119 protein-coding genes, 4 tRNA genes and 5 pseudogenes (2 of these 128 cut by a window edge) are annotated in these 112,903 nt (G+C 60.1%); 77 read left to right on the top strand and 51 right to left on the bottom strand.

Going from position 1 to position 112,903, the window contains the following annotated elements:
• Positions 1–1,354 carry the 3' portion of an MtrB/PioB family decaheme-associated outer membrane protein gene (locus CK910_RS13395; protein ID WP_098983638.1) on the top strand. 638 nt of this gene lie to the left of the window's left edge, so the window shows 1,354 of its 1,992 coding nt (coding positions 639–1,992); the start codon falls outside the window, past its left edge; it ends in the stop codon at positions 1,352–1,354.
• Positions 1,355–1,488: 134 nt separating this feature from the next.
• Here CK910_RS13395 and CK910_RS13390 read toward each other — a convergent pair whose 3' ends face one another.
• The gene (locus CK910_RS13390; protein ID WP_172955310.1) at positions 1,489–1,659 is read right to left on the bottom strand and encodes a hypothetical protein; all 171 of its coding nucleotides are present in this window, start codon (positions 1,657–1,659) and stop codon (positions 1,489–1,491) included.
• Between the two features lie 171 nt (positions 1,660–1,830).
• Here CK910_RS13390 and CK910_RS13385 point away from each other — a divergent pair, with 171 nt between their 5' ends.
• Positions 1,831–2,007, top strand: a complete 177-nt coding sequence (locus CK910_RS13385) for a DUF3606 domain-containing protein (protein ID WP_080741165.1) — start codon at positions 1,831–1,833, stop codon at positions 2,005–2,007.
• Positions 2,008–2,317: 310 nt separating this feature from the next.
• On the opposite strand, the gene CK910_RS13380 is transcribed toward CK910_RS13385, so the two are convergent.
• Positions 2,318–2,761: a winged helix-turn-helix transcriptional regulator gene (locus CK910_RS13380; protein WP_098983637.1), complete on the bottom strand. Its 444-nt coding sequence runs from the start codon at positions 2,759–2,761 to the stop codon at positions 2,318–2,320.
• Positions 2,762–2,865: 104 nt separating this feature from the next.
• Between CK910_RS13380 and CK910_RS13375 the strand changes: the two genes are divergently transcribed.
• The 4 genes and pseudogenes from CK910_RS13375 to CK910_RS13360 form a co-directional block, all read left to right on the top strand.
• Positions 2,866–3,798 (top strand): alpha/beta fold hydrolase, encoded by a 933-nt coding sequence (locus CK910_RS13375; RefSeq protein ID WP_098983636.1) that lies wholly within the window; start codon positions 2,866–2,868, stop codon positions 3,796–3,798.
• Positions 3,799–3,812: 14 nt separating this feature from the next.
• Positions 3,813–4,829, top strand: a complete 1,017-nt coding sequence (locus CK910_RS13370) for an NADP-dependent oxidoreductase (protein WP_253852693.1) — start codon at positions 3,813–3,815, stop codon at positions 4,827–4,829.
• A 51-nt stretch (positions 4,830–4,880) separates the two neighbouring features.
• On the top strand, positions 4,881–5,675 hold the full coding sequence (locus CK910_RS13365; RefSeq protein WP_098983635.1) for an SDR family NAD(P)-dependent oxidoreductase: 795 nt from the start codon (positions 4,881–4,883) through the stop codon (positions 5,673–5,675).
• A gap of 106 nt (positions 5,676–5,781) precedes the next feature.
• A pseudogene (locus CK910_RS13360) lies at positions 5,782–6,198 on the top strand (replication endonuclease); the annotation flags it as partial.
• Positions 6,199–6,208: 10 nt separating this feature from the next.
• Here the strand turns inward: CK910_RS13360 and CK910_RS13355 are convergent.
• A pseudogene (locus tag CK910_RS13355) lies at positions 6,209–7,366 on the bottom strand (IS3 family transposase).
• Between the two features lie 92 nt (positions 7,367–7,458).
• Here CK910_RS13355 and lysB point away from each other — a divergent pair.
• The 8 genes and pseudogenes from lysB to CK910_RS23750 all read left to right on the top strand — a co-directional run bounded on the left by lysB (position 7,459) and on the right by CK910_RS23750 (position 12,320).
• The gene (gene lysB / locus CK910_RS13350) at positions 7,459–7,884 is read left to right on the top strand and encodes an Rz-like lysis system protein LysB (protein ID WP_253852692.1); all 426 of its coding nucleotides are present in this window, start codon (positions 7,459–7,461) and stop codon (positions 7,882–7,884) included.
• Positions 7,769–8,023 (top strand): Rz1-like lysis system protein LysC, encoded by a 255-nt coding sequence (gene lysC, locus CK910_RS24205; protein ID WP_253852888.1) that lies wholly within the window; start codon positions 7,769–7,771, stop codon positions 8,021–8,023. Before lysB ends, lysC (CK910_RS24205) begins: the two co-directional genes overlap by 116 nt.
• On the top strand, positions 7,998–8,468 hold the full coding sequence (locus CK910_RS13345) for a phage tail protein (protein ID WP_098983632.1): 471 nt from the start codon (positions 7,998–8,000) through the stop codon (positions 8,466–8,468). The genes lysC (CK910_RS24205) and CK910_RS13345 overlap by 26 nt, the downstream gene beginning before the upstream one ends.
• Positions 8,450–8,901, top strand: a pseudogene (locus CK910_RS24595) (phage virion morphogenesis protein). The gene CK910_RS13345 and the pseudogene CK910_RS24595 overlap by 19 nt, the downstream one beginning before the upstream one ends.
• 129 nt (positions 8,902–9,030) lie before the next feature.
• Positions 9,031–9,816 carry a hypothetical protein gene (locus CK910_RS23755; RefSeq protein ID WP_157774620.1) on the top strand — a complete coding sequence of 262 codons (786 nt, stop codon included), beginning with the start codon at positions 9,031–9,033 and terminating at the stop codon, positions 9,814–9,816.
• A gap of 439 nt (positions 9,817–10,255) precedes the next feature.
• Positions 10,256–10,894, top strand: coding sequence for a Rha family transcriptional regulator (locus tag CK910_RS13335; RefSeq protein WP_253852691.1), 639 nt, complete (start codon positions 10,256–10,258; stop codon positions 10,892–10,894).
• 240 nt (positions 10,895–11,134) lie between these two features.
• Complete coding sequence (locus tag CK910_RS13330; protein WP_098983631.1) at positions 11,135–11,866, top strand: hypothetical protein; 732 nt, start codon at positions 11,135–11,137, stop codon at positions 11,864–11,866.
• Positions 11,823–12,320 (top strand): hypothetical protein, encoded by a 498-nt coding sequence (locus CK910_RS23750; protein WP_157774619.1) that lies wholly within the window; start codon positions 11,823–11,825, stop codon positions 12,318–12,320. The genes CK910_RS13330 and CK910_RS23750 overlap by 44 nt, the downstream gene beginning before the upstream one ends.
• An 81-nt stretch (positions 12,321–12,401) precedes the next feature.
• Here the strand turns inward: CK910_RS23750 and CK910_RS13325 are convergent.
• A pseudogene (locus CK910_RS13325) lies at positions 12,402–12,966 on the bottom strand (IS1595 family transposase); the annotation flags it as partial.
• A gap of 273 nt (positions 12,967–13,239) precedes the next feature.
• Here CK910_RS13325 and CK910_RS24365 point away from each other — a divergent pair.
• The gene (locus CK910_RS24365; protein ID WP_253852690.1) at positions 13,240–13,452 is read left to right on the top strand and encodes a hypothetical protein; all 213 of its coding nucleotides are present in this window, start codon (positions 13,240–13,242) and stop codon (positions 13,450–13,452) included.
• A 254-nt stretch (positions 13,453–13,706) separates the two neighbouring features.
• Here the strand turns inward: CK910_RS24365 and CK910_RS13315 are convergent, their stop codons facing one another.
• The 6 genes from CK910_RS13315 to CK910_RS13290 form a co-directional block, all read right to left on the bottom strand.
• Positions 13,707–14,069 carry a DUF7079 family protein gene (locus tag CK910_RS13315; RefSeq protein ID WP_098983630.1) on the bottom strand — a complete coding sequence of 121 codons (363 nt, stop codon included), beginning with the start codon at positions 14,067–14,069 and terminating at the stop codon, positions 13,707–13,709.
• Between the two features lie 58 nt (positions 14,070–14,127).
• Entirely contained in the window at positions 14,128–15,183 is a 1,056-nt protein-coding gene (locus tag CK910_RS13310) for a phage integrase (RefSeq protein ID WP_098983629.1), read from the bottom strand.
• Positions 15,184–15,532: 349 nt separating this feature from the next.
• Positions 15,533–15,847: a hypothetical protein gene (locus CK910_RS13305; RefSeq protein ID WP_098983628.1), complete on the bottom strand. Its 315-nt coding sequence runs from the start codon at positions 15,845–15,847 to the stop codon at positions 15,533–15,535.
• On the bottom strand, positions 15,840–16,466 hold the full coding sequence (locus tag CK910_RS13300) for a nucleotidyltransferase domain-containing protein (RefSeq protein WP_098983627.1): 627 nt from the start codon (positions 16,464–16,466) through the stop codon (positions 15,840–15,842). Before CK910_RS13300 ends, CK910_RS13305 begins: the two co-directional genes overlap by 8 nt.
• Entirely contained in the window at positions 16,463–17,344 is an 882-nt protein-coding gene (locus CK910_RS13295; RefSeq protein ID WP_157774618.1) for a pentapeptide repeat-containing protein, read from the bottom strand. The genes CK910_RS13300 and CK910_RS13295 overlap by 4 nt, the downstream gene beginning before the upstream one ends.
• 96 nt (positions 17,345–17,440) lie before the next feature.
• Positions 17,441–18,103: a LexA family protein gene (locus CK910_RS13290; RefSeq protein WP_098985086.1), complete on the bottom strand. Its 663-nt coding sequence runs from the start codon at positions 18,101–18,103 to the stop codon at positions 17,441–17,443.
• Positions 18,104–18,181: 78 nt separating this feature from the next.
• Here CK910_RS13290 and CK910_RS13285 point away from each other — a divergent pair, with 78 nt between their 5' ends.
• From CK910_RS13285 to CK910_RS13225, 13 genes and pseudogenes are all read left to right on the top strand, one after another.
• The gene (locus CK910_RS13285) at positions 18,182–18,409 is read left to right on the top strand and encodes a Cro/CI family transcriptional regulator (protein WP_253852689.1); all 228 of its coding nucleotides are present in this window, start codon (positions 18,182–18,184) and stop codon (positions 18,407–18,409) included.
• Positions 18,410–18,432: 23 nt separating this feature from the next.
• Positions 18,433–18,690 (top strand): regulator, encoded by a 258-nt coding sequence (locus CK910_RS13280; protein ID WP_098983625.1) that lies wholly within the window; start codon positions 18,433–18,435, stop codon positions 18,688–18,690.
• A gap of 4 nt (positions 18,691–18,694) precedes the next feature.
• Entirely contained in the window at positions 18,695–19,216 is a 522-nt protein-coding gene (locus tag CK910_RS13275; protein WP_098983624.1) for a phage regulatory CII family protein, read from the top strand.
• Between the two features lie 16 nt (positions 19,217–19,232).
• On the top strand, positions 19,233–19,685 hold the full coding sequence (locus tag CK910_RS13270) for a hypothetical protein (protein WP_098983623.1): 453 nt from the start codon (positions 19,233–19,235) through the stop codon (positions 19,683–19,685).
• A gap of 67 nt (positions 19,686–19,752) precedes the next feature.
• Positions 19,753–19,929: a hypothetical protein gene (locus tag CK910_RS24085; protein ID WP_162829731.1), complete on the top strand. Its 177-nt coding sequence runs from the start codon at positions 19,753–19,755 to the stop codon at positions 19,927–19,929.
• 14 nt (positions 19,930–19,943) lie between these two features.
• Positions 19,944–20,207: a helix-turn-helix domain-containing protein gene (locus CK910_RS13265; RefSeq protein WP_098983622.1), complete on the top strand. Its 264-nt coding sequence runs from the start codon at positions 19,944–19,946 to the stop codon at positions 20,205–20,207.
• Between the two features lie 70 nt (positions 20,208–20,277).
• Positions 20,278–20,487, top strand: a complete 210-nt coding sequence (locus CK910_RS13260; protein ID WP_098983621.1) for a hypothetical protein — start codon at positions 20,278–20,280, stop codon at positions 20,485–20,487.
• Complete coding sequence (locus tag CK910_RS13255; protein WP_098983620.1) at positions 20,484–20,789, top strand: hypothetical protein; 306 nt, start codon at positions 20,484–20,486, stop codon at positions 20,787–20,789. Before CK910_RS13260 ends, CK910_RS13255 begins: the two co-directional genes overlap by 4 nt.
• Positions 20,786–21,043 (top strand): hypothetical protein, encoded by a 258-nt coding sequence (locus tag CK910_RS13250; RefSeq protein WP_098983619.1) that lies wholly within the window; start codon positions 20,786–20,788, stop codon positions 21,041–21,043. The genes CK910_RS13255 and CK910_RS13250 overlap by 4 nt, the downstream gene beginning before the upstream one ends.
• Positions 21,040–23,318 (top strand): annotated as a pseudogene (locus CK910_RS13245) (replication endonuclease). Before CK910_RS13250 ends, CK910_RS13245 begins: the two are co-directional and overlap by 4 nt.
• A 191-nt stretch (positions 23,319–23,509) precedes the next feature.
• Entirely contained in the window at positions 23,510–24,562 is a 1,053-nt protein-coding gene (locus CK910_RS24360) for a PAAR domain-containing protein (RefSeq protein WP_253852687.1), read from the top strand.
• 44 nt (positions 24,563–24,606) lie between these two features.
• Complete coding sequence (locus tag CK910_RS24200; RefSeq protein WP_216640148.1) at positions 24,607–25,257, top strand: hypothetical protein; 651 nt, start codon at positions 24,607–24,609, stop codon at positions 25,255–25,257.
• Positions 25,258–25,698: 441 nt separating this feature from the next.
• Positions 25,699–26,157: a DUF6232 family protein gene (locus CK910_RS13225; RefSeq protein WP_253852686.1), complete on the top strand. Its 459-nt coding sequence runs from the start codon at positions 25,699–25,701 to the stop codon at positions 26,155–26,157.
• 7 nt (positions 26,158–26,164) lie between these two features.
• Here the strand turns inward: CK910_RS13225 and CK910_RS13220 are convergent, their stop codons facing one another.
• Genes CK910_RS13220 through CK910_RS13210 form a run of 3 tightly spaced genes read right to left on the bottom strand, consistent with a single transcriptional unit; the run spans position 26,165 to position 29,308 of the window.
• The gene (locus CK910_RS13220) at positions 26,165–26,416 is read right to left on the bottom strand and encodes an ogr/Delta-like zinc finger family protein (protein WP_098983617.1); all 252 of its coding nucleotides are present in this window, start codon (positions 26,414–26,416) and stop codon (positions 26,165–26,167) included.
• A 58-nt stretch (positions 26,417–26,474) separates the two neighbouring features.
• Positions 26,475–27,491, bottom strand: a complete 1,017-nt coding sequence (locus CK910_RS13215) for a phage portal protein (protein ID WP_098983616.1) — start codon at positions 27,489–27,491, stop codon at positions 26,475–26,477.
• Positions 27,488–29,308 (bottom strand): terminase large subunit domain-containing protein, encoded by a 1,821-nt coding sequence (locus CK910_RS13210; RefSeq protein ID WP_098983615.1) that lies wholly within the window; start codon positions 29,306–29,308, stop codon positions 27,488–27,490. The genes CK910_RS13215 and CK910_RS13210 overlap by 4 nt, the downstream gene beginning before the upstream one ends.
• 177 nt (positions 29,309–29,485) lie before the next feature.
• Here CK910_RS13210 and CK910_RS13205 point away from each other — a divergent pair, with 177 nt between their 5' ends.
• The 24 genes from CK910_RS13205 to CK910_RS13100 all read left to right on the top strand — a co-directional run bounded on the left by CK910_RS13205 (position 29,486) and on the right by CK910_RS13100 (position 47,283).
• Positions 29,486–30,358: a GPO family capsid scaffolding protein gene (locus tag CK910_RS13205; protein ID WP_098983614.1), complete on the top strand. Its 873-nt coding sequence runs from the start codon at positions 29,486–29,488 to the stop codon at positions 30,356–30,358.
• Positions 30,359–30,367: 9 nt separating this feature from the next.
• The gene (locus CK910_RS13200) at positions 30,368–31,420 is read left to right on the top strand and encodes a phage major capsid protein, P2 family (RefSeq protein ID WP_098983613.1); all 1,053 of its coding nucleotides are present in this window, start codon (positions 30,368–30,370) and stop codon (positions 31,418–31,420) included.
• A 3-nt stretch (positions 31,421–31,423) separates the two neighbouring features.
• Positions 31,424–32,152: a terminase endonuclease subunit gene (locus CK910_RS13195; RefSeq protein ID WP_098983612.1), complete on the top strand. Its 729-nt coding sequence runs from the start codon at positions 31,424–31,426 to the stop codon at positions 32,150–32,152.
• A gap of 115 nt (positions 32,153–32,267) precedes the next feature.
• The gene (locus CK910_RS13190; protein ID WP_098983611.1) at positions 32,268–32,729 is read left to right on the top strand and encodes a head completion/stabilization protein; all 462 of its coding nucleotides are present in this window, start codon (positions 32,268–32,270) and stop codon (positions 32,727–32,729) included.
• Positions 32,726–33,244: a phage tail protein gene (locus CK910_RS13185; protein ID WP_098983610.1), complete on the top strand. Its 519-nt coding sequence runs from the start codon at positions 32,726–32,728 to the stop codon at positions 33,242–33,244. Before CK910_RS13190 ends, CK910_RS13185 begins: the two co-directional genes overlap by 4 nt.
• 2 nt (positions 33,245–33,246) lie before the next feature.
• Positions 33,247–33,933 (top strand): phage virion morphogenesis protein, encoded by a 687-nt coding sequence (locus CK910_RS13180; RefSeq protein ID WP_098983609.1) that lies wholly within the window; start codon positions 33,247–33,249, stop codon positions 33,931–33,933.
• A 4-nt stretch (positions 33,934–33,937) separates the two neighbouring features.
• Entirely contained in the window at positions 33,938–35,074 is a 1,137-nt protein-coding gene (locus CK910_RS13175; RefSeq protein ID WP_098983608.1) for a DUF2586 domain-containing protein, read from the top strand.
• Between the two features lie 3 nt (positions 35,075–35,077).
• Positions 35,078–35,533 (top strand): phage protein, encoded by a 456-nt coding sequence (locus tag CK910_RS13170; RefSeq protein WP_011898576.1) that lies wholly within the window; start codon positions 35,078–35,080, stop codon positions 35,531–35,533.
• A gap of 9 nt (positions 35,534–35,542) precedes the next feature.
• On the top strand, positions 35,543–35,752 hold the full coding sequence (locus CK910_RS13165; RefSeq protein ID WP_098983607.1) for a TraR/DksA family transcriptional regulator: 210 nt from the start codon (positions 35,543–35,545) through the stop codon (positions 35,750–35,752).
• Positions 35,753–35,775: 23 nt separating this feature from the next.
• Positions 35,776–36,102 (top strand): phage holin, lambda family, encoded by a 327-nt coding sequence (locus CK910_RS13160; RefSeq protein ID WP_043144985.1) that lies wholly within the window; start codon positions 35,776–35,778, stop codon positions 36,100–36,102.
• Positions 36,089–36,550, top strand: a complete 462-nt coding sequence (locus CK910_RS13155; protein WP_098983606.1) for a glycoside hydrolase family 24 protein — start codon at positions 36,089–36,091, stop codon at positions 36,548–36,550. Before CK910_RS13160 ends, CK910_RS13155 begins: the two co-directional genes overlap by 14 nt.
• Positions 36,547–36,981 (top strand): hypothetical protein, encoded by a 435-nt coding sequence (locus CK910_RS24355; protein ID WP_098983605.1) that lies wholly within the window; start codon positions 36,547–36,549, stop codon positions 36,979–36,981. The genes CK910_RS13155 and CK910_RS24355 overlap by 4 nt, the downstream gene beginning before the upstream one ends.
• Positions 36,914–37,108, top strand: a complete 195-nt coding sequence (gene lysC, locus CK910_RS24195) for an Rz1-like lysis system protein LysC (protein WP_253852685.1) — start codon at positions 36,914–36,916, stop codon at positions 37,106–37,108. Before CK910_RS24355 ends, lysC (CK910_RS24195) begins: the two co-directional genes overlap by 68 nt.
• Entirely contained in the window at positions 37,105–37,368 is a 264-nt protein-coding gene (locus CK910_RS13145; RefSeq protein WP_098983604.1) for a putative phage tail assembly chaperone, read from the top strand. The genes lysC (CK910_RS24195) and CK910_RS13145 overlap by 4 nt, the downstream gene beginning before the upstream one ends.
• A complete protein-coding gene (locus CK910_RS24645) occupies positions 37,365–37,553 on the top strand; it encodes a DUF6890 family protein (protein ID WP_441296868.1) in 189 nt (62 codons plus the stop codon). The genes CK910_RS13145 and CK910_RS24645 overlap by 4 nt, the downstream gene beginning before the upstream one ends.
• A gap of 9 nt (positions 37,554–37,562) precedes the next feature.
• Positions 37,563–39,614, top strand: coding sequence for a phage tail tape measure protein (locus CK910_RS13140; protein WP_098983601.1), 2,052 nt, complete (start codon positions 37,563–37,565; stop codon positions 39,612–39,614).
• Between the two features lie 14 nt (positions 39,615–39,628).
• Positions 39,629–39,952, top strand: coding sequence for a DUF2590 family protein (locus tag CK910_RS13135; RefSeq protein WP_043145185.1), 324 nt, complete (start codon positions 39,629–39,631; stop codon positions 39,950–39,952).
• Positions 39,949–41,136, top strand: coding sequence for a baseplate J/gp47 family protein (locus tag CK910_RS13130; RefSeq protein ID WP_098983599.1), 1,188 nt, complete (start codon positions 39,949–39,951; stop codon positions 41,134–41,136). The genes CK910_RS13135 and CK910_RS13130 overlap by 4 nt, the downstream gene beginning before the upstream one ends.
• Positions 41,129–41,731: a phage tail protein gene (locus CK910_RS13125; protein WP_098983596.1), complete on the top strand. Its 603-nt coding sequence runs from the start codon at positions 41,129–41,131 to the stop codon at positions 41,729–41,731. Before CK910_RS13130 ends, CK910_RS13125 begins: the two co-directional genes overlap by 8 nt.
• Positions 41,728–43,815, top strand: a complete 2,088-nt coding sequence (locus CK910_RS13120; RefSeq protein ID WP_098983594.1) for a phage tail-collar fiber domain-containing protein — start codon at positions 41,728–41,730, stop codon at positions 43,813–43,815. Before CK910_RS13125 ends, CK910_RS13120 begins: the two co-directional genes overlap by 4 nt.
• A 15-nt stretch (positions 43,816–43,830) precedes the next feature.
• Complete coding sequence (locus tag CK910_RS13115) at positions 43,831–44,256, top strand: tail fiber assembly protein (RefSeq protein WP_098983591.1); 426 nt, start codon at positions 43,831–43,833, stop codon at positions 44,254–44,256.
• Entirely contained in the window at positions 44,253–45,134 is an 882-nt protein-coding gene (locus tag CK910_RS13110; protein ID WP_098983588.1) for a hypothetical protein, read from the top strand. The genes CK910_RS13115 and CK910_RS13110 overlap by 4 nt, the downstream gene beginning before the upstream one ends.
• Positions 45,131–45,673 carry a baseplate complex protein gene (locus CK910_RS13105; protein WP_098983586.1) on the top strand — a complete coding sequence of 181 codons (543 nt, stop codon included), beginning with the start codon at positions 45,131–45,133 and terminating at the stop codon, positions 45,671–45,673. Before CK910_RS13110 ends, CK910_RS13105 begins: the two co-directional genes overlap by 4 nt.
• Positions 45,670–47,283 (top strand): hypothetical protein, encoded by a 1,614-nt coding sequence (locus CK910_RS13100; RefSeq protein ID WP_098983584.1) that lies wholly within the window; start codon positions 45,670–45,672, stop codon positions 47,281–47,283. Before CK910_RS13105 ends, CK910_RS13100 begins: the two co-directional genes overlap by 4 nt.
• Before the next feature lie 661 nt (positions 47,284–47,944).
• Here the strand turns inward: CK910_RS13100 and nadS are convergent.
• From nadS to CK910_RS13035, 13 genes are all read right to left on the bottom strand, one after another.
• Entirely contained in the window at positions 47,945–48,229 is a 285-nt protein-coding gene (gene nadS / locus CK910_RS13095) for a NadS family protein (protein WP_029303943.1), read from the bottom strand.
• Between the two features lies 1 nt (position 48,230).
• Positions 48,231–48,563, bottom strand: coding sequence for a type II toxin-antitoxin system RelE/ParE family toxin (locus tag CK910_RS13090; RefSeq protein WP_005320072.1), 333 nt, complete (start codon positions 48,561–48,563; stop codon positions 48,231–48,233).
• Between the two features lie 158 nt (positions 48,564–48,721).
• Positions 48,722–48,808 (bottom strand) — tRNA-Leu (locus CK910_RS13085).
• 41 nt (positions 48,809–48,849) lie between these two features.
• Positions 48,850–48,923: transfer RNA gene (locus CK910_RS13080), tRNA-Cys, on the bottom strand.
• 35 nt (positions 48,924–48,958) lie between these two features.
• Positions 48,959–49,034: transfer RNA gene (locus tag CK910_RS13075), tRNA-Gly, on the bottom strand.
• 184 nt (positions 49,035–49,218) lie between these two features.
• Entirely contained in the window at positions 49,219–49,773 is a 555-nt protein-coding gene (gene pgsA, locus CK910_RS13070; protein WP_042036538.1) for a CDP-diacylglycerol--glycerol-3-phosphate 3-phosphatidyltransferase, read from the bottom strand.
• Positions 49,774–50,322: 549 nt separating this feature from the next.
• Positions 50,323–52,176 (bottom strand): excinuclease ABC subunit UvrC, encoded by a 1,854-nt coding sequence (uvrC, locus tag CK910_RS13065; protein ID WP_098983582.1) that lies wholly within the window; start codon positions 52,174–52,176, stop codon positions 50,323–50,325.
• A gap of 129 nt (positions 52,177–52,305) precedes the next feature.
• Positions 52,306–52,950 (bottom strand): UvrY/SirA/GacA family response regulator transcription factor, encoded by a 645-nt coding sequence (gene uvrY / locus CK910_RS13060; RefSeq protein ID WP_011706579.1) that lies wholly within the window; start codon positions 52,948–52,950, stop codon positions 52,306–52,308.
• A gap of 212 nt (positions 52,951–53,162) precedes the next feature.
• Positions 53,163–53,924 carry a 3-deoxy-manno-octulosonate cytidylyltransferase gene (kdsB, locus tag CK910_RS13055; RefSeq protein ID WP_098983579.1) on the bottom strand — a complete coding sequence of 254 codons (762 nt, stop codon included), beginning with the start codon at positions 53,922–53,924 and terminating at the stop codon, positions 53,163–53,165.
• Entirely contained in the window at positions 53,921–54,109 is a 189-nt protein-coding gene (locus CK910_RS13050) for a Trm112 family protein (protein ID WP_042036532.1), read from the bottom strand. Before CK910_RS13050 ends, kdsB begins: the two co-directional genes overlap by 4 nt.
• Before the next feature lie 167 nt (positions 54,110–54,276).
• A complete protein-coding gene (lpxK, locus tag CK910_RS13045; protein ID WP_098983576.1) occupies positions 54,277–55,272 on the bottom strand; it encodes a tetraacyldisaccharide 4'-kinase in 996 nt (331 codons plus the stop codon).
• On the bottom strand, positions 55,272–57,041 hold the full coding sequence (msbA, locus tag CK910_RS13040; RefSeq protein ID WP_043137406.1) for a lipid A ABC transporter ATP-binding protein/permease MsbA: 1,770 nt from the start codon (positions 57,039–57,041) through the stop codon (positions 55,272–55,274). Before msbA ends, lpxK begins: the two co-directional genes overlap by 1 nt.
• Positions 57,042–57,310: 269 nt before the next feature.
• On the bottom strand, positions 57,311–59,578 hold the full coding sequence (locus CK910_RS13035) for a DNA internalization-related competence protein ComEC/Rec2 (protein ID WP_172955309.1): 2,268 nt from the start codon (positions 59,576–59,578) through the stop codon (positions 57,311–57,313).
• A gap of 27 nt (positions 59,579–59,605) precedes the next feature.
• Here CK910_RS13035 and CK910_RS13030 point away from each other — a divergent pair, with 27 nt between their 5' ends.
• The 3 genes from CK910_RS13030 to CK910_RS13020 all read left to right on the top strand — a co-directional run bounded on the left by CK910_RS13030 (position 59,606) and on the right by CK910_RS13020 (position 62,253).
• A complete protein-coding gene (locus tag CK910_RS13030; protein WP_043137408.1) occupies positions 59,606–60,124 on the top strand; it encodes a DUF2062 domain-containing protein in 519 nt (172 codons plus the stop codon).
• A complete protein-coding gene (locus CK910_RS13025) occupies positions 60,118–60,612 on the top strand; it encodes a DUF2062 domain-containing protein (protein WP_098983574.1) in 495 nt (164 codons plus the stop codon). Before CK910_RS13030 ends, CK910_RS13025 begins: the two co-directional genes overlap by 7 nt.
• A 138-nt stretch (positions 60,613–60,750) precedes the next feature.
• The gene (locus CK910_RS13020; RefSeq protein WP_098983571.1) at positions 60,751–62,253 is read left to right on the top strand and encodes a helicase HerA-like domain-containing protein; all 1,503 of its coding nucleotides are present in this window, start codon (positions 60,751–60,753) and stop codon (positions 62,251–62,253) included.
• A 188-nt stretch (positions 62,254–62,441) separates the two neighbouring features.
• Here the strand turns inward: CK910_RS13020 and CK910_RS13015 are convergent, their stop codons facing one another.
• The 3 genes from CK910_RS13015 to CK910_RS13005 all read right to left on the bottom strand — a co-directional run bounded on the left by CK910_RS13015 (position 62,442) and on the right by CK910_RS13005 (position 66,021).
• Positions 62,442–63,632, bottom strand: coding sequence for an amino acid aminotransferase (locus CK910_RS13015; RefSeq protein WP_098983569.1), 1,191 nt, complete (start codon positions 63,630–63,632; stop codon positions 62,442–62,444).
• Between the two features lie 159 nt (positions 63,633–63,791).
• Complete coding sequence (locus CK910_RS13010; RefSeq protein WP_172955308.1) at positions 63,792–64,733, bottom strand: hypothetical protein; 942 nt, start codon at positions 64,731–64,733, stop codon at positions 63,792–63,794.
• 232 nt (positions 64,734–64,965) lie between these two features.
• Complete coding sequence (locus CK910_RS13005; protein ID WP_098983567.1) at positions 64,966–66,021, bottom strand: porin; 1,056 nt, start codon at positions 66,019–66,021, stop codon at positions 64,966–64,968.
• Positions 66,022–66,403: 382 nt separating this feature from the next.
• Here CK910_RS13005 and dinG point away from each other — a divergent pair, with 382 nt between their 5' ends.
• From dinG to CK910_RS12990, 3 genes are all read left to right on the top strand, one after another.
• A complete protein-coding gene (gene dinG, locus CK910_RS13000; protein ID WP_043137422.1) occupies positions 66,404–68,476 on the top strand; it encodes an ATP-dependent DNA helicase DinG in 2,073 nt (690 codons plus the stop codon).
• 174 nt (positions 68,477–68,650) lie between these two features.
• A complete protein-coding gene (locus CK910_RS12995; protein WP_043137423.1) occupies positions 68,651–69,310 on the top strand; it encodes a YccT family protein in 660 nt (219 codons plus the stop codon).
• A gap of 76 nt (positions 69,311–69,386) precedes the next feature.
• Entirely contained in the window at positions 69,387–70,295 is a 909-nt protein-coding gene (locus CK910_RS12990; protein ID WP_098983564.1) for a histone deacetylase family protein, read from the top strand.
• A gap of 161 nt (positions 70,296–70,456) precedes the next feature.
• On the opposite strand, the gene CK910_RS12985 is transcribed toward CK910_RS12990, so the two are convergent.
• From CK910_RS12985 to ylqF, 3 genes are all read right to left on the bottom strand, one after another.
• Complete coding sequence (locus CK910_RS12985) at positions 70,457–71,605, bottom strand: MFS transporter (RefSeq protein ID WP_098983562.1); 1,149 nt, start codon at positions 71,603–71,605, stop codon at positions 70,457–70,459.
• A gap of 36 nt (positions 71,606–71,641) precedes the next feature.
• Positions 71,642–71,815 carry a hypothetical protein gene (locus tag CK910_RS23745; protein ID WP_157774617.1) on the bottom strand — a complete coding sequence of 58 codons (174 nt, stop codon included), beginning with the start codon at positions 71,813–71,815 and terminating at the stop codon, positions 71,642–71,644.
• Positions 71,816–72,044: 229 nt separating this feature from the next.
• On the bottom strand, positions 72,045–72,995 hold the full coding sequence (gene ylqF / locus CK910_RS12980; RefSeq protein ID WP_042870767.1) for a ribosome biogenesis GTPase YlqF: 951 nt from the start codon (positions 72,993–72,995) through the stop codon (positions 72,045–72,047).
• 331 nt (positions 72,996–73,326) lie between these two features.
• Here ylqF and CK910_RS12975 point away from each other — a divergent pair, with 331 nt between their 5' ends.
• From CK910_RS12975 to CK910_RS12940, 8 genes are all read left to right on the top strand, one after another.
• A complete protein-coding gene (locus CK910_RS12975; RefSeq protein ID WP_098983559.1) occupies positions 73,327–74,718 on the top strand; it encodes an alkaline phosphatase in 1,392 nt (463 codons plus the stop codon).
• A gap of 23 nt (positions 74,719–74,741) precedes the next feature.
• Entirely contained in the window at positions 74,742–76,133 is a 1,392-nt protein-coding gene (locus CK910_RS12970; protein WP_172955307.1) for an alkaline phosphatase, read from the top strand.
• 55 nt (positions 76,134–76,188) lie between these two features.
• Entirely contained in the window at positions 76,189–76,872 is a 684-nt protein-coding gene (locus CK910_RS12965; protein ID WP_098983554.1) for a hypothetical protein, read from the top strand.
• A gap of 80 nt (positions 76,873–76,952) precedes the next feature.
• Positions 76,953–77,687, top strand: a complete 735-nt coding sequence (locus tag CK910_RS12960; protein WP_172955306.1) for a substrate-binding periplasmic protein — start codon at positions 76,953–76,955, stop codon at positions 77,685–77,687.
• 229 nt (positions 77,688–77,916) lie between these two features.
• Entirely contained in the window at positions 77,917–78,312 is a 396-nt protein-coding gene (gene rnk, locus CK910_RS12955) for a nucleoside diphosphate kinase regulator (protein WP_042036507.1), read from the top strand.
• A 215-nt stretch (positions 78,313–78,527) separates the two neighbouring features.
• Complete coding sequence (gene uhpA, locus CK910_RS12950; RefSeq protein ID WP_042036506.1) at positions 78,528–79,118, top strand: transcriptional regulator UhpA; 591 nt, start codon at positions 78,528–78,530, stop codon at positions 79,116–79,118.
• Positions 79,115–80,635, top strand: a complete 1,521-nt coding sequence (gene uhpB / locus CK910_RS12945) for a signal transduction histidine-protein kinase/phosphatase UhpB (protein ID WP_098983549.1) — start codon at positions 79,115–79,117, stop codon at positions 80,633–80,635. Before uhpA ends, uhpB begins: the two co-directional genes overlap by 4 nt.
• Positions 80,636–80,659: 24 nt before the next feature.
• The gene (locus CK910_RS12940) at positions 80,660–82,003 is read left to right on the top strand and encodes an MFS transporter (RefSeq protein WP_098983547.1); all 1,344 of its coding nucleotides are present in this window, start codon (positions 80,660–80,662) and stop codon (positions 82,001–82,003) included.
• Between the two features lie 4 nt (positions 82,004–82,007).
• Here the strand turns inward: CK910_RS12940 and CK910_RS12935 are convergent, their stop codons facing one another.
• Entirely contained in the window at positions 82,008–83,141 is a 1,134-nt protein-coding gene (locus CK910_RS12935) for a GGDEF domain-containing protein (protein ID WP_098983543.1), read from the bottom strand.
• Between the two features lie 499 nt (positions 83,142–83,640).
• Between CK910_RS12935 and CK910_RS12930 the strand changes: the two genes are divergently transcribed.
• From CK910_RS12930 to CK910_RS12920, 4 genes are all read left to right on the top strand, one after another.
• Positions 83,641–84,429 carry a transporter substrate-binding domain-containing protein gene (locus CK910_RS12930; protein ID WP_042870751.1) on the top strand — a complete coding sequence of 263 codons (789 nt, stop codon included), beginning with the start codon at positions 83,641–83,643 and terminating at the stop codon, positions 84,427–84,429.
• Between the two features lie 94 nt (positions 84,430–84,523).
• The gene (locus tag CK910_RS12925; RefSeq protein WP_172955305.1) at positions 84,524–85,483 is read left to right on the top strand and encodes an amino acid ABC transporter permease; all 960 of its coding nucleotides are present in this window, start codon (positions 84,524–84,526) and stop codon (positions 85,481–85,483) included.
• A complete protein-coding gene (locus CK910_RS24520) occupies positions 85,467–85,589 on the top strand; it encodes a hypothetical protein (RefSeq protein WP_301336227.1) in 123 nt (40 codons plus the stop codon). Before CK910_RS12925 ends, CK910_RS24520 begins: the two co-directional genes overlap by 17 nt.
• Positions 85,573–86,316: an amino acid ABC transporter ATP-binding protein gene (locus CK910_RS12920; protein WP_042870747.1), complete on the top strand. Its 744-nt coding sequence runs from the start codon at positions 85,573–85,575 to the stop codon at positions 86,314–86,316. The genes CK910_RS24520 and CK910_RS12920 overlap by 17 nt, the downstream gene beginning before the upstream one ends.
• 88 nt (positions 86,317–86,404) lie before the next feature.
• On the opposite strand, the gene CK910_RS12915 is transcribed toward CK910_RS12920, so the two are convergent.
• Positions 86,405–86,767, bottom strand: coding sequence for a hypothetical protein (locus tag CK910_RS12915; protein ID WP_098983535.1), 363 nt, complete (start codon positions 86,765–86,767; stop codon positions 86,405–86,407).
• A gap of 270 nt (positions 86,768–87,037) precedes the next feature.
• Between CK910_RS12915 and CK910_RS12910 the strand changes: the two genes are divergently transcribed.
• Entirely contained in the window at positions 87,038–87,877 is an 840-nt protein-coding gene (locus CK910_RS12910; RefSeq protein ID WP_172955304.1) for a sterol desaturase family protein, read from the top strand.
• A gap of 76 nt (positions 87,878–87,953) precedes the next feature.
• On the opposite strand, the gene CK910_RS12905 is transcribed toward CK910_RS12910, so the two are convergent.
• The 10 genes from CK910_RS12905 to CK910_RS24640 form a co-directional block, all read right to left on the bottom strand.
• Entirely contained in the window at positions 87,954–89,354 is a 1,401-nt protein-coding gene (locus CK910_RS12905) for a basic amino acid/polyamine antiporter (protein WP_098983529.1), read from the bottom strand.
• Between the two features lie 9 nt (positions 89,355–89,363).
• Positions 89,364–90,266 (bottom strand): homocysteine S-methyltransferase family protein, encoded by a 903-nt coding sequence (locus CK910_RS12900; protein ID WP_098985081.1) that lies wholly within the window; start codon positions 90,264–90,266, stop codon positions 89,364–89,366.
• 306 nt (positions 90,267–90,572) lie between these two features.
• Entirely contained in the window at positions 90,573–91,112 is a 540-nt protein-coding gene (locus CK910_RS12895) for a hypothetical protein (protein ID WP_172955303.1), read from the bottom strand.
• Positions 91,113–91,130: 18 nt separating this feature from the next.
• A complete protein-coding gene (locus CK910_RS12890) occupies positions 91,131–92,450 on the bottom strand; it encodes a hemolysin family protein (RefSeq protein WP_043137467.1) in 1,320 nt (439 codons plus the stop codon).
• Positions 92,451–92,642: 192 nt separating this feature from the next.
• Positions 92,643–93,353, bottom strand: coding sequence for a phosphate signaling complex protein PhoU (phoU, locus tag CK910_RS12885; protein WP_042036494.1), 711 nt, complete (start codon positions 93,351–93,353; stop codon positions 92,643–92,645).
• A gap of 183 nt (positions 93,354–93,536) precedes the next feature.
• Positions 93,537–94,355, bottom strand: coding sequence for a phosphate ABC transporter ATP-binding protein PstB (pstB, locus tag CK910_RS12880; protein WP_043137469.1), 819 nt, complete (start codon positions 94,353–94,355; stop codon positions 93,537–93,539).
• A 191-nt stretch (positions 94,356–94,546) separates the two neighbouring features.
• On the bottom strand, positions 94,547–96,196 hold the full coding sequence (gene pstA, locus CK910_RS12875) for a phosphate ABC transporter permease PstA (protein ID WP_098983526.1): 1,650 nt from the start codon (positions 96,194–96,196) through the stop codon (positions 94,547–94,549).
• Positions 96,197–96,246: 50 nt separating this feature from the next.
• A complete protein-coding gene (locus tag CK910_RS12870) occupies positions 96,247–98,484 on the bottom strand; it encodes an ABC transporter permease subunit (protein ID WP_043556646.1) in 2,238 nt (745 codons plus the stop codon).
• A 203-nt stretch (positions 98,485–98,687) separates the two neighbouring features.
• Positions 98,688–99,248, bottom strand: coding sequence for a tRNA adenosine(34) deaminase TadA (gene tadA / locus CK910_RS12865; protein WP_098983524.1), 561 nt, complete (start codon positions 99,246–99,248; stop codon positions 98,688–98,690).
• Between the two features lie 150 nt (positions 99,249–99,398).
• The gene (locus CK910_RS24640; RefSeq protein WP_416016064.1) at positions 99,399–99,638 is read right to left on the bottom strand and encodes a hypothetical protein; all 240 of its coding nucleotides are present in this window, start codon (positions 99,636–99,638) and stop codon (positions 99,399–99,401) included.
• 273 nt (positions 99,639–99,911) lie between these two features.
• Here CK910_RS24640 and CK910_RS12850 point away from each other — a divergent pair.
• The 4 genes from CK910_RS12850 (at position 99,912) to aceA (ending at position 104,093) form a co-directional block, all read left to right on the top strand.
• A tRNA-Pro gene (locus tag CK910_RS12850) sits at positions 99,912–99,988 on the top strand.
• Between the two features lie 258 nt (positions 99,989–100,246).
• Entirely contained in the window at positions 100,247–100,381 is a 135-nt protein-coding gene (locus tag CK910_RS24515; RefSeq protein ID WP_280136099.1) for a hypothetical protein, read from the top strand.
• A gap of 715 nt (positions 100,382–101,096) precedes the next feature.
• A complete protein-coding gene (aceB, locus tag CK910_RS12845) occupies positions 101,097–102,704 on the top strand; it encodes a malate synthase A (RefSeq protein WP_098983521.1) in 1,608 nt (535 codons plus the stop codon).
• Between the two features lie 75 nt (positions 102,705–102,779).
• On the top strand, positions 102,780–104,093 hold the full coding sequence (aceA, locus tag CK910_RS12840) for an isocitrate lyase (RefSeq protein ID WP_098983519.1): 1,314 nt from the start codon (positions 102,780–102,782) through the stop codon (positions 104,091–104,093).
• A gap of 107 nt (positions 104,094–104,200) precedes the next feature.
• Here the strand turns inward: aceA and hda are convergent, their stop codons facing one another.
• The 3 genes from hda to upp form a co-directional block, all read right to left on the bottom strand.
• On the bottom strand, positions 104,201–104,902 hold the full coding sequence (gene hda / locus CK910_RS12835; RefSeq protein ID WP_016351307.1) for a DnaA inactivator Hda: 702 nt from the start codon (positions 104,900–104,902) through the stop codon (positions 104,201–104,203).
• A 103-nt stretch (positions 104,903–105,005) separates the two neighbouring features.
• Entirely contained in the window at positions 105,006–106,025 is a 1,020-nt protein-coding gene (locus CK910_RS12830; RefSeq protein ID WP_098983516.1) for a DUF2066 domain-containing protein, read from the bottom strand.
• A 144-nt stretch (positions 106,026–106,169) separates the two neighbouring features.
• Complete coding sequence (gene upp / locus CK910_RS12825) at positions 106,170–106,796, bottom strand: uracil phosphoribosyltransferase (RefSeq protein ID WP_043137488.1); 627 nt, start codon at positions 106,794–106,796, stop codon at positions 106,170–106,172.
• A gap of 175 nt (positions 106,797–106,971) precedes the next feature.
• Between upp and purM the strand changes: the two genes are divergently transcribed.
• Positions 106,972–108,009 (top strand): phosphoribosylformylglycinamidine cyclo-ligase, encoded by a 1,038-nt coding sequence (purM, locus tag CK910_RS12820; RefSeq protein ID WP_043137490.1) that lies wholly within the window; start codon positions 106,972–106,974, stop codon positions 108,007–108,009.
• Positions 108,010–108,014: 5 nt separating this feature from the next.
• A complete protein-coding gene (gene purN, locus CK910_RS12815; protein ID WP_098985079.1) occupies positions 108,015–108,653 on the top strand; it encodes a phosphoribosylglycinamide formyltransferase in 639 nt (212 codons plus the stop codon).
• An 85-nt stretch (positions 108,654–108,738) separates the two neighbouring features.
• On the opposite strand, the gene CK910_RS12810 is transcribed toward purN, so the two are convergent.
• The 4 genes from CK910_RS12810 to CK910_RS12795 form a co-directional block, all read right to left on the bottom strand.
• Positions 108,739–109,500: a Nif3-like dinuclear metal center hexameric protein gene (locus CK910_RS12810; RefSeq protein WP_098983513.1), complete on the bottom strand. Its 762-nt coding sequence runs from the start codon at positions 109,498–109,500 to the stop codon at positions 108,739–108,741.
• 187 nt (positions 109,501–109,687) lie between these two features.
• Positions 109,688–111,031 carry a sigma-54-dependent transcriptional regulator gene (locus tag CK910_RS12805; protein ID WP_098983510.1) on the bottom strand — a complete coding sequence of 448 codons (1,344 nt, stop codon included), beginning with the start codon at positions 111,029–111,031 and terminating at the stop codon, positions 109,688–109,690.
• Positions 111,028–112,062, bottom strand: a complete 1,035-nt coding sequence (locus CK910_RS12800; protein ID WP_043137499.1) for a sensor histidine kinase — start codon at positions 112,060–112,062, stop codon at positions 111,028–111,030. The genes CK910_RS12805 and CK910_RS12800 overlap by 4 nt, the downstream gene beginning before the upstream one ends.
• Positions 112,063–112,168: 106 nt before the next feature.
• Positions 112,169–112,903 carry the 3' portion of a sigma-54 dependent transcriptional regulator gene (locus CK910_RS12795; protein ID WP_043137501.1) on the bottom strand. It continues 687 nt past the right edge of the window, so only the last 735 of its 1,422 coding nucleotides appear in the window; its start codon lies beyond the right edge, outside the window; it ends in the stop codon at positions 112,169–112,171.

Below are 112,903 nucleotides of genomic sequence, written 5' to 3'. Positions count from 1 at the left end.
CTTGCCCAAGCCCGTCGACGGCACCTCGACCACCCTGGTCAAGAGCGGCGTCAGTTATCTGGGCAAGGGCTGGCTGGTCGATCTCGCCTACAACGGCTCTCTCTACCGCACCGATGACACGGCCCTCTATTACGGCAGCGTCACCGACCCTTACGCCAATGAACGCGCCTATGAGCCGGACAACAACTTCCACCAGCTGAGCCTCTCCGGCCAGTACAACTGGGACAGGCAGAGCCTGACCGGCCGCGTCCTCAGCAGCCAGGCCAGCTCCAACGGTAGCCTGACCGCCTTTCGCAATGCCCCCGTCGCCCAGGATGACTTCCACGGCGAGGTAAGCACCTTGCAGGCTGACGCCAAGTGGGTGGGCCGCTTTGGCCGGGATCTCACCCTGCGCGCCGGTGGGGAATATCGGGATCGCAAGGACAAGTCGGACGAATACGCAGTGGTCGGCAAGCAGCGCAGCAAGAGTGAGCGCACCCGCAGCAAGGCGGATCTGGAGGCCGACTACAGGCTCAGTCGCTCCGTCAAGCTCACCACCGGCTACCAGTACAAGGCCGATCAGCGGGAACAGGCCGATCGGCGCGACACCGACGAACACACCCTGTTTCTCAAGGGGCGCTATCGCCCGGTCGGAGCCTTGCAACTGGGTGGCAAGCTCGCCTGGAGCACCCGCAACGGCTCTGACTGGCGCCATGACAGCGACGGTGGCAACGGTAGCCCGACCCTGCGCCAGTTCTACCTGGCCGATCGGGGCCGGGTGGAGCTCAGAACCGATCTCGGCTACCAGTTCAGCGAGGGGCTGGATGCAAGCCTGGAAGGCTGGTGGGCCAAGGATGATTACAAGGAGCCGGACATAGGGCGCAGCGAGGGCAAGGACTATGGCCTCGACTTGACCCTCAACCAGCAGTTTGACGACAACCTGAGCGGGCATCTGTTCAGCAACCTGCAGTGGATAAGCTCAGCCCAGAACCATGCCTACACAGGCGCGCCGGACTGGGATCCCTACAGCACGGCGGTGCGCGACGAGATCACCACCCTGGGGCTGGGACTGACCCAGAAGAAGGCGTTTGACCGGGATCTCGAGCTTGGGTTCGACTACAGCTTCGCCTATGGCCGCGGCAAGACGGACGCCAGCAAGGGCTATGACTACCCGGATCTGACCAGCAAGCAGCACCGGCTGGAAGGCTATGCCCTCTATCAGCTCACCAAGCAGCACTCGCTGCGCTGGGATGTGCGCTACGAGTACTTCCAGGATGTGGATTACCTCTACACAGGCGAAGAGCGCAACCTCGGCAACCTGAATCAGGACTACAACGGCTACTTCACCGCCGTCTCCTGGCTCTACAAGTTCTGACCGCTGTGCAACAAACCAAAGGGGGAGCCTGGCTCCCCTTTTTCTTGCCTGATGAAGGGCCCCATACTCGCCGCCCCGGCCTGAGGCTCGCTGATCTGGCCATGGCGCTTGCGGGCTCAAGCCTCCCGTAACCATCAAGATGCTTTGGGGTATTCGGGATGCTCGGGATGCTCGGGATGCTCGGGATGCTCGGGATGCTCGGGATGCTCGGGATGCTCGGGATGCTCGGGATGCTCGGGATGCTCGGGATGCTCGGGATGAATGACCCCACCAGCCACCTGATATGGCAACCTCTTTGCGCGCAATGCGCATCATCCTGGCACCACGCCCGATGACGGGGGTCATGAGGGTGCGTTGTTTCACCCGCTACCCGCGTTGTGTGAGCCCCATCACCACGCCCACGGCTTATATAGAGGAACATGAGCAGCGAGTCGGGACAGCTGTCTCGCCAACCATTTCAACAAGTTGAGGTTCCTATGCCTGACAACAATACCATCGCCCATCCCCTCGATGCCAAGAGCATCAACGTCAACGACCCCTATGAGATGAAGCTGTGGATCAAGACGTTCGAGTGCACCGAAGTCCAGCTGAAAAGAGCGGTGAAAGCCGTCGGCACCTCGGGCAAGGCCATCAGAAAGCACCTCAAAAAATAGAGGCCGGATAAACATCACCTGACAACAAGCCCCACCCGCGGGGCTTTTGCATTCAAAGAGATGGCTGAAACACCCGGCTGCGCCCAGACCGACATCGCTAATCTCTTCGGGCTAGTGCTGCAGCGGATGAACCTGGTGGAGCAACAACATCCATTTCCCACCGGCATGCCGCATGAAGAGGTCACAAGCAGGCCAATGAAGATTGCCCCCCGTCAGCCACTCACAATGGCACTGCCGGTGTCAGTGCGAGCAGATCCAGGAAGTCGCCACCACATACCCTCTCCATCTATCCGTTTGCTCACATACCCCGTCAGACTTCATCCGGCATGACCATACGCATAGGGCGAGTCCCTATCTTGGCCCCTGTGACCTCATCCACCGCGATGGCTTTGATTTCTGTGCCCGTTTCAGCATCGAGGAAACGAACCAGCTTGCCACCGCCCCTGTGCTGGCGTCCCCACGCGCCAATCATGAAGAGCACCGGCATAAAGTCGTGACCGGCAGCGGTCAGCAGATATTCCTCTCGTGGCGGATGCTCCGAGTAGCGCCGCTTCTCTAGCAGCCCCTCCTCCGTCAGGGTCGCCAGCCGGCGGGTCAGCATAGTCGGGGCAATACCCAGACTTTTTCTGAATTGGTCAAAGCGGGTAAGGCCCGCATGGGCATCTCGCAGGATCAATATGCTCCACGAATCGCCCGCGACAGCCAAGCTGCGCGCGATCGGGCAGGAGAGATTGCAATTATTTTCCATGTTCATACTATTTTGATAGTGACTTGTTGGTGAATCGATCGTATCGTGAGTACTAATTTGATACTAACACTTTGACTATGTGCAATCCACCCGGCACTGAGGTTTCATTGATGAGCACGAACGCCAGAAGCATCGCCCCGGCAACCGGAGCATCTTCAGGTACCGACGCAGCGACTGCGGTACCACAGATAGGCAATGTGACATGGAAAGATGTACCGACCCGCACGATTGACGTTGGCGGTGTGCCTTTCGCCTACCGGGCCCTCGGTCCCGACTCCGGCGTACCTGTGATCTTTCTGCACCACCTGATGGCCGTGCTCGACGACTGGGATCCCCGTGTCATCGACGGCATCGCCGCGCAGCGTCGGGTTATCGCCTTTGACAATCGCGGTGTGGGTGCCTCGGGGGGAGTGGTGCCACAGACTATCGAGGAAATGGGGCGCGATGCCATCGCCTTCATCCGTGCCTTGGGACTTCGCAGCGTCGATCTGCTCGGCTTCTCATTGGGCGGTGGCGTAGCCCAGATGGTGGCCTTGCAGGCTCCTGACCTGGTGCGTCGGATTGTCCTGGCTGGCACTGGACCACGGGGGGGTGGCGGTATCGATGGGATCACCAGCATTGCCGTCATCGCTTACCTCAAAGCGGCGCTCACGCTGAGCGATCCGAGGAATTTCTTGTTTTTCCCCCGCACGCCGGATGGCAAGCGCGCTGCAAAAGACTACTTCTCCTGGCTGAAGGAGCGCACTCATAACCGTGACAAACCCATTTCCCTGCAGGCCAGACAGGCACAACTCAAGGCCATCAGAACTGCAGGATTGAGTGAGCCAGATGACCTATCTGTCATCACACAACCGGTGTTCGTCGCCAACGGTGACCGTGATCTGATGGTCGACAGCCGCCATTCGGCCGACATGGCTCGCCGTCTGCCGAATGCCAAGCTGACTATCTACCCGAATGCCGGGCATGGGGGCATCTTCCAGCACTACCAAGCCTTTGTGCCAGCTGTGCTGGATTTTCTGACTGACTCCAGTGATCCGACATGAATGAAAGGCCAAAGATGAAAAGCCAAACAATGAAAGCACTCACCTTCAAACGCTATGGCAAGTCGCCCGACATCGGGCTCACCGACCTGCCCCGTCCCACGCTTAAGCCCGACGAGCTACTCGTTGAAGTCCACGCTGCGGCCGTGAACCCGATCGACAACATGATCCTGACCGGGATATTCAAACCAATACTGGATTTCCAATTTCCGGCCACTGTAGGGAGCGATCTGGCCGGAGTGGTGACTGAGGTCGGCAGCAGCGTGACGCGCTTCAAGCCAGGCGATGCCATCTTCGCAAACATCTTCGACCTGGGTACGGGGTCGATCGCTGAGTTCGCGGTGGTGCCGGAAAGCGCAGCCGCATTGAAACCGGCCAATCTGGACTTCGTGCAGGCGGCATCTATCCCCATGGTCGGGCTCACCTCGTGGCAAGCGCTGAAGGAGCGAGCACATCTTCGGGCTGGCCAGAAGGTGTTCATTCCCGCGGGAGCTGGCGGCATCGGCACGTTCGCTATCCAGCTGGCAAAACACCTTGGCGCCAAGGTGGGCACCACCACCAGCACGGGCAACGTTGCACTGGTGCGCAGCCTGGGCGCCGACGAGGTGGTCGACTACAAGAAACAGGAATTCGAGAACGTGCTGCGCGGTTACGACGCCGTACTCGGCACCATCAGGGGGGATGCGCTAGAGAAGTCCATTGGCATCCTCACGCCAGGGAGCAAGATCGTCTCGCTCGTTGGGCCGCTGGACGCCGCATTCGCGCGTGATCGACGGCTGAACATAGTGCTGACCTGCCTGTTCCGGTTGATGAGCCGCAAGATCATGCGCCTTGCGAAGAAGCGGGACGTTACCTACTCCTTTCTCTTTGCGCGCCCCGATGGTGCTCAACTTGCCGAAATCGGCAAACTCCTCGAGCAGGGACATATCCGACCCGTGATCGACAGGGTGTTCCCGTTCGAGCAGGCAAAAGAGGCGCTGGCCTATCTGGCCCAAGGCCATGCCAAGGGTAAAGTCGTCATCAAAATGACGTAAAAAACCAACTGAATATCAAGACGTTAATCACCTGATTGATAGAGGAATACCATGAACTCATCTCGAAAAATCGCGGTTGTCACCGGTGCGTCATCCGGTATTGGCGCCATCTACGCGGATCGTTTTGCCCAACGTGGCTATGACCTATTGCTCGTCGCACGGCGCGGTGACCGCTTGCAGCGTCTCGCTGCTCGGCTTGAACAGACATACCGCATCAAGGCTGACACCCTGGTGGCCGACCTTGAGAAAGAAACCGACCTCGCTGCCCTGGAAAGCATCCTCGCGGGTCATTCCGCCATCAGGGTACTGGTGAACAACGCCGGTATTGCCAAGCTGGGCCAAGTTGCCGACGCCCAGCTGAAAGACTCACTGGCGCAGATCACATTGAACATCACAGCACTGACGCGCCTGACGCAGGCCGTGCTGCCGGCGTTCAAGGCACGTAACGAGGGAGTCATTATCAACATTGCCTCGGCATTGGCGCTTCATGCGTTGCCGGTCAGCGCCGTATACAGCGGCACCAAGGGCTTTGTTCTCAACTTCAGCCGGGGTCTGCAGCAAGAACTGGTCAATACCAATATCAGGGTTCAAGTGGTACTACCTGCGGCCACAGCCACCGATCTTTGGGATATTTCCGGGGTACCACTGGCAGCATTGCCGCAAGAAACTGTGATGTCTGCCGAGCATCTTGTCGACGCCGCCCTCGCCGGTTTCGACCAAGGCGAGTCGGTCACGTTACCGTCGCTGGCAGACACAGGCCTGTGGGAGCGATTCGACACTGCGCGCGCTGAACTGTTTGACGCGATGCAGACCAGTCAGCCTGCACCCAGGCTCCTTCCCCTCTGACCATGGCCGGGAAAGGCATCCTTGTTGCCATGCAACCCGATCCAGACTAGATAACCTGTCTCTGAAGAACCGCTTCGTTCTAGCACCGCTGACGTACCGCCGCGCCATTGGGCACCCGGTCAACCGCCGCAATGAAATGATGACCCGCATGCGCGGCTTTGAGGACTACGCCGAGGAGCAAGGCCATGTGGGGGTCTTCTTTACCTGGACAGCCCCGAGCAAATTTCACTCCTGGACACAGCAGCGCAACGGCCAGGCCATTGAGAACAAACGGTATGCAGGTGCCACCCCGCGTGAAACCTGCGTCTACCTGGCCAAACTGTGGAGCCTGACCCGAGCCGCCCTCAAGCGGAGCAATACCCCCGTCTATGGCTTTCGGGTCTGCGAACCGCACCATGACGGGACACCGCACTGGCACCTGCTGTTGTTTATGCGCCCGACCGATAAGTGGCGGGTGATCAGCACCCTGCAGCATTACGCCCTGAGCCATGACCATCAGGAGCTGGAGCGCAACAACCAGGGGATTGTAGTGGTCAACTAAATCCGGACACACAGTTAAGCCGTTTTTCGGCTTCTGCTGGCGGTATCCCATCATTGTGTTGATGCGGGCGCCGCCAGTTGTAATATTTCATTAGGTAGTTGCTGACATCCCGCTTCGCTTCCCGCAGGCTCATGTACCCCGTGGTCGGAAACCATTCAGTCTTGAGGCTCCTGAACAGCCGCTCCATCGGCGCGTTATCCCAGCAGTTGCCACGCCGACTCATGCTCTGGGTCATGCGATAGCGCCACAGCCGTTGCTGAAATACCCGACTGCCGTATTGGATCCCCTGATCGGAGTGAAACAGCACACCGGACGGACAACCTCGCTGCTAATACGCCATCTCGAGCGCTTTCACGACCAAGTCAACATCAGGTCTGTCAGACATTGACCAGCCCACGACCCGCCGGGTATGGAGGTCGAGCACCGCCGCCAGGTAATGCCAACGACCACCGGCCCACACGTAAGTGATATCGCCACACCTAGTTGGGCTACGGGGCAGCAAATTCATACGCCAGCAGATTCGGGATGTCTGGTCGTTCAGCCCGGGCGACCTTGTAGGTATGAGAGCCAGGTTGCTTGGACGGCCAGTCCCGCTTCCTTCATCAGTCGACTCACCTTGAACCGGCCAATCTGATGCCCCAACTCCCGCATCATCGACATTAAGGCCCGGCTGCCAGCTGAGCCTCTGCTCTCGTTGAACAGACGCCGTAACTCACTTCTCTGCTGCACCCGTTCACGGTCAATTGTACGCCTGCGAGCCAGATAGTCGTAAAAGCAGGAGGTTGGTATACCGAAAGCGCAACAGGCCAGGGTGATAGAGGCTTGCTCCCTTAATCGGTCTATCAGCGCGTACGTTCGAGTGCGTCCGCCATCAAGAGAGCAGTAGATTTTTTAGAATGACCTTTTCGCGTTCAAGCCGGTTGGTGCGGGCTTCCAGCTCCTGGATTTTCTGTTGCTCTGGGATCAGGGCCTTGCTGATAGGGGTTGTGCCAGTTCATTCTGATTGAAGTTGCTGAACCCATCGACGCAGCACTGTTGTGCCGACATCCAGTGAACGGCTGGCTTCGGGGACGAAATAGCCTTGGTCGAGCACTAGGCATGCGGCTTCCAGCTTGAACTCGGCAGTGAATGAGCGACGTAATCTTGTCATTGAACACCTCTAGTCATGGTGACGACTGTACCACCTAAAACGGTGTCCGGGATGATTAGACCACTACACCCCTCACCTGGTTGCTGATCGCCTTGGCCATCGCCTTGGGCGGCTGGGGCTGGTCTGCCACCTCGGCCGCCACGGCAGAGGGCCAGGTCACCACCCTGCAAAGTGACCTCAAGGCCGCCGACGACAAGGCCAAAGAGGCCGAGCGGCGGGAACGGCTCAAAGACACCACCATCAACACCCTTACTGGCGAACTGAACGCCCAGGCAGAAACCGCCGCCAAACTGCAAAGCCAGCTGGGCGAACTGTCGATGACCGCTGCCACCCGCGCCGATACCATCAAGAGGCTCAAACGTGAAAATGCTGAACTTAGGTCTTGGGCTGATAGCCCTCTGCCTGATCCTGTTATCAGGTTGCTCCAGCGCACCGCCATCACCGGCGCCGCAGATTATCAGGCTCACCTGTCAGGGGCTGACCCCCTGCCAACTGTCACCGGCCAGCCCGGCCAATAACGGCGACCTGCTCGACCAGTTGACCCAGACCGAGGCAGCCTGGGCCAGCTACGCCGCCAAGGTAGACAGTCTCATCACCTGCCAGCAACGGCAGCAACAACAAAGGAGTGGAGATGGAAAAGCCAAAACAGATCCGTGAAGTGCTGACCAACTGCGTGCCGCACCTCAAGACCAATCCGGACAAACTGCACATCTTCATCGCCCCTGGTAACGTCGAAAGCACCGGTGCCCGCTCGCTCTCGTTCGAGTGGCAATACCCGCTCTCTATCGGGATTGAAGATTTCGCCGGCCATCCGGATCAGATCATGGTGCCGCTGCTGGCCTGGCTGCGCCAACACCAGCCCGAGCTGATAACCAACGATGAACGGCGCAAGGATGGCATCACCTTCGAGGCCGAATACCTCGCAAACGACCTGATGGACCTCATCATCACCGTCAAGCTGACCGAGCGGGTCAGGGTCTGGCAGAACGAACAGGGGATAGGCTGGGAGCACCTGCCGGAGCCGCCGGAAGACCCATACGACGGCATCACCTGGGAACTCTTCATCAACGGGGAGCATCAGCCATGGCCACCGACGACCTGAGCCGCCTGACCAGCTGGGCCGATGGCCTGCTGGCCAGTATGGAGCCTGCTGCACGACGCCAGTTGGCTGGCGAAATGGCCCGCACCTTGCGCGCCAGCCAGACTCAGCGGATCCGGGCAAACATCCAGCCAGATGGCAACCCCATGCCCCCGCGCAAACCACTCAAGAAGCTGGCGAAAAACGCGGCGCCACACGCCGCAAGATGTTTCAGCATCTGGTCAGCCCCCGCTGGCTCAAGGCAACCAGCACCGAGCATCAGGCTGTAGTCGAGTTTGTTGGCTCGGCCAACCGCCTCGCCACCATTCACCAATACGGCCTCAAAGACCGCATCAAGGGCCGCGAGATCCGCTATCCGGCGCGGGAGCTGCTGGGCATCACCCATCATGAGGTGGAGCGGTTGGAGGAGTTGTTGTTGATCCACATCGCAATATGAATCTCGAGGAAATCAAAGACCATACCCAAACAATCAAGGGATAGCATTCAAGAATAAAAACCATTAGGATGCATTCAGAACCCCCAAGGGAATGGTTAAAAGCTGGGTATTTCGTGATTCACATACAATATGGCGAATATTGAAGAAATGAAAACTGCAGAAGAACTAACCGAGCTACGAGAAAGAATAAAGTCATTCAGAAATAAGAGAAAACCTAGTTTCCATCCTGTAAAGCCATTCAATGTAAAAGGAATTGTTAAGGGTGTGGTTTTCTTTTTACCACTAATATACGTTGTAATCTATATAATTGGATTTATGAAATATGTAGGTTTTATGGACGTATATAAACTTGACTCTGTCGAGTTTCCGATACCTGTTGACACAGCTATATTCTGGGGTGTGTTAGCACTTGTCCCAGGGCTGAAATATTGGCTTTGGCTACAAATATTATTGACTGCATATTTGATTTTACTCGTTTTGGCGTTGTTCGCCAATAAACCAAGGCTGCGTGCCGTTAACTGGCTAACGAAAGCAGTATCTAAAATACCCAGACCTAAAAAACCCTCTAATGGAGAACTAGCAACAATTAAAGGTATAGTTTCTCAAGTAGACTCTGCCTTAATTTATATCATTCAATCATTTTTATGCTTATTTATTATGTTTACCCCAATATTAATTGGCTATTTATCTATGCAGCAAGGGAATGAAGAGGCTAATCAACATCAGCAAGAATTTCTATCTTCAACAACGCATAATATCTATGAATCCCCACAGCTACTGAATCCCCCATACATGCGTGTAGTCTGTAACACAACACATTGCGCATTCTGGAACAAAGATGGCACCATATTGCTACGACATGACCAAGTACAAAAGATCCATTTTGCACCTGAAGAAAATGAGAAGAAGAAATGACCTAACATGAAACGCTCAAGAGACCAGTTGGCATGAGTGCCATCCTTAGCTTGCCATTCTGTGTGTACTTCTTCAAAAAACAGACATCCCCTGACCGAAATCGCTACCCTGCTACTGGTGTTGTGTGCGGTCGGGCGGGTTTGTGTCGATTGGTGGTTGATTGGTTGCGGTTGGTTGCGGTTGGTTGCGCGATACTGCGTGGGCAACGGCAAAATCCGTTGCCGGGATTGGCGTCCCGACTTGAACTAAAGCGCATAACACGCGCCTGCGTGTTTTTTTGTGCGGCCCAGCAGTACCCGCAATTTCAGTTATGGCGGGCTGGGCAGGGGACCTTCGGGGCGCCGGTTTCCTTTGGTTCGCCGGTACGCCAACCTTGTCCAGTTCGTCACCAGAGATTGGCGTCGATGGTGACGATTAACCAGAACCGGAGAATCACATCATGGGCAACATCACCAACCTTACCCCTGCCGAGATTATCAGCCTGCAACAAGGCCAACCTGTCACCACGTCACTGAAAGTGGCAGAGCTCTTTGGCAAGCGTCATGACGACGTGTTGAAGAAGATCCGTAACCTCGAATGCTCCACAAAATTCAACGCCCGCAATTTTGCGGCCATTAGTTATATGGATGGCAAAGGCGAGGCACGGCCAGCGTATGAGATGACCAAGGACGGCTTTATCTTTGTGGTGATGGGTTTCACCGGCGCCAAGGCTGCGGCAACCAAAGAGGCCTATATCAACGCCTTCAACTGGATGGCCGAACAGCTTGCCGCCACCCAGCGCCCGCAACCGACAATCAGCCTGACCGATGACGAACTCTGTACACTGACCTGGTGCTGGCGCGCCGCCGACCGGATGATGGAGGCCGCCCGCAGCTTCTACCCCCTGCTCGAGGTCGCCGAACACCGCGACGCCGGCCGCTACTACTCCTTCATCCACGAGTCCCCCTACACCCTGAACCAGGCCCGCAAGATCCTGGCCGACCGCACCCGCCATATCCAACCCAACACCCACGGCGACAGCGACTGGCCCAAGCTGCTCCCCCACCTGCGCCGCGAGCCCAAGGCTATCGGCTGGTAACTTGTTGATACAACAGTCACAAAACCAAAGGCCCATACGGGCCTTTGGTTTATCTCAAGCGTAAAATACTTCACACCAAGAGTTACAATGAACACTCCAAGACCAATCTATAGGTACCTAAGACATAAATCAGAAGACGTATCAGACAAAGATGTAACAAAGTTAAGTAACAGATAATCAGGCTCTCAAAAAGATAAATTAATTCTGTTGTATAAAATAATTAAAGAGAAGGATTGCATTGTGTTTTTTTCTAAAGAAGAGAATGAACTAATCATCAAGAATACTATCAAGTATTGCGAAAGAAATGTAAATAACGGGAAGGTTTTAGATTTTGATCGAAGTTTAATTAATGGCATCTATATAATGCTAAGTGCATTTATCAAAGAGCCCGCCTTCTGGGATGAGCATTGCTCATTCGGTATTTCTGACATTGGGGATAGTTTTCTTACTCGCTTAAATAAATTTAACAATAGTATTTCAGATGAAGGGGGGAAAGTTGAAGCACTTTATATCTCATCATTTAGATTATTTTATGAGGGATATTTAACAAGTGGCATTGAACTATCCTCTGATTATAACAACGTGATTAAATTATCAAAAGATAACACTGGTAACTTTAGTGAGAATGCGCAAGAGTATATTAATTTCACCATGAGAGATCTCTCAACGCATTTATTTAGAAAGTTAATGAGCAGTCCTGAAGTTAAAGTTATAAAAGAAATTTCAGGCACAGTATCCAGTGCTAATTCATTAACACAAGAATGGAATGATAAATTAGCTGAAAAAATCGAGAAAGCTGACAATCTAAAAAAATCTATTGAAGGCTATACTGATGCATTCAATTTTGTTGGTCTACACCAAGGGTTTGATAAGCTCCACAAAAGAAAGGTAGAAGAGAAAAACAGGCTGATTGGGTTGATGTTTTTTTTTGGCTATTTTGACAATATCACCTTTTGCAGCAAAAATATGTGACATATACTTTCCAAGCACACCTGTTACTACCTCACTTGAAGGTAATGGAAAGCACCAACCAACAAAAGAAGATAAACAAGACACATCGGTTAGTGAAGAAAAAAATGAGACATCTAGCAAAAAAGATGAAGGCAATATATCAAATAAATTATTCAACTTATTACCAGTAATTTCATTTGCAGCTATATTGTTATACTTTTTTCGAGTCCTCCTTTTTAACTACAAGTCAGTTTGCGCTCAAGTTTTACAAATTGAATTAAGGATGACTCTGTGTAGATTTATTCAGCATTATTCAGAACACGCAGCTGCCATAAAGAAAAATAGTGATGTAACACTAGACCGCTTTGAAACTGTGATTTTCTCTGGCCTTGTAAGTAATGACAGTGATCTCCCTGCGACTTTTGATGGAGTGGAACAACTGGCGTCTCTATTCAAAACAATGAAGGGTAGCTGACCGAACTGTCTCTTGGCCATTGTGAAACACCATTACACAATGGCCTCCCCTCGCCTTCCCCGCCATTGCCCAAAACAATGGCTATGTCCCAATTACGTGTTGCATGGGGCGCCTCATGCAAACACGCTTTGATATTCACACCCCTGCCGTAACGCTCCAGCATCCTGCGCCAACCCAGATAGTTCTTCAGGTAGTGGGTCGCCACACCATGAAATCGATCCATCCACGTTTTCAACCGATGGTGATACCCGTTTACATGCTGGATGTGATACGCACTAACCACTCGCTCGCCCTGACGATTGTGCACTACCTGATGGGTTACTCCCTGTGCCTGGCTGAAACTGGCATACACGCCCGCACCATCGCTACACAGCACCGCCTCCGGTGACACCAGCGGCTTCAAGAGCTCTATCACCGTCTTGGCATTCATCTACTCCAGCTGAAAATCTGCATGGTGGCCTGCCCGGTCTTGCACCACCATCACTGGGATGTAATCCGGCCCTGTGCCACGAGTTCGCCCTTTACCACCGCGACGACGTGGCGGACGCGGCAGTCCCCGTTGCCCCTTGAACGATTCAAGGAAGAAGGTCTCATCGACCTCAACGATGCCCTCTTCCCGTGTGGCTTGATGGCCTGCCATCACCCGCCAAGATGGCTATCAGCACCGCTTCTCGGTGGCTGACCGCGACGCTTACACCGGCGTGACGGCCTACTGGCAAGACAACAAGGCAGCCGAGAAGAAGAAAATCGAGGTGAAGCGCAAGAAGAAGACCAAGCCGAAGCCGGAACGGCCCCTACCGCCGGGCGTGGGCGTCAACAAGAAGGAACACGAACTGCTGGTCGGCTACAGCGAGAACGTCAAAGAGCTGTGCCATGTTTACGCCAACCAGATCAACGCCATGCAGGCCGCCCGCGCAGAATGGGAACCCAGCGCGGGGTGGCCGAGTTCGACATCACCCTGGCCAAGGGCCGCCCCGAGCTTTACCCCGAACAGCCCACCACCGTCAGGGGATTCAAACCCGACATCGACGCCGCCCCCTGGCTGCTCACTCAGGTGGTGCACGGCCTCACCAACCAGGGTTACACCAACCGCGTACAACTCGAAGTGAAGCTGGAAGATCTACCGGAATAAATCTGTGTGGATCAAATGTGGACACTGGGCCAAAAACAAAAAGGCCACTATCGCTAGTGGCCTTCGTAAGTCTTTGATTTTAATGGTGCCCGAGGCCGGAATCGAACCGGCACGACGCGAACGTCGAGGGATTTTAAATCTGATTTTGCCCTGTGATAAAACAAGCACTTACATAAAAATCAATGAGTTAGTAAACCAATGACGGCCAAAAATGACCACCCATTTAAAATTTTGTCGCCACTCTGTCGCCACTTTTATCCCTTCTCTGCCAGCAGCGCCGACAGCTTGCGCCACTCATCGGCAAACTTCCGCCTCAGATAAAACTGCCTGAGTGTGATGCTGAGTTTCCTAGCAAAACCGGCCTTGGCCCCCTCCGCCAACAAGCTCTGAATTTCCGTCCAAAGTAAGTCGCGTTCAAAGCCGGTCCAGATCGATGGTACTGGAGTCAGGGTGTTGGTGTGGCAGACTGGTGCCACCCACTCGAACAAAGCTTTCTCCACATGGAGAATGGGAAAGGTTCGTGCAACCCGAGCGATGTACTCGAAGTCGACCTCGCTATCGACAAAGAGATCGGACAGCGCTTCGCACAGGTCAATGTCTGACAATGACTTATCCATTCAAAACATCCGATGACCTAGCCCCCCCCCCCCCCCCCCCCCCCCCCCCTAGGTGACTTCAATTTAAACCACAGACGGCAAGCGGGTTCAACCTCACCGCATCTTCCAGGTGATCGGGGGCGAAGTGGGCATAGCGCATGGTCATGGCGATGGTGGAGTGGCCCAAGATCTTCTGTAGTACCAGAATGTTACCGCCGTTCATCATAAAGTGGCTGGCGAAGGTGTGGCGCAGTACGTGGGTGTTCTGCCCAAATGGCAGCTCCAGCCCTGCCCGTTCAACCACCATCTCGAAGGCACGATAGCAGTCGCCAAACAAGCGGCCGCGCTTTCTGGGCAACTGGGCGTAGATCTCGGGGCTAATAGGCACGCTGCGACTCTTCTTGCTCTTGGTGCGAGTGAAGGTCACTCGGTTTGGGGATACTTGGGACTGAGCCAGTTCTTCCACTTCAGACCAGCGTGCACCGGTGGCAAGACAGAGTTTCACCACCATCAGCAAATCGTTATTGGGGCTCTCGCCACAGGCGGCCAACAGGCGCTTGAGTTCATCGGGATAGAGAAAAGCGAGCTCGACCTCGGCCACCTTGTAGGCCCGCAGGCCATCGAGTGGGTTTTTCCCCTGCCACTCTCCTAGCCTTTTCAGCTCGTTAAACACCGCGCGCAGGTAAGCGTGTTCACGGTTTACCGTGTTGGGGGTGACTCCCTGCTTCTCCTGACTGATGGCCCGCCGATCGGTAATATCCCCCGAGAGGCGGGCTTCACGGTAAGCGCCAAAGTCACGGGCGGTGAAATTGACCGCTAGCGGATCACCGAGGGAGTGGCAGACGGTCAACAGCTTGGATTTACGGGCCTCGCCATCGCGCAGGCTCTGCCCATGGCGACCAAACCAGAGTTCGACCAGACCGGAAAGGTGCCGGCCATCGGTCGGCTCTCCCCGCCCTTCCAACCAGAGCTTGCCCTTGTCCGGATCCAGCACAAAGCGCTCGAACGCCAGCGCCTCGCCCTTGGTGGCAAACTGCTTACGCAAACGTGGCGCGGTGGGATTGGCCTTGCTCGGTCGCCCTTCAGGGTAAACCTCGGCCAGCCACTTGCCGGATGTCTGTTTTCTTACTGCCATAGTCACCTCACCAAACAACTGTCATTATATACAGCTATCAACGGCTATTGGCAGTGTTTGGTTGAGGTTGAGACATACATGGTGAAGTGTAACTAAACTCAACGTTGCCTCATCAAATTCAACAGACCTGTTTGGTAAGGCCGCGATGAGCATATGGAAATTGTGCCTTATTGCAGCCCATCTGTTACTGACTACCTCTGGCCTCCAGGGGGCGTGGGCTCTTCCCCAAACAGGGATACGGTGCTAGCAACGGCATGAATTAGTCCAATGAAGTCGAGGGGATGCCAGCTATAGCTGGCATCCCCTACCCGATGCCAAAATCAGCATATGGCGATGAAAAACGTGATATTTATTTTTCTGACTTCAGACTATCATCTAACTCTAGAGTGGCTCTTGTCTTTTCAATTAAAGACATAACCTCATTTGACATATCTCTATAGTCGTTAGTTACTTGCTCCTGACTTTTATTTGCCAAGAAGAAAAGCTTCCCTGCTACCTCTTTAACCAATAAAACCAGTGCCGATGACTCTACCAAAGAATTTGATATAACCCACCGCTCGATTGCCCCAGATGACAGACCATATAATTCTTCAGTGAATGGATATGAGTTTACCACGCGTAGCATTTCGCTTTGAGCCTTGATTCTATTAAGAAATTCACTCATTACAAAACCCTCCTAATATCTCATTCATCCATGATCTTACCACATTTAAATTATCTTTAACAATTTCAATTTCATCTGAACGTAATCTATCACCCACCCCTCTAGTTGATAAAACACGAGCTCTGAGGAGAATTGAATAGATATCTGGTGTCAGCTGTAATATTGGCGATATTTTAAATGGTGAGTATCTAGAAAAAACTGGCTTCTGCTCATGCAATGAATAACATGTAGCAAAATTCCTAATAGCTAAAAAAACACATGAGATTTGAAATGTTTGACTTGTATTATATGTAATTAGTTGCTCACAGGCATCATCAAAAAGAGCCTTAAATTTTAGACAATCCTGTTCCCCATTTGAATAACGAGCTGGTCTACCGAGTTCCCGAACGAAATCAACACCATCAGAAGAATATATCATTTTAGCTTCTAATGCTAAATGCCATGCGAATGGATTACCTTCTTTCCAAAGCTCTTTCAACCGATGATAGTCATATATAGAAAATTTATTTTTATCATAGTTTTCATTCTCACCAGATGTACATACAAGTAAATCCACATCCGAATTGGATTCATACTCTCCACGACAAATAGATCCAAAGGCATATATGTGTAGGCTCATCGCTTGCTAAACCTTCTAACTAACAATGCTGTAAAAAATGCAAACAAAATCAATCTACTAACCACTAACGCACATTTTACAATATTAGGATATGGTTCGTGACCAATATCATGAAGTGTCACTCCAAATACTTCGGCAAATGCATGAAGCACACCATAAAAATATCCACTAATACTATCTGGGGTGTGATGGTAGATAATATTATCTCCAATCCCTAGTAAAAATATCAGTGCTAGTAATATGTATACTGGACGACTGGGTTTTTCACCATTACCCCAAAGGTAATCAAGAGCCTTGAATTTAATCCATTGTTTGAACTGGCTGAACCTATTATACCCCTGATATTTATCTCTATAATATTTTTTGCTCGATATCCATGAATTCAATAAATGAGCACCGGTAGCTTCTAGTTCTAACTCAACTGCTTTATTAACCAACTCAGCAGCACCGATTTGCTGATAGTTAACTTTCAAACTACGAGCAAAGGCTGCTTTTAAATTTTCTTCTTCCGGTGCATGGGAAAGAATATCATCATCTACAATGCATCTTTCAAACGTTGTATATTTGAATGAAGACCCAGGAAATGTGGTCCCTCTCATATTACAACCAACAAACTTACATCCATCAAATGTACATGAGTCAAAAACACATTTATTAAAATAACAGCTATCAAATATGCTATGTTCAAAATTCACGCCAACGACTCTTGTCTTGGCTGTAGCATTAAGGCGTATAAAAACCTTATATTTAAATTCGACATTATGTCCAACAAACCCACTACTGATGTACTTGTCTTTGATTTCTTCCCTATTGCCTTTAATCAAACATGAATCAAATCCCTGGGCACCACTCCTTGATTCACCTTGTTGCTCAGCCACCATGAGTATCCTTTTTCACATAATTCAATAGCTAAATACCTAGAGACCTACAATGCCAAATTACTTTTCATGTCTTAAGCTACATCAAAAGCTCAGTTAGAAGCCCGCACGTCTATTTCTAAATGATCTGTGTTCTACCATCACGCCGATGATCTGGATGTGCTGCCGGTCGGAGTGCATGGAGGGGTAATCGTCGTTGAGGGGAACAAGTTCAAACACCTCTTGCCCGTTCTCATCAATGCCACGGGGTCGGTATTTTTTGAAAGTTGCTCCATCAGTACCATTTTTGGCCACGACAAAATCCCCTGGTTGGGGAGACTCGTCGGGATCAAAGATGATGAGATCCCCTTCTTTGAACAGCGGTAACATAGAGTCGCCACGTAACCAAAGGCCAAAGCCGTAAGGTCCGATATCCCCACCTACCGACACATATTCGACATTGCCATCGAAGGAACTGGCCTGCTCACACATCTCCCGCCAGTTACCTGCTTGGACATAACTCAGAATCGGTATCCGAGTCCCCTGCGGAATGACGGCTGGCTCGACATTCGAAATCTCGGGCGAACCTTTCCCTGTAGAAAGCCAGTGAGGGGATACCCCAAACGCTTTTGCAAGTGCGATCAGATAGTCACCGCTGGGTGAATGTTCACCACTTTCCCATTGCGATACCGAGGCTCTGCTAGCCCCAACAAGATCACCCAGCTTTTGCTGGGTAAGTCCTTGTTTCTTCCTTAGTTCTTTAATGCGTTCACTTTTCATGTTTAGCACTCTAAACAAAAGGATGTCAAAAGTGCTTGCCACCAATGTTAAGCGGTCTTACCATCATAAAACGTAAGCATGTTTAACAAAGTTAAGCTATCTGACATTGGAGGTTCGGTGAAAAAAAATGATGTCCTTGAGTACTTCGGTGGTGTGAGCAAAGCAGCCAATGCGCTCGGAATTACCAGGTCTGCAGTATCCCAGTGGGACGACATCGTTCCGGAAAGTAGCGCTTACAAGATCGAGTCGCTGACTGGTGGCAAGTTAAAAGCCGCTCAGCCCCAAGCCGCGCAAGGCTGCGCGTAACTTAAGCCGCAGGAGGCAACACCATGATCATAGCCCCCATCCATATCGATGCCCCGGTTTGCACGGTCGAAAGCTTTTCTGAGCGTACTGGGTTGACCCAACGCACAGTGCAGAACTACGTGCGGGCTGGGCGTATCCCCATCATGCCCAAGATGGGGCGGTCTGAAAAAGTGCTGATTAACCTAGTGCTCTACACCCAGCAAGCCATGAATCAGCAAGGAACCGTACCAGCCGTCAAGTCTGTGCGCACACCCAAAGTGTCGCGCAAACCAGAGGCTTAAGACCATGTTTGAACAAAGCACCACCAAACAGCCGCATTTTCTACAGCACTTAGATTCGGCCTGCTCGCGTTTTACCGCAGGTCATTCATTGGCAAAGGTAGCCCGCTCCGCCGGTATCGGTGAGCAGATGCTGCGCAACAAACTGAATCCAGAGCAACCACATCAGCTGACTGCTCGGGAGCTGATTGCTCTCTATCACGCCACCGAGGGAGACGAGACCCTGTTCGACGGCATGCTGCTCGAGTGTGGCCTCACTGCCGTGGCGATACCCAAGGCAGAGCGCGCACCTTCCCTCCCCCATCAGGCGATCGACCTGAACGCCAAGATCGCCAGCATTGGCCAGCGGGCACTGGAGCTGACTGAACGCGGCCGGATAACCCGCTCTGAACGCAACACCCTGGTGAGCGTGGCCACGTCGGCCATGGGCTCACTCGCCATCTTGATCCATGACGTTGAAACCCGCTTTCAGGCGGTACCAGCCCTGGCATGCGCATCAGACATCCTGATCCAAAGCATGACCATGTGAAAAGGAGTAACCCACCGTGCAACAACCAAATACCGAGCAACGCAATCTGGCTGGCCTGACGCCCCTAGAGCAAATCGAAATGAATACAGCAGGCTGCCTGCTACTGCGCGAACTGTTCGGCATGACGCGCTCAAGTCTGGATACCGACTGGCTAGCGATCAGCTCAGCCAAGAAGGCTGCTATTTGCGCCATTGCCCATCAACCACGCGGCGAACTGATGAGCGCCACCCTGTCTGCACTGCCACACCAGCAGCGAGAAGCCATCCGGCTGGCCGTGATTGCGTTGGATTATCAGGGCGGATTCCGCTGCGGCTGTGACACCAAGCTGTGGCACCCGGCACCAACCACCAGACCGATGGGAGATATCGAGAGAGAGAAGAAAGAGCGAGCCGCCAAGCTGCGCATGAAGCGGGCCGTGCTGGCCGCCAGTGAGATGAGCAGGCATGGTCCGTGTGCCATCGGGCAATAAAAAAGCCCGCATTACGGAGCTGTAACTCCAAGCGGGCCTTCATCAACAACCTACCCAGGAAGTCGATATGACAACTTTAGCGATCCCCTGCGCCCTGCGCAACCTTCGTATCCAGCAACGCAAGCTGACGGGCCGGTATGGCGCCCGTCTTAGCCAATATCCCGACGGCATTGCGGTTATCGAGCGCTCCACAGCGCTGGCTTGGGCCTCTCTGTTTCACCGCATCCCCACCTGCACCGCTTAACAAGGAACCTGACCATGACCGCACAACCGACCCAGATCAATTTGCTGAACCATCATGCTGCCAAACGCCTGCGCCAGTTGCGGGAACAGTTGGCCTTGAGCCGCCCCAAGTTTGCCGATCTGCTGGGCATTCCGCCCACCACGATTAAGAACTACGAACTGGGGTACCGCGAGATTGGCGGCGGCCTGTTCCTGTTGATTGCCAACCATCCGGACCTGAAACAGCACATCGACTGGCTGCTGACCGGGCAAGCCCCCAGCCAGATAGCAAAGGCATGACGATGTCCATCGTTATCACTCGCCACACCGCACATCAGCGGCTCCGCGCGATAAATCGGAGGGAGCCAGCATGAGCATTGACGCCATTCATATCGCCCAACGGGCTGAGCTGACCCTGTTGCCGCTGCTGACCGAGCTCCTGGCAAGCGGCGAACAGGAGAACCGCATCGCCCTTGGGGCTCTCTACTCGGGCGGCCAGTACATCCAGGTGCAGCTGATTGTGACCAGCAGGCCAGAAGATCTGCTGGATGACGATTCAGTGATGGGGGACGAGGCATGACAGATGAGCTGTTTGAACTGGAGGCCCCGACTGATGAGCTAGGCAGCGAAACCGGCCCAGCTCATATGCAGCCGCCGGCATCGGTCAGCCAATTGACCAAACACTGGCAAGCGGCACACGCAGAGTTCGAGAGAACAAGTGACTGCCCTCGAACAGAAGTAGATGAGCTGCTGGTACTGGGCGCGATCCGCGCCTTGTACTGGCTGGCGCTGGGCAGTGCTGAAACCGCGCTGGCAACCACCATTGCAAACTGGTGGGCGGATGTGTCGCCCATGCACGGACTGGGGGCGACCATCAAATGAACTACCGCCTGATATCAATGATGGAGCGGGACTTGGGTTGGTGGTGGGAAGACCTGCGGGGCGCCAGTGCGCGCCTGCGTGGGTACCAGCACCTGCTCATCGAGTGCCGCCAGCTCTCGCCAAGGCCAAGGGCCACCATCGCACTGACCCTGCGCCAGTGCGCGGTGACTCGTCGCATCTGTGACCACTCCTCCCTGGTGATCAAGGGCCACCGCTGTGCCCTCAACTCCTTGCTAGGTATCGCTACCCAATGAACCACCACACCACCAAGCTGCCGCTGTCCAAGAGGACACTGCGGCAGCGCATCGATACTCTTTCCAACTCCCTGCCCGGCATCGACACCAGCGCCCTTGGCCCCGTCTTTACCGGCACCCCAGGCCAGAGTGATCTGGTCTGGGCCATTCAACTGCTCGATGGACTGTCATCACAGCTCACCCTGACTCTGTTCAAACAGTACATGCGCCGCCGTAAAGATGGCACAAGCCGGAACTGCCGCAGCGCCAACATCTGGTTACGTGAGCGCACTAAATGGGTGCGCGGTCTGATCCAGGCGATCCCGGTCGACCCGCAGGCCATGCGCGATGAAAAGAGGGGCGCAAGCGTGTCGCCCACCTGTTCGCCAACCAGACGGCCGCGATCTGGCGCCACATCGAACAGGGTATCAAAGCCGGCGAGGAGCCGGATCTGCTGCTGACCTGGGAAGCCATCCGCCAACCGGCCGATCAGTGGAAGTTCACCCCCCCTAGGATGCCCAAGTTCAAGCGCCAGGAAAACCAGGATGAATGGATTATCCGGGTGATGGTGCGCCTGCTGTCTGCCAAGTGGTGGGAACGCAGGGTTAACCGTTGCTGGGACAGGCTGCAGGAGCACATCGCCATTTTGCTCGGCAAGGTGCGCAAAGGGGTATCCGCCTATATCTCGAACGCCACCATGAAGGTGGTGCGCGAGCGCAAGCGGGCCATGCTGCGCTGGTTGGCAGAGTCGGAGGTGATGAACGCCCAGCACGATCTGGTGGTGTCGATGAAGGATTGCTGGGAAGCCAGCACCTCCAACCCGGTCAACCGCCGCAATGAAATGATGACCCGCATGCGCGGCTTTGAGGACTACGCCGAGGAGCAGGGTCATGTGGGGGTGTTCTTCACCTGGACAACCCCGAGCCGCTTCCATTCCTGGAAGACAGGCCGCAACGGCAAGACCATCGAAAACGAGAAGTATGAAGGCGCCACTCCGCGCGAAACCTGCGCCTATATGGGAAAGCTGTGGAGCCGTGCCCGCTCATATTTGAAACGTTGGGGCATGCCGCTCTATGGCTTTCGGGTCTGCGAGCCTCACCATGACGGGACCCCTCACTGGCACCTGCTGTTGTTTATGCGCCCGGCCGACAAATGGCGGGTGATAAGCGCCCTCCAGCATTACGCCCTGAGCCATAACCTCCAGGAGCTGGAGCGCAATAACCTGGGGATCCCCTTCACCGACATCACCCCCCGCTTTGACTGGAAGGAGATCGACCCAACCAAAGGAGATGCCACCGGCTACATCGCCGCCTATATCGCCAAAAACATCGATGGCGAACACGTCGATGGGGATGACGAAGCTGGCACCAAAGCAGACATAGGTGCCCAGCATGCCTGCGCCTGGGCGAGTTGGTGGGGGATCCGTACCTTCCAGCAGATCGGCGGTGCCCCAGTCGGGGTATGGCGCGAGCTGCGCCGCATCAGCAACGCCAAGAAGCACGGCGATCTGGTGGGGCCACCCAAACCCGTGCTGCAAGACCCGCGCTTTGAGGCTGCCCGCTATGCCGCTGATAACGGCATTTTTCGCTGCTACCTCCACGCTATGGGCGGGGCACTGGCCACTCGTGCCGAGCACCCCATCAAGCTGGCCCACCTCATCGAGGAGCAGGCCAACTGCTACGGTGAAGACATCAAGCGCCTGATGGGACTGCACACCGCCCGCTTGGGTATCAAGACCCGCCTGCAAGGGTGGGAAGTGGTACCCGAAGGCACCTACCAGGCCACCAAGGCCGCAGGGGGGTCAGGTTTGGGGGTTGGGGTTAAGTCGGGCGACAGCCCGGCTCCTTGGAGCTCTGACAATAACTGTACGCAGCCGGATCCAGCGGCGTTCGCGGATCAGTTAATGACGGAGCAATGGGGGCTATCTCCCTTCTCTATAAGCCGTTTGCGGGCAGGCGGCAGCGTCATAGCTGACGGTTTCACCCTCTGGCTTGAGAACGGCCAGCTGCAGTCGTGCCAAGCGATACCAAGCGAGCTGGATTGGCTAGCCGACGGCCAGCCGCTAACCGACCAAGCCGAAGCAGATGAATACGCGATCCTCGCAGATGACCAGTATTGGCCGATGCTGGTCCAGCTCTGCGGCGAGGTGTACCAGGCACAGGGCCATACAAGTACCAGCAGTTGGATAGAGATACTGCCCGAGCCCTACCAGTCAGAGATGTGGGGGGTATTGGAGAGGCTGGATACGCCAGAGTGGCTGCAAGAACAGAACGACTACAGCGAGGAATGGGTATGAACATGAACAAAAAACAGACCGTCAGTCGGGAAGAGTAACGCCGCCTTCAACGGCGATTCAGTAAGCTCCTTCCTCATAAACCTAAACTTGATGTGTCGAAAATAGACGGATAAAGCTCATAACTCAGCCTTCATTCAGCATAAAAAGTCCTCATTTGAGATACGATAGATACCCCAGTATGGAGGAATGAGATGAGAAATATTGCAAGGAAAGGGGATCCCACTAGCACGGGCGGCGCGATCCAAGACGGGGACAGCAGCTGGCTCAGCGAGGGCTCCCCAACAACCTACATCGGGATGATAGCGACCTGCCCAGCTTGCAAAGTCGGACAGGGCCCTATCGTCGCCGTTGGCCCCCGCTCCATCATCGGTCCGGGCGGGCCGGTAACACTGCAGGGCGATTATGTGGCTTGCGGCTGCCCACCAATGAGCAACACCATTCAGCCCGCCCAGGGGACAACCGTCGGTGACAATCAGGGCGGTGGAGCAAGTGCCAGAGCAGCAGCGGCCCCCGCTAGCACCCAAGTACCCGTTGAGTTGCCCGCCAACGCACCAGGGTTCTGGCCGCCGTACAACCCGATCACCGGCAAACAACTTGATGTTACCTATACCCACAAAGAGCAGGTCATCGCCTTCCTAACTCTGGATGAGGCCAGGGAGCTCTGGAACCAGCTCAACGGCAAAGAGGTCGCTGGCAACATCAAGACAGTCAAAGACTCCGCCGATCGCGTAAAATTGGCCCATGACACCGCCAAAGGACTGGGCGGCCTTGGGGTTCTTGCATACACCAAAGTGATAAATGGTGAGCCTTACACCATCGTCAAGAACTACCAGCTAGTAAGAAAAACCATCCCAGGCAACATCTGGAAGGCCGGCAATCCGAACATATTGAGGCTGGGGATTGGGGTCAGGGCAAACACACACCTGGTTAAGATGGGGATCGTTGCCGACATTTACTTCACCGTCTCGGTGAATCTGATCCAATACTGGGCCAGCGATGAGCGCGACACTGTGGCGCTATTCGGTAACATTGGGGCCGACATTACAAAGGGGCTGATTGCATCTGGCATAGCGCTGGCCCTGACTGGATTTGCCATGTCAGTTTTGCCGGTCACAGTCATGGCTAGTGGGATCTACTTCGTTGCCGGCTCCATTGGTGCAGGCTGGGCGATAGACCAACTCGATGACCAGTTCAAACTCACGGAAAAACTGACCGACACGATCAGAGAGAACGTTAAGGAATGACACGCGAACCAATGCCGCTAACTTTAAGGGTTGGCGGCCTTTTCATGTTAGGCACCAGCGCCTTGCTTGCATGGTCGGCTGGAAACGCTACTTGTGAACTACTGGCATTAGTCACAGGCACCCCACCAGACCCTTTGGCGACCCAGGACTGGCGAGGATGGATTGCAACCGCATTCGCCGCGGCTGGTGTACCTTTCTGCCTATATCTAGGCGCCAGGCTGACACTTGGGAAGTACCGGCCAGCGCCCGACACATCAGCAAGTACCGTTCAACGTAACAGCCGCATTGTCATGGTGTGCGCTGGACTGACCATCCTTGCTGGGTTGTTTGGCTGGTGGCTCGCCAGTTCTGCAACAGAGCGTTTGGGCTGGCAATCATGCGAGGTACGCCAAGGCACATGGAAGTTCAGCAAAGGCATTCTCTCTCGTGACTGCGTAGCTCATGGACTCAAGTCCAAGGAGAAGCTGCGCCATAAGACACCAGAGGAGCAAGTGATCAGTGAGCCGGCTCATGGGCTTGGCGTCATTTTTGGCAAGCCAGACCCCAACTACACACCACCTGGCACAATAGTTGATAGCCCGGACTTTAAACTGACGATTCCAGAGAAACGCTGGGAAAAGATCACTCTCAACAAATATGGGGAAGTAGTGCCCAATGAGGATGAGCCAAGCGGGGCGGTAGGTGTAGATAAATGAGAGCTCGCGGGACTATCGCACTCGCGGCGGTAATAGGTTTTTTTGTCATGGCCACCTTTGGCAACTCCGAGCCAGACCGACCGAAAAAGGGCGAGTCAAGTACCAACACCCCCAGCCATGGGGCGGGGGTTATGTTCGGTTCGCCAACGTACCAGGTGAAAGGGGAGCCGGTGGAGGGCGGCTTTATGGATAAGCGGCAGCATGATGGAAAGGGGGAACAGGCCATCCCCCTGACGGAGCCTGCCAACACTGACCCACTCAAAGCCCCCAAACATGGCACCACCAGTAAACACGATTTAGGGCGGCATGAAATAAGACAATAGGCCCCAGTCCAGAACGGCGTCATAGCTGTATACCAAGTATGACCGAACGCAAAAACAGCGTTTAACCCGTGGTTTTTACATAACTCAATTGACCACCCTCACTAAAATATGCAATCTAATGATTGCTAATCGCGTCTACTCAACTATTTCAAAAAAATCCGTTTTAGAGCGGGAAACAATATTGTCACAAGTTATGGGTGAGAAAATGGAAGAAAAAATCTTTTTCAATCAAGGAAATGTCAGTGTTAGTAACAGCAGATTCATTGTAGATGGGCAAACCTACGCAATGAACAATGTTACCTCCGTAAAGTCCGGAGTTGTCAAACCAAATAGACTCGGTTCAATTATTATTGGGCTCATAGGCCTTGCGATGGTCCTGAGTGGAAGCGGCGGCGTGCTAATAGGTGGACTTGTCCTTTTAGCCATCGCAGTCCTTTCATGGATGGGTAATAAAAAGCGATATACTGTCCTCCTACATACATCATCGGGTGAAAACCAAGCACTAGCAAGCCCGGATGAATCCTACATTAGAACAGTTATTAACTCTCTCAATGATGCAATTGTTAGTCGTGGGTGATACATCATTATTCTATTCCTAAATTGCTAAAAACCATCCGACGCGCCTCCGGAGTCAGTGAACTAATCAGACTCAATGCTAACTGGCTGGTAGTGCGAGAAGATGGGCTCAGGGTATGACTGAATGAGAGTGTAGCCACCCAGCTGTGGCCACACTCTGCATCGGTGCACTGGCAATAGAGATCCGAGACATCATCGCTCAGTCGGTTGGTCTTGGTAATGCGGCCCCGCTGGCCACACACTTTGCAATAAACCCGCATTACGCCCCCTTTTCTATCCAAATCAACAGCCTATATTGCCACAGCAAACACTGTTTGTTTATACAGCCGAACCGATATTCTCCCGAAAATCGACCCAGAGGGAGCGAGGGAGTCCCGCACTGTTAATGGCATCCTGGATAAGCTCGCACAGTGGCAGCACCTCGTTCCTCGCATAGGTGGCATCGTACTTCTCGGGATCCCCGAGCCCGCCCCCGCCATTGGTCGGAATAATGCCGGCCAGCGCCGCCGGGAAGCGGTGGGAGGTCAATACGTCCTGGGCAGTGATCCCCTTGATGGCCGCAAACTCGTCCTTGGTGGCGATGTCCCCCACCGGAATAAGCTTTATGCCGTCGGGCTTGCCGTCCGGGATGTTGACGAACATGGAGCGAAAGTTCCCCACCCCCTTGCTGTTGGCGATCTTGTCTTTCATCTCCTGCTCGGTGTCATCGTCCATGTTCGGATCGGTGGCGTAGAAGATGAACCCCATGTGGGCGCCGTTGAGGAAGTATTTGCGCCGAAACAGGGTGGCGTCCTGGTTGAGCAGTGCCGACTGCAAACCACCCAGGTAATCGGGCATACCATAGACCTGCTGCTCGGGGTCGTACTGCGCCAGCCAGATCACATCCTCCGGCCGGTAAATCAGGTTCGGCTTACCCTGCTGCTGCAGGTAAACAAAGCAGCCATCCTCACGCCGGCGCAGGTAGACGCTCGATAGCGGGTGCAGCCCCACCACCTGACCGAAGCCGTTGCGCAGCTTGAGCATGCCCGCATCCCCGAACTGCAGATAGTTGTGCACGAACGCCGTGATGGTGGCGCGCTGGTTGGTAAAGCGCCCCGCCACCATGTTGCGCCGAGCCATCAAGATGGCTCCGTGGTGGGCGTTGGCCCGGGCCACCTTGGCCAGCCCCTTGCGCTCGATGGGCGGCTGGTAATACTCGCCGTAGGGGTTATAGAACACCCCGGTGTAGTCGGTCATCCAGGCGGTGGGGTCTATCTCTTCCGGCATGCTGAACACCACGGAGGGGAGAGTAGAAGGGGTGGCCGCCTTGGCCAGTGCTTGCTGTCGTTTGGTCATGCTACCTTTCTCTCCTGGCTGGTGACCCAGCTGGATTTGCGTTTATGGTTTGTATCGAGTGGCTCGTTGGCCACGGCGTGGGCGATAGCAAAGAACACGTCTGCGTGGCCAGTCACGTTGTCGCGGGCGGCCCGAAACGTCATCTGGCCGCCGCCGGTGGTGCTGCGTTTGATGGCAAGGAACGCCAGCGGTATATCTCTATCCGAGCTGTCCCACTCGATGCGGTTGGCCTCCACCACGTCGATCATCTTGAGCACCAGCCGCGACTTGCTCTCGACGCTGTAGTTGATGGGGTGGCATATCCCTTTGAACACGGGTTTTAACAGGTCATACACCCCGACGCCGATGCCTGAGACATCGACCCCCAGATAGGTGACCCGAAACTTCTTGGCGATCCGCGTGATCTCCTGCGCCTGGTACTGGAAGTTAAGCCCGCGCCAGTAGTGCTTTTCCAGCACCCTGAACCGCTCGCCGGCGACCGCAGGCGGGGCAACCACCACTAGGGTGGCATTGTCACGGGTGCGGCTCGGGTCGTAGCCCATCCACACCTCCCGCCGGCCAAACGGGTCGGGGCGCCCGGGCTTGTAGTCCTCCCACCGGGTCGGATCCACCCCTGCCCGCTCCATGTCCTGGAACTTGAACACCGACAGGGCATCGTCGATAAACCGGCACAGGTAGAGGCGATCGAACACCTCCTCCGGGTATTCGTCTTTGAGCTCCTCGATGTCGATGAGGTTACAGCCCAGGCGTATGGCATCCTCGATGGTGATGACGTAGCGCCACTGCCGATCGGGACAGATGCGGCCCCCGTCGCGCAGGTCGTCTTCACCAGGGAAGTCAACAGCCTGCCGACTTGGGCGAGTACCCTTCCAGCGATCCCCCGTCCAGAACCGGTACGCTTCGTGTACCTTGCTGGACGGGGTCGAGAAGTAGGTTTTACGCCAGTGGCTCTGGGTGGCCATGGCACTGGAGACATCGGAGAGCCGCTCGAAGTTGGGGATCCAGAAATACTCATCGATGTATACGTTGCCCGAACGAGACTGGGCGCTATTGGAGTTGGTGGAGCAAAAGATAAGCTCGGCCCCGTTCGACAAAACGATGGGGTTGCCGGTCAGGGTGACGCCAAGGAAGGTCTGGGCAATCTTGCAGATATAGGAGCGGAACACCTCCGCCTGGGCCCGGGTGGCCGACAGGAATATCTGGTTGCCACCGGTCAGAATGGCATCTTCAAGCGCCTCGCCGGCGAAGTAGTAGGTCATGCCGATCTGGCGAGACTTGAGGATATTGCGGGTGCGTGGCAAGGCCGGGTCGTTCTTGGCCTCCCGGCAGCGCAACTGATAGCCAAACAGGGTACCCAGCCACTCGCTGAAATCGTCGGAGCTCAAGTGGCCGATCTGGTTCTTGCCTTTCTTGCCGCCCCTGCCCTTACTACTGCCGCCATCTTGGCCGCCTCGGCCACGGCGCGGCCGCTCGGCAGCGGGTTCATCGCCACTCTCGCGGCTGGCGGTGAGCGCCTGCTGGCGTTCCGCCCACTTGAGGGCTTTCTCTTTGAGGCTGACATGGTGGCCGATGAGCCGGTCCAGCTCATCCTGCTCGCCCGGGGTTTTCTTCTCGCGATCCAGCAGTACATTGACCCGGCGGGCGATGGCATCCTCCACCGCCTCATCCGTGAGCAACTCCCGCCAGCCGAGCTTCTCGGCCCAGTAGTAGACAATGCGGCAGGAGTTGAGCCCCAGTTCGTCCTTGATCTCCTGGGGGGTCCATCGCTTAAGGTAGAGTCCCTTCGCGGCCTTGCGGATCTCTTCGGGATACGCCATGGCGCCTCCATCGATATGAATGATGGCGCCATCATAGCCAGCCCATTACCCCCACTTATCCCACTGATGTTCTGAGCAATTCGGATATCCCACTGGATCCGAATCCCCCCGAACACAACTGGATGAAACCCCCTCGCCGACCCGATAGCCTGAGCCCGCATCTTATTGGGAGCAGGCATGAACGAATCAACCTTGAGAACTGGCTGGGTCTGTATCGCCACCGAAGGCAAAGCGGTGGACGGGCGGGATATTACCCGCGACTGGCTCACCGACATGGCCGAGACCTACGACCCGACCTATTACACCGCCGTCATCTGGCCCGAGCACGATCGCTGGTCCAGCTATGGCACCGTGCAGGCGCTCAAGACCGAAGCGGTCGATGGCAAATTCAAGCTGTTCGCCATCCTCTGCCCCAACCGGGATCTCATCTACTGGAACCAGAGCGGCCAATATCAGTTCTGCTCCATCGAGCCATTCGAGCAATTTGCCGATCTCGGCCGCACCTACTTGATTGGCCTGGGCGTCACCGACCAACCCGCCAGTACCGGCACCACCTACCTCAAGTTCAGCAACAGCAACAAGGGCCAGACCGTCGGCACCAGCGAGCCGCTGGATCTCTCCATGTTCACACTGCCCAAGCACGAAAAGACCGATGGCTTCATGGCCAAGTTTTTCAGCTTTATGGCCAGCCATGGTGAACCTGCACCCAAACCTACCCCCAGCCACCCCGAGGATGAGGAAATGAAACCAGAACAGTTCGATCAGATGCTGGGGGCCCTGACCGGCCTTGGCGACAAGATCGATTCTTTCAGCGTCAAGCTGGAAACCAAACCGGCCCCCGAGCAGCCCACCGCCCTGGTCACCGATCCCGCCACCGTTGACGACAAGCCAGGTATCACCGCCGAGCAGTTCACCAAGTTGGAGCAGACCCTGACCGGCCTGACCGACAAGTTCAGCGAGCTGAACGGCAAGATCGACCAGTTCTCTGTCGAGAAGCCGGGCCAACGCCCGGGCGCGCTCGGCGGTGACGATACCCCCACCGCATATTAAGGAGCGACCGTGAGTCAGACCCTAACCGTCCAGGCCCGTCAGCGCCTCGAAAAATACAGTGCTGCCCTGGCCAAGACCTATGGCATCCCCGTTAACGTGCTGGACAAACAGTTCAGCGTCATCAGTGGCCCGGTGGAAACCGGTCTGCGCGCGGGCCTGCTCGCCTCTGTCGAGTTCCTGAACCTCATCACCTGCATGGATGTGGATCAGATCAAGGGCCAGGTGGTGCAAGTCGGCATCGGCAAGCTATTCACCGGCCGCAAGAAAAATGGCCGCTTCAACGGCAAGATCGGCGTCGATGGCAACACCTACGAACTGAGCGAGACCGATTCGTGTGCCTCGCTCGACTGGGCAACCCTGTGCGTCTGGGCCAACGCCGGCAACGAGGGCGAGTTCATCCGCCTGGTCGGTGAGTTCATCAACACGGCATTCGCCCTCGACATTGTGCGGGTCGGCTGGAATGGCGTTTCTGCCGAAGAGACTACCGACCCGGAGAAAAACCCGCTGGGTGAAGACGTCAACAAGGGGTGGCACCAGATAGCCCGTGAGTGGAACGAAGGCAGCCAGATCATCACGGCCAAAGCCGGCGAGAAGATCCGCTTCGACCCGGACGGCAAGGGCGATTACAAGACCCTGGACGAGATGGCCTCCGACCTTATCAACACCACCATCGATCCCCTGTTTCGCCAAGACCCGCGCTTGGTGGTGCTGGTCGGTACCGAACTGGTGGCGGCGGCCCAAGCCAAGCTCTACAGCGAAGCCACCAAGCCGAGCGAGCAGATCGCCGCCCAGAAGCTGGCCGAGTCCATCGCCGGGCGCAAGGCCTACATCCCGCCCTTCTTCCCGGGCAAGCGGATGGTGGTCACCACCCTGGACAACCTGCACTGCTACACCCAGCGCGGCACGCGTAACCGCAAGGCCGAGGATAACCAGGATCGTAAGTGCTTCGATAACCAGTACTGGCGCATGGAAGGCTATGCCCTGGGCGAGCACCTGGCCTATGGCGGCTTTGAAGAGGCCGACATCGAGATCGGCGCCGCGCCGGCAGTACCCGAGGCCTAAGCCATGAGCTCACCCGGTCAACGTCACAAGCAACGCGTCCAAGCCATGCAGGGGACGCAGCAAGCCGCCAGCTCTGGCATCGCTACCGGTGCGGTGGCTGACAGCCTGCACCTGCAGATGATTGCCCTGGAGCAGGACATCGTTCGGCTGCGCAAGCTGGCGCGCATTGGGGATCGGGTGAACATGAAACGCGATGAGCTGATGCCCAAGTACCGCCCCTATGTGGAGCGCTATCTGGCAACGGTCACGGAGTCGGGCCAACCCTACCAGAACGAGCTGTTTCAGCGCCTCATCATCTGGGCCTTTGACGTCGGGGATTTTGATGCAGGCATTGCCTGGGCAGAGCTCGCCATTGCCCAGGGCCAGCGCACCCCGAACAACATCAAACGCGACTGGGCCCACTTTGTGGCCGACACCGTGCTGGAGTGGGCCGAGAAACAAGCGGCCGAGGGCCATGCCGTCGAGCCCTGGTTCTCCCGGGTATTCGACAAGGTACGCAATGACTGGCGCCTCAACGAACGGCTGACCGCCAAGTGGTTCAAAGCGGCAGGTTGTCTGCTGCTGCGTGACCACGACGGCCAACCCCGCCCGAGCGCCGTGGGCGACAGCGCCACCCTGGAGCAAGCCGATCACTGGCTGGCCCAGGCCGACCAACTGCACGGCAAGGTGGGCGTCGGCACCTTGCGCCAAAAGATTGCCATGCGCCTGCGGGTGCTTAACCCAGAGCAATAACGACTATCCGCGCCACCGCACCCCGGCGCGAATGCCATGGGCAGCCTATGGCTAACCCAGCGGCAATTGCGTGGCTTCAGGGGTGCTCCATTTCAACCAACCAGCGAGGCACGCCATGTTTGCAGGCAAGAACATCGACTACAGCGCCGCCACTATCCGCAATGACGGGTTCTGGCCGGATGTAGCCGTGGCCGATTTTGAGCGCCGCCGCGCCCTGCCTGCTGACCTGGATGCCCAGACAACTGGCGCCGCCCTGTTAGCCGCCGTCTCTGAAATCAACCTGCAGCTCACCAGCCACCAAGCCGCGCTGCAGGGCAAGGGCTACCCCACCGCCGCCGAGGTACCCGGGCCCAGTCTGGAAGGCGGCAGCAATGCGCTGACCGAGCAGTACCTGGCCGCGGTGTTTGCCCGTGCCAAGGCGGCGCTGCTGCCCGAATTCGCCAGCGTCACCGAGCGGGCCACCGCAAACAACCAGCTGGAGCGATCGCCAGACCAATGTGCCCAGCTACTGGCCGAGAGTCAGCAACGGGTGCGCAGCATCAAGGGCAAGCACAGGACGGGGGTCTCGCTGATATGAGCAACGATCTGCACGAGCAACAAGCCCAGGGCTACTTCCTGCAAGCGCTCCACGCTGAGCTGCTGCGAGTGCTGCCGGCCAAGTGCCACACCCACCTGGATAGCTGGATGGAGAACGGCACCATCCGACTGGAGCCCAAAAACATGGGCCCCACCGGGGTGGACGTGGCCTGGCTCACCTATCAGGCGGTGTTCACCATCGAGCAGTTGCCGTTTCGCGAGCTGGATCCGGCCATTGTGCTGGCCACTGTCGCCGCCTGGGTGCAGGAGCATGACGAAGTCCGCGAGCAGTTTGCGCTGCCCGATCCCGAATACGCCGTCACCCCGAACGATGAGAAGACGGCCGACCTTGAGATCCAGCTCCCCTTCACCGAACCACTGCGCCTGGTGGAGCACCCGCAAGGCCCCATCAACTGGCTCGGCAAGCGCTGGAACGTGGCCCCCTATGACATTTGGGTCGCCGAGCAGATTGACCTGAATGTGGGGAACACCGGCCACCACAGTGTCGGGGCCTAAGCATGATCAGCATCACCCTGGACAGTCGCCGCACCCAGGAGCAGCTCAAGCTGCTGGCCCTGTCGCCCAAGCAGCGCAAGCGCTTGGTGTGGCGGGCAGCGGCTGAGCTCAAGAAGCTGGCCGCCCGCAACGTGCGCCAACAGCAAGACCCTAACGGCAGTGCCTGGGCTCCGCGCAAACGGGGCAAGCGCAAGATGCTGCGCGGCCTGCCCAAGCTGTTGGAGATCCGCGCCCCCCGCCAGGACGTGGCAGAAGTGGGTTTCAAGAAAGGCCCCATGAGTGCCCACGCTGGGGTTATCGCCAACACCCACCAGAAGGGGCACACCTACCAGGTGAGCGCGGCCAGCCGGCGCCGCATTGCGCCCAGTGAAGGCGGCAAGAACAAGCCGGCCACTAAGGCGCAGGCCCGCAAGCTGCGGGAGTTGGGGTTCAAACGCCCGGGCAAGCGCAAGCGCTCATACCGCTCGGCCTCACTCGGTTGGATCACCAGCAGCCTCAACTACGCCCAGGCCGGCCTGCTCATCAAGAAGCTCAAGGATGAACCGGTGAAAGAGCATTGGGAGATAAAGCTCCCTGCCCGCCCGTTTCTGGGCGCCAACACCCGGCAGCGGGAACAAGCCTTTGCCCGCGCCCTGCAGAGCATCGACTACGGCTGGGACGTCAACAAACAAGACCTGAAGGGGAACTAACGCCATGTGGCCTTATGTACAGATCAACAACTTAAACCAGATGCAGGGGCCCGTGACCGAAGTCGAGCGCCACCTGCTGTTCATCGGCAGCGCATCCAGTAACACCGGCAAGCTGCTCTCCCTCAACACCCAGTCAGACCTCGACCAGTTGCTGGGAACCGGTGACAGCGAGCTCAAAGCCAACCTGCTGGCCGCCCGCGATAACGCAGGCCAGAACTGGACCGCGGCCGCCTATGTGCTGCCCACCGACAAGCCCTGGCTCGATGCCGCCCGCGAGGCGCAGCAGACCCAGTCCTTTGAAGGCGTCCTGGTGCTGGGTCAGGTGTGGGATCAGGTGAGCATTAACGCCGCCCACGCCCTCAACCAGGAGCTGATCACCAAGTGGGGGCGCTGGCAATTCATGCTGCTGGCCGTCCCCGGCATTGTCGCCAAGGCCGCCGGCAAAAACGGCACCGCCCAAGACTGGAGCGAGTACGAGGCCGCCCTGGCTGCCTTGCAAGATGGCATCAAGGCCGATTCGGTTGGCCTGGTGCCACAGCTTTGGCCCAACCTCATCGGCGCCTATGCGGGCCGCCTGTGCAACCGGGCAGTGAGCATCGCCGACAGCCCCTGCCGGGTGAAGACCGGCGCCCTGGTCGGGCTTGGCAACAAGCCGGTGGACAAAGACGGGATCCCGCTGTCGTTGGCCACCCTGCAGACCCTGGAGAAGAGCCGCTACTCGGTGCCGATGTGGTACCCGGATTATGACGGCCTCTATTGGGCCGATGGCCGCCAGCTCGATGCCGAGGGCGGCGACTACCAGGCGATCGAGAACCTGCGGGTCGCCTACAAGGTGGCGCGCTGGGTCCGTATTCGTGCCATCGCCCGCATCGGGGATCGCTCGTTCAACTCCACCCCGGGCAGCACCGCCGCCGCGGTGACCTACTTTGGCAAGGATCTGCGCGAGATGGCCAAGGCCGCCACCATCAATGGCCAGCCGTTCCCGGGCGATATCGCCTCCCCCCAGGATGGCGACATCAGCATCCAGTGGATTGCCAAGAACCTGGTCTCTGTCTATGTGGTGGTGCGCACCGTGGACTGCCCCAAGGGGATCACCGTCAACATCATGCTCGATTTGAGCCTCAACAACGGGGAGGGCTAAGCAATGACCCGTCGTGTTTCCGGTACCAGCTTTGATACCACCCTGATGGGGGCCATGGTCCACGTTGAAAAGGCCAGCCTCTCCATCACCGACAACAGCGCCGTGGCCCAGACCCGAGGCGTCCCGGATGGTTATGTGGATGGGGACGTCTCGGCGGAGCTCGAATTCGAGCTCGATACCAAGAACCTCAAGCTGCTGGCCGAGGCTGCCAAGCGGGCCGGCAGCTGGCGCGGAATGGAGCCGGACGATGTGCTGTTCTACGCCGACACCGGCAGCGAGCAGATGAAGGTGGAAGCCTTCGGCGTGAAGTTGCTGGTCTCTGACTTGCTCGACATCGATCCCAAGGGCGGCAGCAAGAGCGTGCACAAGGTGAAAGGCTTTGTGACCTCCCCCGATTTTGTTCACCTCAATGGCGTGCCGTACCTCTCCAAGGACGACACCCGCCACCTGCTGGGTTAAGGGGACGCTGTGGACGACATCGACCGCGCCAACCAACACGCCGCCCGCATGCTGATCACCAATCTGGCCCGCCAGGTGGGCAAGGGGCACTACCAGGGCATGAGCCTGCATCACTGCGAGGAGTGCGACGACCCTATCCCCGAGGCGCGTCGCCACCATGTGCCGGGGGTGCGCCTGTGCGTCCCCTGCCAAACCCGCATTGAGCAGCTGGCCCGCTAACCCGAGCAACGGACATGAACCCTATGCCAAACAAAGACCCCATCATCGGCGCCGCCATTCTGGCCTGGCTGATGGACAACTGGCCCGCCGTCTATGGGGCACTGCTGGCGCTGGCCATCGCCTTCCTGCGCATTACCTACACCGGCGGGCGGGGCCGTCGCCGACTGATCGAATCCCTGCTGTGCGGGCTTATCACGTTGGCTGCGGCCACCGGCACCCAATTACTCGGGATCCCGCCAGAGGCGACCCCGTTCCTGGGCGGTGTGGTGGGCCTTATCGGGATCGACATCCTGCGAGACAAGGCCACCCGACTCATCAATACCAAAGGTGGCAACGATGCCGCGCAGTAACTGCCACCCGCAAATGGCCGCCTTTCTCGACCTGCTGGCCTTTGCCGAGGGCACCAAGGGCCGGGGAGATGACGGGTACAACAAGCTGGTCAATCCGGCGGGTTTGTTCACCGACTACCGCACCCACCCGAACGTCAAAGTGCAGGTGAACCCGCGCCTGGTCAGCACCGCCGCCGGGCGCTATCAGTTCCTGTCCAAACACTGGCCCCACTACCGTGACCAGCTCGGCCTGCCGGACTTTGGTCCTGAGTCGCAAGACACTTGGGCTATTCAGCTTATCCGCGAGCGCAAAGCGCTGGCCGATGTGGTCGATGGCCGCATCCCCCAGGCGATCGCCAAATGCGCCAACATTTGGGCCAGCTTGCCTGGCGCCGGCTATGGCCAGCGCGAACACAAGCTTGCTGACCTGCTGGCCAAGTTCATCGAGTTCGGCGGGGTGCTGGCATGAGCACGCTCATCCGGCTGTTGCCAACCCTTATCGGGCTGGTGATTGGCACCGTGCTGTATGTCCAGGGGGAGCTGCTCACCCGTCGCGCCCAGGCGCTGGCCGCCGCCAACGAGACCATCACCACCCTGCAGCGCGCCAACGACCAGATGGCCACCGAGTTCAAGACGCTGCAGCGCGAAGAGATTGGGCTGCGCAAGCTGCTCACTCACCAGAACGCCGCCCTGACCGAGCTCGACCAACAACAGAGGAAGACTGCCGATGACCTGCAACACGCCCTGGCCACACCGCCGGCGGGCCGCCCGGACTGCGCTCGCGAGCCTTTGCCTGTTGGCGCTTTGCGCCTGCTCCAGCCAGCCAAGGGCCGTGGTGCAAACCCAGGTGGTGAAACGCCTGCCACCGCCGGGGCTGGTGCCCCACTGCCCGGAACCTGAATTTAACGGCACTACCTGGGGCGAGGCCGTGGCCTTTATCCCCACCCTGCAGGGCGCGCTGCGCCGCTGCCAAACCCAACTCGACACCCTAGACGACTGGATAACCCAAGAGGAAACCACCCCATGAGCAAGCAAACCATCACCCTGACCATTGCCGGCACCGACATCTGCTTTGAGCCCACCCTGGTGGCCTACAACAGCTACATCAACGACCTGGCCATGAACGACAAGGTGGCGCCGGCGCACAACTACCTGCGCAAGATTGTCAGCGCCGAGCACAAAGAGGCCCTGAGCGACCTGCTCGCCCTGCCAGGCGCCGCCTTACAGCTGACCGCCAAGATCAACGAGGAGTTCGCGCCGGCGCTGGATATCACCGTAAAAAACTGACCGGGCGCGCCGAGGCCATCGAGCACAACCAGCTGGAACAGGTACTGGCGCTGCGGCGCCACTACCTGCCCCATGAAGAGGATGACCTCGACAGCCTGGCCCGCGCCCTCTGGTTTGATAAGCACTCCCGGGACACGCTCGCCTTTGCCGTCACGCAGGGGATAGCGAAAGCCTTCAACGGATAAGAGACCCCTATGGCCTGGATGGAAAAACTGATGATGCAGGTGGCACTGGTGGACAATGCCACCAAGCCGCTGGCGGGCATCAACACCCAGATCGACCAGATCAGCAAAGCCGGTCGGCAGGGGTGGGCCAACATGGCCATGGGGACCACCACCGTGGTGGCCGGTGCCATGGCGATCCAGAACGTGCTGGGCCCGGCTATCGAAATGGATCGGGCGCTAGCCGAGGTGGCCTCGCTCGATGTCCATGAGAAGACCCTCAAACAGCTCTCCGACACCGCGTTGATGTTCTCCGTCAAGTACGGCGAATCGGCCAGCGCGTTTGTCAGCGCCTCCTACGATATCCAATCCGCCATCGCGGGGCTTGAGGGGAACGAGTTGCCCGCCTTTGCCCGCGCCTCCGGCGTGCTGGCCAAAGCCACCAAGGCCGACACCGCCACCATCACCAACTACATGGGCACCATGTACGGCATCTTCGAGCAGCAGGCCAAGAAGATGGGCAAGGCCAACTGGGTCGAGGATGTCGCCGGCAAGACCGCGCTCGCGGTGCAGATGTTTAAGACCACCGGCCAGGGCATGACCGACGCCTTCAAGGGCATCGGCGCCAACGCCACCGCCGCCGGGATCTCGATGGATGAACAGTTTGCCGTGCTCGGTCACCTGCAGGCCACCATGGGCGGCGGCGAAGCGGGCACCAAGTTCAAGTCGTTTCTGGCCGGGGTCGGCAGTGCTCAGAAGGCGCTCGGCCTGCAGTTCACCGACTCGGCGGGCAACATGCTGCCGGTGCTCGATATTCTGGACAAGCTCAAGACTCGCTATGGCGAGACTCTCAGTGTTGCCGGCAGCGATGAGCTGAAAAAGGCGTTTGGCTCGAGTCAAGCGGTCTCAATGATAAAGCTGCTCATGAGCAACACCAAGGGACTGGCCACCAGTATCAACGCCCTGGGCAACACCCACGGCATGGGCAAGGCCGAGCAGATGGCCGCCGCCATGACCGACCAGTGGCAGCGGGTCGAGTCGGCCTGGTTTGCGATCCGAGCTGCAGCGTTCGGCGCAGTGCTCCCGGCCATCAATCAAGTGGTGGGCGCCTTTGCCGATGGCGCGGATACCGTGCTGCGCTGGACCCGCCTGTTTCCACACCTGACCAAGGCAGTCAGTTACGCCACCCTGGCCATCGTCGGGCTCGGCATGGTTACCGGTGTCTGGTTGCTGCTGGCGGGCCTCGCCAAGCTGGTGACCCTGGGCTGGGGCATTGTCATGATGGGGCTGCTCGCCCCGCTCAAGCTGCTGCGGGGCGCCATGGCGCTGATGCGCACCACTGTGTTGCTGGTCAACCTCGCCATGTACGCCAACCCGGTGCTGCTGATCGTGGGCGGTATCCTCGCTCTGGTCGCGGCCGTGGCGCTGGCCATCGTCTACTGGGACGAGCTCTATACCGCCTTCTCGGTGCTGACCAGCTTTGAGCTGCTGGGCGCCTTCTTCAGTGGGCTGGCTGAGACATTCGGCCCCCTTGCCTCGCAGGCACTGGTCCCCATTGCTGACACTTTGGGGATCATCGTGACCTTGCTCGGCCAAGCCTGGGACTGGCTCGGTTCCTTCTTCGGTGCCACCGAGCAGGCCAGCCTCGGGGTCGATGGGGTGACCGATGCAGGCCGACGCCTGGGCACTGTCCTCGGCGCCGTGTTTGAGGCCCTGCTCACCCCCTGGCAGTGGATCATCAAAGCCATTCGCTACGCCCTTGACCTGATGGGGATGATCCCGGGCATCGACATCGACACCAGCAAGCTGGTGATGCCGGATCTGAGCCTGCCCATGAGCGCCCAACTGCTGGCCCAGCCGCAGACGGAACGCATCAACGCCCCGCTTGAGCGCTACCGCCAGCAAGGCCAAAGCGCAGTACCAGCGGGTGGCCTGGGCCAACAACTGATCCAGGCCAACGCCGCGGCCAGCTCAACCAACCTGAAGCCAACCAAGGCCCTGCACATCGGCGAGGTGCACATGCACAACCAAAACCCCATGACCCCAGAGCAGATGGCCGAGAACGTCTGGCTGGAGACCAAGTGATGAGCGCCCCCCTGATCCGCGACCCCAAGTACATCGATCTCCTTGTGGTCAATGGCGCCTGGCAACTCGATGCCGGCGGCCAGCCACGCTACACCCAGGACCGGCACAGCATCGGTCAGGACATCAAGCACCGCATCATGGAGTCGGGGCTCGCCCGCAAGCTCATCGGCGAGCGCAGCCCGACCCTGCGCAGTGACGTGATGACCGAGATTGAATTGCTGGTAGAAGACGACGAGCGGCTGGTGCCTGGCACCATCCTCATCCGTGAAGAGGCCCCCGACCGGGTGCTGGTCACCGCTCGCACCTATGAATTCGGCGAACTGGAGGTAACCCTGTGAACCTGCGCCCGACCGTGGACTTTATGGCCCTGCTGGCCGAGACCGGCGTCCCGACCACCGAGCAGGCCATGGAGACCGAGCTCAAAAAAGAGGTGGTGGCCGCCGGCTCCCTGATCACCAATGACAGCGATGTGAGCCCGTTCTGGCGGCTGGTGCGCGGGGTAGTTATCACCCCGGCGCTCTGGCTTATCCGCACCCTGCTGGCCGGCCATGTGCTGCCCAACACCTTTGCGGCCACCGCCACCGATGCCTATCTCGACCTCAAGGCCTGGGATGTGGACTTGACCCGCAAGGCGGCCCAGACCACCCGGGGCCTGGTCAACTTTGTCAAAGCCAACCCGAGCGAAGCTGCCACCATCCCGGCCGATATCTGGGTAGCCACCGAGCGCATCAACGGCACCATCTACCGCCTCAAACCCCTGCAGGCAGTAGTGAGTCCTGCCGGCGAAGCGGTGGCCAAGGTTGTCTGCGAAGCCGAGCACGCCGGCGCAGCCTGGAATCTGGCGCCGGGCTATTACAACCTGCTCAGTGAACCGGTGACCGGCATTCTGTCGGCCCGCAACGATGACAAGGAGTGGATCACCACCCAGGGCGCCGATGCCGAGGGCAATGACGCCCTGGGCCTGCGCATCCAGAACCAGTTTTCGGCGGTGGGGCGTTATCACATCGACGCGATTTACCGCTCCATGCTGGCCAGCGTCGCCGGCATTCGGGCCGATCACATCTTCTTCGAACACGAAGCCCCGCGGGGTCCGGGTACCGCCAATGCCTACATCCTGCTGGAGGTGGGCGCGACCCCGGCCAGCCTGATTGAGCAGCTCAACGACTACGTGGGCCGCCAGGGCAACCATGGCCACGGCGATGACCTGTTCGTGATGAGCATGCCCGAAACCCAGCACAGCCTCACCCTTGCACTGTGGCCACAAGCCAACCTCAGCGCCGAGCAACGGGCGGCGCTCAAGGCGGGCGCCGAGAGCCTGGTCAAGGCGGCGTTTCGCCAGTCAGCGGACTTTCCGGCCGTCACCCGCACCTGGCCGCGCTCGCGCTTCTCGCTCTCCCAGCTCGGCCGCGAACTGCACAGCCAGTTCCCGCAGCTGCAGAGCCTTAAGTTTGCACAGGATGACATCGTGTCGGGGCTGGCCATCCCCCGCCTCGACAAGCTGGCGGTGACCCTGCATGAGTAACCCGACCCCGCTCGAACACGGCCGGCAGGCGCCGGTGCTGCCCGATGCCAGCGCCCCCTGGTGGGAAGACGGCTACACCATCAGCCCGGCCCACGCCGAGCCCGGGTTTCTGGCCCGGGGCATCAACGCCTTTTGGCAGCGGCTCAAGGGCTGGCTACTGCTGCCGCTGGCCCAGCAAGACCCGCTGACCTGCTCCGAATCCCTGCTGGCACTGCTGGCCTGGGAGCGGGACATCGCCCGCTTCAACGGCGAGCCGCTGCCGCTCTTTCGCAAGCGGGTCAAGTTCGCCTTTGTGAACGCCCGGGACGCAGGCGAGGTGGCCGGCTTTAAGCGCATCTTCGAGCGCCTGGGCATCGGCTGGTGTGACATCCACGAACGCCAAGCCGGCGCGCCCTGGGACGTCATCACCATCGAGGTGACCGACAGCGCGCTTGCAGGCAACCAGCAACTGATGGAAACCCTTATTCAACACTATGGCCGCACCTGCCGCCGCTATCGCTTCCAGGTGGTTTACCCGGTCACCGGCACCCTGCGGCTTGGTCGCATCGACATGAGCCAGCAGGTGTTTGGCGCATCACTTAAGAGGACAGCATGAGCACCATCATTACCAACGCTTTCTCCCGCTACTGGCAGGAGTGCCTCGCGACCCAAGTGCCAGTGGTGCTCGATGAGTTCGTGCTGGCCAACGTACCGGGGCTCGATCCCGAGGCTCCCATCAACCCGGACAGCGGCCTGCCGCCGGCGGGCCAGATTGTGCACCGCCACGCGGTGGACCAGCGCGGGCGCATCAACAACGACGCGGTGGCTTACACCATAGTCATGGACACCACGGTCGGCGATTTCAGCTTCAACGCCATGTACCTCATCAACAAGGCCAGCGGCATGGTAGGGATGATTGTCCACAAGGGGCTGGAGACCAAACTCAAGACCAATGAGGCCACCGGCCAGACCGGTAACAGCCTGGTCAAATCCATGCTGATGGAGTACGACCGCGCCAGCGAGGCCACAGCCACCCACGTGGACGCCAGCACCTGGCAAATCGACTATGCCGCCCGCCTGCGCGGGATGGATGACGACCTGCGCCTGCAGGCGCTGCAGTTCTTCGGGCCGGCCACCTTCTACGGGGATGGCTTTAACCTGGTCAACGCATCGGGGGTCTACAAGATACAGCCCGGGGTGGCCTACGTGGGCGGCCTGCGGGCGGAACTGAACGAGGTCAAGAAGGTGACCCCAGGCGCCAAGCCGGTGGGGCTCTGGCTCGACATCTACCGGGCGGGCTCCTTGCTCGATGCCTGGGTGAACCACTTCTCCCTGACCCTGAGCGTGCCAGAGCTCACCGACTATCTGGACGCCAACGGCTATCAGCACCACGTGGCCAAGGTGGCCATCATCAATGCCAATGGCAGCGTCACCGACGTTCGCCGCAAGCGCACCATCGAGCTGACCGGGGATGTGACCGGCAAGGGCATCCTGGAAGATGCCCAGGGCGTCACCATCGCGGTGGAGATAAAAGACGGCAGTCACCGCCACCGGTGGAATGAGCTCGACCAGGTACCGGCCACTGCCAGCCGCTGGCCAACCTATAGCGAGGTGACCAACAAACCGGATCTGGCGGCGGCCAACCATACCCACCGCGGCAGCCTGCTCAATCCGATAAACCTGGCCAAGGAAGATCTCAACACCATCGTCACGCCCGGTGTGTATGCCCAGAACGCGAACGCCAACACCTCCGCCGCGCTGAACTACCCAGAAAATCTTGCCGGCACACTGACCGTCACGGTGGCAGCAGGCCCTCAGCAGCGCTACCACGTCTACAACACCAGCCGGGTCTATACCCGTGCCCAGTACAGCACGGGCGCCTTCACCCCCTGGGCCAGGGACTACAACACCCTGAACAAGCCAAGTGCAGACGATGTGGGTCTGGGCAAGCTCGCCAACATTGCCCCCAGTTACGACCCCTCGGCCAACACCTATGCCCTGCGCGACGGGTCAGGCGACCTGCTAGTCCGCACCCTGCGTACCAACCTGATCAATGAACAACGCATGGTCGGCGCCGTGGCCTTTCGGGTCGACTACGGCAACGACAGCTATCTGCGCTACTGCGCGAGTCCACAGGCTTTCAGGAACTGGCTCAACACCGAATCAAGTCCGTGGAATGTGGCGCGGCGCCTGATGGTTGAAGACCCAAGCAACCCGGGGCTTGAGCTCCACATCCCGGGTAAAACGGCAATCATGTCTTACCTAACCACTGACGCGGTTTACCGCATCGCAACCTCCAACGGTTCAGGCGGTGCCCATTTAGGCCGAATGGCGCTTGATTCGGCCGGTAACGTCTCATTTCCTGGCACGGTTAGCGATGGTTCAGGCCGCTGCTACAGCCCGGGGAACCAACCCCACTACACCCACAACCATAACGCGGCACAGGGAAACGCTGATGTGGTGGCCGGGTCTTATCACGCCATCGGGGTCTATGTGTTTGCAGCACTGATCCCGGCCGGTGGCAAAACCAGCCACGGCCAGCGCGCGGCGGGGGCATACCTGCGGCCTTGCTCGGCCTCTGAGTGGGGCTATGCCGGATACAGCCTGCCGGGCACCTGGCAGTGTATGGGCGACATCATGGGTGCGAACAACGATGAACGCTATGACGACCGGGCCACCCTGTGGATCCGGGTTGCATAAAGAGAGGATAACCTGATGGAACGTATTGAAGTGCTCAGCGCCGCGCGCCCACGCCATTACGCAGCGGATCCCGACAGCATCACCTTGGATGTGCTGTTTGCCCACCTGCCTGAGCAGGTCCAGTTCGCCGCCCGCAAGGATGACCCGGAGGAACATGGCCGCGAGCTCTACAGCCGGGCCGTATTTGGCGAGTTTGGCGATATCGAGGTGATCACCCCTGCGCAGCCGACCGAGACACAGCAGCAGGCCCGCCTGAATGAGAAGCTAAAACAGGCGGCCACTGCCATGGCGCCGCTGGAGGATGCTGACACCCTTGGCATCATCAGTGATGCTGAACGCCAGCGACTCACCGCCTGGCAGCGCTACCGGGTCACCCTCTACCGCCTGCCGCAAAGCGACGGCTGGCCAACCGAGGTCAACTGGCCAGAGATGCCGCAATGAGTTGGTCACAAGGGGCGCTGCACTGGCCGGCCAGTGCAGCCAGCCTGCAGGCCAATGCCCAGAGCGTACTGGCACAGATCCCGGCCACCCAAACCAGCGCCACGGGCCGCCTGCAAACGCTCGCAGCCCGCGCCCAGTACCGCCGCCACCCGTTAAGCGATGCGGCCACCGCGCTGGCGGGTCTGCGCGCCGAGCTCGACCAGTTGCTGGTCACTGGCCGTTGTCTGACCGTCACCCCCTACCAGCACGGGGTCGGCCAACAGCAGGGGCAACAGTTCAGCCTGGCCGCCCCCAATGCGGTGGCCACCCTGGCCGCCAAGCTACAGGACGGGGCCGATCCCCTCCTGCCCAGCGGGCAACTGCATGCCCTCGCTTGGCTGGTCACCGGTAACAGCGCCGAGGACCTGGCCAAGCAGCTGGCCGTCCTCTGTGCCCTGCTGCCACTGCCGGAGTGGTGCGCCACCCTGCGGCGCCTCACTGCCAACAACGACACCATGAGCCAACCCACCGCAGCCAAGGTGCCGCGCTGGCGCGCCGATGAGCCGCTGACTTGGGCACCGCTGCGCCCGGCCCGTATGGCGCTGGGGGTAGAGCTGGCTCAGCTGGAGAGCCTGGCCCAGGATAGCCAGACCCCGATCGCCAAGCTGCAAGCACTGGCGACCCGCCGCGCCGCGCACCTGGATGCGCTGACAGAGACCTTGGCCCAGTTGGGCCAACTGTCCGGCACGCTCTGGCACTGGCAAGGGCAGGGGGATGTGGCCAGCCTCGCCACCCAGCTCGGGCAGAGCACGCCACCCGACCACAGCCAGAGCATGACGGTCGCGGCCCTGCTGATCTCCCCTTCCCCGCTCACTTTCTGGCAGGAGTTAACCCCATGAGCCAAGCCATGCTGACCCTCGATGGCGAGCCCATCATCATGAAGTCGATGCGGGTCTCTGCGTCGATGCAGTTTCAGGACAAGGACCAGAGCGGCCAGACCAGCTCGACCAGCAGCGCCGAACAGGGCGCCAAGGGCAAGGAGCTCGATGTCTCCGGCCTCATCCCGTTCAAGGAGGAACGCATGCTAAGCCGGCTGTTTGAGCTGGCTGATGCCAAGGGCAATGGCGGCAAGCGCCACGTCTACCGGGTCGGCTCGCTCCTGGCCAAGTCGGTGAAGGTGCGCCAGGCCAAGTTTGCCGGCCGCATCACTGCGAGCGAACAGGAGGGGCTGCTGGCCTGGCAGGTGCAGTTCACCTTGAAGGAGTTCAACTCGGTACCGGAGAAACGCGAACAGCGTCTGCCCAAACAAGCCCCGACCGTGGGCCAGGGCACCGACAACACCAGCGCCGCCAAGGACAGTAGCAAGGGGGATGGAGAACCGGATCTCAGCAGCTTCGAGCGCTATGTGCTCAAACCGATGGATGACATACTGGCATGAAACTATCCACTTCACTGACCCTCGCCGGCCAGCCTGTGCACCTGGTCGACCATGATCTGGTGCTGGACATCAACGCCGGCGGCCGCGCCGCCCTGACCATCGAAGGAACGGCCAGCAAAGGGCAGACCTTCACCCTGGACACCGGTTACAACGGCCATCTACGCCGTTGGTTTACCGGTTATGTGTACGACGTGCAGCCTGCCGCCAATGGCGCCAGCAAGCTGCTGTGCCGCGAGCTGGCCGGTGCTCTGGGCTCTCGGCTGCCGGTCAGCCAACAACACGCCACCCTGCGCGGCCTGCTGGCCTGGCTGACCGACCAAACCGGGCTGACCTTCTTGCTGCCCAAGGGCCGCGATTACACCGACCGGCCGATCCCCAACTTCACCAGCGCGGGTACCGGCTATCAGCTGCTCGATAACGCTGGCCGCGCCTTTGAGGTGCCTGACTTTGTCTGGTACCCGCAACCCGATGGCGCCATCTTCGTCGGCAGCCACGCCGACAGCCGCTGGCATGACAAGGAGGTCATGCTTGATCCCGCCTGGTCAGGCCGCCAGGCAGGCGACACCCTGACCCTGTCACCAGTGCCGGCCATCCGCCCCGGCACCATCCTCAACGGCAAGCGGGTGATGCGGGTGCGGCTCAAGGGTGACGAAATGACCCTGACCACGGCCACCCCGGGCAAGGTCACCAAGTCACCAGAGCGGCGCAAGATAGAGGGGGAGTTCCCGGAGCTGGCCGACAAGATGCACCTGCCCAAGTTCGGGCGGGTCGAGGCCATCAGCGATCAGGCCAGCGCCGGCCAGCTCAATGACCCCTTTCGCCCCCGCTATGCGGTGGACGTGCAACTGCTAGGCGAAGATGGCCAACCAGACAAAGCCGCCCCGCTTTATCGGGCGGTGCCGCTGCCGGTGCAGTTCGGCGGGCAGGAGCAAGGGCTGCTGCAGTTCCCTACCGAGGGGGCACTGGTTGAACTGGGGTTCGCCTTTGGGCGGGCCGACCGGCCCTTTATCCGCACCGTGCTCGGCAGCGGCTGGGCCCTGCCGGATATCACCCCGGGCGAGCAGCTGCAGCAACAGCGGGCCGAGGTGTTCAGCCGCATCGACACCGTGGGCAACCTCTGCCACCACACCGACCGGCGCCTGCATGACCAGGCCCTGCAGATGCACCACCAGAGTGACGACTACCTGGGGGAACATGGCCAGCATCAGCAGCAGATAGCCCAGCACAGCATCGAGGAGGTGGGCGGGTTCAAGCTCATCGAGGCGCTGGGCGCCATCGAGCTGTTGGCCGGAGATGACCTCACCCTGGGGAGTCTGGGCAACATGAGCCAGACCACGGCGGGGGATCTGGTCGAGGTGGTGGGCCAGCTGCGCCGGGCTGTTGCCGGCGAACTGCAACACCTGGAGGCGCCCCGTTCGTGGATGGGGACCGACAGCATGAACATCTTCCGGCTACTGTTGCAGCTGATGAACGTGGTGGAGCAGCTGGCAGCTGCCACTGCCAGCCACACCCACGGCAGTGGGCCAGCCCCAGGTAACAGCGGGGCCATGACGGGACATAGCCAACAGGCCAAGCAGCTGGCCGGCCAGCTATCCCCCATCATCGAGTAGGCCACCAAGCAAAGAAGGCCCCACACTGTGGGGCCTTCTTCTATCTGCCTGACAGTGCCTGAGCATGGCCAGGGAATGGCGCCGCATGAAGAGGCAGCCATCGGGCAGCGCTGCATCATACGTGAAGCCTACACGTGCTCACAGCCTCCCAACACACCGTGACGACGCACACCGCCGCGTCTGCGTCACGGAAACCGCGCTCTTCCGCTCCCGCCTGCGCGCCGCATCAATAAAATTTTTTGCAAAAGTGGATTACCGCAAAACCATAGGCCCAGACCGCGCCAGATAAAGGATCTCGGGCGAGGTAAGGATCTGAAAGGATCGAAAGAAATTGCAGGGTTTTACAGTTTGAAAGGGGTCTGGCTCGCGGTGTCGAAAACGTAAGTTGTTGAATGTATTGGGATGGTCGTACTTTCCGTGAGAATTTGAATGCTCGGGAAGGATCTCATTTTCTGCGGGGGAGTAACGCGAAGGCGTTTTGTTTCAACTGGTTAGGTGTGATGAGGGCTGATCTGATAACTGAAATTTTGAAAAAGCATGAGCTGTGATGGTTAACCGAGGTGGTCATAGCAAATGAGGTTCATCTTGGCGTTCTCCGCACTCAAAAGCAGAAGAGGCCCACACTATGGGGCCTCTTCTCGATCTATCGTCTCAGTCCACATTAGTGAGCAGCTAGCTCACTGTAGAGATCTGGTTTTTCTTGCATAAGCGTCAAGACCTTCGCTGCCAATCCAGTCGGGTTGCGGCGCCGGGTCTCCCAACTTTTGACCGTATCAACACTCGTCCCAAGAGCCTGGGCAAACTCTTGCTGAGAAACATTCAGTGCGAGGCGAATAGCCTTTACGTCCGCCACTTCATAGCGAGTCCGCACGGCAGGCTCAAGAAGGCCCTGCTTAATTTCAACAGCCTCCTCAAGGGAAGCCTTCAATTCGTCAAACATGTTCATGTTAAACCTCGCCTTTTAGTAACGTGGTCAAGCGCTTTAACTCGGCCTTTTCTGCCGATGTCAGGCTTTCTTTCTCACTCTTGGCATAGGCAAGCACTAAGTAAATCATCTCAGCTGTCGCTAGAAAGTAGATAACTCTCGCGCTGCCACTCTTCCCCTGCTGGCCAGTTGCCATGCGAATTTTTCGCAGACCCCCCGTGCCCTGGATCAAATCACCCTTTTCCGGCTGGGCAATCAATTCTGTTTGCAGTGCTCTGAGCTCATCATCTGTTGCGAGCGCTTTTATCTGCTTGGTAAAGATCGATGTCTCAATAAACTCAATGGCGTTACTCACCCATCACTCACTCTAGCCAATCAATCTAATGGTGTACATAGTACACCTCAAGAAAAATAACGACAACCGCTGGCATTCTCTGTCGCCACTCTGTCGCCACTTGGCCGAAAACAAAAAGGCCACTATTGCTAGTGGCCTTCGTAAGTCTTTGATTTTAATGGTGCCCGAGGCCGGAATCGAACCGGCACGACGCGAACGTCGAGGGATTTTAAATCCCTTGTGTCTACCGATTTCACCACTCGGGCACCGCAATCGGTATCAAGTCCGCGCGGCGGGCTTGTCAATATGGAGGCACGTTCCGGAGTCGAACCGGACTAAACGGATTTGCAATCCGCTGCATAACCGCTTTGCTAACGCGCCATGCAAAAGAGAGTTGGCTCTCTATTGTCTGAATTTGGAGCGGGAAACGAGACTCGAACTCGCGACCCCGACCTTGGCAAGGTCGTGCTCTACCAACTGAGCTATTCCCGCATTGGTCTGGCTGACTGCCTGACTACGAGGACGCATTCTAGCGATGTTCCTCGCCCAGTCAACCAAAAAATGTTTAATACCCTGATCGTTCGAGTGTTTTTTACCCTTTTCCTGCGCTTTTACCACTCATGACCATTTCCCTGCCCCAATGGCGGGGAAACGATGCTTTATGCCAAGGCAGGAACTAGAAGCGGGAGTGGTAGGTCAGATCGCCCCAGGCGGCCTTCATGTACTGGAACATGGACCAGAAGGTGAGCACGGTGGCGACATAAAGCAGCACGTAGGCGAGCCATACCATCCAGATGTCGTACTGCCAGATGAGGCCGGTGAGCGACACCATCTGGATCATGGTCTTCCACTTGCCAATCCAGCTGACCGCCACCGAGGAGCGTTTGCCGAGCTCGGCCATCCATTCACGCAGGGCGGAGATGATGATCTCGCGGCCAATCATGGTCATGGCGGGTATGGTGACCCAGATGGTGTTGTAGTGTTCGACTATGACCACCAGCGCCGCCGCCACCATGATCTTGTCGGCGACCGGATCGAGGAAGGCGCCGAAGGCGGTGGACTGGTTCAGCTTGCGGGCGAGGTAGCCATCAAACCAGTCGGTCGCGGCCGCCAGAATGAAGACGAGGGCCGCCGCCAGATAGGACCACTGATAGGGTACATAGAACAGGATGACGAAGACGGGGATGAGCAAGATCCGAAAAAACGTCAGCAGGTTAGGAATATTTGTCATTATTTTCAGCCACTTCTTGTATGCCGCTACATGGTAGCCCCAAGCCGATCACGGATGCAACCGGACAGGCGCCCGCCTTGGTCTATTAATCCATCAACAACCTCAGGATGCGTGCCATTATGGCATTTACGGGCCCCCTGCGTCACGGCTCTTGTGCACCCAGAGGCGGGATGGTGGCCACGATTCAGAGCGAATGCAAGGCATCCAGGATGGACTGGGTTGAATGCCGAGCGCGACGAGCCCTGACCCCTGGCTCAGATCGAATGCAAGGCATCGTGAATGCCGTGGATCAGACCAGCACCTGGCTGATGCCGAGCGCTCTGCCGGCTCAAAGCGAGTGCAAGGCATAGTGAATGGCGTGGATCAGACCTGCGCCTGGCTGATGCCGAGCACTCTGCCGGCTCAGAGCGAGCGCAAGGCATAGTGAATGGCGTGGATCAGACCTGCGCCTGGCTGATGCCGAGCACTCTGCCGCCTCAGAGCGAGCGCAGGGCATCGTGAATGGAACAAACTGGGCCACGCCGGGCTGATGCCCAGTACCCTGCCGGCTCAAAGCGAGTGCAAGGCATCATGAATGGCCTGGGCCAGCTCCTGGCTGATGCCGGGCACCTTGGCGAGCTCGTCCACCCCTGCCTTTTTCACCTCCTGCAACCCGCCCAGGTACTTGAGCAGAGCCTGACGACGCTTGGGCCCCACCCCCGGAATATCCTCCAGAGTGCTGGTGGTGCGGGCCTTGGCGCGCCGCGCCCGGTGGCCCGTGATGGCAAAACGGTGAGATTCGTCGCGAATATGCTGAATAAGGTGCAAAGCGGGCATATCTGCCGGCAAGTGCAGCTCTTCGTGGCTCTCCCCCAGGATCAGGGTCTCCAGCCCCGCCTTGCGGGTCACTCCCTTGGCGATGCCCACCAGCAGCGGGTATTTGCCACCGAGGAACTCCAGCTGACGGGCCAGGATCTCCTCGGCGCGGCGCAGCTGACCCAGGCCGCCGTCGATAAACAGCACGTCCGGCACCTTGTCCGGCTCCTGCAGCTTGCCAAAGCGCCGCTCCAGCACCTGCTCCATGGCGGCGTAGTCATCCCCCCCCGTGATGCCGTCGATATTGAAACGGCGGTATTCCGAGGAGAGCGGCCCCTCCCGGTTGAACACCACGCAGGAAGCCACGGTGCGCTCCCCCATGGTATGGGAGATGTCGTAACACTCCATGCGGGCGATGGGCTGCTCCAGCTCCAGCAACTCTTCCAGCTGGCTGAAGCGGGCCTGGGTTGTGCTCTTGTGGGCGAGGCGCGAGCGCAGCGCCGTCTGCGCATTGATGGAGGCGAGCTTGATAAAGCGCGCTCGTTCACTACGAGTACGGCTCACCACCCGCACCTTGTAACCTGCGGTCTGGCTCAGGGTCTCGGCAATCACGCTCTCATCCTCGAGGGCCACGTCCAGCAACACCTCGCTCGGGATCTGCCTGCCTCCCTGCCCCGACAGATAAAACTGCAGCAGGAAGGATTGCACCACCTCCTCCAGCGGCGTATCGCTCGGCACCTTGGGGAAGTAGCTGCGGGAACCCAGCACCTTGCCCTGACGAATGAAGAGCACATGGATGCAGGCGGCGCCTTGCTCGAACGCCACCCCCACCACATCCAGTTCATCGAGCACGTTGCCGCTCACCGACTGCTGCTCGGTCACCCGGCGCAGGGCCTGGATCTGATCCCGATAGCGGGCCGCATCCTCGAAGCGCAGATCGCCGCTGGCAGACTCCATCTTGCCCACCAGCTCCCCTATCACCTGCTGGTTCTTGCCCGCCAGAAACAGCTTGGCCAGCTCCACCTGCTGGGCATATTCCGCCTCGCTCACCAGCCCCGCCACGCAAGGGCCGGCGCAGCGCTTGAGCTGATAGAGCAGGCAGGGACGGGTACGGTTGGCATAGACGGCATCCTCGCACTGGCGCACCGGGAAGATCTTCTGCATCAGGTGCAGGCTCTCGCGCACGGCGCCGCCGGAGGGGTAAGGGCCGAAGTACTCCCCCTTCACCTTGCGGGCGCCGCGATGGACGCCGATGCGGGGATGCCGGTGCCCTGTGATGATGATCCAGGGGTAGGATTTGTCATCGCGCAGCAGCACGTTGTAGCGCGGCTGATACTGCTTGATGAGGTTGTGCTCGAGGATCAGCGCCTCTGTTTCGGTGTGGGTCACCATCACCTGGATATCGGCGATCTGACGCACCAGGGTGTGGGTCTTGATGCTATCGACCTTGGTGCGAAAGTAGGAGGAAAGCCGTTTTTTAAGATCCTTGGCCTTGCCCACATAGATGACGGTGCCACCGCTGTCATACATGCGGTAGACGCCGCTCTGGTGAGTCACGGCGCTCAGAAAGGCCTTGCTGTCAAAAAGGGGCTCGGGAGAAAGGGTCATCGGCTACTCGGCTCAACACAAAGGGGCGAAAACGATAGAAGTCGGCATCAACGGGGAGAGCATACTGCGCCAGGCCGGCGAAATGCAAAAAGGCGGCACCCGCCGCCTTTTTGACTCCCCGTCACCCGCTTACAGGGTGTCGGCGTCCAGCATGCCATAGCGAATGGCCAGATGGGTCAGCTCCACATCGCCGTTGATGTTGAGCTTGCTGAACAGGCGGTAACGGTAGCTGTTGACCGTCTTCGGGCTCAGGTTCAACTGCTCGGAGATGTCGGTCACCTTCTGCCCCTTGGTGATCATCATCATGATCTGCAACTCGCGCTCGGAGAGGGACTTGAAGGGATTTTCATCCGCCGACGCAAACTGGCTGAGCGCCATCTGCTGGGCGATCTCGGGGGAGATGTAACGCTGGCCCGAGTGCACCAGGCGAATGGCGTGGATCATCTCGTCCGGGGCGGCGCCCTTGGTGAGATAACCGGCGGCGCCCGCCTGCATCACCTTGGTGGGGAACGGATTTTCTGAATGAATGGTCAGCACTATGATGCGCACATCGGGCCGGATCCGCAGTATCTTGCGGGTCGCCTCCAGGCCGCCGATGCCCGGCATGTTCATGTCCATCAGGATCACGTCTGGATGGTGCTGACGACAGAAAGTGACTGCGGTTTCCCCGCTCTGCGCCTCGCCCACCACCTTGATCCCGCGGACATCTTCCAAAATGCGTCTTATCCCTGTACGCACCAACTCATGATCATCGACCAGGAATACATTTATCACCCAAACACCCCGTTTTTTTATCTCGTTATATGCCAGTTAGGGTTAACACGGCGTCTTGCATCATAACCAAACTCGCTGGTTTGGCAAACCATGGGCGGGAAAAGTTTGAAAGTGCTCATAAATGACGTTTGTAATCAAATAATTATGCAAGGATTCAACACAAAAAACGGCGCCCGCAGGCACCGTTCAGAGTCATGTCGGTGGTGCTGGCATCAGTTCGCCAGCAGCGCACGCACCTTGTCCAGATCGGCCTGGGTATCCACCCCGACCGGCGGCGCTTGCAGCGCCTGGGCCACGTGGATCTTCTCCCCGTACCAGAGCACCCGCAGCTGCTCCAGGGCCTCGACCTGCTCCAGCACGCTCGGCGCCCAGTCCACGTAACGCTGGATGAAACCGGCGCGATAGGCGTAGATGCCGATGTGACGCTGGTAGTGATCGCCAATCTGCTCGTGGCCCTTGGCAAAGCGATCCCTGTCCCAGGGAATGCTGGCCCGGCTGAAGTAGAGAGCGTAGCCATCCTTGTCGGTCACGACCTTGACCGCGTTGGGGTTGAACGCCTCCTCCGCATCCACAATGGGCACAGAGAGGGTGGCCATGGGCGCCGTCGCCGCGGCCAGATTGTCGGCCACCTGACGTATGATGGCGGGCGGAATGAGCGGCTCATCCCCCTGCACATTGACGATGATGGTATCGCTGGCAAAGCCGTAGTGACGGCACACTTCCGCCAGACGCTCGGTGCCGGACTGGTGATCCTGCGAGGTCATGCACACCTCAAAGCCCGCGAGCGCGGCACAGGAGGCCAGCGCGCTGCGTACCCGCTCGTCATCGGTGGCGACGATCACCCGATCCGCGCCGGATTGCAGGGCCTTTTCCACCACGTGCTGCACCATGGGCTTGCCATGGATGTCCGCCAGTGGCTTGCCCGGCAAGCGGGTGGAGGCGTAGCGGGCAGGAATGATCACCACGAAACTCATGACGGCATCTCGTCGCTATTGAGGTGACGGGCGCGGTTCTCCAGCAGCACAGGGATCCCCTCCTCCAGCGGATAGGCCAGCTTGTCGAAACGGCAGACCAGCTCGTGTACGGCCTTGTTGTAGTGCAGCTTCCCCTTGCAAACCGGGCAGGCGATGATGTCGAGCAATTTGATATCCAGTGCCAAAACGAAACTCCTTCAACGATGTCGAGCAAGCGACTATCTCGAGCGTGCCAAAATGCCGGGCACGCTATGATGTCGAGCCATTGATATTCTAAAACCCGGAGCCAAATCGCGGCTCCTTCCACTCTATCGAGCGGGCCAGGATGCCGGACCAGCCGGCATGCCATTCTTCAGTGTTCAGTGTCGGAAACGGGCGCCTTTGCCGGATGCAATTTCTGCAACAGGCTGTCGAGCAAGGAGGCCGGCAACTCGGCACTGACCGGCAGATACCACCAGTTATCCGGCGCAAACCCCCGACACTTGACCGCGTCTTTTTCGGTCATCACCAACGGCCGTTCGCCGAAGCGGGCGAGCAGTTCATCCCGCTCAAACGCCTGATGATCCGCATAACCGACGCTCTGCTGCAGCTCATAACCGAGGCTGGTCAGGGTGGCGAAGAAACGGGGGGGATGGCCTATGCCGGCCAGGGCATCCACGCTGCGGGGCAAGGGCTCGCTGGCGGGCTCGTCATCGCGCACCCGGCGCGGCGCATCGGCCACCAGCGCCATGGGGTACTCCCCTCGGGCTGGCGTGCCGCCGTTGCAGATGATGGCATCCACCCGCTTGAGCCGGGTCACGGGCTCGCGCAGCGGCCCCATGGGCAGCAGGCAGGCGTTGCCAAAACGACGCACTCCGTCCACCACCACCAGCTCGATGTCGCGGGCCAGCCCATAGTGCTGCAGACCGTCGTCTGTGATGATGATGTCCACCTCGCCACCTTGCTCCAGCAGACGCACCGCATCGGCCCGTTTCGGGGCGACCACCACGGGGCAGCCGCAGCGACGGGCGATGAGCACGGGTTCGTCACCCGCCTGCGCCGTGCCGCTATTGGCATCGAGCCGGTAGGGATAATGGGGCGCCTTGCCGCCATAGCCGCGGCTCACCACCCCGGGCCTGAACCCGCGGGCTTGCAGCTGTTCCACCAGCCAGACCACGACCGGGGTCTTGCCGTTGCCGCCCACCGAGATATTGCCCACCACGATCACCGGCAGGCTGGCCCGATAGGCCCTGAACCAGCCGCGTCGATAGGCGATGCGACGGGCGCCGCTGATGATGGCAAACAGCAGGGCAAAGGGCGCCAGCAACCAGTGCCAGCGGCTCTGCCCATACCAGAGTTGCTGCAGCATTAGCCCTTGTTACCCGCAGCTACGTTGCCGAACTGGATGGCGCGCAACTGGGCATAGGTGCCCTGATTGGCCATCAAGGCTTCATGGTTGCCGCGTTCGACGATATGACCCTCGTCGATCACCAGGATCTCGTCCGCCTTCTCTATGGTGGAGAGGCGATGGGCGATCACCAGCGAGGTGCGCGCCTTGCACAGCTCGTCGATGGCAGCCTGGATGTGACGCTCGGACTCGGTATCGAGCGCAGAGGTCGCCTCATCCAGCAGCAACACGGGGGCATCGCGCAGCAGGGCGCGGGCGATGGCGATACGCTGACGCTGACCACCGGACAGTGAGGCCCCGTTCTCGCCGACCACGGTATCGTACCCCTGGGTCATCTTGCTGACGAACTCGTCGGCATGGGCGATGCGGGCCGCCTGCTGGATCTCTTCCCGGCTGTATTTCTCTTCCGCCGCATAGGCGATGTTGCTGGCGACAGTGTCGTTGAACAGGTGCACGTGCTGGGAGACCAGGGCGTACTGCTTGCGCAGCTCGCTCAGGCGGTACTCGCGAATATTGACGCCATCCAGCAGGATCTCGCCCTGCTCCACGTCGTAGAAACGGGTCAGCAGGCTGGCGATGGTGCTCTTGCCTGAGCCGGAGCGCCCCACCAGGGCCACGGATTTACCCGCTTCCACCTTGAAGCTGACGTTGTGCAGCGCAGGGGTGTCCTTGGTCGGGTAGGTGAAGGTGACGTTGCGAAACTCGATCTCGCCACGGGCGCGATCCAGGGTACGGGTACCTGTGTCCTCTTCCGGGGTGGAATCGAGCAGACCGAACAGGCTCTGACAGGCGGTGATGCCGCGCTGGAACTGGTTGTTCACGTCGGTCAGGCTCTTGAGCGGCTTGAGCAGCATCATCATGGAGGTGACCATGACGGTGAAGGTACCGGCGGTCAGGGTCGCCTTGACCGAGTCTATGGTGGCCACGTAGAGGAACACGGCCAGGGCGACCGAGGCCACCATCTGCACTATGGGGCTGCCGATGGCATCGGCGGCGACCATCTTCATGGTCTGCTGGCGCATGTGGTTGCTGACGCGGAAGAAGCGTTTCTCTTCGACCTGCTGGCCACCGAACATCAGCACCTCTTTATGACCCTTGAGCATCTGCTCGGTCGAGGTGGTGATGTCGCCCACCGCCTGCTGGATGTGGCGGCTGATCTTGCGAAAACGACGGCTGATGAGGCCAATCAGTATGCCCACCACAGGGCCCACCACCAGGAAGATCACCGACAGCTGCCAGGAGTGCCAGAACATCAGGCCGAGCAGGCCGACCACGGTCGCCCCTTCCCGCACCAGCGAGACCAGAGTGGAGCTGGCGGCAGAGGAGACCTGACCGGCATCATAGGTCACCTTGGCCAGCAGGTTGCCGGTATTCTGGCGATCGAAGAAGCTCATGGGCATGGCCATCAGGTGGCTGAACACCTGCTGTTGCAGCCGCATCACCACATGGTTGCCGACCCAGGCCATGCAATAGTTGGAGAGGAAGGTGGCGCAGCCACGCAGGGCAACGATGCCGAGTACGAAGAAAGGCATCCATTTCAGCACGCCGCTGTCATTGCCATTGAGGCCCTGATCGATCAGTGGCTTGATGGAGTAGACGAAGGTGGTATCCACGGCGGCATAGCCCAGCATCCCTATGATGCCGCCGACCAGACCCAGCTTGCGATCCCGGACATAACCGAGCAGACGCTTGAAGACGGGCCAGCTGTCTTGTGAGGTTTCTTGTTGCATGAATAGCCGTTAATAAGGGAAATGACGGGGTATTCTAGCCAAAGCTTGCGCATCCACCAAGCGCCGCCATCTTGATAGCCAGAGTCCGAACCGGAAATGACGGATTAATGCCCAAGCCAACGCCTGCGCATCCACCAGGCGCCGCCATCTTGATAGCCAGAGTCCACACCGGAAATGACGGATTAATGCCCAAGCCAACGCCTGCGCATCCACCAGGCGCCGCCATCTTGATAGCCAAAACCCGGCATTCGACAGAAGGAGATGATGGATTATTTCCTGGCCGGCTCCGGGCCGGCGGCCCCTCGCCACAGCAGATCCTGGCGGGAAATGGCAGAAGGCAAGCTCGGCCAGCCCGCGGGACGCCACCAGGCGCCGCCCCGGCGATACCAGGGGCCATGGTCGCGTTCGGCGCGGATGCCGACCCCGTCAGCCTGGAGTTCAATCAGGATGGCGCCATCCAGCCCGGTGACCCACTGGCTGGCCTGCCGATAGCGGGCCACCACCTCGGGACGAGGAAAGCCCCACTGATTAATAAATCCCGCACTGTGCACCACATACCGTGCATTCACGGCCGCGACGAAAGCCGGGGTGGACGAGGTGCGACTGCCATGATGAGGGCTCACCAGCAGGGTGCTGGCCAACTCGCCCCGATCCAGCGCCAGCAGGCGGCGTTCCGTCTCCTGCTCTATGTCCGCGCTGAGCAGGATGCGCCGGTTGCCGTCGCTTATCTGCAGCACGCAGCCGTCGTTGTTGTGGCCGCGCCCAGGCTGCTCGGGCCAGAGCACGGCAAAGTCGAGCCCCTGCCAGCGCCAGCGCTGGCCACGCCGGCACAGAGTGGTGAGCTTGCCAAACGCAAACGAGGAGAGCTCATGGCGCACCGGCAGCGCCCGCAATATGGCCCGACGGTTGCCGGCGTGATCCCTGTCCTTGTGGCTGATGACGAAATAATCCAGCACCTGCACATCGAGCCGGTTGAGCAGCGGCAGGATGGCGGCATCCGCCATGTTGTAGCCGCCGGGATAACGATCCCCGGTGTCGTAGAGGATGCCACGCTCCCCTCGGGTGATCAGCACGGACAAACCCTGTCCCACATCCAGCACCCTCACTTGCCAGCTCGTTGGCGTGGGCCAGGCGGCAAGCAAGAGGGCCGCGACCACGGGAATACATAGCGGGCGAGCCCCCGGCACGTGCCAGGCGCACCAGAGCAGGGTCAGCACTGCGCTGACCGGCACCACCCAGCCCGGCACGGGCCACCAGAGCTGCCACTGGCTGGCCAGCTGCGTCAGCCCCCACAACACCCACTGCAACCCCAGATCCGCCAGCCAGAACAAGCCGTGAGCCAGCCAGCCCCAGAGCGGTGCCAGCAGGACGCCGATCAGCGCCAGCGGAATGATCCCGATGCAAAACAGCGGCAACGCCAGCAGATTGAGCAGCAGCGCCAGCGGCGCTATGCCCTCGAACAAGGCCAGTTGCAGTGGCAGCAAGCCGAGCAGCAGCAAGCCCTGCAGCCGCACCAGACCGGGTTTGGCCTCCAGATAACCCGCCGCCAGCAGCAGGGCCACCGCCAGAAACGAGAGCCAGAAGCCGGCCGAGTAGAGGGCGAAGGGATCCCACAACACCAGCACTACGAAGGCCCACAGCCAGATGCGATAAGCGGGCCACTCGCGCCGGCGCCAGCGCAGCAGGCTCCACACCAGCACCATGATGAGGGCCCGCTCTGTGGCCACCGCAAACCCTGCCAGCCAGCTGTAAACGGCGGCAAACAACAGGGCGACCAGTATGGCCCCGCGCAGCCCGAACAACCGTCCGAGCCACCAACCCAGCACGGCCACCAGCGCTATGTGCTGACCCGAGATGGCGATGATATGGGTCAGTCCGCTGCCGCGAAACAGCGTCCACTGCTCATCCGTGATGCCGCTCTGCTCGCCAAAGGTGAGTGCCGACAACAGGGGAGCATGGGTCAGCCCCTGCCAGCTGGCGGCGGCCTCAGCCAGCCAGCGATCCCGCCAGCCCGGCGCGGCGGCCTGCGTCTTCATGATGCGGCGCAGGTTGCCGGTGGCTGTGATGCCCTTGCCCAGCAACAGGCGCCGTCCATCCATGCCCGCCTCGTTGGCCAGCCCATGGGCCGGTTTGAGAGAGACCACCAGCGTCACCTGGCTGCCCGCCGGCAGCGCGGGCAGGGTCTGGTAGGCATTGATCCGCACCAGCGGCGCCGGGGTCAGCGCCTGACCATCGAGGGATGCCACCCGCAGCAGCAGCCGGACAAATTTATCGCCCTCGGGCTCTGCACTTTGCAGGCGTGCGGTTATGATGTGGCTCGCCTGCGCCTCCAGCTGATCCAGCCAGGCGAGCCGGTACTGCAGACTGGCCTGCATCCAGAGGATGCCGAACAGCAGAAACAGCAGACGCCAGCAGCGACAACAGGCAAGGGGGAACGCGATCAGCAGCATCAGGCCCCCCCATTCCCATGAAGGTAACCATGGCCAGAGTAGCGAGGAGCTTGCCCCCAGGGCAAACGACAACAAGCGCAGATCCATGGTGCAAGTATTTAGCAAGGTTTCAATATGCCCAAACGACTCATAAAACGCTGGATGCCTGATCAAGAGAGACTCAAGGAACACAAGCACTTGCGGCTGTTCGGCAAGCTGCTGCTCGATGCCAATCTGTGGCATCTCAACCGGCGCTCCGCCGCCGGCGCGTTCGCGGTCGGCCTCTTCATGGCCTGGATCCCCCTCCCCTGCCAGATGCTGCTGGCAGCCGGTGGCGCCATCGCCTGTCGGGTCAATCTACCCCTCTCGGTCGCCCTGGTCTGGCTCTCCAACCCCTTTACCATGCCGCCCCTGTTTTACGGCGCCTACCTGACCGGCTGCCAGCTGCTGGGACAACCTTCCCAGCACATCGACATCGAGTTCACCTGGGCCTGGCTGGTGTCGGTATTCGAGACGCTGGCCCCGCCCCTGCTGCTGGGCTCCCTGGTGCTCGCCCTGCTGAGCTCGCTGATCGGCTATGCCCTGATCCGCACCTTCTGGCGCATCAGCACGGTACGCCAGTGGCAAAAGCGCAAGGAGGCGCGGGCATGCTGAGCCGCTGGTTTGCCCGTTTCAAGATAGATCCGGACACCTTGCGCCAACAGAAGTGGTTCGCCCTGTTTGGTGAACGCCTGCTGGCACCCGCACTCTGGCAGGGGGGAGCACGGGCCCTGAGTGGCGCCGTGGCAGCCGGCCTCTTCGCCTGCTGGATCCCGGTCCCCATGCATTCGCTGATCGCCGTCGCGCTGGCGCTGGCCTTCAGCCTCAACCTGCCGCTGGCCCTGCTGGCGGTCTGGTTCAACAACCCGGTGACGCTCCCCTTCATGTATCTCTATGCCTACCGCACCGGCTGTCTGGTGCTGCACAAGACGCCGGAGCCGTTTCATCTCACCTGGTCCCTGCACTGGCTGGAACAGGAGGCGGCGACCCTGGTGCCGCCCTTCCTGCTCGGCAGCCTCTTGCTGGCGGTGCTGACCGCCGCCTGCGGCGGCCTCCTCACCCTGCTGCTGTTGCAACTGGCCAAGCTGGCACGCGCACGCTGATTGGCCCCTTGTCAGGACAGCTCTTGTCCTGACAAGGGGGTGCCCCTCATATCCCCCTCTCTTGCCATCATTTGGCTCTGCCGCCACACTCCTTGTAGCTAACTGCTGCGCGCCACCTGCCAGGACAAGGAGCCCACCATGACAGAACCGCTGACGCTGGCCTATGCCAATGGCCAACCCCTCTCCCTGCTGCCCGCCATGGCCAATCGCCACGGCCTCATCACGGGCGCCACAGGCACGGGCAAAACCGTCACCCTGCAGGTGCTGGCAGAGGGCTTCTCCCGCCTCGGGGTACCGGTTTTTCTGGCGGATGTGAAGGGGGACTTGAGTGGACTGGGCGCCGCCGGCACCCCATCCAGCAAGCTGGATGCCCGTCTGGCCCAGCTCGCCATGCCGGTTCCCGTCTTTGCCGCCAGTCCCGCCCTGTTCTGGGATCTGTTTGCCGAGCAGGGGCACCCGGTGCGGGCCACCGTCTCCGACATGGGCCCCCTGCTGCTGGCCCGGCTGCTCGGCCTCAACGACACCCAGAGCGGGGTGCTGGAGCTGGTGTTCAAGGTGGCGGACGACGAGGGCCTGCTGCTGCTCGACCTCAAAGATCTGCGCGCCATGGTGCAGTTTGCCGGGGAGAACGCCAAATCCCTGACCACCCGCTATGGCAATGTGTCGACCGCCTCCATCGGCGCCATACTGCGCAACCTGCTCACCCTGGAGAGCGCGGGGGGCGATCACTTCTTCGGCGAGCCCATGCTGGACATTCAGGATCTGTTGCAGACCGACGAAGCCGGTCACGGTCACATCAATGTGCTGGCGGCGAGCAAGCTGACCCAGTCCAGCCGGCTCTATGCCTGCTTCCTGCTCTGGCTGTTGTCTGAGCTGTTCGAACAACTGCCCGAGGTGGGCGACCCGGACAAGCCGGTGCTGGTGTTCTTCTTCGACGAGGCTCATCTGTTGTTCAACGATGCCCCCAGGGCGCTGCTGGAGAAGATAGAGCTGGTGGTGCGCCTCATCCGCTCGAAAGGGGTCGGCGTCTACTTCGTGACCCAGAGCCCGGCCGATATTCCCGACAGCGTGCTGGGGCAGCTCGGCAACCGGGTACAGCACGCGCTACGCGCCTTCACCCCGAGCGATCAAAAAGCGGTACGGATCGCCGCCAACACACTGCGCGCCAACCCGGCCTTCGATGCGGCCGGCGCCATCACCGAGCTCGGGGTGGGCGAGGCCCTGGTCTCTTTGCTCGATGAGAAGGGACGCCCGAACGTGGTGGAGCGCGCCTTTATAGCACCGCCAGCCAGCCGTATCGGGCCCTTGAGCGAGGCCGAGCGGCTGGCCCTGATCCGGGGCTCCCTGCTGTACGGCAGATATGAAAAGACCGAGGACCGGGATTCCGCCTTCGAGCGGCTCAATGGCGGCAAGGCTGCCGCCACAGCGGATGGCGAAACCAAGACCGACGCCGAAGGCGGTCTGCTCGATGCCCTCAATGGCATCCTGTTTGGCCGCACAGGCCCGCGCGGTGGCCAGCACGACGGCGTGGTGCAGACCGCCGCCAGGAGCGTGGCCCGCACCATAGGCAGCGAGGTGGGGCGCCAGCTGGTACGCGGGGTACTCGGCTCCCTACTGGGGGGAAACAAGCGACGCCGCTGAGGTGAAAACCGCAGGAACGAAAAAGCCCGCCGGGTCTCCCCGGCGGGCTTTTTACTGCTCAGGCAACATCACCTACGCAAACACTCAGCCATCACGGCTGAAGCATCACAGCACCTTGGCGATCGCGTCATACAGAGGATCAATGCTATCTGACGCGGGTGATGTCAAGTGCAGCCTGTTCGCCTCTGTTACAGCACCTTGGCGATGGCGTCGCACAGGGGATCTATGTTGGCGCGGGTGATCCCGGCCACGCTGATCCGGCCTGAACCGACTATGTAGATGGCAAACTCGCTCTTGAGGCGCTCAACCTGATCCTTGGAGAGACCGGAGAAGGAGAACATGCCGTTCTGTTCGCGGATGAAGCTGAAGTCCTGGCTCACACCGAGGGCAGACAACTTCTCCACCAGCAGCTCGCGCATCTCGCGAATGCGCACCCGCATGGCCGCCACCTCTTCCACCCACTCGGCATAGAGGGCCGGGTCACTGACGATGGTGGTCACCACGGCAGCGCCGTGTGACGGCGGGTTGGAGTAGTTGGCACGGATGACGGTCTTGACCTGGGTGAAGGCCACGTCGGCGATCGCCTTGGTCGCGCTGACCAGGGTGAAGGCGCCGACCCGCTCGTTGTAGAGGCCGAAGTTCTTGGAAAAAGAGCTCGCCACCAGCAGCTCGTCGTGGCACTCGGCGAAGATGCGAAGGCCCTCGGCATCCTCTTCGATACCACGGGCAAAACCCTGATAGGCAAAGTCAAACAGCGGCAGCCAGCCGGCGGCGGCACTCTGTTTGGCCAGGGCGCGCCACTGCTCGGTCGTCGGATCGATACCGGTCGGGTTGTGGCAGCAGCCGTGCAGCAGTACCAGCTCACCGGCCTGTACGTCACTGAGCGACGCCTGCATGGCGACAAAGTCGAGCCCCTTGGTGGCGGCGTCGTAGTACTTGTACCACTTGACGGTCAAACCGGCAGCCTGGAACACGCTGACGTGGTTGGCCCAGGTGGGATCGGAAATCCAGATGGTCTTGGCCAGCCCGTTGCGCACCACGAACTCGGCGGCGATGCGCAGGGCACCGGTACCGCCCGGCGCTTGAGCTGTCTTGGCGCGGCCGCTGGCGATCAAGGCGGACGCCTGTCCGAACAGCAGTTGCTGCACTATGCGGCCGTATTCGATATTGCCTTCGATACCGAGGTAATTCTTGGTCTTCTCGTCGGTGAGCAGCTTCTGCTCGGCTTTCTTGACGCAGTGAAGGATAGGGGTGGCACCGGTCTCATCCTTGTAGATCCCGACCCCCAGATTGATCTTGTGGCTGCGAGAGTCAGCGCGGAAGGCTTCGGTCAGGCCCAGGATCGGATCCGCTGGGGCGGCAACAACCTTTTCAAACATGGTATTCCCTGTATTCCGTTGAGTTCGTTGGGTGGCAAAGCGTGTCGGCAAACCGTCTGTGACACACGAAAGCGCCCGTTTGGCGAGCGCTTCGTCAACTCTTTATATCATCGCGCTCAATGGGGGAAAACCGCTTTCTCAACGACATCTGCGGCAATATCAACCGACCGCATGCCACTCTGGCGCCAGCGCGCACACCTCGGCGGACAAGCCACCATTGGACTCAACCAAACCGCTACAAACTGCTAACAATGGCTTGGGGATCCGACTCGGCTCCCAGGGGCGGCCATCACCCAACGGCTGGGCATAGGCCGACACTATGGGGGAGAAGGCAGTTGGCAGCCACCAGCTGGCCGGACGGCCCAGCCGCTGGGCCAGCGCCAGTGTCCGATCCACACCAGCGGGATCGAGTGAAGTGAGGTGGCTCCACTGTACATTGGGCGGCAGAGCGGCCACGACCTGTTGCAAGGCGACTTGTGCCGTCGTGGGCGCCCATACCAGCAGGGAGCCGTCACAGAGCGCCAGCTCGGCAAAGGTACCGACGCTGTCGGTGGTGATCACCCGCTCGATATTCCCCTCTCCCCACAGGATCTTGCCAAGCCCGGCCAGGGTACGCTCAGGCAAGGCCAACTCCCCCAGTGCCTGCAACCAGGGGGCCGCATCGAGCAGGGTTCCGCCGCTGAAAAACAGGCTGAAGGGTTGCGGCGCACGCAAGCGCAGCAGCTGATCGGCGCAGAGCCGAACGCCCTTGTCCTCGAAATCGATCTGCTCGTTGGGGCTGAAGGTTGCCTCCGGTTTGCGATAGAGCGCCGCCAGTACTCGCTCATTGACCCGCTCACCAAGCTGCCAGCCATGGGCCTGCAGCCACTCTTCGGGGGTTGGCGGCGCAGTGGCAATTTCGGCCAGCGTCAGTTCGCGGGTCAGATAGCGCCGCCCGGCCGGGGTCAGTTCATAGCTGTGATTGCCAAGGGCGAGCAGCAACTGGTTGTCCTTGAGCAGGCCTACCAGTGGCAGATACTGGCGAGCCCGGATCACCAGGGGGGAGTGATCCAGTAGCTGGCGGGCCAGTTCCCGCCATTGCGGGTGACTGAAGTCAATCAAGCGTCATCCTTCCCTGTTTGTCGAGCATCCTTCAACGAGTCGAATAATCTAGCGATTCAGCGGCTGGGAGCCAAGGACAAAAAAGAGACAACGTGAGCTGGCGCAGGTCAAAGAGGTCAAGGGGAAGTGATTAACGCGGGTGAAAGCGGGCAATAAAATGACAGACGACAGATAAAACAAAACGGCCAAGCAAGCTTGGCCGTTTACCAACTAAATCAGCGCAGAGGCTGGATTAGAAGTTGTATTGCAGGGCAACAGTGAAGTCGTCATCCTTGCCGCTAACACCGTTGATCTTGTATTCGGTGTAGGCTTTCAGCTTGGAAGTGAAGGAGTACTGTACGCCCAGCAGAGTGGCATCCATCAGGTCTTTGTAGGAAGAACCGCTCAGGTTGGCATTCTCTTTGCCTTCTTTGAAGTTGTAGCCAGCCAGGAAGGTCCAGGCATCAACGTTGTAGGTAGCAGCCAGCTCGTAACCACGGCCTTCATCTTTGTAGCCAGTGGTGTCGTTCTTCACGTCAGCCTGGGTGTAAACACCGGCGAAGTTGAAGCCGTTGATGGCGTAGTGTGCGCCCAGAGCCCACTCGGATTTCTTGCCGGTAGCGTCTGTGGTTTTGCCTTCCAGGTCGGAGTAAGCATAACCACCGTTGAAGCCCAAGCCGAAGTCGAAGTCATAACCGACAGCAGCGGCGTAAGCATACTTACGCTTCACGTCCGGGAAAACGGTAGTCTTGATGCCACCAGCAACGTCAGCCACTTTCACAGCTTGGTCATCGTTGGTCTGATAGGACACTTTACCCTTGAAACCGCCGATGGCGTTGGAGTAGATGATCTGGCCTTCTTGACGACCGTCATAGAAGTTACCTTCGCTGCCCCACTCGTTGAAGATATCGGTCGGCTCCAGTACGTCGTAGAAGGCGGTATCGGTCTGACCGAAGATAACCTTGCCGTACTGGGTGCCGTCGAAACCAACGTAGATGTGACGGGAATCAAACTTGTTGGCGGAGTTTTCAGCAGAAACTTGCCACTCGGTCTTGGCGATACCGGACCAGGTGTTGTTCAGAGCAATCTTGCCGGACCAACCCAGACGGGAGGAACCTTTCAGCTCACCATCAACATCTTTGTAACCAGAAGCAGCGGTAGAGTCAGCTTCGTTGGTGTCACCGTAGTAGTTAGCCTGAACACGGCCGTATACGTCAAAAGTGGTACCGTCTTTGTCATAGATCACTGCAGCGTTAGCGGCGGATGCAAACAGAGCCGGGATAGCAATAGCCAGAATTGTCTTTTTCATAGTTTCCAATGCCTACTGTAATTAAACACTAAGTTGTTGTTATTCCCTGTGTTAGCGATGTTCTTTGCATCACTATGGGGCCCGAGACTAGCACCGGGTTTTCCAATCCGCAATGAAAAAACTTGGAACTTTTTACGAAAAGCATAGTCATAGCGGAAAATTTGTGACCTGAATCCCACATTGTTTGCACCTCTTGGGAAAACGTTTACAGCGATAATGGCTGGCTTTAGCGGCCCATGCTGGTGATTTATCGCACAGTAACGAGGGCCCGCCTTATAAATAGAAGAAGAGGTCTGATCTGTGCGTTGCACCATGCCTCGACCCGGGTTGGCAGTTACGGGTATCCTGTCCTTCTTCACCCCCCGCAACGGTCTTTTCTTTCATGCTGTCTACCCGCCTCAAAGCCGCCATTCGCAATACCTATCGCCAAATCGCCGATGGTTTACCCGGTTTTGTGCCACGCAAGGAGCAGAATTTTCTGGTGGCGGAGATAGCCAAGACCCTGACGGGGGAGTATGACAAGCAGCGTCGCATCCTGGTGGCCGAAGCCGGCACCGGCATCGGCAAATCCCTCTCCTATGCCCAGGGTGCCATCCCGGTGGCACGCCTGACCCAGAAGAAGCTGGTGATCTCCACCGCAACCGTCGCGTTGCAGGAGCAGCTGATCCACAAGGACCTGCCCTTTTATCACCGCCACAGCGAGCTGCCGTTTCGTTTCATGCTGGTCAAGGGGCGCCAGCGCTACTGCTGCGAACATCTGCTTGAACAAGCGGCAAGCGGCACCGAGATGGCCAACTTCGAGCTCGATTTCGGTAGCTTAAGCAAGCACAAGCCGTCAGATTCTGACAAAGAGCGCTATCAGGCGCTGTGGCAGGCCTACACGGACGGGAAATGGGATGGCGACCGGGACAACTGGCCCAAGCCCATCCCGGACCTGTGCTGGGATCGCATCGCCGCCGACCGCCACACCTGCAACAAGGCGCTCAGCCATCATCAGCACTGTCCCTTCCACCGCGCCCGCAACGACATGGATGCCGCCGATGTGCTGGTGGTGAACCATGCCCTGCTGCTCTCCGATCTCACCATGGGCGGGGGCATCATATTGCCGCCCCCCGACGAGTGCCTCTATGTGCTGGACGAGGCCCATCACCTGCCCACCATAGCCCGGGATCACGGCGCCGCCTCGGCCAGCGTCAAGGGCTCCCGTCGCTGGCTGGAGAAGCTGGTACAGAGTGCCGGCAAGCTGGCCAGGACGCTGAACAAGGACAGCTTGCTCGACCCCCAGTTGAAGCTGCAGGATGCGCTGGCTTCCCTGCAACCGGATCTCAAGGCACTGGAGCAGTGGCTCGGCGCCAACGACCGGCTGTTCAATGGCGAGGCACACTATCGATTCACCGAAGGTGTGCTGCCAGATCCCCTGCCCATGCTGGCGGAAAACCTGAAGGAGGCGAGCAAGAAGGCGCTGCGGGCACTGGACCGGATGCAGGGCGCCATCGGCGAGGCGTTGAAGGATGGCGAGATCCGGCGCAAGGAGGCCGAGCCCCTGCTGGCGGAAACCGGTTTTCACCTGCAGCGGCTGGAGAGTTTCTGCGCCCTGTGGGAGATGCTGGGGCGCCATGTGCCCGAGGGCAAGACACCGCTCGCCCGCTGGATGGCCAAGAGCGATGACGGCGACATCTGGTTGCACGCCTCCCCCATCGAAGTAGGGTATCTACTAGAGGAGTGGCTCTGGTCCCGCTGTCTGGGCGCAGTGCTGGTGTCGGCCACCCTCACGGCCCTCTCTTCATTCAGCTATTTTCGCCATCAGGTAGGGCTGAAAGAGCACGACGGCACCCGTTATCTGCGTCTGAGATCCCCGTTTGATTACCAGAAAGCCGAACTCTATCTGCCAAGGATGGAACATGAGCCCAGCTCCCCCGCCTTCACCCAGGAACTCATCAGCGCCCTGCCCCGATTGCTGGCCGGCAAGGAGGCAAGCCTGGTGCTCTTCTCCTCCTACCGGCAGATGAACGAGGTGGCGGTGGGGCTGAGAGCCAAGGGGCTCTCCTTGCTGGTACAGGGAGAAGCCTCCCGCAATGCCCTGCTCACCCTGCACAAGCAAAAGTGCGACGGCGGCCAGGCCAGCATACTGTTTGGCACCGGCAGCTTCTCGGAGGGGCTGGACCTGCCCGGCCACTACCTCACCAACCTGGTGATCACCAAGCTGCCCTTCGCGGTGCCCAACTCGCCGGTGGAGGAAGCCACCGCCGAGTGGGTCGAGAAACGGGGCGGCAACCCCTTCCTGCAACTGACGGTGCCGGAGGCCTCCCGCAAACTCATTCAGGCCTGCGGCCGCCTCATTCGCAAGGAAGCGGACAGGGGCCGGGTCACCATACTCGACCGGCGCCTGCTGACCAAGCGCTATGGCAAGGGGTTGCTCGATGCGCTGCCACCGTTTAGCCGCCGGATTGAATAGGGTCCTGGCACCCGGCGGGAGCAAGGCCGACTGGCACATATCGCTTTTGATAGAAAGATGGGCAGCCGGGCCAATCCATGGCGTCATAAACGCCTATTGCTGCCCTTGGGCAAACCTGTAAAAATGAGCCCCTGTTTTTCAGTGGGCACTCGCCTGACTGTTCAAGGAGATGAAATGAAACTGACTGTTCTGGTGCCGGCCCTGGCTGGTCTGTTGTGGGCAGGTAGTGCCCTGGCCGATGCCCAATTGGAAGTCACCAACCCCTATGTCGTCCAGCTGATCGATGGCCAGTCCATCAATCCCAAGCTGCTCGACAAGACCAACACCTTCCCCATCAAGGCGGGTGAGCATCAGCTGGTCGTCGCCTTCGAAGGCAACTATTCCAGCCGCAGCGACACCAAACTGGTGACCGCCGAGCCGCTGGTGATCAACTTCACCGCCGCCGACAACCAGAAGCTGGTGCTGGATTACAAGAAGCCGCGCAACGAAACCGAAGCCAAGCAGTTCATCAAGGATCAAAAAGTGGTCCTGAAAGACAAAAGCAACAGCCAAGTCGTTTCCAGCGAGCAATTCGTGCTGCCAAAAGTCGAAGGCTTCCAGCTGACCCGTGACTATCAGCAAGAGCTGCTGGGCATGGGCAAGGCTTTCAACCAGCCGGCCACGGTCGCCGTCTCCAGCGCCGCCGTCATGGCCGCCGCCAGCGCGCCGGTCCAGGTTGCCCCGAGCAAGGCTCAGAGCAACCCGGAAGCCCTGACCCAGCTGCAGAGCTGGTACAACAAGGCCGATGCAGAAACCCGCAAAGCCTTCCAGATCTGGGTTATTCAGCAGCAGTAATGGCGTATTGAATGCCATCTGGTGCAAGAAGGGGAGCCTGGCTCCCCTTCTTCATATCCGCCAAGGCCCTGCTTTCATGTCACTGCGCATCTTTTATCACCCTCTCTACTCCGCCCTGACCCTGCCCGAGCGCCACCGCTTCCCGCTGGCCAAGTATCAGGCGCTGTTTGAGCGCCTCGGCAACCTCGGCTATCCGCTGACAGAAGCCGCGGCAGCCACCCCTGAGCAGATAAAAAGAGTGCACCATGCCGCCTATGTGGATGCTGCCCTCGCCGGCACCCTCGATACGGGCGCCATCCGCCAGCTCGGCTTCCCCTGGTCCCCCATGCTCATTGAACGCACCTTGCGCTCGGTGGGCGCCACCCTTGCCGCCAGCCGCCATGCCCTCGAACAGGGTTGCGGCCTGCAGATCTCCGGCGGCTATCACCATGCCCACCGGGATTTTGGCAGCGGCTTCTGCCTGTTCAACGATCTGGTGATCGCCGCCCAGGTTTGTCTGGACGAAGGGCGCTGCGAGCAGGTACTGATCGTCGATCTCGATGTACATCAAGGGGATGGCAGTGCAGCCCTGTGCCAGGGCCGGCGCGATATCATCACCCTCTCCCTGCACGGGGAGCACAACTTCCCCCGCCACAAGCCCGCCTCCCACATGGACTTTGCCCTGCCAAGCGGCATGGCGGACGATGCCTACCTCACCACGCTGACAGAGGCGCTCAACCTGGCGCTGCGGCTCTATGCCCCCGACCTCATCCTCTATCAGGCCGGGGTCGATGTGCACCAGGGCGACGAACTCGGCTATCTCGCCTTGAGCGACGAGGGGGTACGCCAGCGCGATGCCATGGTATTTGACTGCGCGTACCGGCACGGACTGCCCATTGCGGCCGTACCGGGCGGCGGTTATCGGCGCGACTGGCAGCAGTTGATCCCGCTGCACCTCTCCCTGTTCGAGGAGGCGCGCCGTCGCTTCGGTCAGGACGCGCCATAAAGGGTCCGCTTGCTGACCAAATCTGGGTTCCCGTAAAAGAAGAGGCGGCCCCGGGGCCGCCTCTTCTTTAATGTGCAGCACGACTGCGCCGTGCCGAGGTCACCATGAGCAAGGCCGACCCGTGAACGCGTCATGCACTGCACATCGACGCGCGAGCAGCATCAGGCGTGGGCCACCGGCGTCGGATGTTCACCCAGCTTGCGCAGCAACATCAGCAGATAAATGCACGACACACAGGCGATCACGATGAACAGCAGATTATCCGAGTAGTGTTGCATCAAGAGTGCGGTACAGGCCGGGCCGAGCAGACTGCCTATGGTGTAGCTCAGCAGCAGCGCCTGGTTCATCGCCACCAGCTGATGGTGCTCGACCTTCTCGCAGGCCCACGCCATGGCGACCGGATAGAGCGTAAAACCCGCAGCCCCCAGGATGAACAGCGCCGGGCCCATCGCCACTGTGCCGAGCATGGCCACAGAGCCCAGGATCACCACCGACACCTGAACCCGCAGCACCTGCAGGCGCCCGAACCGATCCGCCAGGCGGCCGATCGGCCACTGCCCCAGGATGCCGGCACTGACCATCACCGCCATCCAGTAGCCAATGCCGGCATCACTCACCCCCCGGTGGTTCAGATAAAGCGGCATCAGGCCATACAGCGACCCCAATACCATGCCGGAGACGATGCAGCCGTTGACGCCGAGCCGCGCCTGACGCAGGCGCAGCATAGGCCAGACCCGGGTTGCCCCCTGCTGTTCGCTGCGCTCACTGACGATGCGGGTGAACAGCAGCGGCAGGATGGCCGCCAATACCAGACCGGTCACCCAGGGCAGCACATCCATCAGCGCGGTCGACAGCTTGCTGACCAGCAGTTGCCCGAGCACGGTTCCCAGGTAATAGACCATCATGTAAGCGGCCAGCAGCCGTCCGCGATTGCGCGCATTGCCGCTGCACATCAGCGCGCTCTCCACCACCACCCAGATCATGGCGCAGCCAATGCCGGCGATGAATCGCCAGATAAGCCAGCTCCAGAAGCCAAGGGTGAGCCCCAAGCCGACACAGCCTGCGGCAAAGAGAACAGATGCCAGGTAGTAGCTGCGGTTGAACCCGCAGTGCTTGATCAGCGCCCCCGCCAGCAGGGTTCCCAACAGGTTGCCGCTGAAATAGGAGGAGCCGACCATCCCCACCTGCCAGGTCGGCAGATGGTCATGGGCAAGCCAGAGCGGTACCAGCGTGTTCAACACCGCGATGGCCAGGGTCAGCAGCAGCAGGCCGCAGAGCAACAACAGCACTGGCCGGGTGTATGTGGTCATGGATAAAACCGTGAGGAGAGTCAAAATGCGAGCGCATCATGCCACCGCCAACGGCATTGTCAATCGGCCTGAAATCGCGCAGGCGATGTTTTTCTCCGCGCAGGCGTTGCCGCGTTGATCGGCACCGCACGACACCCTCTCGACATCAGGCTTATCCCCTTGATTAACGGGATCTTTGGCCGCCTTGGCGAGCCATGGTCGGTCGATCATCGTCATCAACCTTTAGCGACGCCGTGAGTGTGACGGCAGGCTGCTGGCGCTCAAGAGCAGACGGGAAAAACAAACAGTGGTCGGTAACGGCTACCGGTTCGAGGGGACACACCATCATGTCGACCATGGGTGCACCACTGGCTTGCCTGACGCCTGTTCTGACCCTGAACGCCCTAAAAGAAGAGGCGACCCCGGGGTCGCCTCTTCTTTATATAAAGCACAATAGCGGCTATTTCTGACGCTTCCTGGCGTACTTGCGACGGGCGCGCGCCTGACGCTCGTCTTCCCGTTCGGCCTTCTCCTTGGCCTTCTGCGCCGCGTCCTCTTCGGCCGCCACTATCTCGGCGCTCACCATCTCGGGGGTTTCCAGCGAGATGCGACCCAAGAAGCCTGCGCGGAACTCGTTCACCAGGATCTCGGACGCCTTGTGCAGATCGGCCAGGCCCCCTTTGCGCATAAAGGCGCGCTGGCGGGCGATCAGCTCCAGCAGCTCGATCTCCGTCTCCGGCAGATCGGTTATCTGGTAGCGCGCCTTGACGCGCTCCGGATAGGCCTTGATGAAGTAGTCGGCGGCAAACATGGCGATGTCGGCGTAGTCGAATACCGTGTCCTTGATGGCGGCGGTGATCGCCAGCCGATAGCCGCAGGAGGGCGGGTTGAGCTTGGGCCACAAGAAGCCCGGGGTATCGGTCAGGATGACGTTGTTGTCGAGCTTGATCCGCTGCTGGGACTTGGTCACCCCCGCCTCGTTGCCTGTCTTGGCGATGATGCGCCCGGCCAGGGTATTGATCAGGGTGGATTTGCCCACGTTGGGAATGCCCATGATCATGGCGCGCACCCCGCGCAGGTCGAAGTTGCGCTCCGGCAGCATCTCGTGGCACAGGGTCAGCAGTTGCTTGATCTTCTCCGGCTCCTGCTGGGTCAGCGGCAGTGCCTTGATCCCCTTCTCTTTTTCCATGTGGGCCACCCACAGCGCCGTGATCTCGGGGTCAGCGAGATCGGCCTTGTTCAGCACCTTGATAACAGGGGTATCACCGCGCAACTCGGGCACCAGCGGGTTTTCGCTGGAGAAGGGGATGCGGGCATCGAGCATCTCTATGATGACATCGACCTGGGGCATGACCTCGGCAATCTCTTTGCGGGCCTTGTGCATGTGGCCGGGGAACCAGTTGATGGACATATCCGTTACTCTCTGTAGGGGCTGCGGGCGCTGGCTTGCTATGGAACGAGCGGCGGGCAATGGCGGACGTCAGGCGTCGCAAGGGGGCGTATTTTACCTGTGGATGCCCGGATTTGACAGGCCATTCTAGCCTCATGAGCGCAAACCACCAAGGATCGCGCCCCCTTGCCGCCAGCGAAGACCTTGGCGTCACTCGACCGAGATTTGCAGATAACTGATTGATACAACATCACATTCAAACCCTGCCTTCACCGGATTGTCATCGATAACCACTAAAAGTGTCATCTGATCCCTCTAGGCTTCGCTCAGGTTTTACAAGGAGCGAACCCCAATGAGAAAAATGGCAGGACTTGCATTGATGATCGGCGCCGCCCTGGCCGCCGGCTGCAACTCCAACAACGACAGCGACAGCCCGGCGCCAGGCGCCAAGAACGTCATCTTCTTCCTCGGTGACGGCATGGGTCTCAACACCCTGACCGCGGCCCGCATCTATGGCGTCGGGGAAGAGGGCAGTCTCACCATAGACACCCTGCCGGAGACGGCCTTCATCAAGACCTTCTCCCACGACTCCCAGGTCACAGACTCCGCCCCTTCCATGGCGGCCTACATGACAGGGGTCAAGAGCAACAACGGTGTCATCAGCATGGACGGCGATGCCACCTATGAGAGCGACTGCAGCAAGAGTGCCGGCAAGCCGGTCACCACACTGCTGGAGCTTGCCAAGGCTGATGGCCGCGGAACCGGTATCGTCACCAGCACCCGGGTTACCCACGCCACCCCGGCAGCCACCTATGCCCACATCTGCAACCGGGATCTGGAAAATGACATCGCCGCCCAGATGGTGCCAGGCGGCACCGGTTACAACGGCGCCCTGAAAGAGGGGCTGGATGTGGTGCTCGGCGGTGGCAGCGGCTTCTTCCTGCCAAAAGCCGACAAGGGCAAGCGGGAGGATGGCCGCAACCTCATCAGCGAGATGCAGGCCAAGGGCTACCAGTTCGCCAGCAACCTGGACGAGCTGAACAAGGCCGAGGCGGGCAAACCGCTGCTGGGGCTGTTTGGGGCGAGCCACATGAAATATGACCTGGACAGACCGGCCAGCGAGCCCTCCCTTACCCAGATGACCCTGGCTGCCATCAAGCAGCTCAAGGATAAAGAGAAGGGCTACTTCCTGATGGTGGAAGGGGGACGCATCGATCACGCCCTGCACGACACCAACGCCAAGCGTGCCCTGCAAGATACCCTCGCCTTCGACAACGCCATCAAGGCCGCCATCGACGAGGTGAAGAAGACCGACCCCGAGCTGAAAAACACCCTGATCGTGGTCACCGCCGACCATGACCACACGCTGGTGCTCAACGGCTATGCCAAGCGCACCGGCAAGACCACGGCCGACAACCCGGGCGTGCTCGGGCTGGTGAGGAACTACGAGACAGGCGAACCGAGCAAGGATAGCGATGGCATGCCCTACACCATCATCGGCTTTGGCAACGGCTACAACCGGGTGGATGGCCCGCGCAGCAACGTTGCCGCGCTGGATGACGCCACCGTCTCCGCCAACGACTATCACCAGGAGGTGGTGGTCAAGGTGGGCGAGATCGGCAACGAGACCCACGGCGGCACCGATGTCTTCCTCGGCGCCATCGGCCAGGGAGCGGACAGCTTCCACGGCTCACTCGACAACACCGCCGTCTTTGGCAAGGTCAAGGCTGCAGCCGGGCTGTAAGGAGCATTCCCATGAAAGGAGCCATGAAAAGAACCATGAAAAACAACCTGCACAGAACCCTCGTCTGCACCGCCCTGCTCACCGCCCTCGGCTCCTTTGCCCAGGCCCAGGCCAGCGATGCCAAAAACGTCATCCTGTTTATCGGTGACGGCATGGGCCCCACGGTGCTCACCGCCACCCGCCTGTTCAAGGTGGGTGAAGAGGGCAACCTGGAGATGATGAAGCTGCCACGCAGCGCCCGTATCAAGACCTTCTCCAATGATGCCCAGACCACGGATTCGGCCCCTTCCATGGCGGCCTACACCACAGGCGTCAAGATGAACAACGAGGTGATCGCCATGAGCAGCGACACCAAGGCGGTCGCTCCGGGCAAGGATGCCAACGGCAACAAGGGCATCAACAACTGCAGTAGCGACAACGGCACGCCTGTGCCCAGCATACTGGAGCTGGCCAAGGCGGCGGGCAAGTCGGTCGGCGCCGTCACCACCACAGAGCTGACCCACGCTACCCCGGCCGCGACCTACGCCCACATCTGCCACCGGGATGCCGCCTATGCCATCGCCGAGCAGGCGGTGCCGGGCGGGGCCGGCTTCAACGCCGCGCTAGGGGACGGGGTAGACGTGCTGATGGGGGGCGGAGCCAACCACTGGACCCCCTACAGCGCCAGCAACAAGGGCGGCCGCGCCGATGGCCGGGATCTCACCGCCGAGCTGACCGCCCAGGGGTACAGTTATGTCACCACCCAGAGCGATCTGGCCAAGGTCAGCAGTGGCAAGCTGCTCGGCCTGTTCAGTCCCAAGTCCCACCTCGACTACGAACTGGACCGCGTCGCCAAGGGGGCGGCCAATACCCAGCCGTCCCTGTCGGAGATGACCGCCAAGGCGATCGATCTGCTGAGCCAGAACAGCCAGGGCTACTTCCTGATGGTGGAAGGGGGGCGCATAGACCACGCCCTGCACGGTACCAATGCCAAGCGTTCCCTCACCGATGCGGTGGCGCTGGATGAAGCGGTCAAGACGGCGCTCGGCAAGGTGGACTTGAAAGATACCCTGATTGTGGTCACCGCCGACCACGACCACACCATGACCATCAACGGCTACTCCGCCAAGGGCAACAAGGTGCTGGATCTGGTCAAGAACGCCGACGGCTCGACCCAGAACGACGTGGATGGCAAGCCCTTCACGACGCTGGTGTTCGGCAACGGCCCCAACCGCCCGGCGGTGCGCCCCACCCTCACCAGCGATGAGGTGATGAGCGACGACTACCTGCAGGAGACCGGCGTCAAGCTGGGCTCCGAAACCCACGGCGGCGGCGATGTGATGCTGTTCGCGGACGGCGCCGGCAGCAGCCGCTTCAAGGGCACGCTGGACAACACCAAGGTGTTCGGCAAACTGCGGGAGGCGCTCGGCCTGTAAGCTGCAGGGGCCCGGGTTCCTGAACCCGGGCCCCTGCTCTTTCGAGCGATCAAGCATGATGCGACTGTTACTTCCGTTATGGCTGCTTGGCAGCGCCCTCTCCTTTCAGGCTCATGCCGAGGAGACCCCCGATCTGGCCGCCCGGATCAGCTATCACGACAGGGTCACCAGCAGCGATGGCATCGCCAAGGAAAACAGCTGGCAGGAGAAGTGGATGCGAGTCGGCAACCAGGTGTGGAGCCAGCGGCTCATCCCGCTGCCGCTGGCACGCGCCTATCACGCCACCCACGATGCCAACCCGGGCCACAAGCACTTCACCCATCAGATGGCGGCGCGCTGGGTGACCCGCGATGCACAGGGGGAGCTGCAACTGCGCTACGCCGACAGCTGGCACAACCAGCTGGTGGAGGTGCCGGAGGAAGAGTATGGCCAGGTGGCATTCAAACCGGATTGGGAGCGGATCCGCTACCTCGTCAACCCGGCCCTGCTGCAAGGGATGACGCCCCTTGATGAGGCCGCCCCCGAGCAGGCGCGCTGGTATGAAGGGCGCGAGGGCAAACAGCGTACCCGCATCCTCTGGTCGAGCCGCTGGCAGTTGCCGCTGGTGGTGGAGTCGGCAAGCCTGGATGGCTATCGCAGCTACCGGATGGAGGTGACCCTCAAGCCCTTGCCAAAACAGCTGCCCTGGCAGCAGCTGGAAGGCTACCAGACGCTGGATCTGAGGGATTTCTTCGACTGACGCGCCACCCTGAATGGGGTGAGCTGACTTGCGGTAACGGGATGTTACACTCTGTGTACTCATCCCTGATCCGGTCTCCTATGCGCATTCCCGTTCTCATGCTGCTGTGCTGCAGCTTTCTCTTTCCGGCCATTCAGGCCCATGCCGTTGTGGTCATCGCGGCCGAGATCCCCCCTTATGTAATCCGCTCCTATCAGGGCGCCCCGAGCGGCATGGCAATAGAAGTGCTGGAGGAAGCAGCCCGCCGCCTCAAGGAGCCGCTGACCATAGAGCTGATGCCGCTGGCCCGCGCCCTCAGCCAGACCCGTCATCGCCAGAACGTATTGCTGGTACCACCGGTCAAAAGCCCCCAGCGCGAGCCCCTGTTTCTCTGGATCGCCCCCCTGCTGGACGAAGCCTTCGTGCTGGTCAGCCATCGCCAACACCACCCCGAGCCACTTTCGGTCAAGGCGCTGCCCGGCCTGACCATAGGGGTGATGCGCGGATCCTATGGCCAGAGCCTGATCCAGCCGCTTGGCCAGGTGAAACAGGATGTGGTAGCCGAGGAGGTCAGCAATGCCAGCAAGCTGGCGCTGGATCGTATTCAGGGCTGGGCCGTGGCCTGGAACAGCGCCCGTTACAATCAGCAGCAGGCCGGCTTGCCGCTGGCGGATCTGGTGCGCGGCGACACCCTGCAACAGACGGCCCTCTACCTTGCCGCCAGCCCCCACTTTCCCCCTGCCGACGCGCTGCGCTGGCGCAAGACCATTATGGCCATGCGCGACGATGGCAGCCTGGCGCGCATCATCAAGCAGTACGATTATCAGGCCCCCTGACAAGCCTATCAGGATAATTGCCAAAACAGTCCAGAATGGTTATGGTATCCCCATGAAAGCGTTCATGATTTTTCCAAGCCAGCTCACACCCCGTTGAGCCCCCGCCCTCGCCCCTGACAGCGAGTCGTTCGGGGGCATGCGTTCCCGATCTGTTTTTTCGTATCGACCCCCTTTTGCGACCAGCTTGCCCGCCATCCTGGTCATATGACCCATTGATAAGGAATATCTTATGCAAAGACCTAATCTCGTGATTTCCAGCCTGGATCTCGATCGCATCGAACAACTACTCGGCAACCACCCGCAGCACCTGGCATTGCAGGAGGAGCTGGACCGCGCCGAGATGCGCGAGCCGGCCGACATGCCACCGGACGTGGTGACCATGAACAGCACTGTGCGCTTCAAGATGCAGAGCAGCGGCAACGACTTCTGCCTGACCCTGGTCTATCCGAAGGATGTGCAGGGGGATGAGTCCAAAATCTCCGTGCTGGCACCGGTCGGCAGCGCCCTGCTGGGGCTGAAGGTGGGCGACAGCATCGCCTGGCCGGGACCCGCCGGTCGCACCATCCAGGTCGAGATCCTGGAAGTGGTCTATCAGCCGGAACGGGCGGGCGAGCTGCACCGCTAGCCGCCACGGGCACGCGCCGACCCGAGCACCACGGGGGACGGCGCGTGTTCTCCCTGCCCCGCCCCAAGCCGCCCCCTTCCTGATCCCGATCAAGCTTTGGGGCAGAAGCGCCCACCATACTGACCACAATGCGCCCTTCCTCTTGAGCCCGAGCGAGGTGGCAGGTATCTTGTTGGCCGCGCCAGCACCCTGGCCGCAGATTTCAGGCTGACATCATGATAAAGATTGCCCTCATCGACGATCACCAGATCGTCCGCTCCGGTTTTGCCCAATTGCTCAATCTCGAGCCAGACCTCAAGGTCGTGGCCGAATTCGGCTCGGCCGCCGACGCCCTGGCCGGTTTGCCGGGCAGCGGCGTGCAGCTGTGCGTGTGCGACATCTCAATGCCGGATCAATCCGGGCTGGACCTGCTCAAGCGCCTCCCCTCCGGCCTCGCCGTGGTGATGCTGTCGGTGCACGACAGTCCGGCGTTGATCGAACAGGCCTTGCAGGCCGGTGCCAAGGGCTTTCTCTCCAAGCGTTGCAGCCCTGACGAGCTGATCGCCGCGGTGCGCACCGCCGCCCACGGTGGTTGTTATCTGACCCCGGACATAGCCCACAAGCTGGCCTGCAACAGCCAGGATCCCCTCACCAACCGGGAGCGGGAAGTGGCGCAGCTGCTGGCGCGGGGCCTCGAAGTCAAAGCCATCGCCGAACAGCTCGGCCTCTCCCCCAAGACGGTGCACGTGCACCGCGCCAACCTGATGGACAAACTGAAAGTCAGCAACAACGTGGAGCTGGCCCACCGCATGCTGGACAGCTGGTGATCCCCCGCCTTGCCAGCTATGTCGCCATCTCGCTGGCGGCCTGCTTCATCTTTGCCGCCGGCTGGTTTTGCCTGTGGAGTATCAGCCTGCATCTGGCGGGATCCCCCATACTGGCGGCGCTGCTGTTCCCGTTTGGCCTGCGCCTGGGCCTGTTGCTGCAAAGCCCGATCGCCTACTGGCCGCCGCTGCTGCTGTGTGAATCCCTGCTGCTCTACTGGCTCAATCAGGAGGTAGGGCTGCCGCTGTGGCAGCTGATCCAGGCGGGCAGCCTGCTCACCCTGCTGCCGCTGCTCATCGCCCGCCGCCAGCAGGTGCGCAACGACTGGCAACAGCTGCTGGTGCTGCTCGCCACCGTCACTGTGGCGGCGCTGCTGCAATCCCTGCTCTGGCATCTGGCCGGGGAAGATGGCCTTACCGCCCTGCTGCTCACCCTGACCGGCGGCCTGACCCTCACCTCCACCTGCATGCTGATCTGGCACTACCTTACCCGCGCCACCTGGGTGCCGCTCGGGCCGGCACTGGTGGATCAACCGGTGGACTGGCGCTTTCGTCATCTGGTCTGGTATCTGCTGCTGTTCGTGCTGAGCCTCTGGCTACAGCTCGGCCTGCCTGACTCGCTGGTGCGCTTCACCCCGTTTTGCCTCGCCATTCCCATCATGGCCATGGCCTGGCGCTACGGCTGGCAGGGGGCTCTGCTCGCCACCCTGATGAACACGGTCGCCCTGATGGCGGGCCAGGCCTGGCACGAACACCCGCTGGATCTGCTGCTCTCCCTGCTGGCCCAGAGCCTGACCGGCCTGCTGCTGGGGGCGGGCATCCAGCGCCAGCGCGAACTCAATCAGGCGCTGACCCGCCAGCTCGCCCACAACCGCCAGCTCACAGAGCGGCTGCTGGAGACAGAAGAGAGCATTCGCAAGGAGGTGGCTCGCGAGCTGCACGACGACATAGGCCAGACCATCACCGCCATCCGCACCCAGGCCGGCATAGTGCGGCGTCTCGCGCCGGACAACGCCGGAGTCGGCCAGAGCAGCGCCCTCATCGAAACCCTGTCGCTCGGTATCTACGATGCAGTGCGCGGCCTGCTCGGCCGCCTTCGCCCTCGTCAGCTCGACGACATGAGTCTGGAGCAGGCGGTGCGCGGCCTGCTGCGGGAACTGGAGCTGGAGCGCCGCGGTATCGTCACCCGGCTCGAGTGGCAGCTGGCGGACGAGGGGCTCTCCGACGCCCAGCGGGTCACCCTGTTTAGGGTCTGTCAGGAGGGGCTCAACAACGTGGTCAAACACGCCAACGCCAGCTCGGTCACCATTCGCGCCCATCGCCAGGCAGAGCGCCTGCTGCTGTTGCTGGAGGATGACGGCTGCGGCCTGCCGGAGCACCGCACGCCACAGGGGTATGGCCTGCTCGGCATTCGCGAGCGGGTGCAGGCCCTCGGCGGCAGCCTGCAACTCTCCTGCATCCACGGCACCCAGCTGACCGTGGCCCTGCCCAATCGCAAACGGGAGGAGCCTCATGGCTGACCCCCTTATCCAGCGAGGCCCTGCATGCTGAGCTTCATGAGAAGCGCGCCGCCCCAGCCGCTCATCCGCGATCAGGCCGAGATCGATGCCAGCTACCGTCACTGGCGCCTCCACATTCTGCTGACCATGTACCTGGGCTATGCGGTCTTCTACTTCACCCGCAAGAGCTTCAACTTCGCCATGCCGGACATGCTGGCGGACGGCATGCTGGACAAGTCCGACATCGGCATGCTGTGGACCCTGTTCTACATCACCTACGGCTGCTCCAAGTTCTTCTCAGGCATCATCAGCGACCGCGCCAACCCCCGCTACTTCATGGGGCTGGGGCTGATGGCCACCGGGGTCATCAACATCTTGTTCGGCCTCTCCTCGTCGCTGTGGCTGTTTGCGGCACTCTGGGTCGCCAACGCCTTCTTCCAGGGCTGGGGCTGGCCCCCCTGCTCCAAGCTGCTCACCAGCTGGTATTCGCGCACCGAGCGCGGCTTCTGGTGGTCGGCCTGGAACACGGCCCACAACGTGGGCGGGGCCCTGATCCCGCTCATCGTCAGCACCATTGCCCTGCAACACGGCTGGCGCTACGGCATGATAGTGCCCGGCGTTATCGCCATTCTGACCGGCTTGTTCCTCTGCTGGCGGCTGCGGGACACCCCGAGTGCCATGGGGCTGCCCACGGTCGGCGAGTGGCGCCAGGATGCGCTGGAGATCGCCCAGCAGACCCAGGATGCGGGCCTCTCTCCTCGCCAGATCCTGCGCAAATACGTGCTCGGCAACCCCTACATCTGGCTGCTGGCCTGCTGCTACGTGCTGGTCTACGTGGTGCGCACCGCCATCAACGACTGGGGCAATCTCTACATGACGGAGCAGCGCGGCTTCAATCTGATGAGCGCCAACTCGGCCATTTCGATGTTCGAGGTGGGGGGCTTTATCGGCGCCCTGGTGGCGGGCTGGGGATCGGACAAGCTGTTCAACGGCAACCGGGGGCCCATGAACCTCATCTTCGCGGTGGGGATACTGCTGGCGGTGGGGTCGCTGTGGCTGATGCCCTTCTTCAGCTATGTGATGCAGGCGGCCTGCTTCTTCACCATCGGCTTCTTCGTGTTCGGCCCCCAGATGCTGATCGGCATGGCGGCGGCCGAGTGCTCCCACAAAAACTCGGCGGGGGCCGCCACCGGCTTCGTCGGCCTGTTCGCCTACATGGGGGCGGCGCTGTCGGGTTATCCGCTGGCCAAGGTGATGGAGATCTGGCACTGGAACGGCTTCTTCGTGGTAATTTCGGTGGCGGCCGGGGTCTCGGCCCTGTTGCTGCTTCCCTTCCTCAAGGCTCAGGCGCCGCGCACCCAGGCCCCGGAAGCTGAGTTGGCGCCTTGAGGCGTCAGGCCAGGCGGCAGATCCGGTTCTTGCCCTCCCGCTTGGCCTGATAGAGGGCGCCGTCGGCCTGGCTGAACAGGGTGTCGAAATGCCAGCCGTGCTGGCAGCGCGCCAGCCCCATGCTGACCGTGATGCCGATGCCATCCAGCTCCAGCGCCGCCAGATCCTGCAATATCTGCTCGCAGCGCGCCTGCTGGGCTTGCTCACCCTCCTGCGGCAGCAGCACGACAAACTCCTCGCCGCCAAAGCGGCTGGCCACCAGCTCGGGCCGTCCGCCCAGGTAGGCGCCGACGGCCGCCAGCACCCTGTCCCCCGCCTCGTGGCCGTGGCGATCGTTGATCTGCTTGAAGTCATCCAGATCCAGCACGGCCAGGGCGCCAAACTCGCTCACCCGTCGCGCCGCCATCCGCTCCATGAAACCGCGCCGGTTCAGCAGACCGGTCAGGGCGTCGTGACTGGCCTGCTGGCGCAGCGCCAGCGCCCGATACTGGGTACAGAGCAGCAGCACCCCGAAGGTGGAGAGGTAACTGCCCATCAGCATGGAGAGAAAGGGCAGCACATTGACGCCGCTCTGATCCATCAGCACACGGGCATCCCCCTGCAGCAGAAACCCCATCCGCATCAGGTTGAAGCCGTATAGCAGGATATTGACCACGGTGAACACCAGCACGGCGGGCAGGTAGGCGGGATAGCCGTGCCGCCAGATGAGCAGCACTATCACGGCCCCCAGCACCATGTAGCTCAGGCAGGCCAGCAATACCCGGGGCGCCATCTGTTCGTTGAACAAGATGCTCCAGCTCAGGATCAGCACATAGATCAGCATGAACAGGGCGGTGGCACGCCAGCTGAGGGGTTTGCCGAAGAAGCGCTGCAGCGCCAGCGGCATCAGGGCGAGGCAGACGGTGATCAGCAGGTTGGCCAGCCAGATCCCCGCCAGATTGGGCATGAAAGCCTGCAGGGTGAACAGACTCTGGGCCGCCAGGGCGCACAGGCTCGACCACCACCAGAGTCCGAGTCCGGGGATCTCCCTGTGGGTCGACCATATGATGGAGAGGGTGATAAAACCGAGGCTGTAGCCACCCAGGGCCATGATCATCAGGGTGAATACATCCAGCTTGAGCAGTATTGAGGCGTCCATACCCGTGCCACTAAACGAAGGTAACTGAGTATATTTGAAGCGCAAAACAAGACCCAGTGGCGTCTGAGTAAATCCTCAATAAAAGTTCACCTGTTGCATAAAATTCCGCTAAAAATGCCCCATAAGAATCCCTCTCCTGCTACCCACCGGAAAGTGAGTAACGTTTGACACTGCTGATGAGAGGACTCGGTGTAACAAAGTGTCCCGCGGACATTTTGGACTTGAACCCGCTCCATTAGATAGATATGTTGTTTTCGTGTGATTTTATGAGTGCAGTCACGGGGAAAAAGCGCCACTAACCTATTGAGTCATCTGGCACAATCGGAATTTGGTACATTTTTCACTCAGCACACAGGAAATGGAATCTCATATGGGGCTTTTGCCTCAACCAAGACAATAATCCTGTCTTGCCTGTTGCCGGATGCAGCAGTCTCTTGTGCCACGGAGTCGCACGGGAGCAGGTTCAAGGCTGAACACAACATCGACAGAGACGTCACTTATGATCAAAAAACTCATTCTATCTACCTTGCTGTTTTGCGGGCTGGCCAGTGCCGCCCCTAGTTCCACTCTGGACGCCGTGCTGGAGCGCGGTGTGCTGCGGGTCGGCTTCGACGCCGGCTATCAACCCTTCGAAATGACCAACAAACAGGGCCAGTACATAGGTTTCGATGTGGATCTTGCCAAGATGGTCGCCAAGGAGATGGGCGTGAAGGTCGAGTTCGTCAACACAGCCTGGGATGGCATCATTCCGGCGCTGCTGACCGACAAGTTCGACGTCATCATGGGCGGCATGACAGTCACCCCCCAGCGCAACCTGCGCGTCAACTTCGCCGATCCCTACATAGTCGTGGGCCAGACCATAGTGCTGCGCAAGGAGAAGGTTGGCGAGATCAAGTCCTTCAGCGATCTCAACGATCCCAAGTACAAGATCGCGGTCAAGCTCGGCACCACGGGCGAGCAGGCGGTCAAGCGTCTGATCCCCAAAGCCACCCTGCTGCAGTTTGAAACCCAGGACGACGCCAAGCTGGAAGTGATCAATGGCAAGGTCGATGCCTTCGTCTACGACCTGCCCTACAACGCCATCTTCGCCTCCCAGAACACAGGCGCCGTGGTGCACCTGGACAAGCCGTTCACCTTCGAACCCCTGGCCTGGGCCATCCGCAAGGGCGACCAGGACACCCTCAACTGGTTCAACAACTACCTGCGCCAGATCAAGGGTGATGGCAGCTACGACCGCCTCTACAAGAAGTGGTTCGAATCCAACGCCTGGCTGAATCAGCTCAAGTAACCTCGCAAGGGGCGGCCTGCCGCCCCTTCACGCAGATCCCCACACAATAAATAACTACAACGAGGTTGCGACAGTGCACAACCCAACAAGACAGATGGAAAAACAACCCAATAAGCTGCTCTGGCACGGCGTCTTCCTGCTGATGCTGCTGGCTGCCGTATTCGGCATCTATAAAGCGGTTCAGTCCGTGGATTACACCTGGCGCTGGGAGCGGATCCCCCAATACATCGCCTATCAGGCGGAGCAGAACAACCTGGCCGAATTTGACGGCACAGTGGTCGCCGGTACCACCAGCGCCGAACAGGGCAAGCTATTCCTGCAAAACGATCTCGACCCCAATCAACGCCAAGCCATCGCCAGCACAGGGGTGAAGGTCGCCGAAGGGGACACCATATTCCGGGGCGATACCCTGGATACCGAACTCACCTGGACCGCAGGCCCCATCGCCTGGGGCGTCTGGGTTACGGTCAAGCTCTCTCTGGTGGCGGGCGTGTTCGCCATCCTGCTCGGCACCCTGGCAGGCCTGGCTCGCCTCTCCCCCAACCCGGCCCTGCGCAATCTGGCGGTCACCTATGTGGAGCTCATTCGCGGCACGCCGCTGCTGGTGCAGATCTTCATCGTCTACTTCTTCATCGGTACCGTGCTGAACCTGGACAGGTTCACCGCCGGGGTCGCGGCACTGGCCGTCTTTACCGGCGCCTATGTGGCTGAAATCGTGCGCGCCGGCATCAGCTCCATTCACAAGGGGCAGATGGAGGCCGGTCGCAGCCTGGGGCTCACCTCGGCCCAGACCATGCGTTACGTCATCCTGCCACAAGCCTTCAAGCGGGTACTGCCGCCGCTGGCGGGCCAGTTCATCAACCTCATCAAGGACTCCTCTCTGGTGTCTGTCATCTCCATCACGGATCTCACCAAGGCGGGGCGCGAGGTGGTCAGCTCCACCTTCAGCCCGTTCGAGGTGTGGTTCACCGTGGCCCTGCTCTATCTGGTGCTGACCGGCACCCTCTCCTTTATGGTACGTCGTCTGGAGGTGAAATATGCGCGCAGCAACTGATCCCATCATCAAGGCTCAACAGGAGTCGAGAAGTGCTGCCATCACAGGCACGCCCCGCGCCTTCCCGGTACGTCGTCTGGAGGTGAAACATGCGTGCAGCAACTGATCCCATCATCAAGGCGACAGGTGTCGAAAAATTCTATGGCACCGAGGTACACGCCCTGAAAAATGTCAGCACCCAGGTGGCCGAAGGGGAAGTGGTGGTGATAGTGGGCCCCAGCGGCTCGGGCAAATCCACCTTCCTGCGCACCCTCAACCAGCTGGAGACCATCAACGACGGCAACATAGTGGTCGATGGCATCAGCCTGACCGAACCGGGGGACGTCAACAAACTGCGGGAAGAGGTGGGCATGGTGTTCCAGTCCTTCAACCTCTTCCCCCACCTGAACGTGCTGGACAACATCTGCCTGGCACCGCAGAAAGTGCGCGGGCTGTCGCGCAACGATGCGCGGGACAGGGCCAAGGCCCTGCTGCTGAAAGTGGGATTGTCGAACAAGGCCGAGAGCTATCCCTCCCAGCTCTCCGGCGGCCAGCAACAGCGGGTGGCCATAGCCCGGGCACTCGCCATGCAGCCGCGCATCATGCTGTTCGATGAGCCCACCAGTGCGCTGGACCCCGAGATGGTGGGTGAGGTGCTGGACGTCATGAAGGGGCTGGCCCGCGAGGGCATGACCATGGTGGTGGTGACCCACGAGATGGGTTTCGCCCGCGAGGTGGCGGATCGGGTGCTCTTCATGGAAAACGGTGAGCTGCTGGTGGATGAGAAGCCGACCGACTTCTTTGACAATCCCCCCTCCCCGCGCCTGCGCCAGTTCCTGAGTCAGGTGCTCTGACGCTGACAGTCGTAGAAAGCAGAAGAGGGAGCCCATGGCTCCCTCTGTTATTGATGCCCATCAGTGAAGTTGCCAGCGCGGCTGGTTCTTAGAAGCGATAACGGGTCATCAGTCCTGCGTAGTGCTGCTCGGGCAGCACTACGGGGGCCAGGATCCAGCGCTCGGTGGCAAAGGCGCCAATCACCGCCCCCAGCGCATTGGCACCCGCGTCGAGGACAGAGAACTTGCCGTTTCTCGACGCCAGCTCTCCCACCACCCCGATCCCGGTGGAAACCCCGAACCCGATCCAGCCTCTCTGTTCCCGATAGCCGTAATGATCGGCGATCGCCGTAAAGCCCGCCCCCATGGCCGCGCCACCGATGAAATGGCTCAGCTCGCTGTTGAAGCTGTCATTGGCCTGCGCACTCGCACTCAGCAGGCCGAACATGACATATAAATGGATCGTTCTCATCCCCCCCTCCATTGCCGGCACCTTGCCACCCATGGCGCCCCCAACCGGGACGCTCATTGTTCCAGTGTAAGCGAGGACCCAGACGACAGGGCACCGGCCTCGGGATGGTACATCCAAGGACATGTCATCAACGGCCACTATTTGTCAGTAAAAACAAACCGTTGAATCTGTGCCCCGGTAGGGCCTGCACGGCTTGGGACATGAAATGTTAATGAAATTTTAAATCCATTCGGTATGCTGGAACCCAACTGGTCAAACCGGATGCCCGACATGGATGTGCAACTGCTGCTGCTTTATCTCTCCCCGATCTTTCTGGCCTTTATCGGCTGGGAGATGCTCTATCTGCGCAAGCATGGTACGGCCTTTCCCACCGCCACCTACCAGTGGCGAGACTTGTTCGCCAACGCCACCCTGGCCCTGATGCATCAGGGGGGCGATGCACTGACGGCCATCGCCATCGCCTACCTGTATGACGCTCTCTGGGGCTGGCGCCTGTTCGACATAGAACTCAATCTCTGGAGCATCTTGTTGCTCTTTTTGCTGCAGGATCTCTGTTACTGGCTGTTCCACTTTGCCAGCCACCATGTGCGCTGGCTGTGGGCCTCCCACGTGGTGCATCACAGCTCGGAGCGGCTCAACCTCTCCACCGCCTTTCGCCAGAGTCTGATGTACCCAATCTCCGGCATGTGGCTGTTCTGGATCCCCATGATCCTCATCGGCTTCCCGCCCCAGGCCGTGGTGGCGACCGTGCTGCTCAGCCTGGGTTTTCAGTTCTTCGTTCACACTCAGGTGGTGGGCAAGCTGGGCCGGCTTGAGTGGGTCTTCAACACCCCCTCCCACCACAGGGTGCACCACGCCAGCAATGCCAAATACATAGACCGCAACTTCGCCGGGGTGCTCATTATCTGGGACAGGCTGTTTGGCACCTTCGTGGAAGAGGACCCCGCCGAGCCCTGCCGTTTCGGCATCACCAAGCCCATCCGCAGCTTCAACCCGCTCACCCTCACCTTCCACGAGTGGCGCGACATGCTGCGCGAGGCCCGTGGCCTCCCCTGGCAGCGGAAACTCGGCGTGCTGTTTGGCAAGCCGGCCGGCCCCGGCAGCGTCTGAATCAGAATCTTGCCGCAGAGTAAAAAAAGAGAGCGCCACCGGGGCGCTCTCTTTCATTGCCAGTCACAGCCCCGGATCAGACATGGGCAAATGACCAGAGTGCGGGAATCAGGCTCACCAGGGTTATCCCGGCCAGCAGTCGCTCGCGGCCACTGAGTCGTTCGGCGCCAGCCAGCTGACGGCGGCTGTAGAGAAACAGCAGCAGGCCCGGCCCGTACAGCAGCAAGGAGAGCAGCAGGTATTCCACCCCGGCGGCATAGAGCAGCCAGAGGCCGTAGCCGCTCGACACCAGCGCTACAGTCCGCATCAGGCCGTTGCCCTCACCACTCAAGGACAGTTTGAGCAGGAAGAGGCCGATCAGCAGGTAGGGCACCAAGATCATGGAGGTGGAGATGAGCAGCAGGCTGGTATACCCCTTGCCAAGCAACCACACCAGCAGTAGGCAGCCCTGCACCGTCAGGCTGGTGAGCCACAGCGACGCTATGGGAGTGCCGTTGCGATTCTGGCGCCGGAAGATGGCCGGAAAGGCGCCGTGGCGCGCCGCACTGAAGGGCACCTCGGCCGAGAACAGGGTCCAGCTCACGTAAGAGGCGAGCACGGAGACGATGAGGCCGACGCTGATGAGCAGCTTGCCCCAGGAACCTGTCATCTGGCCCATCAGCCCCGCCATGGAGGGGTTGGGCAGGGCCGCGAGCTCAGGGCGGCTCAATATCCCCAGCGCCAGCACAGAGATGAGCACATAGAGCAGCAGTGCCAGCACCACCCCCAGCACTGTGGCCGTGCCCACATCCCGCTTGTTTCTGGCACGGGCCGACAGCACGGCCGCCCCTTCGATGCCGGTGAAGACCCAGAGGGTGATCAGCATGGTGTTGCGCACCTGCTCGGAGACCGGCACCGCCAGCGTGCTGCCCCCCTGATCCGCCGCGAAGGTCACAGGGTCGAACCAGTAGCAGGCGAACAGGATGAACAGCAGCAGCGGCAGGCTCTTGGCCAGGGTAGCCACCAGATTGAACAGGGCAGCCTGCTGCACGCCATGGGCCACCAGCAAGTGCACGGCCCAGAGGATGCAGGATTCGCCGATGAAGGCCGCCAGGGTGTTGCCCTCGCCAAACCAGATTTCGGTTGGCGTATCGACGAAGCTGCCCAGCGCGGCGAAGGCGATCACCAGATAGCCCACCACGCCTATGGTGGCGCACAGCCAGTAACCCCAGGCGGAGAAGAAACCCACCAGATCGCCAAAGCCGGCGCTGGCATAGCTGTAGATGCCCCCATCGAGATCCGGTCTGAGCCGCGACAGGTAGAGGAAGCTCATGGCCAGCGCCACTATGCCCACCCCGGTCACGCCCCAGCCGATCAGCACGGCGCGGGCGCCGGCCACCTCGGCCATGTTCTGGGGCAGGCTGAAGATGCCCGCCCCCACCATGGAGCTGAACACCAGGGCGGTGAGGGACCAGAGGCCTATTTTGCTCTCTTTCATGTGATCTCCTTAGCGCAGCCGGCTGGCCAGGGTCTGAATATGCTCGGGGCCTATGCCGCAGCACCCGCCGATGAGAGAGGCCCCGACGGTGCGCCAGCGATCGGCCCAGCCGAGGTAATCCAGCGGCCCCAGATCGGCGCGGATCTCGTCCAGCCCGTCGTTGGCGGTCGCCTCTTTTGGCTGGGGCGGAAAGGCATTGGCATAGGCGCCGAGGCGAATATCCCCTCGACCCAGCGCCTGCAATCTGGCGCCAGCCACCGTCAACGCGGCCTCAATCACCTCGGGCTGGCAGCAGTTGAACAGGATGGCATCCACCCCGACCGCGACCAGCGCCGTGACGGCATCGACTACCCGCTCGCCGGAGCGCAGGGTCGGCTCGCTGCCCGGCGCCTCGTCCTCCAGGGTGAAGGAGACCCAGAACGGCTTGCCATCCGCCGGCAACAGCGCCTTGAGCGCCAGCGGCTCGGCGATCAGGCTCATGGTCTCGGCCAGCCAGATGTCCACATGGGGCGCCAGCGCCCGGATAAGCGGCGTTGCCAGCTCGCCCACTCTGTCCGCCTCGAACAGGTCAGCGCGGTAGGAGCCAAACAGCGGCGGCAAGGATCCCGCCACCTGCACGGCACCGCCCTGTTCATCGGCCACCTCGCGGGCCAGCTGGCCAGCCAGCGCCGCCAACGCTTCCCCTTCGGCGGCAAAACGCTCGGCACCGATATGAAACGGCACCAGCGCATAGCTGTTGGTGGTGATAACGCGGGCACCGCTGGCCACATAGGCCTGATGCACCTCGCGCACCGTCTGCGGCGCCTCCATCAGCGCCAGCGCCGACCACTCGGGCTGGCGAAATGGCGCGCCCCGCCGTGCCAGCTCACGCCCCATGCCACCGTCCAGTACCCACAATGCCTGTGTTTCCATCTGTCCTGTCTCTTTGTTGTTGTGTTTGTCTGCATGTTTCATCTGTGGCTGTTCTCCTGGCTGGCGTGGCTGTGCGTCGCCTTGCTCATTCAGGGTGAACCGCCAAAACGGCCATAAAAACATATGGATGTTTAGATGGCCAAAACAAGATAGAACAAAGCCGAGCCGACGGCAATCGGTATCACAGGGCATCAGCAGACAGCAGAGACGGGAAAACAGCGAAAGCGGCAGAAGGTAGAAGGTAGAAGGTAGAAAAGCGTGAGGCCACCCAAGGGTGGCCTCATTGCAACAGGATGAACAGGTGGCTTAACGCCCTGCCAGCACCCGTTTTATCTGTTTGGTCCAGTCGGAAACCCGACCCTGCTGGGGCAGACCACGCCAGATCTGCTCCCACTGAGCCGGGCTCAGTGGACGACCCAGTCGACGCTGCACCCCGGCATAGAGATAATCGTGGGCCGTGGTGGCAGCATGGGCGGAGGTGAGGAACTTGGATACAGGATCGGTCAGCCGCACATCCCGCATGCCGAGCAGCGGATAGTCATTGTGCACCGCCGCCAGCATGGTCTCGCGCATGGCCGACTCTATGTAGCCGCGGGCAAACAGGGCGGTCACCGACTCGAGGGACCCCTGATCCGGGCCGTGATACTCTTCATCGAACACAGGGCTCGGCTCTGCCACGCCACTTTGCACCACGGCATCGGGATCCGGCTGCGGCACCACCACCGCCTTGGGAGCGACAGGTTTGGCAACGGCTGTGGCCTTGCGGGGTGCGCTCTGGCTGCAAGCGCCCAGCGCGAGGGCGAGCGCCACACAGGCCAGCGCACGGGAATGAGACTGCATCTTCATGACTCCTTGATAGCTCCTTTACGATTCCTGAGCAGGCTTCTCGGCCACCACGGGTTCGACCCGGGTCACCAGCAGCTGGTCGATCTTGTAGCTGTCGATGTCGACCACTTCGAACTTGTAACCCGCGTATTTCACCGAGTCGGTTCGCTTGGGGATCTTGCGCAGCATGAACATGATGAAACCGGCTATGGTCTCGTAGTTCTGGCTATCCGGAAACTCTTCGATGTCGAAGGCCCGCATCACGTCCGAGATGGGGGTCACTCCATCCACCAGCCAGGAGTTTTCGTCCCGCTGCACTATCTGCTCTTCCACCACGTGGGTGGCCCACTCGCCCATGACGGTACTCATCAGGTCGTTCATGGTGACTATCCCCACCACAAGGGCGTATTCGTTCATCACCACGGCGAAGTCGCCCCTGTGGTTCTTGAAGTACTCCATCGCCTCGTAGAGGTTGAGGGTGTCGGGAATGATGATGACGTTCTGCACCAGGGAGCCGCTGTTGAGGTCTATGCTCTGGCCGCTGATGACGCGGATCAGCAGCTCTTTCGCATCGACGAAGCCCTTGATGCTGTCGAGGTTGTGGTCACAGACCAGAAACTTGTTGTGCGGGTGTTCGGCGATCTTGGCCTTGATGCTCTCCTCGCCCTCTTGCAGGGTGAAGTAGATGAGGCTCTCGCGGGCCGTCATGGCGGAAGTCACGCCGAGGGACTGCAACTCGAACACGTTCTCGATCAGCTGATGCTCTTCACGCTGGATGACGCCGGCCTCGGCGCCTGCATCCATCACCGCATAGATGTCGTCAGAGGTGATCTCGTCGTTGCGTATCATGGAGACCCGCAGCAGACGGAACAACGCATTCGCCATGCCATTGAAGAACCACACCAGCGGCATCAGCAGGGTCACGCACAGCAGCATGGGGCGTACCACCACCACGGCGATCCGCTCCGGCATGGTCATGGCCAGGCGCTTGGGCATCAGGTCGGCGATCAGGATGAACATGCCGGTGACGAACACGAAGGAGGCGGCGGAACTTATCTGGCTGAGCCAGGGGCCTTGATAGAAGCCGGAGATGAACCCCTTGATGGCAGGATTCAGGGCAGACTCACCCAGGATACCGCCCAGGATGGCGACGGTATTGAGGCCGATTTGCACCACGGTAAAGAAATTACCCGGCTGGGCCTGCAGCGCCAACACCTTGGCGGCATGGCGATTTCCCTCATCGGCCATCACCTGCAACTTGATCTTGCGGGAGGCGGCAAGGGATATCTCGGAAAGAGAGAAGAACACGCTGCCGGCAACCAGCAACATCAGAAAAAATAAACTATCGGCAAAACTCATGATTAACCTATTGCTACACCCGTCTTAGCACAAGACGGCAAACTGGGCCTGGGAGACCAGACCGTGAGTCCATCCGAGACTCACACAGGGGGCATATTCTAGCAGAAAAGCGCCTGTTGGGTGGCGATATCTTACTCTGGCACCCAGTGCAACAAAAAAGGCGCCCAAAGCGCCTTTTTATTCATTTTGCGGTCAGTGCTTGCCGAGCAGCTCATTGAGCTCGTCCGCCTTGGTGTGGCGCACGTCCTTGCCTTTGACGTAATAGACTATGTACTCGCAGATGTGCTGGCAGCGATCGCCGACCCGCTCTATGGCCCGCGCCGCCCACAGCACGTTCAGCACCTGGGGTATGGTGCGCGGATCTTCCATCATGTAGGTCATCAGCTCGCGAATGATGGACTCGTACTCCCTGTCCACCTTGTCATCTTCCTTGTAGACGGCGATGGCCGCCTCCAGATCCATGCGGGCAAAGGCGTCTAGCACGTCGTGCAGCATCTTGATGGTACGCCGGCCCATGTTCTCGAGCGATACCAGCGGCGGTTGCGGCTTGTTGGCGTTGTCGGTCAGCATGCGGGCAATCTTGTCCGCCACGTCGCCGATGCGCTCCAAGTCCGTGATGGTCTTGATGATGGCCATCACCAGCCGCAGGTCGGACGCGGTGGGCTGACGCTTGGCGATGATGCGGGTGCACTCCTCGTCGATCGCCACTTCCATGGCGTTGACCTTGTGATCGTTCGCCACTATCTTGCGCGCCGCATCCAGATCCTGATCGTGGATGGCCGCGATGGCGTCGGTCAGTTGCTGCTCCACCAGGCCGCCCATCACCAGCACCTGATTGCGCACGCTCTCAAGTTCGGCATTGAACTGACCGGAGATGTGTTTATTGAGGTTCATATTGTCCATACAAATAATCCTTATGCTCCGAGTATGCCCTAGCCGTTGAACTGACCGGTAATCTGTTTCTTGATGCTCATCTTGCTCATACCAATAACCCTTATTGCACCAAGCATGCCTTAGCCGTTGAACTGACCGGTAATCTGTTTCTTGCTGTTCATATCTATCACCCCTGCTCTGCCACTCACACTATTAGCCGTAACGACCGGTGATGTAGTCCTCGGTCTTCTTCTTGGCCGGGGTGGTGAAGATGGTGTTGGTGTTCGAGTACTCGATGAGCTCGCCCATGTACATGAAGGCGGTCTGATCCGAGACCCGCGCCGCCTGTTGCATGTTGTGGGTGACGATCACCACAGTGAACTGGCTCTTGAGCTCGTTGATCAGCTCCTCGATGGTGAGGGTCGAGATCGGGTCGAGCGCCGAGGTCGGTTCATCCAGCAGCAGCACTTCCGGCTCGATGGCGATGGCCCGGGCGATCACCAGACGCTGCTGCTGACCACCGGAGAGGCCGAACGCATTGTCGTGCAGGCGATCCTTCACCTCGTCCCACAGCGCCGCGCCGCGCAGTGAACGCTCGGCCGCCTCATCCAGAGTGCGTCTGTCGTTGATGCCCTGCAGGCGCAGGCCGTAGACCACGTTCTCATAGATGGACTTTGGGAAGGGGTTGGGACGCTGGAACACCATGCCCACCTGGCGACGCAGGGCGGAGACATCCACCCCCTTGTCGTAGATATTGTGGCCGTGCAGCTGGATCTCCCCCTCGATGCGGCAGATCTCCACCAGATCGTTCATCCGGTTGATGCAGCGCAGCAGGGTCGATTTGCCGCAACCGGACGGGCCGATAAAGGCCGTCACCTGCCCCTTGGGGATCTTCATGTTGACGTTGAACAGCGCCTGCTTGTTGCCGTAGTACAGGTTGAGATCCTTGACCTCCAGCGCGGTCTGCTCCGGGCTCAGGTTGAGCAGATCCAGCGCTGTGTGCTGGGTGGAAGCTGTCGTTACGTTGATCATCTGTTACCTCAAATCAGTCGATGGCGGCGGGCATCTTGATGTGCCAGCGGCCGGAACACTTGACTGGCAAGGGGGGCAGCCGCCCGTCCCTTGCCTCAATATCAGTCTGGGGTGGCTGGATTAATGTTCCAGCGACCGGAATTTTTCACGCAGGTGGTTACGAATGCCTGTGATGCCCGTCAGGTTCATCATCAATGCTCCAAAGAACGGAACTTCTCGCGTAAATGGTTACGAATGCCGATGGCCGTCAGGTTGAGACCGACGATCACCGTCACCAGCAGGAAGGAGGTGGCATACACCAGTGGCCGCGCCGCCTCGACGTTGGGGCTCTGGAAGCCCACATCGTATATGTGGAAGCCCAGGTGCATGAACTTGCGCTCCACGTGCAGGTACGGGAAGTTGCCATCCATCGGCAGGGTCGGCGCCAGCTTCACCACCCCCACCAGCATCAGCGGCGCCACTTCACCGGCGGCGCGGGCGATCGCCAGGATAAGACCTGTCATGATGGCCGGGCTCGCCATGGGCAGCACGATGCGCCACAGGGTCTCTGCCTGGGTGGCGCCGAGCGCCAGCGAACCCTGGCGAATGGTGCTCGGGATCCGGGCCAGCCCCTCTTCGGTGGAGACGATCACCACAGGCAGGGTCAGGATGGCCAGGGTCAGCGCCGACCAGATGACGCCGGGGGAGCCAAAGGTCGGGCTCGGCAGCGCTTCCGGGTAGAACAGCTGATCCAGCGAGCCGCCGAGGGTGTAGACGAAGAAGCCCAGACCGAACACGCCGTACACGATGGAGGGCACACCCGCCAGGTTGATCACGGCGATGCGGATGATCTTGGTCAGGCTGTTCTTGCCCGCGTACTCGTGCAGGTAGACAGCCGCCACCACGCCGAGCGGCGTGACTATGATAGCCATCAGGAACACCATGAAGACGGTGCCGAAGATGGCCGGGAATACGCCGCCCTCGGTGTTGGCCTCGCGGGGATCGTCGGAGACGAACTTGCCGATCTGGTGGAACCAGTAGCCCACCTTGGCCAGCAGGCTCATGTCGTTGGGCCACACCACGTCCAGCACCTTGGACATGGGCATGACCACCAGCTCGCCACGCATGTCCTTGACCGTGATGGAGTCTCTGTCCGCCTGGGCACGCAGGGAGAAGAGCTGCTTCTCCAGCACCTGATAGTTGTCATTGAGGGCCTGACGCTGCTCGGCCAGCTGGGTTTTAAGCTGATCGGTCAGCTTGTCGTCCAGCTCGGCCTTGCGCTCTTTCAGGCGCAGCCGTTCCAGCTGATAGTTGATGCTGCCTATGTCCCCTTTTTGCAGATCGTCAGCCTGTTCGGAGAGATCGTTGGCACGGGCCAGCACCCGTTGCAGCGCGGGATGCAGATCCTGGCTCAGCTCGCGGCCGTCCTCCTTGACCCCGACTATGTAGCCGTAGAAGTTGCCGTTGGTGGCACGCTCCACCATGGCCAACTCGGTCGGCAGGCTCTGGGACTTGATGTCGGTCTCCAGCACCCAGCGAAAATCGAGGTCGACGAACTCGCGGTTGCCGGTCTTGACCAGGTAGCGGGTCAGCAGCTCGCGCTCCTCCCCCTCCAGCGGCAAGCCTGCGGCGCGCAGCCGCTCCACCGGCACCAGTTCACGGTCGTTGATTTCGCCGATCAGCACGCTCTTGTTGCCGTTTGCATCTTCGAGCTGCCACTCATAGATGGGGTGAGGCCAGAAGTAGACCAGACCGCGCCAGCCGATCAGCAGCAGCAGACCCAGTACCGCGACCAGACTCAGGCTGACGGCACCGCCGGTCATCCAGATCCAGGGGGCCCCTGATTTAAACCACTTACCCATTATCGATTCCTTGTTCATATACAGAACGCCGCTTTTGATGGAACGGCTCATTACAGAGAGCTGTATTTTTCACGCAACCGCTGACGAATGAACTCGGCCAGGGTGTTGAACATAAAGGTGAACACAAACAGGACGAAGGCCGCGAGGAACAACACCCGATAGTGAGAGCTGCCCACTTCCGATTCCGGCATCTCCACCGCGATATTGGCGGCCAGGGTGCGCAATCCCTGGAACATGGAGAAGTCCATGATGGGGGTGTTGCCGGTGGCCATCAGCACTATCATGGTCTCGCCAACGGCGCGGCCAAGGCCCATCATCACCGCCGAGAAGATGCCCGGGCTGGCGGTGAGGATCACCACCCGGCTCAGGGTCTGCCAGGGGGTCGCCCCCAGCGCCAGCGAACCCTGGGTGAGATGCTTGGGCACGGAGAAGACAGCGTCCTCGGCGATGGAGAAGATGGTGGGTATGACGGCAAAGCCCATGGCGATACCGACCACCAGGGAGTTGCGCTGGTCAAACTTGATACCCATCTCGTGGGTCAGCCAGATGCGCGAGTCGCCGTGCATGAAGGCGTTCTCGATGAGCGGGCTCACCGCGAAGGCGCCCCAGCCGATCAGCAGCAGCACGGGAATCAGCAGGATGGCGTGCCAGCCCTCAGGCAACCACGACCGGCCACGCTCCGGCAGGTAGTTCCACACCAGCGCGGTCAGCAGCATCCCCATCGGCAGCAGGATCAGCAGCAGGATCACCCCGGGCAGCGCCCCCTCTATGATGGGAGCAAGCCAGAGACCCGCCAGGAAGCCCAGGATAACGGTCGGCAGCGCCGCCATGATCTCGACCGTCGGCTTGACGTATTTGCGCAGCCCGGCCGACATGAAGTAGGCGGTGTAGATGGCGCCGGCAACGCCGAGCGGCACCGCAAACATCATGGCGTAGAAGGAGGCTTTCAGGGTGCCGAACACCAGCGGCACCAGGCTCAGCTTGGCTTCGAAGTCATTGCTGGCGGAGGTGGATTGCCACACATACTGGGGCTCAGGGTAGCCTTCGTACCACACCTCCTGCCACAGGGCAGACCAAGTCACCTCGGGGTGCTCATTCTCCACCGCGAACAGTTTGAAGCCATCCCCCTGCTGCATCAGCAGCACGTTGTGGCGTGGCGAGATGGCCAGGGCCGACAGGGCGCCGCCCTCGACCTTCTCGCTCAGCAGCTTGGTCTCGCCGGTGGCGTGGAAGAAGCTGACGGTGCCATCCTTGCCTGCGCTGATGAAGCCCTTGCGAAAGTGCTCCGGGGTCAGCAAGTCGACCGGGCCATCGCCCTTGAAGTCACGAATGGGGGTGAACTGGCGCTTGCCGTCCTTGGCCACTTCGAACCACTGGGAGATGACGCCGTTGTCATTGCCCACCAGCAGGGATGAGGCACCGGAGAGCAGCTCGACCCGGGTCACGTTGGCGTTGGGGGCATTGATCTCCATGACGTTGCGCAGGGAGATGTCATTGAGGTTGTGAATGTCGTAGACGGAAAGACGGTTGCCCTCACGCACGAACAGGATGCGCAAGTTGGGGGTCAGCAACAGCTGATCCACATGGCGCGGCAGGGAAGGGATGCTGTAGTTCTGGGCGCTCCACTCCACCTCGCCGGAGAGGAAGTTCTCCTCGCCGCTCATGACCGTCATCACGCCGCGGCCATCCTCGGTCACGGCGGCGGTGGCCATCTTCTCCTTGGTCGCCTCGAACACCATCAGCTGCAACGCTTTCCCTTGCGGATCTATCACCACGGGCGCTTCGCCGAAGGGATATTGCAGGCTGGGTTCTATGACCCGCACATCGTTGGGATAGGAGACCTTGAAGTAGGGCTGCATCACCAGCGCCTTGCCATCGGCAAAACCGTAGGCGATGAGCTTCTGACCCGGTGCCGGCGGCGCGACCGTGGTGATGTCACCCGCGACCTGGGCCTGACCCAGCGCCTGACCCACCTTGACCTTGCCATCCCCCTGGACGGCGAAGAAGTTGACCAGCCCCTTGTCGCTGAAGCGGTAGCCAATCTCGTTCTGCTCCTCCATCCCGAGCCAGGCGGTCTTGCCCGCAACGGGCAGCGTGAACGACGCGGTCGGCTCCATCGTGGCGCCATTGAAGATGGGTTTCACCACATAGAGCAGGTAGAAGAAAATGAGCAACAGGGCCACCAGCACCAGGGCACCACCCGTGGTGACCCCGTACTTGGCCAACTTATCCTTGATACGGCGCTTTCTACTGCCCGCCATACCCAAGTTTATCGATTCCGATGACATGCAAGACCTCAATGTGAGCTAGGCTTGGCGGCATTATATGGCGGTTGCATGACAGTTTTGTTACATCGAGGCCCTCGGTGAAGAGGTTATTTTGGGAGGCATTCAGGCAGGACGTTGTCGGCAAGCAGCAGAGCCAACCATCTGTTTTATATGAAGATATATGAAGGCATCAAACGAGGGGGCTAGGCGGCCCCCCCTTGGTGTCAGACGGCGGAGCCGCCGCTTTGTTGCAGCGCCTGTCTGGCTGCCTTTTTCTCGGCGCGGCGACGCTTGAAGAAGGCCGACAGCTGGGCCGAGCAGGCTTCCGCCAGCACACCGCCGGTCAACTCGACCCTGTGGTTATGGCGCGGGTCCTGCAATATCTCGAACACTGACCCCGCCGCCCCTGTCTTGAGATCCTGCGCCCCGTACACCACCCGCTTGACCCGGCTGTGGATCAGGGCGCCGGCGCACATGCAGCAGGGCTCCAGCGTCACATAGAGGGTGGTGTCGAGCAGCCGGTAGTTTTCCAGCCGGACACCGGCGGCGCGGATCGCCATGATTTCCGCATGGGCACAGGCGTCATGGGCGCTGATGGAGCGATTCCACCCCTCACCGATCACCTCGTCCCCCAGCACCAGCACGGCACCGACCGGGATCTCGCCTATCCCCTCGGCCCTGGCGGCCAGTGCCATGGCGTGGCGCATCCAGCGCTCGTCTTGCTGCGCTTGCTCAAAGGAGTCAGCATTCTCTGATGGCGTCACGCCCTTACCTCTATTTGTCATTATATTGCCTGCGCGCCTTGAACATTGGCGCCGTGCCGACCGGGATCTCACCCGTTTCCCCCTCAGCCCTGGCGGCCAGTGCCATGGCATGGTGCATCCAGCGTTCATCCTGCTGCGCTTGCTCAAAGGAGTCAGCATTCTCTGATGGCGTCACGCCCTTACCTCTTTATATTGCCTTTGTGCCTTGAACATTGGCGCCGTGCCGACCGGGATCTCACCCGTTTCCCCCTCGGCCCTGGCAGCCAGTACCATGGCGTGGCGCATCCAGCGCTCGTCTTGCTCGCCATGCCCCAAGCACGGTGCTATTTCTGATGGTTCCAGGCCCTTGTCCTCTCTCGACAGCTTGTTCATGACGATTTGTCCTGCTTCCCGGCCTGACTGATCGCTCATCCGTCTCTTCTTTACCTGGATGCGCTTATCCCGAACCGGCCCCTGCCCGCCGGCTGATGACGACATACGCGATCACCCGGCAAGGCTGCTCGCCTGGCAGTGGATGCACGCACCGCAACACGGGGCGGCGATTATGCCAAATCTCACCTGCAGGCCCAAGCTACATCTTGGTTGCGCAATAAAGAAGCAGTCGGCATCTCCCTGATAAAAAAGGAGTTGCACCAAACGATCCATATCATTAGACTCCTTTCCGTCAGCTCAGACTGACCTCGTCGGTGTGTAGCGCAGCCAGGTAGCGCATCTGCATGGGGTGTAGAGGGTCGGAGGTTCGAATCCTCTCACACCGACCATTTTCCCCGAAAATAGCCCAGTCTCGCGACTGGGCTATTTTTTTGCCTCGTTGCCCGCTTCCCATCTTTATTCTCCTGCCAAACGCCTTGCCCACAGAGCCATCACTATCGACGGCATGTTTTTTATACAGAACCACTTGAAACCTCTGGCGAGTATCGCTAGGATACGCCACTTTTCCGCCGGCAATGGATACAGGGAGGTGGAAATCCGGGTGATGGAGTCACCAACCGGCTTGCAATCCAACGAGGCAAGCACCCATGACGCAAGCAGTTGACGCACAACCCGACCAGGCCCCCCTGCCACTACCGAACGTCGAGCTCGGTGATAACGAATACGGCACCATAGTGCGTCTTGACGTGGTCGATCTGGCGGCGCCGGACGACGATTACTGATCCCGCCCCTCAAGGGATCCCCCGCACGCAACAGGAGAGTGTGGCCGCTGAGCCGTGAATTTCGCCACCCTTTCATCCTCCCGAGGGGCCAGGAAGGCTCGCTGATACAAATAACAATAAAATGCTGAAAAACTGAACATAACCAGTTGCATTCACTACTCATCACCCTCCCCTCCCTCTGCTAGTTGTCAGGCCAAGGTGATACAAACCTACGTTATTGCTCGTCACTTTCCCCTCGCTGGTGGGGTAAATCCCATTCGGCCCCCATTCGCCATCCAAGTTTTAAACAAACGTTCACTAGCCAATGTTGGCAGGAGCTGGATATTCACTGGGATCGCCGATCTCATTTCATACAGCTGTTTTTTGAAAGCTTGGAGTTAGGTCGGGATTTGTTTTTGCATTTGTAATTTTATTACGTAATAAGTTACATCCCAAGCCGTATTCCCTCCACTGGATCACACCACCATCAGGGGTCGGAAAACAAGCGCATAACCATCTGCATAGAGCTTTTGCGCTAATCACATAAGTTCATTAAAAACATCATCTTAACCACCAGTCAAAAACAGGCGTTTTAAAAAAGTGGTTGACGAACAGGGCAATATTTCGCACCTTATGAATCGTGTTATCCCGTTGTTACGGGAAGTTTGAAAGAACAGGGATCGACTTTAGTCGTAGTTAGTAAGTTCAAAATGTAGTTCTCAAAGGAGTGAACCTTATGTCGGCACCGGCTCAGACCCACTGCAGCGCCCGCCTTCGCATCCAGGGCGAGATGCTGCCCGAATACGCGCAAATTCTGACGCCGGACGCGGTGGCTCTGGTCTCCGAACTGGTGGAACGCTTCGCGCCCCAAAGAGGGGAATTGCTGAAACAACGTGTGGCACGCCAAGCCCGCATCGATGGCGGCGAGCTGCCGGACTTCCTGCCGGAAACCGCCCACATCCGTGCCGGTGACTGGACCATTCGCGGCATCCCCGCCGATCTGCAGGACCGCCGTGTGGAGATCACCGGTCCGGTCGAGCGCAAGATGGTGATCAACGCCCTCAATGCCAACGTCAAGGTATTCATGGCGGACTTCGAGGATTCGCTGGCTCCCGCCTGGAACAAGGTGATCGAGGGGCAGATCAACCTGCGCGATGCGGTCAATGGCACCGTCTCCTACACCAGCCCCGAGGGCAAGGCCTATACCCTGAACCCGGATCCGGCCGTGCTCATCTGCCGGGTGCGTGGCCTGCATCTGCCTGAAAAACATGTGACCTTCGATGGCGCCCCCATCCCAGGCGGTCTGTTCGACTTCGCCCTCTATTTCCTGCACAACCATCAGGCGCTGCTGGCCAAGGGCTCGGGCCCCTACTTCTATGTGCCCAAGCTGCAGAGCCATCTGGAAGGGCGCTGGTGGAGCGAAGTGTTCGCCTGGACCGAAGACAAGTTCGGCCTGCCCCGCGGCACCATCAAGGCCACAGTACTGATCGAAACCCTGCCTGCGGTGTTCGAGATGGATGAGCTGCTCTATCAGATGCAGGATCACATAGTCGCACTCAACTGCGGCCGCTGGGACTACATCTTCAGCTACATCAAGACCTTGAAGAACCACCCTGATCGGGTCCTGCCGGACCGTCAGGTAGTCACCATGGACAAACCTTTCCTCTCCGCCTATTCGCGGCTGCTGATCAAGACCTGCCACAAGCGCGGCGCGCTGGCCATGGGTGGTATGGCGGCCTTCATCCCGGCCAAGGATGCGGCCGTCAACGAGCAGGTGTTTGCCAAGGTCAAGGCGGACAAGGAACGCGAAGCCCACAACGGCCACGACGGCACCTGGGTGGCCCACCCCGGCCTCGCCGACACCGCCATGGCGGTGTTCAACGCCACCATTCCCGTTGGCGCCAAGAACCAGATCGGCGTGCTGCGCGAGCAGGATGCCCCCATCACGGCCGCCGAGCTGCTGGCCCCCTGCGAGGGTGAGCGCACCGAGGCGGGCATGCGCACCAACATCCGGGTCGCCCTGCAATACCTGGAAGCCTGGATCAACGGCAACGGCTGCGTGCCCATCTATGGCCTGATGGAAGATGCGGCTACCGCCGAGATCTCCCGCACCTCCATCTGGCAGTGGATCCGCCACGGTAAGAGCCTGTCGAACGGCCAGGTGGTGACCAAGGCGCTGTTCCGCCAGATGCTGGCCGAGGAGCAGCAGGTGGTCAAACACGAACTGGGCGACGCCCGCTGGCAAGCGGGGCGCTTTGCCGAGGCGAGCGAGCTGATGGAACAGATCACCTGCGCCGACACCCTGATCGATTTTCTGACGCTGCCCGGTTACGAGCGGCTCTGAACTCCGGGCCTCCCCAGCGGAGCCCGCCAATAACAAGTCAATGGAAACGTGAAATCAATGAAAGAGGGAACTGATATGGCACTGACCCGTGAGCAACAGATCCAGGCTATCGAGAAAGACTGGGCAGAAAACCCCCGCTGGAAAGGGATCAAGCGCGGCTACAGCGCCGAAGACGTGGTGAACCTGCGCGGCAGCTTGCAGCCGGCGCACACCCTGGCTCAGCGCGGCGCCGACAAACTGTGGGAACTGATCCACGGCAGCGCCAAGAAAGGCTACGTCAACTGTCTCGGCGCCCTGACCGGCGGCCAGGCGGTGCAGCAGGCCAAGGCGGGTATAGAGGCGATCTACCTCTCCGGCTGGCAAGTGGCGGCGGACAACAACTTGTCCTCCACCATGTACCCGGATCAGTCCCTCTACCCGGCCAACTCTGTCCCGTCCGTGGTGGAGCGCATCAACAACTCGTTTGCCCGTGCCGACCAGATCCAGTGGGCCAACAAGGTGGGTCCGCAGGATGCCGGTTTCATCGACTACTTCCTGCCTATCGTGGCGGATGCCGAAGCCGGTTTCGGCGGCGTGCTGAACGCCTTCGAACTGATGAAGGGGATGATTGAAGCGGGCGCCGCCGGCGTACACTTCGAAGATCAGCTGGCCTCGGTGAAGAAATGCGGCCACATGGGCGGCAAGGTGCTGGTCCCCACCCAGGAAGCGGTACAAAAGCTGGTCGCCGCCCGTCTGGCAGCCGACGTCTGCGGCACCACTACCCTGGTGATTGCCCGTACCGACGCCAACGCGGCCGACCTGCTGACCACGGATGCAGACCCTTACGATGCCGGTTTCCTGACCGGTGAGCGCACCGCAGAAGGCTTCTACAAGGTGCAGGCGGGGATCGAGCAGGCCATCTCCCGTGGTCTGGCCTATGCCCCTTACGCCGACATGGTGTGGTGCGAAACCGCCAAGCCGGATCTGGACGAGGCGCGCAAGTTTGCCGAAGCCATCAAGGCGCAGTACCCGGACACCATACTGGCCTACAACTGCTCCCCCAGCTTCAACTGGAAGAAGAACCTGGACGATGTCACCATCGCCCGCTTCCAGCAGGAGCTGTCCGACATGGGTTACAAGTACCAGTTCATCACCCTCGCGGGCATCCACAACATGTGGTTCCACATGTACGAACTGGCCTACCAGTACGCCCGTGGCGAGGGGATGAAGCACTACGTCGAGATGGTGCAGGAGCCGGAATTTGCCGCCGCCAGCCGTGGTTACACCTTCGTGGCACACCAGCAGGAAGTGGGCACGGGTTACTTCGACAAGGTGACCACCGTCATCCAGGGTGGCCAATCGTCAGTGACAGCGCTGACAGGTTCCACCGAAGAAGATCAGTTCCACTGATAACTGCATGCGAGCCACCGAGCTCGAACAAAAACCCCGGCCAGGTGCCGGGGTTTCTTTTTGCTCGCAGCTCAAGGATGCAGCGCAGACAGGCGGTCACCGTCGGCTCAGAGTTCGAGGATCTCTTTGACGAAGGGGATGGTGAGCTTGCGCTTGGCGCGAAATGAGGCGTTATCGAGCTGATTGAGGGTGGTAAGCAGGGTGCGCATGTCGCGGGAGAGTCGGTTGAGCAGGAAGCGGCCCACATCGATGGGCAATTTGAAGCCCCGCAGCTCGGCACGCAGCTGCAGGGCACTGAGCTTGCCTTCATCATCCAGCTCGTCGAGATGGAAACTCACCCCCCAGTCGAGGCGGGAGGCGAGATCCGGCAACTGCAGCCCCAGCTTGCGCGGTGCGCTGCAACCCGTGACCACCAGGGTCCCCTCACCCTTCTCCTGCCAGCGATTGTAAAAATCGAACAGGGCCCGCTCCCACAGCGCATTGCCGGCGATGGCTTCCAGACTGTCCAGACAGACCAGCGGCAGGCTTTCGAGGGCATCGAGCATACTGGGATCCAGCTGTTCGAACTGATCGAGGGAGAGATAGGCCGCCGCCGCATCGCGGGCATTGACCTCGGCGCAGGTGGCGTGCAGCAGGTGGGAGCGTCCCGATCCCTTGGCGCCCCAGAAATAGAGGAAAGGTGATCCCTGACCGATGGCCGCATTCTTGAGGGCGGTGATCAGATGAGCATTGTTGCCGGGATAAAAACTGACGAAGGTTTCATCATCCGGTAATTGTACGGCTAAAGACAGTTGGGCCGGTTGCTTCACTCGTTGGGCTTTGACTGTGACATTTGTGGCTGAGTGTATCATCGCAAAGGCAGATAGAGAACCGCCCGGACTTGGCCGGGCGGTTGGTACAAGGCAGAAATGATCAGGGCTGCGACCATTGGTAGCGCAAACCGCTGTCATTATCATCAATCTGGCGCAGCCGGCTCTCCAGTTGCAAGCCACGGATGAGCTCGGCCTTGTCCCCCTGCAATGCGAGGTTGAAGGTGACCTTGTCCCCCTCCAGCTTGCCTATCTCCACCTTGGTGACGCTAGCCATGCCCTGCAGCATCTTCTGCACCGTGATCATGCCGTCTATGCCGGACAAGCCTTCCACCACCAGGGTCTGGCTGGAGGCGACACCCGAGATGCGCGCGCCATAGTTTTGTACCAGCCAAGCCGCCAGCCCATCGGCAAACCCCTGTGCCACCTCGGCCTGGGTGCCGCTGCCACTGCCGCGGGTCAGCTCGGCCAGCTCGCCACCGGCCTTGGGTCCATAGAGGCCCCAGTCTATGCTCCACTTCTCCCCTTCCGGGGTCAGCTTGCCCAGCACCACCATCTCGGCGCCATAACGCTGGCTCGCCTTGAGGATGGGATCGGCGAAGCGGCCCCAGACATCGGTGGCATTGACCGCCATGTTGTCATCGAGATCCATCAAGGGAATGCTGACCGGCAGGCCCATGGCCTGGCTCTGGGTTCGCAGCGCGGAGGCCCAGCCATCGCTGGACTGATCCGGCAGGACGCGGCGCTCTCCCTCATTGATCACCAGCCAGATGGCCACCTGAGGCCGGGCCGGCCCAAGCAGGGCAAATTTGCTCTGGGAGATCAGGGCGTTGACCTTGGCGACGTCAAAGTCGGCCTTGAGAAACTTGACCGGCCCCACGTCCTGATAGCCGTAGTGCTGCACATAGTCGCCAGGGGCGGCCAGCGCCTTGACCACGGCCGGTTGGGTGAGGATATCCCGCTTGCCGGTCACCTTGACCAGCACATCCCCCAACGCCTGGGACTGGGCCGCCACCATGTCGCCGCTGGTGGGCGCCTTGCCCTGATAGAGATCGGTCACCTGAGCGGCCGAGACCATGAATGACAAGCCGCAGCAGAGGGCGGTCACAACACGTTTGAACATGAGAGGAGTCTCGAAATGGGAGATGGTGCTTATGGTAGCGGCAAGGCGCGCATTGCAGCAAGCTGGAGGGGGATAAACAGCAGAGCCGGCGAGGCGCCGGCTCCGATCACCCCTTCCACGTGGGAAGCGGGTCAATGCATCAACTTACTTGGTACCGAAGATCTTGTCGCCGGCATCGCCCAGACCCGGGACTATGTAGCCCTTTTCGTTCAGGCCTTTGTCGACGGAGGCGCAGTAGAGCTCTACATCGGGGTGAGCGGCTTCCAGCGCCTTGATCCCTTCCGGCGCAGCAACCAGCACCAGCACCTTGATGGACTGGCAGCCTTTCTTTTTCAGCAGGTCTATGGTGGCGATCATGGAGCCGCCGGTGGCCAGCATGGGGTCGATGACCAGTGCCAGACGCTCTTCGATGTTGCTGACGATCTTCTCGAAGTAGGGAACCGGTTGCAGGGTCTCTTCATCACGGTAGATACCGACCACGCTGACGCGGGCGCTCGGCATGTGCTCCAGCACGCCATCCATCATGCCCAGACCGGCACGCAGGATAGGCACGACCGTGACCTTCTTGCCCTTGATCTGGTCAACTTCCACTGGCCCGTTCCAGCCATCGATGGTAACCTTCTCGGTTTCGAAGTCAGAGGTCGCTTCGTAGGTCAACAAACTGCCCACTTCTTTGGCCAGTTCACGGAAACGCTTGGTGCTGATATCGCCTTCACGCATCAGCCCGATCTTGTGTTTGACCAGGGGGTGTTTGACTTCAACGACTTTCATTATTATCTCCTCTAACTGCCGCAAAAAAATCGCGGAATCATACAACAAAAGCCGACGCTTGTAGAGCTTTTCCACGCAAAAACGCGCAAACGATTTCCTTTCTGCTTTTACCCGGCCACTGTTAGAATACGCCCCGAATTTTACCCTCCACTTCTTTATATGACGGGGAATACGCGTGACTGACAAAACCTCACTGAGCTACAAGGATGCCGGCGTAGATATCGATGCCGGCAATGCACTGGTTGAACGTATCAAGGGCGTGTCAAAGCGCACTCGTCGTCCTGAAGTCCTTGGTGGTCTTGGCGGCTTTGGGGCCCTGTGTCAAATCCCTGCGGGCTACAAGGAGCCGGTACTGGTCTCCGGCACCGACGGTGTGGGCACCAAGCTGCGTCTCGCCATCGATCTGAAAAAGCACGATACCGTCGGCATCGACCTGGTGGCCATGTGCGTCAATGACCTGATAGTGCAAGGCGCCGAGCCACTGTTCTTCCTCGACTACTATGCCACCGGCAAGCTGGATGTAGACACGGCCGCCGCCGTGGTCACCGGCATAGGTGCGGGCTGCGAGCAGTCCGGCTGCGCCCTGGTGGGCGGCGAAACCGCCGAGATGCCGGGCATGTATGAAGGGGAAGACTACGACATCGCCGGTTTCTGCGTCGGCGTGGTGGAGAAGAGCGAGATCATCGACGGCAGCAAGGTCGGTGACGGCGATGCCCTGATCGCCCTGGCCGCCAGCGGCCCCCACTCCAACGGCTTCTCCCTGGTGCGCAAGATCCTGGAAGTCTCCAAGGCAGACGTGCATCAGCCACTCGGTGATACCACTTTGGCCAACGCCCTGCTGGAGCCGACCCGCATCTATGTGAAACCGGTACTCAAGCTCATCAAGGAGTGCGAGATCCACGCCCTGTCCCACATCACGGGTGGCGGCTTCTGGGAGAACATCCCCCGCGTGCTGCCCGCCAACACCCAGGCGGTGATCGACGAGCAGAGCTGGCAGTGGCCGGCGGTGTTCAGCTGGCTGCAGCAGGCCGGCAACGTCACCCGCCACGAGATGTACCGTACCTTCAACTGCGGCGTCGGCATGATCATAGCCCTGCCTGCCTCCCAGCTGGAGAAGGCCCTGACCCTGCTCAAGGCGGAAGGCGAGAACGCCTGGCACATCGGTCATATCGCCAAGGCTGCCGATGGCGAGGAGCAGGTCATCATCCGATGAGCCCGATGACACGCATCTTGGTGCTGATCTCCGGCAGCGGCAGCAACCTGCAGGCCATCCTCGACAGTTGCGCCAGCGGCAAGATTGCCGGCGAAGTGGTCGGCGTCATCAGCAACAAGGCCGATGCCTATGGTCTGATTCGCGCCAAAGAGGCCGGGGTGGCGACCTCCATTCTGGCCCAGCAGCAGTTTGCCAGCCGGGATGACTACGACCTCGCCCTGCAGGCGTTGATGGCGGACTATAAGCCGGACCTGGTGGTATTGGCCGGCTTTATGCGGATCCTGAGCGCCCCCTTGGTGCGCCACTTCGCCGGACGCATGATCAACATCCATCCCTCCCTGCTGCCCAGGTATCAGGGGCTGCACACCCACCAGCGCGCCATCGACGCCGGTGACAGTGAGCACGGCGCCAGCGTCCACTTCGTCACCGAAGAGCTGGATGGCGGCCCGGTGATCCTGCAGGCCCGCGTCCCCATCTTCGAAGGGGATGACGCGGACGAGGTGGCAGCCCGGGTGCAAGTGCAGGAGCACAGCATCTACCCGCTGGTGGTGCAGTGGTTCTGCGAGGGAAGGCTGAGAATGCAAGGTGAAGCCGTCCTGCTGGACGGTGCCGCGCTTGGCCCGGCAGGTTATGCCAGCGAGTAGCGGAAACACCGAGATGTGAAAAGGGAGGCCTGTGGCCTCCCTTTTTTGTCCTTTGCAGTACAGCAGCCATCGGCCGGCGCAGGACTTAAACCGGATTGTCGATGTCGATAAAGGTCACCTCCAGCCCGTGCACCGTGGCAAGCCACTCCCCCAACGCCTTGATGCCGTAACGCTCGGTGGCGTGATGGCCGGCGGCGTAGAAGTGCATGCCCATCTCGCGGGCTGTGTGGATGGTCTGCTCGGAGGCTTCGCCCGAGATGAAGGCATCAATCCCCTGCTCCGCCGCCAGATTGATATAACTCTGACCACCGCCGGTGCACCAGGCCACGGAGCGGATAAGCTCGGGACCGCTGTCACCGCAATACAGCGGTTCACGGCCGAGCCGCTCTGCGATGAGCTTCGCAAAGTCGCTGCCGCTCATGGGCTCTTCCAGCTTGCCCACCATGGCGACACTCTTGCTGTTCCAGGGCTCCAGGCCGCGGCGTACCTTGATGTCCAGCAGCCTGGCGAGTTGCGCGTTGTTGCCCACCTCGGGATGCACATCGAGCGGCAGATGGTAGGCAAACAGGTTGATGTCGTGGGTCAACAGGGTCTTGAGGCGGCGCTGCTTCATGCCGGTGATCTGGGCCGGTTCGCCGCTCCAGAAGTAGCCGTGATGCACCAGGATGGCATCGGCATCGGCGGCCACGGCCGCGTCGATCAGGGCCTGGCTGGCGGTGACCCCGGTCACCACCTTGCGAATGCGCTCGCGCCCCTCCACCTGCAGGCCATTGGGGCAATAGTCTTTGATGGCGTGGGGTTCGAGCAGATGGTTGAGTAGGGTTTCGAGTTTCCGATGAGAGATCATAAGGGTCCCTTGTTGAGGCCAGGCTCCCCTGCTCTACCAATAAAAACAGGGTCCAGGCACAAAGCGCCGAGGACCCCATGATAATCGAGCCAGACCGCCAAGACCATGACAGTTCCCTGGCAGGACACGCCAGCCGCGCGGATAAAGGCACCGGGTCGCCAGGCTCCAGGCGATACCCACTTCGAACTCAGGCGGGCAGATCGATTCCCGCCTCCCGCATCTGGGCCAGCTTGTAGCGCAGGGTGCGCGGGCTGATGCCGAGCCGGTCGGCCACCGCCTTGCGGCTGCCGTTGCAGTCTTGCAGGGTATCGAGGATGATCTGGTGCTCCTGCTGCTTGAGCTCGCTGCCCAGATGCTCGCTGCCACTGCTGCGCTCGCCGCCGGTGAAGCGGATCTCCTCCTCGTCCACCTCTTCCAGGATGAGGTGCTCGCAGCCGATGAGCCCATCCGGGCTCAGGATCAGGGCACGCTGCACCACGTTGTCCAGCTCCCGCACGTTGCCGGGCCAGGGGTGGGCCAGCAGGCGTTCGCGCGCTGCGTCTGTCAGCTGTGGCGTCGGCAACCCCTGCTGGCTGGCATGCAGCGCCAGCAGGTGCTCCGCCAGCGGCAGTATGTCGCCGGGCCGCTCCCAGAGCGAGGTCCAGCGCAGCGGGAAGACGTTGAGACGGTAGTAGAGATCCTCGCGGAACAGGCCGTCCTGCACCGCCTTCTTGAGATCCCGGTTGCTGGTGGCGATGACCCGCACATCCAGCGGGATCAGCTTGCGGCTGCCGAGCCGCTCCACCTCTTTCTCCTGCAAGACCCGCAGCAGCTTGGCCTGCAGCCCCAGATCCATCTCGGTGATCTCGTCGAGCAGCAAGGTGCCGCCCTGGGCCTGTTCGAACTTGCCTGGGCACCCCTGCACGGCGCCGGTGAAGGCCCCCTTCTCGTAGCCAAACAGGGTCGCCTCCAGCATGTTTTCCGGGATGGCGGCGCAGTTGATGGCGACGAAGGTCTGCTCGGCACGGCTGGAGTTGTCGTGAATGTAGCGGGCCAGCACCTCTTTCCCCGTCCCGCTCGGGCCTGTCACCATGACGGTAGCCTCGCTTCGGGCCACCCGGGTCGCCAGCTGGAACAGCTCGGCGGTCTTGGGATCCCCGTAGACCACGGCGCGCTTCTCCACCTTCTGGGCCGGTACATAACGGCTGACCTGGTTGAGCAGCACTTCGGGCGAAAACGGCTTGGCGAGGTAGTCGATGGCCCCTTCGCGCATGGCGCGCACGGCCCCGTCTATGTTGGCGTAGGCGGTCATCAAGAGCACAGGCACCTGGGGATATTGCTGGCGAATGTTGGCCAGCAGGGTCAGGCCATCCATGCCCCCCATCTGGATATCCGAGATCACCATGTCAAAGCTCTGGCGCGACAACGTCAGCAGGGCGCGCTCGCCGCTGTCCGCTTCTCGGCACTCGTAGCCGCCGAGCAACAGGGTATCCACCAGCGCCTCGCGCAGGCCATTGTCATCTTCCACGACCAGAATACGGGCCTGAGTCATGCGACACCTCCAAGCTGCACCGCTTGCTGATGCAGGGGGAACGACAGGGTAAAGCAGGTGCCTTCAGCGGGCACTGAGGCCACGCTGACCTCCCCCTGATGGGCACGTACCACGGATTGCACCACAGCCAGACCCAGGCCTGTGCCCTGGGAGCGGGTGGTGAAGAAGGGTTCGAAAATCTGGTTGAGCAGGTGAGCGGGCATCCCCTTGCCATTGTCGAGGATGCGCATCTCCACCCGGGCGCCGCTGCGCACCGCACTCACCAGCAGTGAGGTAGCCCCCGCCTGCTGGGCGTTGGCAATCAGGTTGTTGATGGCCCCCGCCAGCGCATTGCTGTTGGCGAGCAGGCAGAGATCCGGCTCGGGCGCCTCCATGTGCAGCTCACAGCCCTGCTGGTTGCAAAATGCCTCGGCACCGGCCTGCACCTCCGCCAGCAATCCCTGGACCGAGATGGGCGTCACCACCTGATTGTCACCGTTGCGGGCGAACAGCAGTATGTCGTTGATCTGTTTCTCCAGATCCTTGAGCCGATCCATCAACTTTTGCTGGAACTGGCTGCGCGACTCGGGCTTGAGGGTGCGGTTGGCCAGGTTGGCCGCATAGAGCATGGCGGCGGAGAGCGGTGTGCGGATCTGGTGTGCCAGCGAGGCGGCCATGTTGCCCAGGGCAGACAGCCGCTTCATGTGGTTGACTCTGTCCTGCAGTTTGCGGGTTTCGGTGAGATCCGTGATGAACACCAGCTGACCGGGTTGATCCGGCAGCGGCTGGGTCGAGAGCTGCACCCGACGGCCGTCGCGCAGGGAGATCTCGTGACCGTCATCCTCACGGGGCTGGAAACAGCGAGCGATGATCTGGCGCCAGGCCTGGCCTTCCAGCGGCTCCCCCAGCAGCGCCAGAGCGGCGGGGTTGGCACGGGTGATGCGCCCCTCGCCATCGAGCAGCAATACACCGGTCGGCAGCGCCTGGAAGATGGCGTAGAGCTGGCTCACCTCGTGAGACTGGAGTGGATTGTCTTGCTGCTGGGCTGTCATAAAGCTGACCTCAAACTGGCTATTGGGTCAGGTTATTCAATTTCCATGCCACTAAAATTATCACTAAAAATCAAAGCCTTGAACAAAGGCGTCAAGGCTTTGACCCTTATACTTCCTTGCTCATCCCGTATTTTTTCATCTTCTCCACCAGGGTGGTACGACGCATGCCGAGCAAGTCGGCGGCGCGGGCCACCACCCCGTCCTGGGACTCCAGGGCCTGGCGGATCAGCTCCACCTCGAGGTCGGCCAGCATCTCCTTGAGATTGACCCCCTCCTCCGGCAGCTGCATGGCACGGGAGTGGCTGGCACTGTGCTCCAGCTCGGGAGGATCCTGGAACACGGCGGCCAGCGCGTCGCGCTCGTCCATCTCGGTCAGCCGTTCATCCCTCGGCTCACACGGCAGCAGACGATAGCGGCTCGGCAGGTCGGCCACGTCGACTATCTGCTGCGGGTAGAGGATGAGCAGTCGCTCCAGCAGGTTGGAGAGCTCGCGCACGTTGCCGGGCCAGGGGTACTGCATCAGGGACTCCAGGGCCCGCTGGGTCAGGCGAATGATGCCCTGATGCTGCTCGGCATGGCGGTTGAGCAGCTCCTGCAGCAGCAGGGGAATGTCGTCGATGCGATCCCGCAGCGGCGGCGTCTCAATCGGGAAGACGTTGAGGCGGTAGTAGAGATCTTCACGAAAGCCCTGGGTGCGGATCATGGCCTCCAGATCTCTGTGGGTGGCCGCGATGATGCGCACGTCCGCCTGGATCGGCTTGCCACCCCCCACCCGATCGAACAGCCGCTCCTGCAATACCCGCAACAACTTGACCTGCATCGGCAAGGGCATGTCACCGAT

Source organism: Aeromonas sp. CA23 (assembly GCF_002587065.1).
Classification (GTDB): Bacteria; Pseudomonadota; Gammaproteobacteria; order Enterobacterales; family Aeromonadaceae; genus Aeromonas; species Aeromonas bestiarum.
Note: the sequence above shows the minus strand (reverse complement) of the source record. Positions and strands in the feature narration are given on the sequence as shown.

Coding starts and splice junctions, on each gene's coding strand:
- CK910_RS13385 (WP_080741165.1), top strand. CDS start 1,831: ATGCCTGACAACAATACCATCGCCCATCCCCTCGATGCCAAGAGCATC.
- CK910_RS13380 (WP_098983637.1), bottom strand. CDS start 2,761: ATGAACATGGAAAATAATTGCAATCTCTCCTGCCCGATCGCGCGCAGC.
- CK910_RS13375 (WP_098983636.1), top strand. CDS start 2,866: ATGAGCACGAACGCCAGAAGCATCGCCCCGGCAACCGGAGCATCTTCA.
- CK910_RS13370 (WP_253852693.1), top strand. CDS start 3,813: ATGAAAAGCCAAACAATGAAAGCACTCACCTTCAAACGCTATGGCAAG.
- CK910_RS13365 (WP_098983635.1), top strand. CDS start 4,881: ATGAACTCATCTCGAAAAATCGCGGTTGTCACCGGTGCGTCATCCGGT.
- CK910_RS13345 (WP_098983632.1), top strand. CDS start 7,998: ATGGAAAAGCCAAAACAGATCCGTGAAGTGCTGACCAACTGCGTGCCG.
- CK910_RS23755 (WP_157774620.1), top strand. CDS start 9,031: ATGGCGAATATTGAAGAAATGAAAACTGCAGAAGAACTAACCGAGCTA.
- CK910_RS13335 (WP_253852691.1), top strand. CDS start 10,256: ATGGGCAACATCACCAACCTTACCCCTGCCGAGATTATCAGCCTGCAA.
- CK910_RS24365 (WP_253852690.1), top strand. CDS start 13,240: ATGGGAACCCAGCGCGGGGTGGCCGAGTTCGACATCACCCTGGCCAAG.
- CK910_RS13315 (WP_098983630.1), bottom strand. CDS start 14,069: ATGGATAAGTCATTGTCAGACATTGACCTGTGCGAAGCGCTGTCCGAT.
- CK910_RS13310 (WP_098983629.1), bottom strand. CDS start 15,183: ATGGCAGTAAGAAAACAGACATCCGGCAAGTGGCTGGCCGAGGTTTAC.
- CK910_RS13305 (WP_098983628.1), bottom strand. CDS start 15,847: ATGAGTGAATTTCTTAATAGAATCAAGGCTCAAAGCGAAATGCTACGC.
- CK910_RS13300 (WP_098983627.1), bottom strand. CDS start 16,466: ATGAGCCTACACATATATGCCTTTGGATCTATTTGTCGTGGAGAGTAT.
- CK910_RS13290 (WP_098985086.1), bottom strand. CDS start 18,103: ATGAAAAGTGAACGCATTAAAGAACTAAGGAAGAAACAAGGACTTACC.
- CK910_RS13285 (WP_253852689.1), top strand. CDS start 18,182: ATGTTTAACAAAGTTAAGCTATCTGACATTGGAGGTTCGGTGAAAAAA.
- CK910_RS13280 (WP_098983625.1), top strand. CDS start 18,433: ATGATCATAGCCCCCATCCATATCGATGCCCCGGTTTGCACGGTCGAA.
- CK910_RS13275 (WP_098983624.1), top strand. CDS start 18,695: ATGTTTGAACAAAGCACCACCAAACAGCCGCATTTTCTACAGCACTTA.
- CK910_RS24085 (WP_162829731.1), top strand. CDS start 19,753: ATGACAACTTTAGCGATCCCCTGCGCCCTGCGCAACCTTCGTATCCAG.
- CK910_RS13265 (WP_098983622.1), top strand. CDS start 19,944: ATGACCGCACAACCGACCCAGATCAATTTGCTGAACCATCATGCTGCC.
- CK910_RS13260 (WP_098983621.1), top strand. CDS start 20,278: ATGAGCATTGACGCCATTCATATCGCCCAACGGGCTGAGCTGACCCTG.
- CK910_RS13255 (WP_098983620.1), top strand. CDS start 20,484: ATGACAGATGAGCTGTTTGAACTGGAGGCCCCGACTGATGAGCTAGGC.
- CK910_RS13250 (WP_098983619.1), top strand. CDS start 20,786: ATGAACTACCGCCTGATATCAATGATGGAGCGGGACTTGGGTTGGTGG.
- CK910_RS24360 (WP_253852687.1), top strand. CDS start 23,510: ATGAGAAATATTGCAAGGAAAGGGGATCCCACTAGCACGGGCGGCGCG.
- CK910_RS24200 (WP_216640148.1), top strand. CDS start 24,607: ATGTTAGGCACCAGCGCCTTGCTTGCATGGTCGGCTGGAAACGCTACT.
- CK910_RS13225 (WP_253852686.1), top strand. CDS start 25,699: ATGATTGCTAATCGCGTCTACTCAACTATTTCAAAAAAATCCGTTTTA.
- CK910_RS13220 (WP_098983617.1), bottom strand. CDS start 26,416: ATGCGGGTTTATTGCAAAGTGTGTGGCCAGCGGGGCCGCATTACCAAG.
- CK910_RS13215 (WP_098983616.1), bottom strand. CDS start 27,491: ATGACCAAACGACAGCAAGCACTGGCCAAGGCGGCCACCCCTTCTACT.
- CK910_RS13210 (WP_098983615.1), bottom strand. CDS start 29,308: ATGGCGTATCCCGAAGAGATCCGCAAGGCCGCGAAGGGACTCTACCTT.
- CK910_RS13205 (WP_098983614.1), top strand. CDS start 29,486: ATGAACGAATCAACCTTGAGAACTGGCTGGGTCTGTATCGCCACCGAA.
- CK910_RS13195 (WP_098983612.1), top strand. CDS start 31,424: ATGAGCTCACCCGGTCAACGTCACAAGCAACGCGTCCAAGCCATGCAG.
- CK910_RS13190 (WP_098983611.1), top strand. CDS start 32,268: ATGTTTGCAGGCAAGAACATCGACTACAGCGCCGCCACTATCCGCAAT.
- CK910_RS13185 (WP_098983610.1), top strand. CDS start 32,726: ATGAGCAACGATCTGCACGAGCAACAAGCCCAGGGCTACTTCCTGCAA.
- CK910_RS13180 (WP_098983609.1), top strand. CDS start 33,247: ATGATCAGCATCACCCTGGACAGTCGCCGCACCCAGGAGCAGCTCAAG.
- CK910_RS13175 (WP_098983608.1), top strand. CDS start 33,938: ATGTGGCCTTATGTACAGATCAACAACTTAAACCAGATGCAGGGGCCC.
- CK910_RS13170 (WP_011898576.1), top strand. CDS start 35,078: ATGACCCGTCGTGTTTCCGGTACCAGCTTTGATACCACCCTGATGGGG.
- CK910_RS13160 (WP_043144985.1), top strand. CDS start 35,776: ATGCCAAACAAAGACCCCATCATCGGCGCCGCCATTCTGGCCTGGCTG.
- CK910_RS13155 (WP_098983606.1), top strand. CDS start 36,089: ATGCCGCGCAGTAACTGCCACCCGCAAATGGCCGCCTTTCTCGACCTG.
- CK910_RS24355 (WP_098983605.1), top strand. CDS start 36,547: ATGAGCACGCTCATCCGGCTGTTGCCAACCCTTATCGGGCTGGTGATT.
- CK910_RS13145 (WP_098983604.1), top strand. CDS start 37,105: ATGAGCAAGCAAACCATCACCCTGACCATTGCCGGCACCGACATCTGC.
- CK910_RS13140 (WP_098983601.1), top strand. CDS start 37,563: ATGGCCTGGATGGAAAAACTGATGATGCAGGTGGCACTGGTGGACAAT.
- CK910_RS13125 (WP_098983596.1), top strand. CDS start 41,129: ATGAGTAACCCGACCCCGCTCGAACACGGCCGGCAGGCGCCGGTGCTG.
- CK910_RS13120 (WP_098983594.1), top strand. CDS start 41,728: ATGAGCACCATCATTACCAACGCTTTCTCCCGCTACTGGCAGGAGTGC.
- CK910_RS13115 (WP_098983591.1), top strand. CDS start 43,831: ATGGAACGTATTGAAGTGCTCAGCGCCGCGCGCCCACGCCATTACGCA.
- CK910_RS13110 (WP_098983588.1), top strand. CDS start 44,253: ATGAGTTGGTCACAAGGGGCGCTGCACTGGCCGGCCAGTGCAGCCAGC.
- CK910_RS13105 (WP_098983586.1), top strand. CDS start 45,131: ATGAGCCAAGCCATGCTGACCCTCGATGGCGAGCCCATCATCATGAAG.
- CK910_RS13100 (WP_098983584.1), top strand. CDS start 45,670: ATGAAACTATCCACTTCACTGACCCTCGCCGGCCAGCCTGTGCACCTG.
- nadS (WP_029303943.1), bottom strand. CDS start 48,229: ATGAACATGTTTGACGAATTGAAGGCTTCCCTTGAGGAGGCTGTTGAA.
- pgsA (WP_042036538.1), bottom strand. CDS start 49,773: ATGACAAATATTCCTAACCTGCTGACGTTTTTTCGGATCTTGCTCATC.
- uvrC (WP_098983582.1), bottom strand. CDS start 52,176: ATGACCCTTTCTCCCGAGCCCCTTTTTGACAGCAAGGCCTTTCTGAGC.
- kdsB (WP_098983579.1), bottom strand. CDS start 53,924: ATGAGTTTCGTGGTGATCATTCCTGCCCGCTACGCCTCCACCCGCTTG.
- lpxK (WP_098983576.1), bottom strand. CDS start 55,272: ATGCTGCAGCAACTCTGGTATGGGCAGAGCCGCTGGCACTGGTTGCTG.
- msbA (WP_043137406.1), bottom strand. CDS start 57,041: ATGCAACAAGAAACCTCACAAGACAGCTGGCCCGTCTTCAAGCGTCTG.
- CK910_RS13035 (WP_172955309.1), bottom strand. CDS start 59,578: ATGGATCTGCGCTTGTTGTCGTTTGCCCTGGGGGCAAGCTCCTCGCTA.
- CK910_RS13030 (WP_043137408.1), top strand. CDS start 59,606: ATGCCCAAACGACTCATAAAACGCTGGATGCCTGATCAAGAGAGACTC.
- CK910_RS13025 (WP_098983574.1), top strand. CDS start 60,118: ATGCTGAGCCGCTGGTTTGCCCGTTTCAAGATAGATCCGGACACCTTG.
- CK910_RS13020 (WP_098983571.1), top strand. CDS start 60,751: ATGACAGAACCGCTGACGCTGGCCTATGCCAATGGCCAACCCCTCTCC.
- CK910_RS13015 (WP_098983569.1), bottom strand. CDS start 63,632: ATGTTTGAAAAGGTTGTTGCCGCCCCAGCGGATCCGATCCTGGGCCTG.
- CK910_RS13005 (WP_098983567.1), bottom strand. CDS start 66,021: ATGAAAAAGACAATTCTGGCTATTGCTATCCCGGCTCTGTTTGCATCC.
- dinG (WP_043137422.1), top strand. CDS start 66,404: ATGCTGTCTACCCGCCTCAAAGCCGCCATTCGCAATACCTATCGCCAA.
- CK910_RS12995 (WP_043137423.1), top strand. CDS start 68,651: ATGAAACTGACTGTTCTGGTGCCGGCCCTGGCTGGTCTGTTGTGGGCA.
- CK910_RS12990 (WP_098983564.1), top strand. CDS start 69,387: ATGTCACTGCGCATCTTTTATCACCCTCTCTACTCCGCCCTGACCCTG.
- CK910_RS12985 (WP_098983562.1), bottom strand. CDS start 71,605: ATGACCACATACACCCGGCCAGTGCTGTTGTTGCTCTGCGGCCTGCTG.
- CK910_RS23745 (WP_157774617.1), bottom strand. CDS start 71,815: ATGATCGACCGACCATGGCTCGCCAAGGCGGCCAAAGATCCCGTTAAT.
- ylqF (WP_042870767.1), bottom strand. CDS start 72,995: ATGTCCATCAACTGGTTCCCCGGCCACATGCACAAGGCCCGCAAAGAG.
- CK910_RS12975 (WP_098983559.1), top strand. CDS start 73,327: ATGAGAAAAATGGCAGGACTTGCATTGATGATCGGCGCCGCCCTGGCC.
- CK910_RS12970 (WP_172955307.1), top strand. CDS start 74,742: ATGAAAAGAACCATGAAAAACAACCTGCACAGAACCCTCGTCTGCACC.
- CK910_RS12965 (WP_098983554.1), top strand. CDS start 76,189: ATGATGCGACTGTTACTTCCGTTATGGCTGCTTGGCAGCGCCCTCTCC.
- CK910_RS12960 (WP_172955306.1), top strand. CDS start 76,953: ATGCGCATTCCCGTTCTCATGCTGCTGTGCTGCAGCTTTCTCTTTCCG.
- rnk (WP_042036507.1), top strand. CDS start 77,917: ATGCAAAGACCTAATCTCGTGATTTCCAGCCTGGATCTCGATCGCATC.
- uhpA (WP_042036506.1), top strand. CDS start 78,528: ATGATAAAGATTGCCCTCATCGACGATCACCAGATCGTCCGCTCCGGT.
- CK910_RS12940 (WP_098983547.1), top strand. CDS start 80,660: ATGCTGAGCTTCATGAGAAGCGCGCCGCCCCAGCCGCTCATCCGCGAT.
- CK910_RS12935 (WP_098983543.1), bottom strand. CDS start 83,141: ATGGACGCCTCAATACTGCTCAAGCTGGATGTATTCACCCTGATGATC.
- CK910_RS12930 (WP_042870751.1), top strand. CDS start 83,641: ATGATCAAAAAACTCATTCTATCTACCTTGCTGTTTTGCGGGCTGGCC.
- CK910_RS12925 (WP_172955305.1), top strand. CDS start 84,524: ATGGAAAAACAACCCAATAAGCTGCTCTGGCACGGCGTCTTCCTGCTG.
- CK910_RS24520 (WP_301336227.1), top strand. CDS start 85,467: ATGCGCGCAGCAACTGATCCCATCATCAAGGCTCAACAGGAGTCGAGA.
- CK910_RS12920 (WP_042870747.1), top strand. CDS start 85,573: ATGCGTGCAGCAACTGATCCCATCATCAAGGCGACAGGTGTCGAAAAA.
- CK910_RS12915 (WP_098983535.1), bottom strand. CDS start 86,767: ATGAGAACGATCCATTTATATGTCATGTTCGGCCTGCTGAGTGCGAGT.
- CK910_RS12910 (WP_172955304.1), top strand. CDS start 87,038: ATGGATGTGCAACTGCTGCTGCTTTATCTCTCCCCGATCTTTCTGGCC.
- CK910_RS12905 (WP_098983529.1), bottom strand. CDS start 89,354: ATGAAAGAGAGCAAAATAGGCCTCTGGTCCCTCACCGCCCTGGTGTTC.
- CK910_RS12900 (WP_098985081.1), bottom strand. CDS start 90,266: ATGGAAACACAGGCATTGTGGGTACTGGACGGTGGCATGGGGCGTGAG.
- CK910_RS12895 (WP_172955303.1), bottom strand. CDS start 91,112: ATGAAGATGCAGTCTCATTCCCGTGCGCTGGCCTGTGTGGCGCTCGCC.
- CK910_RS12890 (WP_043137467.1), bottom strand. CDS start 92,450: ATGAGTTTTGCCGATAGTTTATTTTTTCTGATGTTGCTGGTTGCCGGC.
- phoU (WP_042036494.1), bottom strand. CDS start 93,353: ATGGACAATATGAACCTCAATAAACACATCTCCGGTCAGTTCAATGCC.
- pstB (WP_043137469.1), bottom strand. CDS start 94,355: ATGATCAACGTAACGACAGCTTCCACCCAGCACACAGCGCTGGATCTG.
- pstA (WP_098983526.1), bottom strand. CDS start 96,196: ATGGGTAAGTGGTTTAAATCAGGGGCCCCCTGGATCTGGATGACCGGC.
- CK910_RS12870 (WP_043556646.1), bottom strand. CDS start 98,484: ATGTCATCGGAATCGATAAACTTGGGTATGGCGGGCAGTAGAAAGCGC.
- tadA (WP_098983524.1), bottom strand. CDS start 99,248: ATGACAAATAGAGGTAAGGGCGTGACGCCATCAGAGAATGCTGACTCC.
- CK910_RS24640 (WP_416016064.1), bottom strand. CDS start 99,638: ATGAGCGATCAGTCAGGCCGGGAAGCAGGACAAATCGTCATGAACAAG.
- CK910_RS24515 (WP_280136099.1), top strand. CDS start 100,247: ATGACGCAAGCAGTTGACGCACAACCCGACCAGGCCCCCCTGCCACTA.
- aceB (WP_098983521.1), top strand. CDS start 101,097: ATGTCGGCACCGGCTCAGACCCACTGCAGCGCCCGCCTTCGCATCCAG.
- aceA (WP_098983519.1), top strand. CDS start 102,780: ATGGCACTGACCCGTGAGCAACAGATCCAGGCTATCGAGAAAGACTGG.
- CK910_RS12830 (WP_098983516.1), bottom strand. CDS start 106,025: ATGTTCAAACGTGTTGTGACCGCCCTCTGCTGCGGCTTGTCATTCATG.
- upp (WP_043137488.1), bottom strand. CDS start 106,796: ATGAAAGTCGTTGAAGTCAAACACCCCCTGGTCAAACACAAGATCGGG.
- purN (WP_098985079.1), top strand. CDS start 108,015: ATGACACGCATCTTGGTGCTGATCTCCGGCAGCGGCAGCAACCTGCAG.
- CK910_RS12810 (WP_098983513.1), bottom strand. CDS start 109,500: ATGATCTCTCATCGGAAACTCGAAACCCTACTCAACCATCTGCTCGAA.
- CK910_RS12805 (WP_098983510.1), bottom strand. CDS start 111,031: ATGACTCAGGCCCGTATTCTGGTCGTGGAAGATGACAATGGCCTGCGC.
- CK910_RS12800 (WP_043137499.1), bottom strand. CDS start 112,062: ATGACAGCCCAGCAGCAAGACAATCCACTCCAGTCTCACGAGGTGAGC.